This window comes from Psychroserpens luteolus (assembly GCF_021032705.1).
Taxonomy (GTDB): Bacteria; Bacteroidota; Bacteroidia; order Flavobacteriales; family Flavobacteriaceae; genus Psychroserpens; species Psychroserpens luteolus.
In genome coordinates this window covers 461,372-576,714 of the sequence record NZ_JAHVXI010000002.1, presented here as the reverse complement: position 1 = coordinate 576,714, position 115,343 = coordinate 461,372, and the positions used below count along the sequence as shown (strand labels likewise).

General features: G+C 33.7%; 108 protein-coding genes (2 of these 108 running past the window's edge). 53 read left to right on the top strand and 55 right to left on the bottom strand.

Going from position 1 to position 115,343, the window contains the following annotated elements:
* Positions 1–816, bottom strand: partial view of a sensor histidine kinase gene (locus KWG70_RS08285; RefSeq protein WP_230935535.1) — the 5' portion only. Its footprint begins 204 nt before the window's first position; only the first 816 of its 1,020 coding nucleotides appear in the window; its start codon is at positions 814–816; its stop codon lies beyond the left edge, outside the window.
* A gap of 191 nt (positions 817–1,007) precedes the next feature.
* On the opposite strand from KWG70_RS08285, the gene KWG70_RS08280 reads away from it, so the two are divergent.
* The 7 genes from KWG70_RS08280 to KWG70_RS08250 all read left to right on the top strand — a co-directional run bounded on the left by KWG70_RS08280 (position 1,008) and on the right by KWG70_RS08250 (position 10,984).
* Complete coding sequence (locus KWG70_RS08280) at positions 1,008–2,012, top strand: SMP-30/gluconolactonase/LRE family protein (protein WP_230935534.1); 1,005 nt, start codon at positions 1,008–1,010, stop codon at positions 2,010–2,012.
* Positions 2,005–2,856 (top strand): hypothetical protein, encoded by an 852-nt coding sequence (locus KWG70_RS08275; protein WP_230935533.1) that lies wholly within the window; start codon positions 2,005–2,007, stop codon positions 2,854–2,856. The genes KWG70_RS08280 and KWG70_RS08275 overlap by 8 nt, the downstream gene beginning before the upstream one ends.
* Before the next feature lie 40 nt (positions 2,857–2,896).
* Positions 2,897–5,122 carry a DUF5916 domain-containing protein gene (locus KWG70_RS08270; protein ID WP_230935532.1) on the top strand — a complete coding sequence of 742 codons (2,226 nt, stop codon included), beginning with the start codon at positions 2,897–2,899 and terminating at the stop codon, positions 5,120–5,122.
* A gap of 8 nt (positions 5,123–5,130) precedes the next feature.
* The gene (locus tag KWG70_RS08265; protein WP_230935531.1) at positions 5,131–7,077 is read left to right on the top strand and encodes a tetratricopeptide repeat protein; all 1,947 of its coding nucleotides are present in this window, start codon (positions 5,131–5,133) and stop codon (positions 7,075–7,077) included.
* Positions 7,078–7,146: 69 nt separating this feature from the next.
* Positions 7,147–8,547, top strand: a complete 1,401-nt coding sequence (gene lpdA, locus KWG70_RS08260) for a dihydrolipoyl dehydrogenase (RefSeq protein WP_230935530.1) — start codon at positions 7,147–7,149, stop codon at positions 8,545–8,547.
* 159 nt (positions 8,548–8,706) lie between these two features.
* A complete protein-coding gene (locus tag KWG70_RS08255; protein WP_230935529.1) occupies positions 8,707–9,009 on the top strand; it encodes a GIY-YIG nuclease family protein in 303 nt (100 codons plus the stop codon).
* A 187-nt stretch (positions 9,010–9,196) separates the two neighbouring features.
* Positions 9,197–10,984, top strand: a complete 1,788-nt coding sequence (locus tag KWG70_RS08250; protein WP_230935528.1) for a serine hydrolase — start codon at positions 9,197–9,199, stop codon at positions 10,982–10,984.
* A gap of 59 nt (positions 10,985–11,043) precedes the next feature.
* Here the strand turns inward: KWG70_RS08250 and KWG70_RS08245 are convergent, their stop codons facing one another.
* Entirely contained in the window at positions 11,044–12,771 is a 1,728-nt protein-coding gene (locus KWG70_RS08245) for a tetratricopeptide repeat protein (protein WP_230935527.1), read from the bottom strand.
* Positions 12,772–12,948: 177 nt separating this feature from the next.
* Between KWG70_RS08245 and KWG70_RS08240 the strand changes: the two genes are divergently transcribed.
* Together KWG70_RS08240 and KWG70_RS08235 are read left to right on the top strand one after the other, a co-directional pair.
* A complete protein-coding gene (locus tag KWG70_RS08240; protein ID WP_230935526.1) occupies positions 12,949–13,272 on the top strand; it encodes a hypothetical protein in 324 nt (107 codons plus the stop codon).
* 14 nt (positions 13,273–13,286) lie between these two features.
* A complete protein-coding gene (locus tag KWG70_RS08235; RefSeq protein WP_230935525.1) occupies positions 13,287–13,694 on the top strand; it encodes a DUF2721 domain-containing protein in 408 nt (135 codons plus the stop codon).
* 6 nt (positions 13,695–13,700) lie between these two features.
* On the opposite strand, the gene KWG70_RS08230 is transcribed toward KWG70_RS08235, so the two are convergent.
* The 3 genes from KWG70_RS08230 to KWG70_RS08220 all read right to left on the bottom strand — a co-directional run bounded on the left by KWG70_RS08230 (position 13,701) and on the right by KWG70_RS08220 (position 15,982).
* The gene (locus KWG70_RS08230; RefSeq protein ID WP_230935524.1) at positions 13,701–14,291 is read right to left on the bottom strand and encodes a hypothetical protein; all 591 of its coding nucleotides are present in this window, start codon (positions 14,289–14,291) and stop codon (positions 13,701–13,703) included.
* A 67-nt stretch (positions 14,292–14,358) separates the two neighbouring features.
* On the bottom strand, positions 14,359–15,075 hold the full coding sequence (locus KWG70_RS08225; RefSeq protein ID WP_230935523.1) for a LytR/AlgR family response regulator transcription factor: 717 nt from the start codon (positions 15,073–15,075) through the stop codon (positions 14,359–14,361).
* The gene (locus KWG70_RS08220) at positions 15,068–15,982 is read right to left on the bottom strand and encodes a sensor histidine kinase (protein ID WP_230935522.1); all 915 of its coding nucleotides are present in this window, start codon (positions 15,980–15,982) and stop codon (positions 15,068–15,070) included. The genes KWG70_RS08225 and KWG70_RS08220 overlap by 8 nt, the downstream gene beginning before the upstream one ends.
* Before the next feature lie 333 nt (positions 15,983–16,315).
* On the opposite strand from KWG70_RS08220, the gene KWG70_RS08215 reads away from it, so the two are divergent.
* From KWG70_RS08215 to KWG70_RS08185, 7 genes are all read left to right on the top strand, one after another.
* Positions 16,316–17,647: a serine hydrolase domain-containing protein gene (locus KWG70_RS08215; protein WP_230935521.1), complete on the top strand. Its 1,332-nt coding sequence runs from the start codon at positions 16,316–16,318 to the stop codon at positions 17,645–17,647.
* Positions 17,648–17,662: 15 nt separating this feature from the next.
* A complete protein-coding gene (locus tag KWG70_RS08210; RefSeq protein WP_230935520.1) occupies positions 17,663–18,085 on the top strand; it encodes a MotA/TolQ/ExbB proton channel family protein in 423 nt (140 codons plus the stop codon).
* 15 nt (positions 18,086–18,100) lie between these two features.
* Positions 18,101–18,706 (top strand): energy transducer TonB, encoded by a 606-nt coding sequence (locus KWG70_RS08205; RefSeq protein ID WP_230935519.1) that lies wholly within the window; start codon positions 18,101–18,103, stop codon positions 18,704–18,706.
* A gap of 29 nt (positions 18,707–18,735) precedes the next feature.
* Positions 18,736–19,986, top strand: a complete 1,251-nt coding sequence (locus KWG70_RS08200) for an alpha/beta hydrolase-fold protein (protein ID WP_230935518.1) — start codon at positions 18,736–18,738, stop codon at positions 19,984–19,986.
* Positions 19,987–20,159: 173 nt separating this feature from the next.
* The gene (locus tag KWG70_RS08195) at positions 20,160–20,732 is read left to right on the top strand and encodes an RNA polymerase sigma factor (protein ID WP_230935517.1); all 573 of its coding nucleotides are present in this window, start codon (positions 20,160–20,162) and stop codon (positions 20,730–20,732) included.
* Positions 20,732–20,908: a hypothetical protein gene (locus tag KWG70_RS08190; RefSeq protein WP_230935516.1), complete on the top strand. Its 177-nt coding sequence runs from the start codon at positions 20,732–20,734 to the stop codon at positions 20,906–20,908. Before KWG70_RS08195 ends, KWG70_RS08190 begins: the two co-directional genes overlap by 1 nt.
* A gap of 27 nt (positions 20,909–20,935) precedes the next feature.
* Positions 20,936–21,763 carry a mechanosensitive ion channel family protein gene (locus tag KWG70_RS08185; RefSeq protein WP_230935515.1) on the top strand — a complete coding sequence of 276 codons (828 nt, stop codon included), beginning with the start codon at positions 20,936–20,938 and terminating at the stop codon, positions 21,761–21,763.
* 131 nt (positions 21,764–21,894) lie between these two features.
* Here KWG70_RS08185 and KWG70_RS08180 read toward each other — a convergent pair whose 3' ends face one another.
* Positions 21,895–22,704, bottom strand: coding sequence for a S1/P1 nuclease (locus KWG70_RS08180; RefSeq protein ID WP_230935514.1), 810 nt, complete (start codon positions 22,702–22,704; stop codon positions 21,895–21,897).
* A 1-nt stretch (position 22,705) separates the two neighbouring features.
* Positions 22,706–24,073 carry a DEAD/DEAH box helicase gene (locus KWG70_RS08175; RefSeq protein ID WP_230935513.1) on the bottom strand — a complete coding sequence of 456 codons (1,368 nt, stop codon included), beginning with the start codon at positions 24,071–24,073 and terminating at the stop codon, positions 22,706–22,708.
* Between the two features lie 86 nt (positions 24,074–24,159).
* Between KWG70_RS08175 and pabB the strand changes: the two genes are divergently transcribed.
* The 5 genes from pabB to KWG70_RS08150 are packed head-to-tail and all read left to right on the top strand — an operon-like array spanning position 24,160 to position 31,099.
* Positions 24,160–25,461: an aminodeoxychorismate synthase component I gene (gene pabB, locus KWG70_RS08170; RefSeq protein WP_230935512.1), complete on the top strand. Its 1,302-nt coding sequence runs from the start codon at positions 24,160–24,162 to the stop codon at positions 25,459–25,461.
* A gap of 38 nt (positions 25,462–25,499) precedes the next feature.
* A complete protein-coding gene (gene tilS / locus KWG70_RS08165) occupies positions 25,500–26,816 on the top strand; it encodes a tRNA lysidine(34) synthetase TilS (protein WP_230935511.1) in 1,317 nt (438 codons plus the stop codon).
* Between the two features lie 9 nt (positions 26,817–26,825).
* On the top strand, positions 26,826–28,448 hold the full coding sequence (gene ade, locus KWG70_RS08160; RefSeq protein WP_230935510.1) for an adenine deaminase: 1,623 nt from the start codon (positions 26,826–26,828) through the stop codon (positions 28,446–28,448).
* 57 nt (positions 28,449–28,505) lie between these two features.
* Positions 28,506–29,132, top strand: coding sequence for a tellurite resistance TerB family protein (locus tag KWG70_RS08155; RefSeq protein ID WP_230935509.1), 627 nt, complete (start codon positions 28,506–28,508; stop codon positions 29,130–29,132).
* 29 nt (positions 29,133–29,161) lie between these two features.
* A complete protein-coding gene (locus KWG70_RS08150) occupies positions 29,162–31,099 on the top strand; it encodes a CASTOR/POLLUX-related putative ion channel (RefSeq protein WP_230935508.1) in 1,938 nt (645 codons plus the stop codon).
* 7 nt (positions 31,100–31,106) lie between these two features.
* On the opposite strand, the gene KWG70_RS08145 is transcribed toward KWG70_RS08150, so the two are convergent.
* Positions 31,107–32,246, bottom strand: coding sequence for a sodium:calcium antiporter (locus KWG70_RS08145; protein ID WP_230935507.1), 1,140 nt, complete (start codon positions 32,244–32,246; stop codon positions 31,107–31,109).
* A 130-nt stretch (positions 32,247–32,376) separates the two neighbouring features.
* Between KWG70_RS08145 and KWG70_RS08140 the strand changes: the two genes are divergently transcribed.
* From KWG70_RS08140 to preA, 12 genes are all read left to right on the top strand, one after another.
* Positions 32,377–34,266: a CocE/NonD family hydrolase gene (locus KWG70_RS08140; RefSeq protein ID WP_230935506.1), complete on the top strand. Its 1,890-nt coding sequence runs from the start codon at positions 32,377–32,379 to the stop codon at positions 34,264–34,266.
* A 13-nt stretch (positions 34,267–34,279) separates the two neighbouring features.
* Positions 34,280–35,242 carry a YheT family hydrolase gene (locus KWG70_RS08135; RefSeq protein WP_230935505.1) on the top strand — a complete coding sequence of 321 codons (963 nt, stop codon included), beginning with the start codon at positions 34,280–34,282 and terminating at the stop codon, positions 35,240–35,242.
* A 100-nt stretch (positions 35,243–35,342) separates the two neighbouring features.
* Positions 35,343–36,164 (top strand): lysozyme family protein, encoded by an 822-nt coding sequence (locus KWG70_RS08130; protein WP_230935504.1) that lies wholly within the window; start codon positions 35,343–35,345, stop codon positions 36,162–36,164.
* A gap of 224 nt (positions 36,165–36,388) precedes the next feature.
* Positions 36,389–37,858, top strand: a complete 1,470-nt coding sequence (locus KWG70_RS08125; protein ID WP_230935503.1) for a CoA-acylating methylmalonate-semialdehyde dehydrogenase — start codon at positions 36,389–36,391, stop codon at positions 37,856–37,858.
* Positions 37,859–37,911: 53 nt separating this feature from the next.
* Positions 37,912–39,246 (top strand): aminotransferase class III-fold pyridoxal phosphate-dependent enzyme, encoded by a 1,335-nt coding sequence (locus KWG70_RS08120; RefSeq protein ID WP_230935502.1) that lies wholly within the window; start codon positions 37,912–37,914, stop codon positions 39,244–39,246.
* A gap of 60 nt (positions 39,247–39,306) precedes the next feature.
* On the top strand, positions 39,307–41,265 hold the full coding sequence (locus KWG70_RS08115) for a serine hydrolase domain-containing protein (protein WP_230935501.1): 1,959 nt from the start codon (positions 39,307–39,309) through the stop codon (positions 41,263–41,265).
* 19 nt (positions 41,266–41,284) lie between these two features.
* Positions 41,285–42,943, top strand: a complete 1,659-nt coding sequence (locus KWG70_RS08110; protein ID WP_230935500.1) for an NCS1 family nucleobase:cation symporter-1 — start codon at positions 41,285–41,287, stop codon at positions 42,941–42,943.
* Between the two features lies 1 nt (position 42,944).
* Positions 42,945–44,459: a sodium/proline symporter gene (locus tag KWG70_RS08105; protein ID WP_230935499.1), complete on the top strand. Its 1,515-nt coding sequence runs from the start codon at positions 42,945–42,947 to the stop codon at positions 44,457–44,459.
* Between the two features lie 49 nt (positions 44,460–44,508).
* Positions 44,509–45,894: a dihydropyrimidinase gene (hydA, locus tag KWG70_RS08100; RefSeq protein ID WP_230935498.1), complete on the top strand. Its 1,386-nt coding sequence runs from the start codon at positions 44,509–44,511 to the stop codon at positions 45,892–45,894.
* A 12-nt stretch (positions 45,895–45,906) separates the two neighbouring features.
* Positions 45,907–46,773: a nitrilase-related carbon-nitrogen hydrolase gene (locus KWG70_RS08095; RefSeq protein ID WP_230935497.1), complete on the top strand. Its 867-nt coding sequence runs from the start codon at positions 45,907–45,909 to the stop codon at positions 46,771–46,773.
* A 2-nt stretch (positions 46,774–46,775) separates the two neighbouring features.
* The gene (locus KWG70_RS08090) at positions 46,776–48,098 is read left to right on the top strand and encodes an FAD-dependent oxidoreductase (protein ID WP_230935496.1); all 1,323 of its coding nucleotides are present in this window, start codon (positions 46,776–46,778) and stop codon (positions 48,096–48,098) included.
* A 9-nt stretch (positions 48,099–48,107) separates the two neighbouring features.
* On the top strand, positions 48,108–49,442 hold the full coding sequence (gene preA / locus KWG70_RS08085; protein ID WP_230935495.1) for an NAD-dependent dihydropyrimidine dehydrogenase subunit PreA: 1,335 nt from the start codon (positions 48,108–48,110) through the stop codon (positions 49,440–49,442).
* Positions 49,443–49,500: 58 nt separating this feature from the next.
* On the opposite strand, the gene KWG70_RS08080 is transcribed toward preA, so the two are convergent.
* Both KWG70_RS08080 and KWG70_RS08075 read right to left on the bottom strand, forming a co-directional pair.
* A complete protein-coding gene (locus KWG70_RS08080) occupies positions 49,501–50,733 on the bottom strand; it encodes a glycosyltransferase family 4 protein (protein ID WP_230935494.1) in 1,233 nt (410 codons plus the stop codon).
* 71 nt (positions 50,734–50,804) lie between these two features.
* Positions 50,805–51,008 (bottom strand): hypothetical protein, encoded by a 204-nt coding sequence (locus KWG70_RS08075; RefSeq protein WP_230935493.1) that lies wholly within the window; start codon positions 51,006–51,008, stop codon positions 50,805–50,807.
* Positions 51,009–51,168: 160 nt separating this feature from the next.
* On the opposite strand from KWG70_RS08075, the gene KWG70_RS08070 reads away from it, so the two are divergent.
* From KWG70_RS08070 to KWG70_RS08060, 3 genes are all read left to right on the top strand, one after another.
* On the top strand, positions 51,169–52,707 hold the full coding sequence (locus KWG70_RS08070) for a YifB family Mg chelatase-like AAA ATPase (RefSeq protein ID WP_230935492.1): 1,539 nt from the start codon (positions 51,169–51,171) through the stop codon (positions 52,705–52,707).
* 121 nt (positions 52,708–52,828) lie between these two features.
* Entirely contained in the window at positions 52,829–54,337 is a 1,509-nt protein-coding gene (locus tag KWG70_RS08065; RefSeq protein WP_230935491.1) for a hypothetical protein, read from the top strand.
* A gap of 4 nt (positions 54,338–54,341) precedes the next feature.
* Positions 54,342–54,968, top strand: a complete 627-nt coding sequence (locus tag KWG70_RS08060; RefSeq protein WP_230935490.1) for a DUF6705 family protein — start codon at positions 54,342–54,344, stop codon at positions 54,966–54,968.
* A gap of 184 nt (positions 54,969–55,152) precedes the next feature.
* Here KWG70_RS08060 and KWG70_RS08055 read toward each other — a convergent pair whose 3' ends face one another.
* From KWG70_RS08055 to KWG70_RS07885, 35 genes are all read right to left on the bottom strand, one after another.
* Positions 55,153–55,389, bottom strand: a complete 237-nt coding sequence (locus tag KWG70_RS08055; RefSeq protein ID WP_230935489.1) for a hypothetical protein — start codon at positions 55,387–55,389, stop codon at positions 55,153–55,155.
* 95 nt (positions 55,390–55,484) lie between these two features.
* A complete protein-coding gene (locus tag KWG70_RS08050; protein ID WP_230935488.1) occupies positions 55,485–56,174 on the bottom strand; it encodes a DUF2971 domain-containing protein in 690 nt (229 codons plus the stop codon).
* Between the two features lie 221 nt (positions 56,175–56,395).
* Positions 56,396–57,370 carry a Kelch repeat-containing protein gene (locus KWG70_RS08045; protein WP_230935487.1) on the bottom strand — a complete coding sequence of 325 codons (975 nt, stop codon included), beginning with the start codon at positions 57,368–57,370 and terminating at the stop codon, positions 56,396–56,398.
* Between the two features lie 256 nt (positions 57,371–57,626).
* Positions 57,627–59,225, bottom strand: coding sequence for an alpha/beta hydrolase family protein (locus KWG70_RS08040; RefSeq protein WP_230935486.1), 1,599 nt, complete (start codon positions 59,223–59,225; stop codon positions 57,627–57,629).
* A 125-nt stretch (positions 59,226–59,350) separates the two neighbouring features.
* The gene (locus KWG70_RS08035; protein ID WP_230935485.1) at positions 59,351–60,313 is read right to left on the bottom strand and encodes a helix-turn-helix domain-containing protein; all 963 of its coding nucleotides are present in this window, start codon (positions 60,311–60,313) and stop codon (positions 59,351–59,353) included.
* A gap of 150 nt (positions 60,314–60,463) precedes the next feature.
* A complete protein-coding gene (locus tag KWG70_RS08030) occupies positions 60,464–60,967 on the bottom strand; it encodes a hypothetical protein (protein ID WP_230935484.1) in 504 nt (167 codons plus the stop codon).
* Between the two features lie 165 nt (positions 60,968–61,132).
* On the bottom strand, positions 61,133–61,588 hold the full coding sequence (locus KWG70_RS08025) for a hypothetical protein (protein WP_230935483.1): 456 nt from the start codon (positions 61,586–61,588) through the stop codon (positions 61,133–61,135).
* A gap of 55 nt (positions 61,589–61,643) precedes the next feature.
* Complete coding sequence (locus KWG70_RS08020; RefSeq protein ID WP_230935482.1) at positions 61,644–62,138, bottom strand: hypothetical protein; 495 nt, start codon at positions 62,136–62,138, stop codon at positions 61,644–61,646.
* A gap of 108 nt (positions 62,139–62,246) precedes the next feature.
* Positions 62,247–62,507, bottom strand: coding sequence for a hypothetical protein (locus KWG70_RS08015; protein ID WP_230935481.1), 261 nt, complete (start codon positions 62,505–62,507; stop codon positions 62,247–62,249).
* A 299-nt stretch (positions 62,508–62,806) separates the two neighbouring features.
* The gene (locus tag KWG70_RS08010; RefSeq protein ID WP_230935480.1) at positions 62,807–63,154 is read right to left on the bottom strand and encodes a hypothetical protein; all 348 of its coding nucleotides are present in this window, start codon (positions 63,152–63,154) and stop codon (positions 62,807–62,809) included.
* Positions 63,155–63,342: 188 nt separating this feature from the next.
* Positions 63,343–64,821, bottom strand: a complete 1,479-nt coding sequence (locus tag KWG70_RS08005) for a serine hydrolase domain-containing protein (protein WP_230935479.1) — start codon at positions 64,819–64,821, stop codon at positions 63,343–63,345.
* 215 nt (positions 64,822–65,036) lie between these two features.
* Positions 65,037–65,807 (bottom strand): LytR/AlgR family response regulator transcription factor, encoded by a 771-nt coding sequence (locus KWG70_RS08000; protein WP_230935478.1) that lies wholly within the window; start codon positions 65,805–65,807, stop codon positions 65,037–65,039.
* Position 65,808: 1 nt separating this feature from the next.
* A complete protein-coding gene (locus KWG70_RS07995) occupies positions 65,809–68,301 on the bottom strand; it encodes an ATP-binding protein (protein WP_230935477.1) in 2,493 nt (830 codons plus the stop codon).
* A 14-nt stretch (positions 68,302–68,315) separates the two neighbouring features.
* The gene (locus tag KWG70_RS07990) at positions 68,316–68,672 is read right to left on the bottom strand and encodes a hypothetical protein (RefSeq protein ID WP_230935476.1); all 357 of its coding nucleotides are present in this window, start codon (positions 68,670–68,672) and stop codon (positions 68,316–68,318) included.
* Positions 68,673–68,855: 183 nt separating this feature from the next.
* Positions 68,856–69,515 (bottom strand): hypothetical protein, encoded by a 660-nt coding sequence (locus KWG70_RS07985; protein WP_230935475.1) that lies wholly within the window; start codon positions 69,513–69,515, stop codon positions 68,856–68,858.
* Between the two features lie 353 nt (positions 69,516–69,868).
* Positions 69,869–70,966 (bottom strand): ligand-binding sensor domain-containing protein, encoded by a 1,098-nt coding sequence (locus tag KWG70_RS07980; RefSeq protein ID WP_230935474.1) that lies wholly within the window; start codon positions 70,964–70,966, stop codon positions 69,869–69,871.
* A gap of 106 nt (positions 70,967–71,072) precedes the next feature.
* Positions 71,073–71,429, bottom strand: a complete 357-nt coding sequence (locus KWG70_RS07975; RefSeq protein ID WP_230935473.1) for a hypothetical protein — start codon at positions 71,427–71,429, stop codon at positions 71,073–71,075.
* Positions 71,430–71,572: 143 nt separating this feature from the next.
* Complete coding sequence (locus KWG70_RS07970; protein ID WP_230935472.1) at positions 71,573–72,148, bottom strand: hypothetical protein; 576 nt, start codon at positions 72,146–72,148, stop codon at positions 71,573–71,575.
* A gap of 140 nt (positions 72,149–72,288) precedes the next feature.
* Positions 72,289–72,861 carry a DUF7638 domain-containing protein gene (locus KWG70_RS07965; protein ID WP_230935471.1) on the bottom strand — a complete coding sequence of 191 codons (573 nt, stop codon included), beginning with the start codon at positions 72,859–72,861 and terminating at the stop codon, positions 72,289–72,291.
* Between the two features lie 260 nt (positions 72,862–73,121).
* The gene (locus KWG70_RS07960) at positions 73,122–73,784 is read right to left on the bottom strand and encodes a hypothetical protein (protein WP_230935470.1); all 663 of its coding nucleotides are present in this window, start codon (positions 73,782–73,784) and stop codon (positions 73,122–73,124) included.
* 143 nt (positions 73,785–73,927) lie between these two features.
* Positions 73,928–74,620: a hypothetical protein gene (locus KWG70_RS07955; RefSeq protein WP_230935469.1), complete on the bottom strand. Its 693-nt coding sequence runs from the start codon at positions 74,618–74,620 to the stop codon at positions 73,928–73,930.
* Between the two features lie 180 nt (positions 74,621–74,800).
* Positions 74,801–76,444: a T9SS type A sorting domain-containing protein gene (locus tag KWG70_RS07950; RefSeq protein WP_230935468.1), complete on the bottom strand. Its 1,644-nt coding sequence runs from the start codon at positions 76,442–76,444 to the stop codon at positions 74,801–74,803.
* A 490-nt stretch (positions 76,445–76,934) separates the two neighbouring features.
* Positions 76,935–78,377: a serine hydrolase domain-containing protein gene (locus tag KWG70_RS07945; RefSeq protein WP_230935467.1), complete on the bottom strand. Its 1,443-nt coding sequence runs from the start codon at positions 78,375–78,377 to the stop codon at positions 76,935–76,937.
* A 143-nt stretch (positions 78,378–78,520) separates the two neighbouring features.
* Entirely contained in the window at positions 78,521–79,534 is a 1,014-nt protein-coding gene (locus KWG70_RS07940; RefSeq protein WP_230935466.1) for a DUF4097 family beta strand repeat-containing protein, read from the bottom strand.
* 12 nt (positions 79,535–79,546) lie between these two features.
* Positions 79,547–80,173 carry a hypothetical protein gene (locus KWG70_RS07935; protein ID WP_230935465.1) on the bottom strand — a complete coding sequence of 209 codons (627 nt, stop codon included), beginning with the start codon at positions 80,171–80,173 and terminating at the stop codon, positions 79,547–79,549.
* Positions 80,170–80,706, bottom strand: a complete 537-nt coding sequence (locus tag KWG70_RS07930; RefSeq protein ID WP_230935464.1) for an RNA polymerase sigma factor — start codon at positions 80,704–80,706, stop codon at positions 80,170–80,172. The genes KWG70_RS07935 and KWG70_RS07930 overlap by 4 nt, the downstream gene beginning before the upstream one ends.
* A gap of 217 nt (positions 80,707–80,923) precedes the next feature.
* Positions 80,924–81,745 carry a DUF695 domain-containing protein gene (locus tag KWG70_RS07925; RefSeq protein ID WP_230935463.1) on the bottom strand — a complete coding sequence of 274 codons (822 nt, stop codon included), beginning with the start codon at positions 81,743–81,745 and terminating at the stop codon, positions 80,924–80,926.
* Between the two features lie 156 nt (positions 81,746–81,901).
* Positions 81,902–82,738 (bottom strand): SDR family oxidoreductase, encoded by an 837-nt coding sequence (locus KWG70_RS07920; protein WP_230935462.1) that lies wholly within the window; start codon positions 82,736–82,738, stop codon positions 81,902–81,904.
* Positions 82,739–82,829: 91 nt separating this feature from the next.
* On the bottom strand, positions 82,830–83,681 hold the full coding sequence (locus KWG70_RS07915; RefSeq protein ID WP_230935461.1) for a helix-turn-helix domain-containing protein: 852 nt from the start codon (positions 83,679–83,681) through the stop codon (positions 82,830–82,832).
* 203 nt (positions 83,682–83,884) lie between these two features.
* Complete coding sequence (locus tag KWG70_RS07910; RefSeq protein ID WP_230935460.1) at positions 83,885–84,679, bottom strand: cation transporter; 795 nt, start codon at positions 84,677–84,679, stop codon at positions 83,885–83,887.
* Between the two features lie 162 nt (positions 84,680–84,841).
* Complete coding sequence (locus tag KWG70_RS07905) at positions 84,842–85,198, bottom strand: hypothetical protein (RefSeq protein ID WP_230935459.1); 357 nt, start codon at positions 85,196–85,198, stop codon at positions 84,842–84,844.
* A 6-nt stretch (positions 85,199–85,204) separates the two neighbouring features.
* The gene (locus tag KWG70_RS07900; RefSeq protein ID WP_230935458.1) at positions 85,205–85,753 is read right to left on the bottom strand and encodes a hypothetical protein; all 549 of its coding nucleotides are present in this window, start codon (positions 85,751–85,753) and stop codon (positions 85,205–85,207) included.
* 35 nt (positions 85,754–85,788) lie between these two features.
* Positions 85,789–86,307: a hypothetical protein gene (locus KWG70_RS07895; RefSeq protein ID WP_230935457.1), complete on the bottom strand. Its 519-nt coding sequence runs from the start codon at positions 86,305–86,307 to the stop codon at positions 85,789–85,791.
* Between the two features lie 242 nt (positions 86,308–86,549).
* The gene (locus KWG70_RS07890) at positions 86,550–87,179 is read right to left on the bottom strand and encodes a hypothetical protein (protein ID WP_230935456.1); all 630 of its coding nucleotides are present in this window, start codon (positions 87,177–87,179) and stop codon (positions 86,550–86,552) included.
* Positions 87,180–87,347: 168 nt separating this feature from the next.
* Positions 87,348–89,510 (bottom strand): tetratricopeptide repeat protein, encoded by a 2,163-nt coding sequence (locus KWG70_RS07885; RefSeq protein WP_230935455.1) that lies wholly within the window; start codon positions 89,508–89,510, stop codon positions 87,348–87,350.
* Positions 89,511–89,661: 151 nt separating this feature from the next.
* Between KWG70_RS07885 and KWG70_RS07880 the strand changes: the two genes are divergently transcribed.
* The 8 genes from KWG70_RS07880 to KWG70_RS07845 all read left to right on the top strand — a co-directional run bounded on the left by KWG70_RS07880 (position 89,662) and on the right by KWG70_RS07845 (position 96,411).
* Positions 89,662–90,783, top strand: coding sequence for a DUF2891 domain-containing protein (locus tag KWG70_RS07880; RefSeq protein WP_230935454.1), 1,122 nt, complete (start codon positions 89,662–89,664; stop codon positions 90,781–90,783).
* On the top strand, positions 90,776–91,990 hold the full coding sequence (locus tag KWG70_RS07875; protein ID WP_230935453.1) for an Nramp family divalent metal transporter: 1,215 nt from the start codon (positions 90,776–90,778) through the stop codon (positions 91,988–91,990). The genes KWG70_RS07880 and KWG70_RS07875 overlap by 8 nt, the downstream gene beginning before the upstream one ends.
* Positions 91,990–92,724 carry a 5-oxoprolinase subunit PxpA gene (gene pxpA / locus KWG70_RS07870; protein WP_230935452.1) on the top strand — a complete coding sequence of 245 codons (735 nt, stop codon included), beginning with the start codon at positions 91,990–91,992 and terminating at the stop codon, positions 92,722–92,724. Before KWG70_RS07875 ends, pxpA begins: the two co-directional genes overlap by 1 nt.
* Positions 92,725–92,732: 8 nt before the next feature.
* Positions 92,733–93,464 (top strand): 5-oxoprolinase subunit PxpB, encoded by a 732-nt coding sequence (gene pxpB / locus KWG70_RS07865; protein WP_230935451.1) that lies wholly within the window; start codon positions 92,733–92,735, stop codon positions 93,462–93,464.
* The gene (locus KWG70_RS07860) at positions 93,457–94,305 is read left to right on the top strand and encodes a 5-oxoprolinase subunit C family protein (RefSeq protein ID WP_230935450.1); all 849 of its coding nucleotides are present in this window, start codon (positions 93,457–93,459) and stop codon (positions 94,303–94,305) included. Before pxpB ends, KWG70_RS07860 begins: the two co-directional genes overlap by 8 nt.
* 91 nt (positions 94,306–94,396) lie before the next feature.
* Positions 94,397–94,912, top strand: coding sequence for a hypothetical protein (locus KWG70_RS07855; RefSeq protein WP_230935449.1), 516 nt, complete (start codon positions 94,397–94,399; stop codon positions 94,910–94,912).
* 15 nt (positions 94,913–94,927) lie between these two features.
* Positions 94,928–95,638 carry a hypothetical protein gene (locus tag KWG70_RS07850; protein WP_230935448.1) on the top strand — a complete coding sequence of 237 codons (711 nt, stop codon included), beginning with the start codon at positions 94,928–94,930 and terminating at the stop codon, positions 95,636–95,638.
* The gene (locus tag KWG70_RS07845) at positions 95,590–96,411 is read left to right on the top strand and encodes a sensor histidine kinase (protein WP_230935447.1); all 822 of its coding nucleotides are present in this window, start codon (positions 95,590–95,592) and stop codon (positions 96,409–96,411) included. Before KWG70_RS07850 ends, KWG70_RS07845 begins: the two co-directional genes overlap by 49 nt.
* Here the strand turns inward: KWG70_RS07845 and KWG70_RS07840 are convergent.
* Positions 96,408–97,112, bottom strand: a complete 705-nt coding sequence (locus tag KWG70_RS07840) for an RluA family pseudouridine synthase (protein ID WP_230935446.1) — start codon at positions 97,110–97,112, stop codon at positions 96,408–96,410. The genes KWG70_RS07845 and KWG70_RS07840 overlap by 4 nt on opposite strands.
* A 15-nt stretch (positions 97,113–97,127) precedes the next feature.
* Positions 97,128–97,946 (bottom strand): 3-methyl-2-oxobutanoate hydroxymethyltransferase, encoded by an 819-nt coding sequence (gene panB, locus KWG70_RS07835; protein WP_230935445.1) that lies wholly within the window; start codon positions 97,944–97,946, stop codon positions 97,128–97,130.
* Between the two features lie 105 nt (positions 97,947–98,051).
* Between panB and KWG70_RS07830 the strand changes: the two genes are divergently transcribed.
* Positions 98,052–98,510 (top strand): nuclear transport factor 2 family protein, encoded by a 459-nt coding sequence (locus KWG70_RS07830; RefSeq protein ID WP_230935444.1) that lies wholly within the window; start codon positions 98,052–98,054, stop codon positions 98,508–98,510.
* A 10-nt stretch (positions 98,511–98,520) separates the two neighbouring features.
* On the opposite strand, the gene KWG70_RS07825 is transcribed toward KWG70_RS07830, so the two are convergent.
* Positions 98,521–99,942, bottom strand: a complete 1,422-nt coding sequence (locus KWG70_RS07825) for an L-serine ammonia-lyase (RefSeq protein WP_230935443.1) — start codon at positions 99,940–99,942, stop codon at positions 98,521–98,523.
* A gap of 65 nt (positions 99,943–100,007) precedes the next feature.
* Positions 100,008–100,589: a Crp/Fnr family transcriptional regulator gene (locus KWG70_RS07820; RefSeq protein WP_230935442.1), complete on the bottom strand. Its 582-nt coding sequence runs from the start codon at positions 100,587–100,589 to the stop codon at positions 100,008–100,010.
* Positions 100,590–100,775: 186 nt separating this feature from the next.
* Here KWG70_RS07820 and dnaK point away from each other — a divergent pair, with 186 nt between their 5' ends.
* Positions 100,776–102,683, top strand: a complete 1,908-nt coding sequence (gene dnaK, locus KWG70_RS07815) for a molecular chaperone DnaK (protein ID WP_230935441.1) — start codon at positions 100,776–100,778, stop codon at positions 102,681–102,683.
* Positions 102,684–102,796: 113 nt separating this feature from the next.
* Here the strand turns inward: dnaK and KWG70_RS07810 are convergent, their stop codons facing one another.
* Positions 102,797–104,449 (bottom strand): HYR domain-containing protein, encoded by a 1,653-nt coding sequence (locus KWG70_RS07810; protein WP_230935440.1) that lies wholly within the window; start codon positions 104,447–104,449, stop codon positions 102,797–102,799.
* A 112-nt stretch (positions 104,450–104,561) separates the two neighbouring features.
* On the opposite strand from KWG70_RS07810, the gene KWG70_RS07805 reads away from it, so the two are divergent.
* The 3 genes from KWG70_RS07805 to KWG70_RS07795 all read left to right on the top strand — a co-directional run bounded on the left by KWG70_RS07805 (position 104,562) and on the right by KWG70_RS07795 (position 107,246).
* Entirely contained in the window at positions 104,562–105,791 is a 1,230-nt protein-coding gene (locus tag KWG70_RS07805) for a class I SAM-dependent rRNA methyltransferase (RefSeq protein WP_230935439.1), read from the top strand.
* A gap of 57 nt (positions 105,792–105,848) precedes the next feature.
* Positions 105,849–106,796, top strand: a complete 948-nt coding sequence (locus KWG70_RS07800; RefSeq protein ID WP_230935438.1) for an NAD(P)H-dependent flavin oxidoreductase — start codon at positions 105,849–105,851, stop codon at positions 106,794–106,796.
* A gap of 129 nt (positions 106,797–106,925) precedes the next feature.
* Positions 106,926–107,246 (top strand): YtxH domain-containing protein, encoded by a 321-nt coding sequence (locus KWG70_RS07795; RefSeq protein WP_230935437.1) that lies wholly within the window; start codon positions 106,926–106,928, stop codon positions 107,244–107,246.
* A gap of 63 nt (positions 107,247–107,309) precedes the next feature.
* Here the strand turns inward: KWG70_RS07795 and KWG70_RS07790 are convergent, their stop codons facing one another.
* The gene (locus KWG70_RS07790; RefSeq protein ID WP_230935436.1) at positions 107,310–108,170 is read right to left on the bottom strand and encodes an AraC family transcriptional regulator; all 861 of its coding nucleotides are present in this window, start codon (positions 108,168–108,170) and stop codon (positions 107,310–107,312) included.
* A 154-nt stretch (positions 108,171–108,324) separates the two neighbouring features.
* Between KWG70_RS07790 and KWG70_RS07785 the strand changes: the two genes are divergently transcribed.
* Together KWG70_RS07785 and KWG70_RS07780 are read left to right on the top strand one after the other, a co-directional pair.
* Positions 108,325–108,672 (top strand): YciI family protein, encoded by a 348-nt coding sequence (locus KWG70_RS07785; RefSeq protein ID WP_230935435.1) that lies wholly within the window; start codon positions 108,325–108,327, stop codon positions 108,670–108,672.
* On the top strand, positions 108,672–109,919 hold the full coding sequence (locus KWG70_RS07780; RefSeq protein ID WP_230935434.1) for an RNA polymerase sigma factor: 1,248 nt from the start codon (positions 108,672–108,674) through the stop codon (positions 109,917–109,919). The genes KWG70_RS07785 and KWG70_RS07780 overlap by 1 nt, the downstream gene beginning before the upstream one ends.
* Position 109,920: 1 nt before the next feature.
* Here KWG70_RS07780 and KWG70_RS07775 read toward each other — a convergent pair whose 3' ends face one another.
* Positions 109,921–110,493, bottom strand: a complete 573-nt coding sequence (locus tag KWG70_RS07775) for a GNAT family N-acetyltransferase (RefSeq protein WP_230935433.1) — start codon at positions 110,491–110,493, stop codon at positions 109,921–109,923.
* A 685-nt stretch (positions 110,494–111,178) separates the two neighbouring features.
* Positions 111,179–111,814, bottom strand: a complete 636-nt coding sequence (locus tag KWG70_RS07770) for an alpha/beta hydrolase (RefSeq protein ID WP_230935432.1) — start codon at positions 111,812–111,814, stop codon at positions 111,179–111,181.
* 50 nt (positions 111,815–111,864) lie between these two features.
* On the opposite strand from KWG70_RS07770, the gene KWG70_RS07765 reads away from it, so the two are divergent.
* Together KWG70_RS07765 and KWG70_RS07760 are read left to right on the top strand one after the other, a co-directional pair.
* On the top strand, positions 111,865–112,290 hold the full coding sequence (locus KWG70_RS07765; RefSeq protein ID WP_230935431.1) for a PaaI family thioesterase: 426 nt from the start codon (positions 111,865–111,867) through the stop codon (positions 112,288–112,290).
* Between the two features lie 3 nt (positions 112,291–112,293).
* Positions 112,294–113,409 (top strand): chorismate-binding protein, encoded by a 1,116-nt coding sequence (locus KWG70_RS07760; protein ID WP_230935430.1) that lies wholly within the window; start codon positions 112,294–112,296, stop codon positions 113,407–113,409.
* Here the strand turns inward: KWG70_RS07760 and KWG70_RS07755 are convergent.
* Together KWG70_RS07755 and KWG70_RS07750 are read right to left on the bottom strand one after the other, a co-directional pair.
* Positions 113,406–113,756 (bottom strand): ribose-5-phosphate isomerase, encoded by a 351-nt coding sequence (locus KWG70_RS07755; protein WP_230935429.1) that lies wholly within the window; start codon positions 113,754–113,756, stop codon positions 113,406–113,408. The genes KWG70_RS07760 and KWG70_RS07755 overlap by 4 nt on opposite strands.
* 28 nt (positions 113,757–113,784) lie before the next feature.
* A protein-coding gene (locus KWG70_RS07750; protein ID WP_230935428.1) for a S41 family peptidase crosses the window boundary here: on the bottom strand, positions 113,785–115,343 show its 3' end. Its footprint extends 1,675 nt past the window's final position; 1,559 of the gene's 3,234 nt are visible here — the last part of the coding sequence; its start codon lies beyond the right edge, outside the window — the gene reads right to left on this strand; the stop codon is at positions 113,785–113,787.

The window sequence follows — 115,343 nt, the reverse complement described above, 5'->3', positions numbered from 1 at the left end:
AATTGAGATATCTGCGATTTTTGTTTCATCTTTTAAACTATGCTTAAATGCATTTTCAACAAAAGGTACTAAGATTAGTGGAGGTATAGAAATATTCTCGGTAGATTTTGGCTTATTAAAACCAATTGCAACACGATCTTCGAACCGACTTTTCTCTAGTGTTATGAAATCAGTCATCAAAGCTATCTCCTTGTCTAATGGAATCATCTTCTGATTGCTTTCATACAAAGAGAAGCTCAAAAAATCTGAAAGCTTTAAAATAAGCTCAGGTGTTTTTCTTGAGTTCTCTAGCGATAATCCATAGATATTATTTAAAGTGTTGAACAAAAAATGAGGGTTGATCTGAGACTTTAAATATTTTAATTCAGACTGAAGTTTTTCATTTTCTAATTCATTGGTGCGTTTCTGCAACTGAGATACTTTCCATACTACTGAAATCCCTATTACAAAAATGAGTGGAGAGGCTATAATAACAGTTGATTGTAAAAATTTGTATGGCAGCCACAGGCCATAATCTCGCATTTCAGGATTTAGAATATTTAGTAGTTCATAATTAATTATACGTTGAAAAAAGCCAGCAATACATAAAGTTATTATGGTGTAAACAAAATAGTTTGCCACCTTACCTTTTAGTAAAAACTTGGGTAATAAATAGAAATAATTAAAGTAAACAACAGCTAATCGTAAAGGAAGGTTCATTAACTCGTAAATAAAAGCACCTTCGTAATCACCTTTATAGCTCGCTTGAATTAACGTGTAGATAAGAGTATAGGCTATCCAAAATCCTATATGAAACCAAATGTTCAAACTTTTCATAGCACAAATCTATTGGATTTATAATAGTTTGTTTATTGGTTACCTTAAAATTTATGTGAAGTTCTTAATTCTTTATGTAAATAAGATGATTTGAGGAAAAGGATTGTTTTACATAAGTAAAAATGTGTTTGAGATAAATTTTATAAAGAGATTTTAAGTTAACTCTAAATTTGAAGGTATACTATTAACATATGAGAGAACATCTTTATTTTTTCTGGCTTCTAGCATTCCCATTAGTACTCATAGGACAAGAGAAACCAAAAGCGATTAACAATAGTGAGATAGCATTTAATCTTGAAGAAAAAGACTTGCTTCCAGAAAATATAGCATACGACCCGAAAACGGACACCTATTATGTTGGAAGTACCAGAAAAGGAAAAGTCGTTAAAATAGATAAAAATGGAAACGAAACTGAGTTTATTAGCCCAAAGCAAGGTGGTTTGTGGATGGTTATAGGTATGAAAATAGATACAAATAATCGTTGGCTTTGGGTTTGTAGCTCTGGAGGAGATAATCTAGTAGGTTATAATTTAAAGGACGACGCAGACGGAAGGCCAGCTGGTGTATTCAAATTCAATTTGGATACAGGTAAATTGATCAAGAGGTATGTATTAGATAAAAGAGGTGAGGTGCATTTTTTTAATGACCTCGTTATAGATTCTGAAGGAAATGTATACATAACGCATATGTTCAATGAGCATTCAATTTATACTATTCAGAAAAAAGATGATGCGTTAACGCTGTTTTTAAATCCAAACGGACTTAAATACCCAAACGGGATTACGATCACAAATGACGATAGATTTTTATTTGTAGCGCATTCTGAAGGTATTATGCGTATTGAAGTTGACTCTAAAAAACTCCAAGAGATTAAGAACCCAAACGCATTAAAAATAGCTAAGAAAGAAAGTATAGATGGTGTATATTTTTATAAGAATACACTAATTAGTGTACATCCAGATATTAAAACAGTACAAAAACTGATACTTAATGAAAATTTGGACACCATAATTGGCAATAAATTACTTGAGGTTAATCATCCAATGATGAATAACCCAACAACTGGAGTGCTTTATGATAGTAGTCTTTATTACATTGCTAACGCTCAATTTGGAAGTTTTGATGAACAAGGCAACTTATTTCCAATGAATAAACTGTATCAACCCATAGTATTAAAAATCAACTTAGATGAATAATTTAAAAAGTTCTAGACGTCAATTTGTTGGAAGTTCAATTTTTGGGCTTCTAGCTGTATCTATCCCAAATGTCACTTACGCATCACCAATAGTTTCTGAAACTAAATTAAACCCGCAACCAAACAATCGTTATCCTTCAATTGATGATGAAGTTGTTAATGAGGTTGTTGGTAAATCTCATTTTGATATTGACACCGTTAAGAAGCTAGTTGATAAAAGACCAGAATTAGCAAGAGCAAGCTGGGATTGGAGTTTTGGAGATTGGGAATCTGCCATAGGCGCAGCATCACATGTTGGAAGAAGAGACATTGTACAGTACTTAATGAGTAAAGGAGCTAGACCAACGATGTATACTTATGCCATGCTAGGTGCATTTGATATTGTAAAAGCCATGATAACCATGACACCTGGAGTTGAGTCACAACCTGGACCTCATGGAATTAGTTTACTTCAACATGCACGAGCTGGTTTGCGAATGAAGGACACCATGTCTAAAGATAATATCAAAAACTCTGAAAAACTGATTGATTTTTTAACGTCTTTTAAAACTCCAGATACTAAAACATATACCGCATTAAGTGATTCTGAAAAACAGAAATATCTTGGCGATTATAGATATGGAGATGGTGAGAATGACGGGTTTTCGATCTCACTTAATATGAGAAAAATGATCTCTCTTGGAAAATTAGGAAAGTCAGGGGGAGGTTTAATTAGAATAGAAGAGCACAAGTTTTTGTACAATGGTATTTCGTCAGTATACATCACATTTCAGCTTGAAAACAATAAGGTGAAATCATTGACTATTCATGAACCCGATTTGGTACTTGTAGCAAAGAAAGTATAACCTCATAGACATAATTAAATCAATCAAATATTTCTGTAAAATGCTTTATAGACAAACGTTTATTTTCTTTTTTTTAATCAGTTTTCTTGCATTTTCACAAGAGGATCTACCAAAATCTAATACACCCATTCAGCTTGACGGTGTATTAAATGAGACAAGTTGGGATAGTGCATTTGAGTTTAATGGTTTTAAACAGATAGAACCAAACCTTGGTGCAATTACTACTGAAAAAGTAATTGTGAAATTCATGTATGACGATCAATATTTATATGTTGGTGCTTACTGTTATTTCAAAGATCCAAATCAAATCTTTGCAGCAACATTAGAACGTGACAAAACACTTGATAATGATGATTATGTTGAGGTTCATATTGATAGTTATAATGATAAGCTCAATACTTTGGTGTTTAGAACAAACCCATTGAGTGCAAGACAAGACTTTGAAGTTAATAGAAATGGTGATGTATTTAACTTGTCTTGGAACACATTTTGGGATGCTAAATCAAAAATAAATGATGACGGTTGGAGTGCTGAAATGCGTATTCCTTTTTCGTCGTTGCGTTATAATGTGTCTTCAGAAAATATAATGCGAATTAAAGCAATAGTTAATTATAAGCAAAAAAATGAACGTGTTATAGCACCTCAAAACAACACCGAATTAGCTTCAGCTCAATACCACTTTAGTAACTCTGAGGAAGTACGTTTTAAAAACTTACCGAGATCCAAACCATTATATATCACACCGTATGTAAAAGCAAATGTAATTAGTCAAAATCAATTAAATGTAGATGAAACGGCCTATGACAATGAGACTACTTTTTTAGAAGAAAAAAACTATGCTTCAAATGAAATCCTTGATAAAGTATTGAGTAATTTAGGTTTAGATATTAAATATAAACCCGATGCTAATCAAACCATAGATTTTAGTGTCAATACAGATTTTGCCGAAGTTGAAGCAGACGATAGAATAATTAATATTTCTAGGTTCCCTATTTTTTTACCCGAAAAGCGTCTGTTCTTTCTAGAAAATGCAGACTTATTCAATTCTAATCTATTTGGACATCGCTTATTTAATTCTCGACGTATTGGTATTGAAGATGGTCAAGCAATTCCAATTATAGCAGGTTTGAGGTATGCTGGTAATTCATCAAAATGGCAATATGGTTTGCTAAGTATGCAAACACACAAAGTTGAGGGTGTCGCTTTATCAAACAATATGAGTGTAACCAGATTGCGACATACCATTGGGAATTTTGGATCCAACATTGGTATCATAAACACCAATAAAATGAATAGAGATAAGAGTAATCATTTGGTAGCTATTGATGCAAATATTAGATTTTCAGATAATATTAGAACACGTTTTACTGTGGGCACCACCTTTGATGATGTAACTGGAGATTGGAAATCTATGTATGGCACCGAAATTAATACTTTTAGAGCCAATGGCTTTGGGATTAATTATAGGTTTAGAGAATACACAAAAGATTTTAATCCCGAATTGGGTTTTGTGCCAAGACCAGATACAAAGCGACTTACATTAAACAATGGTTGGAGAAGAACATACACAAATTCAACGTTTTTAAGATATTTAACCTTAGGGCATTATTTCAATAAATTTTGGGTGTCCTCAACTGGTCAACATGAATTTTTTCAAACCAATATATACCTCACCGCAATTCATAAAAAAGGTGCACGTTTTACAATGTTTTTTCCAATATACCAAGAAGATAACTTATATCAAGATTGGAATATTTCCGAAGGTATTACCATTCCTGCTAATCAGTACGTGATGTGGAAAATTAATCCCATTTTTGATACAGGAAGAGCTAGAGCGTATCGTGCAAACTTAGACATAGAAGTTGGAGAGTTTTATGGTGGTAACCAATTCACAACAAATCTTAATGTGTCTTACGATTTTAGTCAACTATTCAAGGCCGAAATTGGAGGGACTTATAATCAACTTCGCTTCCCTGAAAGTTACGCCATTGATACTTCAAGAAAAATTAATCTAAGTCGCTATTTTACTAGACTAAAGTTTAACTTCTCATCAAAATCTTCATTGAATTCATTTTTTCAGTATGACACAAGAACTGAAAAATTAGGTTTAAATCTTCGGTTTAGATATAATCCAATAGAAGGAACCGATTTATATATTGTCTATAATCACAATGCAAATATTAATCGAGATAGTTTGAACCCTAGATTACCTTTTACCGACAATCAGGTTTTTATTTTAAAGTATTCTAAAACATTTCTTAATTAATGATAATTATGAAAAAGACATTTTTAATTGGCGTACTTGTTTGCTTTATTGCTTCAACATTGTGTGCTCAAAATTCTAAAAACAAACTAGAAGAGCTGTCTTATTATATGGGCATTTGGCAACCTTCTCCAGATCATCCAATGTTAGAAAAGAAACCGAAAATGAAAGACCTAAAGGTTATAGATTTTGAATGGGGAACAGACAGGAAGGTCATCCATTCTAAGACAGGATTCTATTCGGCTACTAAAAAGAAAATAATGTCAGAAGGTCTCATTACTTATAATCCAACTACAGATAAGATTGTTTGGATAGAATATCAAATTGATGGGGCTTTGCTTTTTGAAGGTGAATACCAATTGCTTGGTGATAATACGGTAAGACGTGAGTACAAAGTGTATTATCCTAAAGGAGATAGTACCATTCCGTTTCCAGATGAAGACGGCTGGGTAAGAACCTTTCGTGAAACATTTACGCCTAAGTCTAATAATGCCATAACCTGGGACACTGAATTATTAATTGATGGCAAATGGATTAAGCGAGGTTGGGATGATTTTACAGCAATTAGACAATCGCCAAAAATCCCGATAACATCGAATTCTACTGAGGCTATTAGATACTATAATCAAGCAAGAGCATTTGAAAATGACTTGAATCTAGATAAAGCAGAAACACGATATCAAAATGCTTTGCAATTAGATTCTACGTTTGCAATGGCACATTTCCGTTTGGCGATGCTAAGAGATAATTATGATTATCGAAGGGAAAAACTAAATGACGCTTTAAAATATATTGATTTAATTTCTAAGGGAGAGCAACTCTTAATTAAAGGTCGCGTAGATTTTTATTCTTTAGGATATGATGGGTCAAAAGAGTATAGTTACTTTAAAGAATTGGTCGCATTGCATCCTGAAGATGAGGAAGCCAATTATTTATTTGGATTTGTTAATGTGCATCATGGAGGTCATAACCCTAAGTTGGCAATTAAACACTTTAAAAAAGCAATAGATATTAATCCTCAATACACCGCTGCATATAACGAATTAACCTATGCATATATAGATGTTAAAGACTATGAAAAAGCAAAAGGTACTGCGAAGGCATATATTGGATTACTGCCTAATTCGGTGAACCCGCTAGATACGTATGCCGAAATTTTTATGCGAAATGGTGAATATCAAAAATCTATAGAACACTATCAAGGAGTTCTGAAGATAGGCCCAAAATTTCCATGGGCTATTATGGGAATTGCGGCTAATCTCAATTTCTTAGACAAGCATAAAGAGGCAAGACAGATTCTTAAGGATTTAGATATATCAGCCTTGAGTGATTATGAATATAGACACCGTTGGCGATCAGAGATAGTGTCTTATTTGGATGAAGGCGATTATAAGAACGCACTTAAAACCTTAGAAACCCAAAAACAAGAAAGTTTGTCTGGTAAGAATAAACGAGAGCCTATATTTCATATCTATTATAGTTTCCTAAGAAAAACACGCTTGTATTTTGAGAATGGTCAGAGTGATGAAGGGTGGAATGAGTATCAACAATGGAATACTTACGTTCAGAATACAATTAAAAATGAAAAAACAAAGAAGCGTATTCAAGATCTAGCCTTATATTATGAGAGTTATAGTGCTTTTATTGATGGTGATTTTAATCGAGCTATGAGTAAACTAGAAGCCTTCAATTTGGCACATGGAGAAGATACAGAAGCTGCCAAACTATTAAGAGCAAAATTGTTATTTGCTAAAGCGTCTTATGATATGGCTGTTCAACAATTGCTTGAATGCGATACTAACGATCCGTTAACGCAATATTGGTTAGCTCGAGTGTTAATAGAACAAAATAAAAAGGCTGAAGCAAAGCCGTATCTTAATAAAATATTGACCTTAAATGATCGAAATAATATCAATTTGGCAATTGTAAGAAAAAAGGCAAAAGCATTACTCCAATAATCTATTGCTATCAGTTAAAAATAGTCGTATTTTTGTACTCATTTTATTAAAACTGATAAATATTTTCTTATGAAATCATACGATGTAGCGATAATAGGTTCTGGTCCTGGTGGATATGTAGCAGCAATTCGTTGTGCACAACTAGGCATGAAAACTGCAATAATCGAGAAATATTCTACACTAGGAGGTACATGTTTAAATGTTGGTTGTATTCCGAGTAAAGCGCTTTTAGCGTCTTCTCATCATTATGAAGAAGCAACAAAACATTTTGAAGATCATGGAATCGAAATTCCTGGAGATATAAAAGTCAACCTAGAAAAAATGATCGGACGCAAGCAAGCAGTTGTTGATCAAACTACAGGTGGAATTGATTTCTTAATGAAAAAAAATAAGATTGACGTCTATGAAGGTCTAGGTAGCTTTAAAGATGCAACGCATATTAAGATTGACGGAAAGGACGCTGGCGAGATTGAAGCAAAGAATATCATCATTGCTACAGGTTCTAAACCATCAAATTTACCGTTTATCACTTTAGATAAAGAACGCATTATCACATCTACTGAAGCGCTGAAGCTTAAAGAAATCCCAAAGCATATGATCGTAATTGGTGGTGGTGTTATTGGATTGGAACTCGGACAAGTTTACAGACGTTTAGGAGCTGAGGTGACCGTTATAGAATATATGGATCGCATTCTTCCAACAATGGATGCAGGACTTTCAAAAGAATTGAATAAGGTCTTTAAAAAGGCAAAATTCAAAATGATGATGTCTCACAAAGTGCAATCGGTTGAACGAAGCGGTGATGAGGTTATCGTAAAAGCTGAAAACAAAAAAGGTGAAGTTGTTGAGTTTAAAGGTGATTACTGTTTAGTGTCTGTAGGTCGTCGTCCATATACTGATGGATTAAACGCTGAAGCTGCAGGTGTGAAGCTCAATGATAGAGGTCAAGTAGAAGTTAACGATCATTTACAAACCAATGTGTCTAATATCTACGCGATTGGTGATGTAGTTAAAGGTGCTATGTTAGCACATAAAGCTGAAGAAGAAGGTGTGTTTGTTGCTGAAACTTTAGCCGGACAAAAACCACATATCAATTACAATTTAATTCCTGGAGTTGTATATACATGGCCAGAAGTTGCAGCAGTTGGTAAAACGGAAGAAGAATTGAAAGAAGCAGGAGTAGCGTATAAAGCTGGACAATTTCCGTTTAGAGCATTAGGTCGTGCTAGAGCAGGAGGAGACCTCGATGGGTTTGTAAAGATATTAGCCGATAAAACTACAGATGAAGTTTTAGGAATTCATATGATTGGTGCTCGCTGTGCCGATTTGATTGCCGAAGCTGTTGTAGCTATGGAATACAGAGCCTCTGCCGAAGATATCTCGCGTATGTCTCATGCACATCCAACATTTGCAGAAGCGGTTAAAGAAGCGGCTTTAGCTGCTACAGATGATAGACCATTGCATATTTAGAACATCATGACTGTCATTCCGAGCGTAGTCGAGGAATCTCACATGTCAACATCATAACAATTTAAAGCGAACCAATAGGTTCGCTTTTTTTATAGGACATTGTCATTCCTGCGTAGGCAGGAATCCACATGCGTCGCTAAATTTTATATTTTAGTAATAATGTACAAAACAATACATCAATATTATCTTTACATTTTATCTAATGGCTATAATGGTACCCTTTATATTGGTGTTACAAACAATTTGGAACGAAGAATGTTTGAACATAAAAATAAATTGTTTGAAGGGTTTAGTAAACGATATAATTTAAATAGATTAATTTATTTTGAAACTTTTCAATATGTTAATGATGCTATTAAAAGAGAAAAGAATATGAAAAAATGGAAGCGTCAATGGAAAATTAATTTAATCGAAAAAGAAAATCCTAAATGGAATGATTTATCAAAAGACTGGATTAAGTAAACCATTGTTTATTGAAATGGATTCCTGCCTTCGCAGGAATGACAAATTGGTTCGCTTTTTTTATAGGATATTTCTATGGTCTGTAACATTATATTATCTTTAATGACAGATAGTTATTGTAACTAAAATGTTATACTGTCGTCGTAAGGGCATACAGTTCATAACTAATCATTTAAATCCAATTGACATGTTAAAAAAAATCACATTGCTCTTTTTTTTAATGTCTTTAGCGCTTTACGGACAAAAAAACGCTCAAGAGATTAATAGTTTTACGAAAGATCTAGATCAAAGTATCCCAAAATTACTACAAGAATTCACAGTACCAGGAACAGCAATTGCTATTATAGAAAATGGCGAATTGGTATTACAAAAAGCATATGGGTATGCCAATGTAGATACAAAAACAAAAGTAACAACGCAAACGGGCTTTAATATTGGTTCAATTTCTAAAACCGTTGCTGCTTGGGGAATTATGAAGTTAGTAGAAGAAGGTAAAATTGACTTAGACGCGCCTGCCGAAAACTATTTAACACGTTGGCAATTACCAGAATCGGAGTTTGACTCTAAACAAGTAACCGTAAGACGATTATTAAGTCATACAGCTGGTTTATCACTACATGGCTATCCTGGATGGACACCTGATGATCGTTTATCGACTATAGAAGAATCTTTAAACGGTCGCAATAATGGACCAGGCAGAGTAGAGATGATAATGGAACCAGGAACAAAATGGAAGTATTCTGGAGGCGGATATACCATCTTGCAACTCATTGTGGAAGAAGTCACAGGGCAAAAGTTTGAAGATTATATGCAAGCACAAATTTTAAAACCATTAGGCATGACCAATAGTAGCTATAAAATTGATGAAACCATACTTAAAAACTCATCTTTTGAATACGATAATTTTGGAGAACGAATAGATTTTGAATTGTTTACAGCACAAGCTGCAGCGGGATTGCACACAACGATCGAAGATTTTACACGATTTGCTTATGCAAGTCTTTTTGCCTACAAAAACAACAAAACATACAATAGTGTTTTGACGCCGAGCACTCTTAAAGACATGATGCAACCGGCTCCAGCTTCAAATGATAGCTATGGTTTAGGATATCAGGTACAAAGTATTCCTGGTGTATCATATACGTTAAAAGGACATGGAGGCGCTAATACAGGTTGGCATGCATTTTTTAGAGTCAACCCAGATACCAATGATGGTTTTATAATGATTACCAATGGTGGTTCTGGTCATAATATTTACAGACAAGTATTTTGTGATTGGATTCAATGGAAAACGGGAGCGTCTATGGGGAATCGATGTATGATCAAACCATCGATTGCCGCAAAATTGAAAACAATTATGGATACTGAAGGCATAGATAATTTGGCCTCTACGTATAATGACTTAAAGCTAAATCATGCCGATGCCTATAATTTTTCAGAAAACATATTGAACCGTTTTGGTTACTATTATATGGGTAAAAAAGAGACCACAAAGGCCTTGGCAATTTTTAAATTAAACGTCGATCAATTTCCAGAATCTTCAAATGTTTATGATAGTTATGGTGAAGCGCTGCTTGCCAATGGTAATAAAGAAGAAGCAATTATAAATTACAAAAAATCTGTAGAACTCAATCCTGGGAATACTAATGGTATTGCTATTTTAAAAAAGTTGAATGTAGATATCAGTGACTTACCAAAAGTATTTGAAATTGATACGACTAAATTAGATGATTACATTGGTAAGTATCAGTTAGCAGCAGAGTTTATAGTTACTATAGCAAGAGAAGATAATAAATTAACAGCCAAGCCTACAGGACAAAGTATGGTTATGCTTGTTCCAATGTCTGAAGATAAATTTTTTGTAGAAGAAGTAAAAGCAGAAGTCACTTTTAATAGAAATGCAAATGGAGATATTGAAAGTATGACCTTGAACCAAAATGGGCGAGAAACATTTGGTCTTAAATTGAAGGAATAGAATAAAATACAAAGAGCGAATCCAATGGTTCGCTCTTTGTATTTAAGATATTATCTTTTTTATTTCACCTTAGATCCAACTAATTCAATATCTGCAGTTGCCCAACTACTTTTTAAAGCAGTTTCCATTTTAGATGCATTTTCGGTGTCACCTAATTTTTCATAGGCGAGTTTAAGTCCGTGATGTGCCCAACCATTTTTAGGTAAACGCTCTAAATCATTGTTGTAAACAGCAATAGCTTCTTGGTATTTTCCGTCTTTTATTAAAATATCACCAAGATGATGACGAATAGAGAAAAACCAGTCTGGTGGTTCGTTGTAGTTTAAGGCATCCTCTATAACTACCGCATCTTTGAGTAGGGCAATACTCGCTTCATAATCGTCCTGAGCAGCCAGTAATTCAGCCTCTAAGACCATATCTGCCAAACCAATTAAGGTACCAACCGTATTGATGTCCCATATGGTAATTTCATTCATGCCTTCGTCATTGGCATACACTTTTAATGCCTCTAACTCGATCTTTGCTTTTTCCAATTCATTCTTAGCAACGTAAGCCATACCATTGGCATAATGTTGCATAGCTAGTGGATATTTTAATGAACTCAATTCTTTTTTAGCTAGAATCTCATCCCACATCCCAAATTTTACCATAGAATAGTAGGGAATTACATAATAGTGTTGTAGTGTTCCCCAACCTGGTTCGGCCATTATATCTGGGTGTACATGCTTTGATACTTTATTTGCGCCAACCATTGCCCAATGTTTATTGCCTTCTAAAGCTGCAGTAGCTGCCATAAAATGGTAGTTATGCGGATAATACGCGAGTGGATAAGCGCCTTGCGCATGACACAGCGTTACATAAGTACTATCGGCTTTTACAGCATTAATATTTGAAACCGTTCCTTTATGATAATCACCTGTACGTATGTAGACATGTGAAGGCATATGTACAAGATGTCCAGCGCCAGGAATGGTACCATCATCAAAGACCTTTGCAGAAGCATAAGCACGTTCTGGCGTACTGGAGGCTTCAACAGAATGTATATAAAAATGATTAGCTCCAGGATGCGTAGGATAAGCCTTTATAATGTTTTCTAAAAGGGCTACAATTTCTGGTGTCCACGGTTTTTCGGTACCGTCTTTTTCATTTAAATCCCATGGATGCAGGTTCATAACAGATTCGGCATACATCGTTGCTATTTCTAAATCATCTGGATACGCCTCATGAGCTGTTTTCAGAGCATTTGAGTAATTAAGGTCTAATTGTGAGCGATCTTCTGGAGGTGTTGCCGAATAACGCTCAGCCATAGCATCGATTATAGCCTTTTCTTTTTCAGTAGTGTTAAGCGATAGTTGTTTTGCTTTTTGAATGGCATTATAAGCGCGCTCATAATGGTTGTCTTCCATACCAGCATTGTAATTTGGTCCTAATACGTAAGCATAACCCCAAAAAGCCATAGCGCAGTTTGGATCTAATTTGGTCGCATAAAAAAATGAGCGAGCAGCTTCAGCATGATTAAAAGCATAAGCCAATGTTAATCCTTGGTTGAAATATTTTTGAGCCAAATCGTTAGTTGTGGTGATTGGATAATTAAGAGTTCCAAGACCTTCAAACAAAGGGGCTTTATTGTCTATTTTATACCAATCTGCATCTGTAATTCTTGGTGCACAGGTATATTTTGATAGCGGAGGTGTTTTAATGGTAACCTCTTCGTTAGATGCTTTATCGGTTTTGCAGGATGTAAAATATAAGGCGAGGCAAAGCAGAAAAAGAAATATGGTTTTCATCTTTGTTGTTTTAGTTAAAATTAGTTCTACCCTTAATATAAGAACTTTAAAAATAACTATGGTTTCGCTCATTTACAAGCGCTTATGTATGGTTGGAATGAAATGAATGATAGTTGGAACTAAAAGACCAACTTATATATTTGGTTTTATTATATTTAAGATTCAAAACAAGCAATCATGTGGGAAGAACAACTGAAATTTTATGATAGCATTGTCGAGCAATGTCCAGATTTTGAACGAAAAGGTAAGAAGATGATTTACACCTCTGCTAATGGCTACATGTTTACTTTGTTAAATAAAGATGCTGAAATAGGTATTCGTTTATCCAAAGCATCTCAGGAAGCCTTTAAAGAGAAATATAATGCTACAGAATACAGATCGTATGGTGCTGTGATGCGTGATTATGTAAAAGTTCCTGAGGCTTTATACACTGAAATACAGCTGCTAGTAGACTATTTCAATGAAAGTTACAATTACGTCATGACTTTGCCTCCTAAATAATCTATACAACCCATATGGAAGAATTAACACTCACCACACCAGCATTACTGTTTTCGGCAATTTCATTGATTATGCTGGCTTATACTAACCGATTTTTGGCTTATGCTGCAGTGATTAGAAACTTACACGACAAATATTTGGAGAAAATGGATGAGTCGCTAATTGAACAAATTAAGAACTTAAAATTAAGACTAAGCCTAACCAGATGGATGCAAATATTAGGAATTACAAGTTTACTACTTTGTGTATTGACAATGTTCTTGATTTATATAGATTATCACATGCTTGCCATTTACGTGTTTGGTATTGCTTTGATTCTATTGATTTTATCTTTGGCGCTGCTGGTTAAAGAAATTCAAATATCTACACGAGCACTGAGCTTACATTTAAGTGATATTGAAAGTCATTTGAAGAAAAAATAAAGAATCTTAAAGCTCTTTTATGAGATCGTAAATTCGTAAGCGCTTACTATAATCATTTTCGTTAATATCTCTCACAAAGCAATACATACTTATTTCTTCCTTTTTTGCCTTTTCTTCAAGCTCTTCAACCGTAAAGGGACCAAACTCTTCAGATTTTTCAATATAATAAAACTCATGACCGTAAATTAAATTGGCCACTTTTTGCTTATATTTTTCTTTTAAAAAAGCTTGTACGTCTTCAATTGAATTTACATCCTCATCATAATTAGCGGTATTAATAAACAAAGCAAATTCTTTCTTGTTTTGGTGATTAAGGACTAAGACATCATCGTCTTTAAAATAGGCTTTAACTGTAATTAATCCATCTTCGGTTTCAATAGAAAACACGTTCTGAATATCAATAGTCCACGAGGTTTCTATAATAGACTGTTTTCTTGAGATCTCAAGAATATTGTCTTTTCTAAACGTATATATTGATTTCTTTTTGGAAATACCGTTAACTAGAACCCACTGCTGATTGATAAACAAATCATCGTGATGACGTGCATAATCAAATGGCTTCAAATTAGGAATAGTCTTGTGTAGGTATTCTTTCATTTAGCGGACTTTTAACAAAAAGTGATTTATAAGGCAACGTCTAATATACGTTTTTATTGAATAACTTCTAAAATTTTTCTAAATGCGCTAAGACATCTTTCTTATAACTTCTGCTAATGGGGAGAGATTGATTGCTAATTGTAATGTGTTCGTTTGTAAACGATTGTATCGAATTTATAGAAATAATGTACGATCTGTGTATTCTTAAAAATTGTAGTTTTGGTAGCTTAGCTTCAATAGAACTTATAGTTTCTCTAGTGACTATGATTTTATCATCTAAATGAATTTTTAGGTAGTCACTATAACTTTCAATAAACACAATGTCCTCATAATTTATTTTTATCATTTTGCGTTCAGAACGTACAAACATAAAGTTAGATTCTTCAACTGTTGGAGCGGTTTTTTCTTCCGTCTTTCCATAGATTTCAAAATAATTATGAATTGCTTTTTGTAGGCGCCCAAATGAAATAGGTTTTAATAAGTAATCAACAGCTTTAAGCTCAAACCCTTCTACGGCATAATCTCTATAGGCTGTCGTGAAAATGACTTTTATATCAGTATTAATTGATTTTGCGAATGATATACCAGAAATTTCAGGCATATTAATGTCTAAAAAAACAAGATCAATAGTGTGATTGCTTATATAATTAAAAGCCTCAATGGCACTACTACAACTGGCTAGTACATGTATGTTTTCAATGTTAGAAAGATGTGTCTCAATAATCTCTCTAGCAATGGCTTCATCATCTACAATTAAACAATTAATGGGATATGTTTTAGACATTGCTTGGGGTTTTTAATTGTAATTCGACATCAAAAGTATGTGGTTCATTCTGTATAGAAAGCTTATGTTTTTTAGGGTATAGCAACTCTAACCGCTTTTTTATGTTTTCTAATCCAATGCCTGGTTTTGACGTGCTATTTTCAGAATTTGAATTTTTTATGCTGAAATGGATATGCTCCAAACTTGCCGTTAATTGAATATCAATATTTAAAACACCATTTACAATGCTTCCGTGTTTGAAACTGTTTTCAATAAAAGGTATTAATAGCATTGGAGCGATTGTTATAGCTTCGGAAGTTGACGATACTTTTATATCTACATTTAACGTATTATTAAATCGCATTTTTTCCAATTCTATATAGTCTTTTATGTGTGCGATTTCTTCAGTAAGTAAAACAAAAGGTTTCTCGGCTTGGTACAAAAGATAATCTAATAGGTTAGATAACTTTAATATCATATCTGGTGTTTGATCTGCTTTTTTTAATGCAAATCCGTACATGGTGTTTAACGTGTTAAATAGAAAATGCGGATGAATTTGCATCTTCAAATAGTTAAGTTCTTGCTCTTTTAATTTAAGTTGGGTGTCCAATATTTTAGTTTCTAGCTGCTTTGTTCTAGACGCTTGATCTAAATTAAGTTTTAATAGCTTAAATGCACTAACAACAATAACAACCAAATATACTGCTGTACAAATGAAGATGATGTTTTTAGTTGCAGGATTCATGTTGTCATATTCAAAATTAGATAGGTAGATCAAACTAAAAAAAATGGACACCATTAATAAATAAACAGAAATGATAATTGTATATATACTGTATAGTGTAAAACGCCAATATTGTTTTGTAATGAGATATTCTGGAATTAATTTATAGGTAGCAACATAAGTTGTTGCTATTGTTATTGGCATTAGAAAAAGAGAAAACTGTAATGTGTCATCAAACGTGGAATTGTTAACTCCAAAAAAATAAGTGTAGAAAAATAGAACACCAATCCAAAAGAGAAGATGTAAAAGAACTTGTCTGATTTTTTTTAGAATGAACCGTTTTGTAAACATATGTAATATTCTCAATACAATAATACTACAATTTTATAGGCATAAGCAATAATTAGAGATGAACGACCAATTTAGCAAGGGTTTTGACATTAACGTCATATCGGGTTTTAAAATGGTTGTTGGTCGCAAAATATAACCACGATAGAATCTTGTGCTTAGTTTTGGTAAGTAATCAAAAAACAATAGATGATGTTAATAATTAAAAAGCTAGCACTAATCATTTTACTACTCTCTAGTGGTTGCTTTGCGCAAGAATCAAATTTTAGTCAATTAGATGAGTTTTTTAATATTCTTGAGGAGAATAATAAACTTATGGCAACAATGACTATCTCAAAAAACAATCAAGAAATTTATAATAAGGCTGTTGGTTTTTCTGAAGTAGCAACCAAAATAAAAAATAGTGCAAACACAAAATTTAGAATAGGCTCAATTACTAAGGCTTTTACGGCTGTGATGGTTTTTCAACTCATAGATGAGGGAAAAATCACTTTAGAAACACCACTCTCAATGTTTTATCCAAAAGTACTTGGTTCAGAAAAGATCAAAATCTCAAATCTGTTAAATCATAGTAGTGGATTGTATAATATTACTAATGATCCTGATTTTGGTGAATGGATGTTGAACCCCTCTACTAAAGGACAAATGTTATCGAGAATTAAAAAATACACTTTAGATTTTGAGCCAGGAGAAAAGACAGAATATAGTAATACCAATTATCTGTTACTAGGTTATATCATTGAAGATTTAGATAAAGATATGTATTCGCAATGTCTGGATAGAAGAATTGTCAAGAAGATAGGTTTGGAACATACCTATTATGGAGGTGAAATAAATATTAAAGCCAATGAAAGTAATTCATACGAAATTGAGAATAAAGAGTGGACGATTCAGCCAGAGACCAATATGTCTAACCCTGGAGGTGCAGGAGCTATAGTGTCTATATCTGGTGATTTGACAAAATTTATGGATGCGCTTTTTAATGGTGATCTCATATCTAAATCAAGTTTGGAAGCCATGAAAAAAAGTAACAATAAGGAGGTGTGTCATGGACTTTTTTATGCTAATATGAATGGAGTCGATCTCTATGCAAGTGAAGGTGGTATTGACGGATTTCAATCTATGTTAGTGCATGTGCCTCTAACAAAAACTACTATTGCACTGGTGAGTAATGGTCTGGATTTTAGTAAAATGCGAATCATGCTCGCAGCTTTTGCGTCTAGTCATGGACAACCAATTACACTTCCAAACTTTACGCATATTGACCTTACTGAAGAACAGGTGAAATTATATGTAGGTGAATATGCATGTGATGATGTACCATACAAACTTATTTTTAAAGCCAAAGGCAATATATTACTTGGAGCACCAGAACAAAGCAATCTAAAAGAATTAACACCTACCAAACAACATCAATTCACCTTTGATTCTTTAGGAGTTGTACTTGACTTTTATCCAGATACTGGACTCGTAAGGTTTACAAGAGGCGATAACAAACCATTATTGTTTAAAAAACTATAACTAAATTTATACATTATGAATACACTAACACTCACAATTAAAAACTTTTGTTTTATGCCAATAGGTGCAAATATTTATGTAGATGGTGGACCATTGTTTATGACACTCATTCTAATATGTTTACTAGCCTCATTAGCTTTTGTAATAAGAGGGTTTTTAAAAGCGAACACATCATTATCTGCAGCTCATAAATCATTAAAACTAGCTATTGACTTTGGGTTGTTAGGCTTAGTAATGGGCTTTTTTGCATCAATTATTGGGTTGATCTCTGCGTTTGATACTTTAGAGGCAATGGGAAATGCTGAACCATCTATGTTTGCTGCCGGACTTAAAATATCATTATTAACTGCGACATTTGGACTGCTCACGTTTATCATTACTAGAATCGGGATTATAGCTTTAAGATTAAAATTGAAATCGGAAGATATTTCAGAATAGTTATTAAAAAGCAGTATGACGTATTTACCAAAGTTTAAGGTAGTAGATATTAGATATTTACTATTTTTAATAGCACTCATCTTATTGTCTTGTAAGGATAACACCAAATCTTCTGACAGTGAACTGATACATAGAATTAATGCCGTTCATGAACAAATTATGATTCAAGGCAATGTAACTGAAGAAGAAAAACAAGCAATATTGAGTCTTGCTAGTCTTTTCGCCGATGATAGTTTTGTTAATTACAAAAGCGATATAACAGATGTCATTCAATTTGATGATGTAGAAAATGGCCCTATTTATCCTGGTTGTGAAGGTCTTTCTAAACAAGAATTAAAAGCGTGTTTTATTGAAAGTATTAGCATATTTGTTGGTACTCAATTTAATTCTGATATTTCAAAAAATCTAGGAATTACAGAACCACAAGACGTTGAGGTGTTTTTTAAAATTGGTAGAGACGGAAAAACGTCAAAACTTAAAGTGAGAAAAGCTAATGTGGTCATTCAAGCTGAAGTTATTAGAGTGATAAAACAACTACCTCTTATGAAACCTGCTACCCAAAATGGTGAAACCGTAGAAGTTATGTGTTCTACTGTTGTATCTTATGGAGGTAACTTATAACACAATTTTCTAATATTACATTTTATATCATGAAGCGAACATTTCAATACATTATTTTAGTCATATTTATGTTTTCTAATCTATCTCTATTTGCTCAAACGAGTCAAGTTGAACCAGAATTCATAAATCGAGAGATTACCGATAGTATTTATTCTGAAACCTTAGATGCTTATCGTCATTTTTGGGTAAAATTACCAGACAATTTTAATCCGAAGAGCAAGACGAAGTACCCTGTGGTTTACTTGTTAGATGGATTTTCTTTAAAATCTAGTTTAGAAACCGTTTACGATAATTATTGGGGACATTATATGCCACATATGATATTAGTTGGTATCTCAAATAGATCGAATAGAACACGTGATTTAACGACTTCAAAAGTTGAAATGCGTCGTGGTGGTGTTATGAATACTGAGACAGGAGGCGCTGAAATGTTTACGTCATTTATAGAGAATGAATTGATAACTCATATCGATAAAAACTATCCAACAAGGACTTATCGTACTTTAATTGGACATTCATATGCAGGTTTATTTACAATTAATGTGCTACTAAACCATTCACACCTGTTTACCAATTATATAGCTATTGATCCAAGTTTGGATTGGGATAATCAAAAACTTTTGAAACAAGCTAAAGAGACATTGAAAACTAAAAAATTAGAAGGCAAAGGTCTGTTTGTTGCTTTGGCAGCAGAACAATTGCATATGCAAGATGCTTCAGTGACCATTGAAAATTTAATGGAGGATACATCTGAATTTAGTCTGTTTTCACGATCAATAGTTGAATTTTCACAGTTGGCATCCTCAGAAACACAAAATGAATTGAACTTTCATTGGAAAGTCTATCCTGAAGATCTACATGGAACAATTCCATTGCCTGCTATGAGAGACGGACTTGTAACATTGTTTAAATGGTATCAATTTAAATCTCCTCAAACTTATAATAACCCAAAAACTACTATAGATGAACTTAAAGCTTTGCTTCATAATCAAGAAATTATTTATAGCCAAAACTTTGGGTATAATGTGCCTCCAATGATTGAAGAGTTATTTAACGGTTATGGCTACATGAATTTACAAATGGGGCAACCGGAAAAAGCATTTTTGTTTTTTAGTATGGCTATTAAGTACTATCCTGAAAGTGCTAATGCTTATGATGCTATGGCAGATTATTATATAAGTAAAAGCGATACTATAAACGCAATAGACTATTTAGAAAAAGCCTATAAGATAAGCGGTAATTCTTATCACAAAGAAAAACTAGATGATTTAAAAAAATAAAGAGGCACATAGACATCTTAAGCGAACTCATTTGAGTTCGCTTTTTTTATATTAAATTTTTAATGTTTGCAACTGTTAAATTTCATAAATTTAACATACAAGTTCAAAAAGATGTGACTTAATACTAAGGCAGGTGTCTTAATAAAAACCACTTAAACCAATCTAATACATTTTTGCAACCCTCTAATGACATTTTAAAATTATCAGACGAAGAGCTGGTTAGTGCTATAGTAAAGAATAATGATACATTGCTTTTCGAAGTCCTGTATGATCGTTTTGCTACTCTGGTATACAATAAATGTTACGGTTTTGCAAGAGATGAAGATGAAGCTAAAGACTTAACACAAGATGTGTTTTTAAAACTCTTTGTGAAGTTAGCTAGTTTTAAGGGGAAGTCTAAATTTTCAACATGGTTATATGCGTTTACATATAATCATTGTGTGAATTATGTGACGAGAAATACCGCTAAAAAGTTTGAAAAGCAATCTGTTGACTATGCCGATATAGAAAATATATCTGAAGACCCAGATGAAGCTGATTTTAGCGATATGAGAGTTGATAAACTCAAGAAAGCATTGGAACTTGTATCACCTGATGAGAAGATGATACTTTTACTAAAATATCAAGATAACCTTTCTATAAAGGAAATTGAGATGGTTTTAGGTGTTGGGGAGAGCGCTGTAAAGATGAGAATCAAGCGTGCTAAAGATAAATTATTAACCGTTTACGCTAATAACTTTAAGTGATGGAAAATCCTTTTAAAGACATAGATAAGCCATTGAAATCGGTTCCTGAGGAATTGAAAGCAAAGGTTATGAATGATATTGCCATTGCCAAATTGATTATGGAGTTAGCAGAGCTTTTCTCTTATAATTTTGGGGATGTTATAGAAACGGTTATGAGTAGAAGAGATAAAAAATAAAAGCTATTAATAAATATTTAATAAATCATGGACAAAATAACAGAATATAAAGATATTGCGATGGAATCACTAACAACAATGTGGTTAGAGATTACCAAGATTTTCCCGAGTATTATTGGTGCTTTAGTTGTACTAATATTTGGATGGTTGTTTTCTAAATTGGTTGTTAAAATCATTAGAAAAGCTTTAAAATTGGCTAAGGCTAATAAACTTGATGATATGCTTAATGAGATTGAAATCGTTGAAGGTAAGCAGCTTAAATTTGATACGATTAAGGTCGTTTCTTCTTTTGTGAAATGGATCATTTATATCATGTTATTAATCATGGTGTCCGACATATTGAACCTTAAAATTTTATCAGAAAAGATAAGTGACTTTTTAAGCTATTTGCCTCAATTATTTGTTGGTCTTGTGATTTTTATCCTTGGCTTACTTTTTGCAAATTTTGTCAAAAAAGGATTGAAATCATTATTCGAGTCTATGGACTTGTCTGGTGGTAAGATGCTAAGTCAGTTGGTGTTTTTTCTATTGCTCATCTTTATCTCCATTACAGCATTAAATCAAGCAGGTGTTAATACAGATATTATTACAAGTAACTTAACATTAATACTTGGGGCGTTTTTGGCTGCTTTTGCATTGGCTTTTGGTTTTGGAGCCAAAGAAGTAGTTGGGAGCTTATTAAAAACATTTTACACTAGAAAAACATTTGAAGTTGGAAAAAAGATAGAGTTTCAAAATAAAGTATATGAAATTGATGCTATTGAAAACATTTCAGTAGTGTTGAAGAACTCAGAAGGAAAGCTTGTAGTCCCTGTTAAAGATATCGTGGAGAGCCACATTAAGGTTGTAGACTAGATATCTAGGGTTATAGATTAATTATGTCAATTACATGATCTAGTCTACCAGGCTTTCTATGGTCCCTTTTCATTAATTTGAAAAGGGATTTTTTTGCCACATTACCTTAATGTTTTCTATTATAAGTGTGTCTAAAGAATGGTATTCAATAGTTCAGCTAAACGTATACCAGCCTTTTGCATTTGTTGTCTTGCAACATTTAAATATTTGTAAGAATAGGAATTACGAAGCTTTTCTCCTTTTTTAGCCGAAGCATATACTTCTTTAGTTAATTGATGTGTTTCTGCAATCCAATCTAAGACAGTTCCTTTTCTAATACGCTTTATTTCAGATTTAGAAAGATGGTCTGCATTATCGGCAAGTTCAGAAAAACTCATGCCATAGGATTCAATCATTTGGGTATCCCAAACGCGATGTAAATTAGAATCTTTGTATTGCCATTGCACGTTGAAATCATTCCCACCACGATCTTCTAGTAGTCCTAAATGCATAGGTTGATGTAAGTCTCCAACAAGATGAATGAGCATTTTTAAATAAAATGCTTTATCATCATCTGTAGAGGTTTTATCAGTAATTATTTTTTTACAATACGCTATTCCTGTTACGAGATCACCTTCTGGATTTTTTTCAGATGTTTCATAGGTGCCATCCAAAGGCATATTCAAAAAATGCCATGTGTAGAATTTTTTATAACGTTCATCAACTTTTATCTCATCTGCAAAGGTCGATATAAGCGCTAATGATTTATGATTGAGTAATTTTTTTAATTTTCGTTTGGTTCGCCCTTTCAAATAATCATCAGCAATAGCACCAACTACGCGGTGACCTGTCTTTCCCCAAGCAGGAGGTGTTGTTGCTTGTAACGCAAATGTCGATATTAAAAAAAGGAAGGTAAGAAACTGTATTTTTAGTGTACTGAATTGAGTGTTACTGAAAACCATACTATTTACGCTTATTTCGTTTGTTGTAATTTTTGTCGCCTCTAGTTTTAGGTTTCTTATATTTTGCTGCAATTTTAAACTTATACGAACCACCTAGATTTTCTTTTTTGTTTTTATCTTTTTTCTCGTGAAAAGCTGGTCCTGGAGCATCTTCATCTTTTCTGCGTTTTGTTGGATTATTACGTTCTCTAATTTGTGGACGCTCTTCTTCAATAAGCTGTTTAGAAACCTCTACAGTTTCAGGGAAATCAAGAAGCGTAATTGTTTTGTCCATGTAACTTTCAATAGTCTCTATGGCTTCTTGTTCTTTTTCAGTAGAAAAAGTTAGCGCATGACCTTGCTGCTCTGCACGACCAGTTCTACCAATACGATGCATGTAGTTTTCAGGATACTTTGGCGTATCAAAATTAATGACGTGACTAATGTTTTCAATATCTAAACCACGAGCCATGACATCAGTTGCAATTAAAACACGATGCTCTCCCGATCGAAATTGTTCTATACTTCTCAACCTGTAATTTTGTGTTTTATTAGAATGAATCACACAGGATTGATTTGGAAAACGCTCTTCCAGTTGATCAAAAAGCATATCAGCTAATTTCTTGTAGGCAACAAAAATTAATACTTTATCATAGGTGTCATAATCATGTAATAAATAATCTAGTAAGTTAACCTTAGTATAAAAGTTAGTCACATTATAACGTTGCTGTTCTATATTATGAAGTGGTGTTCCCGAAACTGCTACTGTAACACGTTGTGGTTTTATGAAAAAATCACTAATTAACTCATCGACATCTTCAGTCATTGTTGCAGAAAACATAATGTTTTGGCGACGTTCTGGTAATACATCAAAAATATTTAGAAGCTGATGTCTAAAACCTAAGTCTAACATTACATCTACTTCATCAATCACTAATTTTTGTATGGATTTTAATTGTAAAACACGACTTACCGCTAAATCAAATAAGCGTCCTGGTGTCGCGACTATGATATCTTGACCTTGAGCAACAGCCTGCTTTTGTGTATTGATATTGGTGCCTCCAAACACACCTAACACTCGTACATTGATATAAGCTGCTAACTTTTCGATTTCATCAACGACTTGAACGACCAATTCTCGAGTAGGAACCAAAATTAAAACACGAGGATGATCTTGAGTAGAGTATTTGAGGTGACGTAGAATAGGTAACATATAAGCAAATGTCTTACCAGTTCCAGTCTGTGCAATACCAACCACATCTTTACCAGAAGCAACGACATTAAATGCTTGTGCCTGTATTGGCGTAGGGGTTTCAAAACCTAAGTCATCCAAAGCATTGTACAATGGTGTGTTCAAGTTTAAATCGGTAAAAGAAATTTGCTGTTCCATCTGGCAAAGGTAAATTTTTTACTTTGAAAAAACAGACTTGTTAATCACAGCTTTAATTCGGTTATTTGTTACACTAAATTTTTCAGTTGAGAACGCACACTAAACAACATATTTCAAATCCAGAATTATTCAAAGCAAAACTCCTAAATTGGAGTCAGCAATTTGATGAAGTCGTTTGGTTGGACAGTAATGATTATCATCAAACATACACCAGTTATGATGCGGTTTTAGCAGTAGAAGCATTAACCGTTTTTCAAACTGATTATTATGATGCATTCAATCAGTTTAAAGAGTATCAGTCTTCTGTTAACGATTGGATTTTTGGATATTTCTCCTATGATTTAAAGAATGATGTAGAGCAACTAACGTCGCAAAATTTTGATGGTTTGCAGTTCCCAGAGTTGTTTTTTTTTCAACCCAAAAAACTGTTTTTTCTAAAAGGAAATACCCTAGAAACACGCTATCTTAATGTTGTTGCAGACGAACGAGATCAAGATTTCAAGAACATCGAAGCTGAGACTCATGTTAATGATAGCACTGAGGTCTTAGAAGACCATCATGTTAAGATAAAACTCAGGATACACAAAGACGACTACTTTAAAAAAATCAATGCTATGTTAGCTCATATTCACAGAGGTGATATTTACGAAGCTAATTTTTGTCAAGAGTTTTATGCTGAAAATACGATAATTAATCCTATAGAAACCTATCATAAACTCAACACGATTTCAAAACCCCCTTTTGCCACGTTTTTAAAAGTGTATGATAAATATTTATTGTCGGCTTCGCCTGAACGCTACATCAAGAAAGAGGGTTCAAAAATAACATCGCAACCTATCAAAGGTACTGCTAAACGCTCAATAGATAAAAGTGAAGACAAACGTCTGAAGCAGCAACTTTCCGAAGATACAAAGGAACGTAGCGAAAATGTGATGATTGTAGATTTGGTACGGAACGATCTATCAAAAACAGCCACAAAAGGGAGTGTTGTTGTTGAGGAGCTGTGCAAAGTATATACGTTTGATCAGGTGCATCAAATGATCTCTACAATAACCTCAAATGTAAATGGGAGTACACATCCTGTAGATGTTATCAAGACCACATTCCCAATGGGAAGTATGACTGGTGCTCCGAAAATTTCGGCTATGAAAATTATAGAAGATTTAGAAGAAACCAAACGCGGACTATACTCTGGAGCTCTGGGTTATTTTTCTCCTAATGATGATTTCGATTTTAATGTCGTGATACGTAGTATTTTATATAATGCAACCAATAACTATGTATCTTATTCGGTAGGAGGTGCAATAACTGCTAAGAGTGATCCTTTAAAAGAATATGAGGAGTGTTTGGTTAAGGCAAAAGCGATGCGTGAAGTTTTGGAGAACTAAAGTTTTGTGTTAGTTGTTAAAAATATACCTTTGGGTGGATGTTACACAGTTTTAATAGTCATATTAATAAAAGCCTTCCGTTTCTTAATGAAGCTAAACTCCTAATTGCGATTTCTGGAGGATTAGATAGCGTCGTGTTAACTCATCTATGTCATCAGCTTAAGTTAAATGTTGCATTAGCGCACTGTAATTTTAATTTACGCGGGATCGAAAGTGATGCAGATGAAACTTTTGTAGTTAACTTGGCCGAGCAATTAGGCCTAGAGATATTTACACAACATTTTAATACAGAAGCCTATGCTAAGCAGCAAAAATTGTCTACTCAAATGGCAGCTCGAGAATTGCGTTATGATTGGTTCTATAATCTAGCTGAAGATCTCAAATTCGATTATATTCTCACAGCACACCATGCTGATGATAATCTCGAGACATTTTTAATCAACCTCACCAGAGTCACGGGCTTAAGTGGGTTAACAGGAATTCCTGAAATAAATGATATCATTGTAAGACCATTGCTTCCGTTTTCTAGAGAAGATATAGAAGGCTATGCTAACCTCAATAATTATGAATGGCGGGAAGATAGTAGCAATGCGTCAGATAAATACCTTAGAAATAAGCTGCGTCATCATGTAATTCCAGTTTTAAAAGAAGTGAATCCAGAATTACTAGCCAATTTCAAACAAACCTTAGAGAACTTAAACGATACAGCCGATATTGTTGATGAAAGCCTTAATGCAGTTGCAAAAAGAGCTATTGACACTATTAATGAACAGCAGATAGCCTTTAAAATTTCAGAATTTAAAAAGGTAAATAATCCTAAAGCCTATATGTATGAGATGTTCAAAGATTACGGATTTACAGAATGGAGTGACATCGTTCACTTATTAGATGCCCAATCAGGGAAGCAAGTGCGCTCTAAAACGCACCGACTCATAAAAGATAGAGTGCATCTTATTTTAACAGAATTACCTTCTGAAAATGAGCAGTCCTTGTCAATCCATGAAGATGATTTGAGTTTTCAAACTCCGATGGGAATGCTATCATTTGATGATGTAGATGCAGTAAGCAAACCAACAGATATGTCTATTTTTGTTGATAAGGATGTGTTGAAATTCCCTTTAGTATTACGTCACTGGGAAGAAGGGGATACGTTCTATCCTTTAGGAATGACAGGCAAGAAGAAACTTAGTAAGTACTTCAAAGATGAAAAACTGTCTTTGGTAGATAAAGAAAATACTTGGTTGCTATGCTCTGACAATGCTATTGTTTGGATTGTAGGAATGCGTGCCGACAGTCGTTTCAAAGTGACAGACCAAACAAGACGTATTTTAAAAATTACTATGGATTTAGATTAAAAGATTCAAATGAAAAATCTACAAGGGCAGATAGTCGATATAAAGAACAACCGAATTTTTAAAGGAGAAGTGTCTATTTCTGAAGGGAAAATTACATCCATAGTGGAAAAAGAACACCAAAATGAACAGTACATTCTTCCGGGCTTTGTTGATGCACATATTCATATTGAAAGCTCGATGTTGGTCCCTAGTGAGTTTGCGCGTTTGGCAGTAAATCATGGAACAGTTGCTACAGTTTCTGACCCACATGAAATTGCTAATGTTCTCGGTATTGAAGGTGTGAATTTTATGATTGACAACGGCAAGAAGACACCATTCAAGTTTAATTTTGGAGCGCCTTCTTGTGTTCCTGCTACCTCTTTTGAATCGGCTGGTGCTGTTATAGATTCTGATGGAATCAAGCAACTTATGGCTAATCCGGATATTAAGTATCTAGCCGAAATGATGAATTATCCTGGTGTTATTTACGATGATCAAGAAGTACTTAAAAAATTAGCTTGGGCTAAACATTATAAAAAACCAATAGATGGTCATGCGCCTGGTGTGGTAGGCGATGATATTACCAAATATATCAATGCTGGTATCTCTACCGATCATGAATGTTTTACTTACGAAGAAGGTCTAGAGAAACTCCAAAAAGGAATGAAGGTCTTAATTAGAGAGGGTAGTGCAGCTAAAAACTTTAATGCTTTGATAGATCTGTTGCCAGATCATTATGAACGAATGATGTTTTGCAGCGATGATAAACATCCAGATGATCTCATCGTCGACCATATTAATAAACTTTGCGCAAGAGCTGTTGCCTATGGTATAGATGTGTTTAAGGTATTGCAAGTGGCTTGTGTCAATCCTGTTGAGCATTATGGTCTTGATGTTGGTTTATTAGAAGCTGGTGATCAAGCCGACTGTATTATTGTTGAAGACCTAAAAGAGTTTAAAGTCCTGAAAACCTATATTGATGGGCAACTGGTAAGTGAAAATGGGATGTCAAATTTAGAGTCGGTGCCTTTTGAAGTCCTTAATAACTTCAATACTCTATCAAAGAAATCTTCAGATTTTAGAGTGTCTTCCGAAGCAAAACAAATACGAGTTATCGAAGCGCAAGAAGGACAATTAGTTACCAATGAATTGATAACATCTACTACAATCGAAGATGGCAATCTAGTGTCTAATATAGACCAAGATATTTTGAAAATGACCGTTGTTAATCGTTATAACAATGATAAACCCGCTTTAGCATTTATTAAAAATTTCGGATTAAAAGAAGGCGCTATAGCATCTTCTGTAGGTCATGATTCACATAACATCATTGCCGTTGGTGTCTCAGACGATATGATATGTAAGGCCGTGAATCTTATCATAGCACATAAAGGAGGAATTTGTGCGGTTTCCAATTCTGAAGAACATATCGTACCACTTCCTGTAGCAGGAATAATGAGTGATCAAGACGGTCAAACAATTGGGAAAGATTATGCGATTTTGGATCGCATGGCGAAAGTTTTAGGGAGCTCTCTAAATGCGCCATACATGACATTGTCTTTTATGGCCTTATTGGTTATTCCCTCATTAAAACTAAGTGATAAAGGATTATTTAATGGTAAGGATTTTAAGTTTGTAAGTTTAGAAGTTTAGATATTTTAATTAAGATTATTATATTTAACATCTAACTTTTACCTAAAAACCTAACTTATGATCATATTTGGAACACGCGGAGTTCGTTCTACTAAAGCTACTGGAAGTTTTAATTGTCCACAATGTGAAGCTGATAGAGGCTACAGACACAGAAAAGTCACCCAATTTTTTACATTGTATTTTATCCCGTTAATTCCTTTAGGTAATAAAGGAGAATATGTAGAATGCAATCATTGTAAAGGAACGTTCATTACTCGTGTTCTAGACACTTCTAAATCTACAGATAAAGCTGCATTTATGGCTATGTATGAGCAGGCTATTAGACATGTTATGGTAAAAATCATGCTGGCAGATGGCGTAATCGATAACAATGAAAAAGTAGCTGTTTTAGCTATTATCAATAAATATGGTCATAATGATATGTCGTCATTTCAATTAGATGATTATATCAAAGAAGTTCAGGCAGATAGTAGTGACATATCTACCTATTTAAAACATGTTGGTCCTGCTTTAAATGAGCATGGAAAAGAACTTTTAATTAAGTGTGCGCTTGATGTGGCTTATTCTGATGGTCATTTTGATGAGTCAGAACGAAAAATGATTCTAGACATGGGAACTATCATGGAAATGTCATCAGCTCACATTAAAGGCATTATGGCAGAATTTGTCGAGCAACTCAACTAATCTTCTATTAAACTAACTAACCACTATTTATGAAAAATTCGTTTAGAGAACGTTTGAACTATAGGGCAGAACGTTTTTTAAGTAAAGGCGGTTCGTCTATATTTAAAAGCTTGCTCATAATTTTCATTATCGTGTTTATTGTGCTTGTTGGGCTACGTCTATTACTTATCAATATATTTCCAAGTTTAAATTATACAGGTAATATTTTTAGAGATATATGGGTAACCTTCCTTGAGATGACCGATCCAGGTAATATGAATCAAGATAATGAGGCGCCAACGTACCTAAAGGTATTAACAGTACTTTCAGGATTAACAGGTGTTATTTTGCTCTCCATGCTAATTGGTTTTATTACCACTGCTTTAGATACAATGCTGTATGATTTCAGAAAGGGTAGAGGAAAGGTTATAGAAAACAACCACACGATAATTTTAGGTTGGAATGAGCGTGTGGTAGATGTAATTAGAGAACTTATTTTGGCTAATGAGAGTGAATCTAAAGCGTCAGTGGTTATTTTGTCTCGCGAAGATAAAGAGACCATGGATAATCTAATCACTAAACGTCTTCCCGACATGATGACAACAGAAGTGATTACAACGCAAGGTGATTACGCTAATATTAATGAGTTGAAACGTATCAATTTAGAGCAAGCGAGGTCTATTATTATTTTAGCGAATTGTTCTGAAAGTGCTACTAACGATAAAAAAGTAGCTAGTGATGTGCAATCAGTGAAATCGATATTGGCTATAACTGCCTGTCAAAATGGAAGCAATGAATTACCAATTATCGCCGAAATATTTACTAAAGAAAAAAGAGACATCATAAGCTTTTTTGAGGATGATAATATCATTGCGATTGATAGTTGGAATATTATGGGTAAACTGCTTATTCAAACCTCTTTAACTAGTGGTTTGGATACTGTCTATAAAGAAATTTTATCCTTTGATGGTTGTGAAGTGTATTTTTATGAAGATAACTGGAATAATGTTTTATTTAGCGAATTAAGCTATTATCTAAAAGATGGGATTCCTCTCGGAATTTATTCTGAAGACGATGGTTTAGTCTTGAGACCAGCAAAAGATACTATTGTAAAAGATGGTGATAGTGTTGTTATTTTGGCAGAAGACGATTCTACAATAGCTTATGAAAACAAGCAATATTACTTTCCTGATAAAGAGAAAAGAATTATAGATAAGCGTTTGGATCAAGTCAAGAAACGTATTCTCATTTTAGGTTGGCACAAGGTTGCTGAAGTGTTCATTGAAGAAGCTACCGATTATTTGTTAGAGGGTTCAGATTTTGACATCATGTTCAATGCACCTACAGAAGAATTAAAAGAAGCTATAGATGACATCGCTTCAGAATTTTCAGATTTTAATATTTCGCTTCATGATTCTAATCCTTTAGATCTTGAAAATCTGGAGACTATAAATCCAGGAAGCTATGATACCATTGTTATTTTATCACAAAGTGTTGAAGAACAGTCTGCTGATAAAATTGATTCTGATACACTAATTATTTTGCTATTATTAAGAAAAGTAGTGAGCGAAGAGGATGGCTTACATATTATAACCCAAGTATTAAATTCAGAAAATCAAGAAATCATAACCCAAACGAATGTAGATGATTTCATCATTAGTAATAAGTTGATTACTATGATTTTAGCACAACTTAGTGAAGAGTCTTTGATGAAGACATTTTACGATGATATCTTTTCAGAAGATGGCAGCGAGATTTATGTAAAACCTGCGAGTTTATATTTTGATACCTTTCCGCAGAATATCAAATTTGTAGATGCTATATTTTGTGCCCAGCAACGAGATGAAGTGTGTTTAGGTATAAGGAAAGGGCATCAGTGTAAATCTCTTGACGATAACTTTGGAATTACTTTAAATCCAGATAAAAATATGGAGATAGAGCTCAATGAAAATGACTTTCTCATTGTATTAAGTGAAGACGAATTGTAGCTAGTATCTAGAAAAATGAAGTCAGCCAATGTGATATAGCAGATAGGAATGCTGAAATTTCTCTAATAACTGGCAAATCATAGTTGATCCCTTTTCCTATAGAATATGCTACAAATACAAAATATAGTGTGATCAATAGTTTGGCGTGAGAGCGTTTTACCCCTTTTTTTGCGAAGACGAAAATTAAGAATACGACTACCGTTAAAATTAGTAATAGGATACGTAACTGTCCTACATTTTCTATGGTTTCAGGACTCATTTCTATCGGACCGTAAATAAGTGTGAATAGAAAAAGAGGAAAGCCTAAAGCAAAGCAAACATCAAAAATATTACTGCCTAAGGCATTGGCAACTGCATCGTCATAATTCCCTTTCATGGCATCTTTATAAGAAATTATAGTGTCTGGTACGCTAGTTGCCGCAGAGGCTAATACTACTGATACAAAATAGATAGGCATTCCAATTGCAGTCCCAAATTGCTCACAAGCCTCAACCAACCAGAAGCAAGCTATTCCTATAAAAAAAACGGAGACGATTAATAATGAAACAGCTTTAGTTGTATTAATTTTAGAATCACCAAGTATAGCTGTGGCAAGATCACCTTTAAACAGTGCTACCGTTCTATTGCCACCATCGGCTTCATCTTCATACTCATTCTCAACATCTCCTGCACCTTGGCTTAAGAGCATATAACTCACATAAGCTATATACAGAAGCATTAAAACTAGTCCGTGAGTCCAATTAAGAGTTGTGCCTGTTATGACAAAAATTAACGCTAATTCAGCAAGGATCAAAGCTATACCATCTCGTAAAATTACTTTTCGGGAGATTTCAATGTTTGAAGAAATCCCTTTGCCAATAACAACTATAATTACAACTGCAGGTATAATCATGGCATTAAAAACGGCACTTCCTGCAGTGGTTCCAATACCTCCAGAAAATCCATCTTTGTCTTTCAATACAAATAGAAAAAATATAGTGGTGAACAATTCTGGCAGACTACTTCCAATGGCATTGATTGTCGCGCCTTTAATACCATCTTTCATATGCCTTCCTAAATAGTTAGAAGCCATTTCAAAACCGTCACATGCACGCCATATAACAAGACAAGTGATGAGTATTAAACCAAGAGAAGAGAGAATTGCCATAGATTGAAATTATTTGGCAAATTTAAACTATTAATCGACATATGCTTTTTTTTGAATCATCTAATCATAAATTAGTGTTCTAATAAATTTAGAATAGATTATCTTTAAGCTTTAAAAATTTCCAACTATAATGAAAAGACTAATTATCCTTGCCTTAATAGCTATTGCATTCACTAATTGTAAGCGTACCGAAACACCTGTTGTAGAGGGATCGGAAACCACAGAAGTAGAAGATACGTATTCGAAAGATAACTACACTAAAAAAGAGGTCATGATAGAAATGCGTGATGGAATCAAACTCCATACGACTATCTATTCTCCTAAGGACACATCCAAAGCGTATCCAATTCTTTTGAAACGCACACCATATAGTTGCCGACCTTACGGAGAAGATAAATTCAGTAAAAAAGTAGGACCAAATAAATATCTTATGGAAGAGGGCAATATAATGGTCTACCAAGATGTACGTGGTCGCTGGAATAGTGAAGGAGTTTATGATAACATGAGAGCATTTATTCCAAATAAAACTGGAAACCAGACAGATGAAGCTAGTGATACTTATGATACCATAGAATGGTTAATTAATAATGTAGATAACAACAACGGAAATGTTGGTACTTACGGTATTTCATATCCTGGGTTTTATGCGACATATTCTGTTCTGTCTGGACACCCAGCGTTAAAAGCATCATCTCCTCAAGCCTGTATTGGTGATTTTTATTTTGATGATTTTATTCATAATGGTGCTTTTTTATTGAGTTATTGGAGAGCAACCTCTGTTTTTGGTTATATGAAAGATACTCCAACAAAGGAAGCTTGGTATGAGTTCCCAGATATTGGAACTGAAGATCAATATCAGTTCTTTTTAGATGCTGGACCTTTAAGTAATCTTGATACATATTATGATGAAGACAATGTATTTTATGAACAAATAAAAACGCATCCTAACTATGATGAATTTTGGCAGAGTAGAGGGATTATTCAACATTTAAAAGATATTAAACCAGCCACACTTATTGTAGGAGGTTTGTTTGATGCTGAAGATCTATATGGCCCATTTAATACCTATTCGAGTATTGAGGAAAATAGTGACAATTTCAATTCTGTTGTATTTGGACCATGGAGTCATGGTGATTGGGCTAGAACAAAAGAACGACAAGTGATTGGTAATATTCATTTTGGAGATAACCTTTCAGATTATTTCCAGAAGGACATAGAAACGCCTTTCTTTAATCATTTTCTTAAAGGAGATGCAAGTGAAAATGTAGACTTGCCAGAGGCACATATGTTTGATACAGGTAAAAAAGAATGGGCGAGTTTTGATACTTGGCCGCCAGAGAATACAACAAAGGAAAGTTATTTTATGCAGCCTTATGAACGATTAACACAACAAGCAAATCGTAGGATAGCAACATCAGATTTTGTGAGTGACCCCAAAAAACCAGTCCCTTACACCGAAGATATAAAAGTCGTCTTTACACCACGTAAGTTTATGACAGATGATCAGCGTTTTGCAGCTAGGCGCCCAGATGTATTGGTATTTGAAACTGAAATTTTAGAAAATGATATCACCTTAGCTGGAGATATTTTGGCTAAGCTTAATGTGTCTACAACTGGTACTGCTGCAGATTGGATTGTAAAAGTAATCGATGTGTATCCATCAGATATGGAAACACCTGATGATAATGAGGATGTTCAAGACCATCTGAAGCTGAGTAATTATCACTTGATGGTGAGAAGTGAAACCATGCGTGGTCGTTTTAGAAACAGTATGAGTACCCCAGAACCTTTCGTTCCTAATCAAAAAACAGCTGTGAATATTGAGCTGCAGGACGTGTTTCATACCTTTAAAAAAGGACATAAAATACAAGTGCAAGTTCAAAGTACATTTTTTCCTTATATAGATGCTAATCCGCAAACCTATGTCGACAATATTTTTCAGGCAAAGGAAGAAGATTTTAAAACGCAAACGCATAAAGTATATAACGATTCGTCAATTGAATTCACCGTTTTAAAATAATAGATCAAACTGCATGCCTATAGTAGAATCGACCTATAAGGTGCCGTTTTGGTTTAGAAACGGATTCATAGCTACAGTATATTCAGGTTTATTTCGAAAAGTAAATGGGCTAAAACAAAAACGCGAACGCATAGAAACCCGCGACCAAGATTTTTTGGATATTGATTGGAGTTATGCCGAAAAATCATCAAAAGAAGTAGTAGTCTTACTTCATGGCTTAGAAGGTCATGCACAACGACCTTATATTACTGGAACGGCTAAACTATTCAACGAGCATGGGATTGATGCGGCTTCGGTTAATTTTAGAGGGTGTAGCGGAGAAGATAACCGGTTTTATAATAGTTATCATTCTGGAGCAACAAATGACCTGGATGATGTGGTTCAGTATTGTATTAAGAAAAAAGGATATTCCAAGATATATATTAAAGGTATTAGTTTAGGTGGAAATATCACGCTCAAATATTTAGGAGAGGATCGACTAATTCCCAAGGAGGTTAAAAGTGCAATAGCGATATCTGTTCCTGTGCATCTTACAGGTTCGGCTAGAGCGTTACATACGCTAAAAAATAAAGCTTTTGCTATCAGATTTAGAAAGCATTTGGTAGACAAACTTAAAAAGAAGATTAAGACATTTCCTAATCATATTTCTGAAGAAGAGATACGTTCTATTAAAACCCTGAGAGATTTTGATGAAGTATATACGTCGAAAGCTCACGGATTTAAAAACGCGCTTGATTATTATGAAAAATGTAGTAGTCTTCAGTTTTTAAAAACTATTAAAACACCAACATTACTTATCAATGCGCTTAACGATTCCTTTCTATCCCATGAATGTTTCCCTGTCAAAGAGGCCAAAGCCAATGAACATCTCTATTTAGAAATGCCAAAGTATGGAGGACATGTTGGGTTTATTCTAGGCGGAAATGTCTATTACAACGAAAAACGGGCTTTAGAGTTTGTAACTCAATCCATCTAAAAAAATGGTTGCATAACCTGAACCTAAAAACTTTTTCGTAAATTTAAGTTCTCCCTTACAATACTAATTAGTAGATAATTAATCTTTTAAATCATTTGTTATGAAAACTATTAATGCTATTAATGGTATTGCCTTGCATTATGCGAGATTACCACAACACCCTTACGGAACTATTGGAAGACCACAAGACTTTAAAGTAGAAGAGGGTTTCTTTGAAATTTTAAATACTGCTTTTGATGAGGTCTTCACAAATTGCCCATTAGGAAAGCCAAATGTAATTACTTGTGCTGGAATTTTAGTAAACAAGCCAGGTCATCATGGTTTAGGAAAAGCATTTGATTTGGATGCTGTTTTTTGGGACAATCATACATTGATTACCAATAATTTTATTCACCATAAAGAGCTGTATTTAGGTATAGAGTCTTATTTGCGGAAACACTTCGGAATAGTACTCAATTACTTGTATCCGAATCATGCTGATCATTGGCATTTTGATACGAGCGTAAATGTAGACTATAACGAATCGTCAAAATCTGAAACCTTGTATTTACAAATGGTTTTAAAATATATCTACGGAAAATCAATTATTGTTGATGGTATTTCGGGACCACAAACAAGAGCAGCTACAAGAGAAGTATTTGATAGGTTAGGAGTGAGTTCGCCAATAACGACTAAGGTTAACTATCTGAAATTTCTAGACCTTACTGGTAAGATAGCTTTTAAGCTAAGTGAAGAAAAGGTGTCGCCATTACAACTCTTAGAAAACTTAGAAACGGTGGTTGAAAACTTACCAACTGATAATAAGCATGGTGTAAGTCAGGCTCTTAATTCTTTTGTCATGCATCAAGAAACCACTACATGGTTAAATGGTCTCGACGATGATCACGATTTAGAATCGATCATTGATAGTGTAATCTCATAATATAAAACCAAAAACGTTTTATTGTAATCTTAAAAATCAAGCTTTAATTAATAATTATTCAATATAAATTTTAAATTATTATTGATAGTTCATTAAAAGGTATATTTCAATATATATTTCATATATTTGATTAGAGTGTGATTAGAAATCCTTAATAGCGTGTGGGGTTTTTATAGCATTCTTATTTTTTGTTCAAATATTAATGAAATTAATCTGATAAGCTGATGATGAATGTTAGTGATACACTTTCCGAAGTAAAAAATTATATAAATGGAAAATTTGAAAGAAATGAGCAACATACAATGGATGTTTTAAGTCCGTTAGATGGTCGTAAAATTTCTTCAATTCCATTATCTACAACCCAAGATGTTGATGCTGCTGTTCAAGCGGCAAAAAAAGCATTTCCAGGTTGGTCAGAAATGACCTTTAAAGAGCGGGTTCAAATATTCTTTAGATATCGAAATCTATTAGAACAAAACATGGAGGAGCTTACCAACTTAGTGCAACTTGAAAACGGGAAAACATATGGCGAGGCCAAAGCTGAAGTCGAAAAAAGCATGGAGCTTTGTGAGTTTGCCGTATCTATGCCGCAAATTGTTGTTAATGAAGTTCAGGAAGTCAGTAAAGGTGTAGAGTGTCGAATTGAACGTAAACCTCTAGGCGTTGTTGCCTCTATTACGCCTTTTAATTTTCCAAATATGGTACCGCATTGGACACTTCCTAACGCTTTAGTTTTGGGAAACACGATGGTTATGAAGCCATCAGAAATGGTGCCATTAAGCACTGTTCGTATGGCCGAGCTTCTTAAGGAGGCAGGTCTTCCCGATGGTGTGTTTAATATTGTCAATGGAGGTAAAGAAGTTGTTGAAGCCATTTGTGATCACCCTTTAATAGAGGCCGTTTCTTTTGTTGGATCCACCAAAGTAGCCAAAATTGTTTACAAACGCGCTACGTCTAATTTAAAACGATGCGTGGCTTTGGGTGGAGCTAAAAATCACTTGTTGGTGCTACCAGATGCCAATCCAGAAATGACAGCGTCTAACGTTGTGGCTTCAATGTCTGGTTGTGCTGGTCAGCGCTGTATGGCAGCATCAGTAATGGTAGGTGTGGATAAAGTACAGCATATTATTGATCGTATGGTTGAAGATGCAAAAGCTATTGTTCCTGGTGATAATCTCGGATCAGTTATTACTGCTGAGGCTAAAGAACGTATTGAAGGCTATATTGATGAAGCTGAAAGAAATGGAGCTAAGATATTATTAGATGGGCGTCACGCAACAGTTCCTGGTAAAGAAGGTGGCTTTTATGTAGGACCTACTATTATAGATCATGTTACGACAGATATGTCTGTAGCTCGAGAAGAAATTTTCGGACCAGTAATTTCTATTATTCGTGCTAAAGATTTGGATGAAGCTATTGAAATTGAAAATGGTTCCAATTATGGGAATGCCGCTGCTGTTTTTACACAAAGTGGCGGATTAGCAAAGCAAGTCATGGAACGTGCAAGTGCAGGAATGATTGGTGTTAATATTGGAGTTCCGGTGCCTAGAGAGCCTTTTTCTTTTGGTGGATGGAATGAATCCAAATTTGGAGTTGGCGATATTACTGGACGTAGCTCAATTGAATTCTGGACACAAAATAAAAAGACAACCACTAAGTGGAATCCAGAAGCACAAACAAACTGGATGAGTTAATTTGTTGTTTAAATAAAATTATATAAAACCCTATTAATCAATTATTTGAATTAATGAATAATAAACAAATCGTAAAGGATAATTTAGACTACACTTTATTCTCTTGGGGAAAACAAGGAGGATTGAACCCAATAAATGCTTCTCATGCTAAAGGCTCATATGTATACGATAGAGACGGAAAGAAATATTTAGATTTCACCTCGCAGTTAATGAATGTAAATATTGGTCATGGTGATCAACGAATTACAGAAGCAGTAACAAAACAAATGCAACAAGTTAGTTATGTATACCCTGGAATGGCAACTGACGTTCGTGGTCGTTTGGGTAAAAAACTAGCTGAAATAACACCTGGAAATTTAACTAAGACATTTTTTACCCTTGGAGGCGCAGAGGCTATAGAAAATGGTATCAAATTAGCTCGGATGGTTACAGGTCGTCACAAGATTATTACGCATTACAGAGCATACCATGGCGCTACATATGGTGCAATAACTGCTGGAGGAGATCCTAGAAGATTTCCGGTAGATGGACAAGCAATGCCAAGTGTGGTGCATGTAGAAAATCCTTATGCATATCGTTGTCCATGGAATTCTTCTTCAATAAAAGAATGTGGTGAGCGTGCATTAGCTCACCTAGAACGTGTCATCCAATTTGAAAATCCAGATAGTGTTGCAGCTATTCTATTTGAAGGCGAGTCTGGTTCTTCCGGCTGCTTAAAATATCCGCCTATGTATTTGAAACATGTTCGTGAACTTTGTGATAAGTATGGCATTATGATGATTGATGATGAGGTCATGAGTGGGTTTGGTCGTACAGGAAAAATGTTCGGAATTGATCATCATGGTGTTACACCAGATATCATGTGTTTAGCTAAAGGTTTAACTTCTGGTTACTTACCTCTTGGTGGTGTTGTAGTGACCGATAAAATTGCAGAGCATTTTAATGATAATCCAATGATTATAGGACTAACTTACTCTGCACATCCAACACTATGTGCTGCTGCTCTAGAAAATATTCGAATTATACAGGAAGAAGATTTAGTTAATCGTGCTGCTGAAATGGGATTATATATTGAAGCTGAAGTAGAAAAATTAAAAGCAAAGCATCCTTCTATTGGTGATTTTAGAAACACTGGGCTTTTAGGATGTATAGAACTGGTTAAAAATCGTAATACCAGGGAACCTACTACGCCTTGGAATGCTAAACCTCATGAAATGGAAGCTACACAAAGAATGGCTTCTAAAATTAGAGAGTTGGGTATGTTCACATTTGTGAGATGGAATTGGATTTTTATTGCGCCTCCTTTAAATGTAACCAAAGAAGAAGTGGACGAAGGCTTAAAAATTATTTCCCAAGCAATTTCTATCGCTGATGAATATTGTAATTAAATACATTTCTACTTAGGTAGAAAACGGATTAAATCTAATTAATTTAAAATCTGATAGGTCATGAAAACACTTTTAAAAATCTTAGTTGTATTATGTATTACTACAACGCTAAATGCTCAAGACATTACTGGAAAATGGTATGGCCTTTTAGAAATACCAGGAAATTCACTGCGAATTCATCTTACAATTAATAAATCGGCCGATAACTATTCAGCGATAATGATGAGCCCAGATCAAAGCAATCAAGAAATTCCTGTATCATCTCTGTCTTTTGAGAATCCTAAACTAACTGTTGAAGTTACCGATCTTCAAGTGATTTATAATGGAGAGTTGAAGGGTAAAGAAATTAATGGAACGTTCACTCAGAATGGAAATAGTTTACCACTAACCTTTAAACGAACAGAAAAGGTCAAAGAAAAACCCACTACACTTGAAGGTCAAATAGATGAAATATTTGCGTCATGGGATAATCCAAAGTCGGCAGGTGGAGCTGTTGGAGTTATGAAAAATGGAGAAGTAATTTATTCCAAGGCATTTGGTGCAGCTAGCTTAGAATACAACATTCCAAATTCTCCAGAAACCTTATTTAATATTGGTTCTGTCTCCAAACAATTTACTGCCATGGGTATCGTATTACTTCATGAACAGGGCAAATTGTCGGTTGATGACGATATTCGCAAATACTTAACTGACTTGCCAGATTTTGGTCATAAAATCACCATCAGACATTTATTGCATCATACAAGTGGTTTAAGAAGTTTACATGCGCTTTTTGGAATTGCAGGTTGGCGTGATGATGACTCTAAAACTAATGCAGATTTAAGGCGAGTTATGAAGTATCAAACAGATTTAAATTTTAAACCTGGCGATGAATATTTGTATTGTAACACAGGTTATATGTTTATGGCAGATATTATTGAAGAAGTTACTGGTGAGAAATTTTCAGATTGGATGAAAAAGTCAGTATTTGATCCTTTAGGAATGACTAACTCTTATGCTGAAGATAAGTATAATAGAATAGTGCCTAATAATGCTACGTCTTATAATTATAACGGAGAGGCTTTTGTACGCGCAGTTGAATATTGGGGTTATGTAGGTTCTGGTAATGTACATTCTAATACCAATGAGTTGTTAAGTTGGTTATCTAATTTTTATGCGCCTAAAGAAGGATGGGAAAGCGCATTTAAAATGTTGGAAACCCTTGATACATTTAATAATGGGAAACCAAATAACTATGCCTTCGGAGTTGTTATCGACGACTTTAATGGTAAAAAACGTATTCAGCATAATGGAGCTGTTGGTGGGTTTAGAGCTTCGGCTAGTTCATTTCCTGAGGAAAAATTGAATATTGTGATTTTGTCTAATTTTTCTTCCTCTAATATTGGTGGAAAGAATAATGCATTATCTCAATTATTTATAGAGGCAAATAATCAAACAAATGAATTCAAATCTAAACTTCCTGAGGCTATAGAGTACAATTCTAAAGAACTGAAAAAGTATGAAGGACAATTTTGGAATAATAAAGAAAGTTATGCGCGAAAGATTTATATTAAAAATGATACGCTAATGTATCAACGTGCGCCTGGAAATGAAAATAAACTTGTACCTATTGGTAAGTCTAAGTTTAAAATGTTAGATGTTCAGGTAGATCTTGTCACAGAGTTTGTTTTTAATAACAATACACTAAAAGAAATGCTAGTGTTAATTGATGATGACGCACCAATAATTATGGAAGCATTTAGTCCTGTTTCACCATCTAGTATTGACAAAAAAGCTTATGTTGGTACTTACTATAGCCCAGAATTAGAAACGCAATATCGTTTTTACTTAGAAAATGATGACTTAAAGTGGAGGCATATTAGGCATGGAGAATTCCCCGTAGAATTTATAGGTAAAAATATATTGCAAATGGTTCCAGGAGTGGTTATAAAGGTAAAGCGAAATTCCAAAGACAAGATAGAAGGATTTTATGTTACGAATGGTCGTGTAAGACATCTTTGGTTTGAAAAAGAAAACTAAAATAGATACCTGTTTCTAAATGAATAAAGACATTGTAGAATTACACGAAGACGTTTCCGATTCACCTTTATATAGTGATGATTTAGCTCCTGTACCTGCAAATCAACGCACCTGGAGTAAATGGCATTTAGCTGCGATTTGGGTTGGGATGGCTGTATGTATTCCTACGTACCTGTTAGCATCTTATATGATAAAAACGGGATTAAATTGGTATGAAGCTTTGATTATTATTGGTCTAGCCAATTTAATTATTACCATACCAATGGTGCTTAATGGGCACGCAGGAGTAAAGTATGGTGTGCCGTTCCCAGTGATAGGTCGTGCCGCTTTTGGAACAAAAGGTGTTCATTTGGCTTCGGTAACTCGTGGTGTTATTGCGTGTGGCTGGTTTGGTGTTCAAACTTGGATAGGAGGCTTGGCTATCTATGCTATTTTCAATGCTATAACTGGTTCTACTGGTGAGCTCGGATTGTCTATAGGTAAGTTTGTAGGCTTTGCTATATTTTGGTTTGTTAACATGTACTTCATTTGGAAAGGGACAGAAAGTATTAAATGGCTCGAAACCTATTCTGCACCAATACTCATCATAATGGGATTGATTCTAATTTATTGGAGTTATGCAAAGGCAGAAGGTTTTTCAGTAGTTTTGGATCAAAGTGTACAATTAGAAAAAACAGCAGCTACCATCACCGAAAAAGACGATAAGTTTTATCTTAATTTAAATGTTTTAAAAAGTAAAGAAGGTGCGCTAAAAGCTTCAGAGTATAATATCGTATCAGATAAAAGCTCAACTTGGGAAACATTCACTTCAAATCCTATTCTAATTCCATCTGCTGAAAATGTCCAAGTGCAATTTAGGAACACTGATGTTTTATCGAGTGTTGTAACTGCAAATGTAATTTCAGAAAACTCTGGAAGTAAATTGTGGAGTTATTTACTGTGGCTAACTGCTATGGTAGGATTTTGGGCAACAATGTCAATTAGTATTGCAGATATTACACGCTTTGCAGCAACGCAAAAAGACCAAATTGCAGGACAGTTTATTGGATTACCAGCAACAATGATGTTGTACTCTTTTGTTGGCATCTTCGTGACTTGCGCTGCAATCATTAATTTTAAAGAGATCCTAATTGCTGATGACGCACCTTGGGATCCAGTGTCATTAATCGCAAAGTTTAAAAATCCAGTAGTTGTAATTGTTGCGCAAGTTTTTATGATTATTGCAACCTTGAGTACAAATATTGCAGCAAATGTTATCGCACCATCAAATGCATTTTCAAATCTATGGCCAAAAAAAATAAGCTTCAAAAAAGGAGGGACGATTACTGGAATTATTGGCATACTTATCATGCCTTGGTGGTTGCTAAGTGAAATTTCTGGTTTCTTAATTTTTGTTAGTGGACTTTTAGGGCCTGTTTTAGGGATTTTGATTGCAGACTATTACGTAGTAAGAAAAAAACGGTTGAAACTCTCCGAACTGTATAAGGAAGATGGGATTTATTCATATAAAAAGACTGGATTTAATAAAGCAGCAATGATTGCATTGTTTATTGGTGTATTTGCAGCTTTGATTGGATACTGGGTTCCAGCATTGAACTTTTTGTATTCATTATCTTGGTTCACTGGGTTTATCATTTCTTTTGTTTTGTACTGTATTCTAATGAAAAAAACGATCTAAAGTGATTACAAAGTATATTATATTATTTATCTATTTTTCAATCCTCTTTTTTATTGGATACATCGCCTCTAAACGAATTAAGACGACTAAAGATTATTATGTAGGCGGAAAGAAATTGAATTTTTGGGTTGTTGCATTTTCTGCTAGAGCTACAGGAGAATCGGCTTGGCTGTTATTAGGACTTACAGGTTTAGGTGCTATGGTTGGTGTTTCGGCATTTTGGGTCGTATTGGGAGAAGTTATTGGAGTAACAGTCTCCTGGTTTTTTATGGCTGAGAAATTCAAAAAACTTTCTGATGGCTATAACTCAATAACAATCCCAGATTATTTAGTAAGCCGATTTAAATCTAAAACAAACACCTTGCGCATTGTTGCAGCAACCGCGTTGTCATTATTTGTGGTCATATATGTGAGTGCGCAAATTGATGCTACGGGATCAGCATTCGAATCGTTTCTAGGCTGGAATTATTTTACTGGAGCAATTGTAGGCTTTTTTATAGTCTTAGCTTATATTTTTTCAGGAGGTTTTGTGGCTGTTGCTTGGTCTGATTTATTCCAAGGCTTAATTATGCTTTTGGGCTTAGTAGGATTGCCTATAGTTGCCTATTTTTCTATATCATCCAATGTATCTATATCTGAAGGCTTGATAGCTTTGGATCCCTCATTTTTAAATATTTGGGGAGAAGGCGGTTTTAACTTAATAAACCTTTTTACAGTTTTAGGGTTTCTATGTATTGGTTTAGGCTTTATGGGATCTCCTCAATTATTTGTGCGATTTATGTCTATAAAAAGTACAGCAGAAATAAAAAAAGGACGTTGGGTTGCTTTTGTGTTTACCATCTTAACAGATTCATGTGCTGTACTTATTGGAATTTTTGGTAGATACCTTTTGACATCTGTCGATGCAGATCCTGAGGTGGTTTTAGGTAATGGAGCGCAAAATGTGCTACCGCTTTTAGTTGAAAGAATTATGCCGCTTACATTAATTGGGATTTATATTGCAGCTGTTTTATCTGCAATTATGTCTACAATCGATTCTCTATTAGTTGTAGCGTCTAGTGCCATATCTAGGGATTTTTATCAGCAAATATTTAAGCCTAATAAAACTGAAAAAGAACTGGCGAAAATATCTAAAGGCATTACATTTTTATTAGCAATATTCGCACTATTAATTGCAATGATTGTTGCAGTTACAACTCCCGAACGTACCATATTTTGGTTTGTCATTTTTGGCTGGTCTGGCATTGCTGCTACGTTTTGCCCGACAATTATTTTATCGCTCTTTTGGGATAGATTCAATGAGAAAGGTGCCATTGCTTCTATGATTACAGGATTTTTGTCTGTTCCACTCTTTAAATTTGGCTTTGCCTCTTTAGATACTATAGGTGTTTATTTTGAAAAACTTGGAGAACTAGGACCTTCATTTATGTTAGCCATAATAGTTGGAGTAATCGTGAGCAAAATTTCAGAAGAGAATACATCAATAAGTCAATTAAATAGTGATGATACTCATTAAAAACTTGTAAATTTAAGACATTGATTAACTTATAAATTTAATATCTGACATGTCAATTTTAATAAAAAACGGCCAAATCGTAACAGCTTCTGAAAGTTATATAGCAGATGTTTATATCGAAGCTGAAAAGATTATCGCTATTGGTAAAGATTTAGATTATCAAGCTGATAAGATAATTGATGCTACTGATAAACTTGTGTTTCCTGGAGGTATTGACCCTCATGTGCATTTAGATATGCCATTTATGGGAACTTATTCAAGTGATGATTATGAGACAGGAACACGAGCTGCGCTACATGGAGGTACGACTATGGTTATAGATTTTATTTTGCAAACTCAAGGTGATACACTTCACAATGCATTAAAGACTTGGCAACAGAAATCTCATGGAAAAGCAATAGGAGATTATTCATATCATATGGCTGTGACCGATTTTAATGATGATGTTGCAAAAGAAGTTGTAGCGATGATTGAAGAGGAAGGTATTTCCTCCTTTAAAACATTTATGGCTTATAAAGGTGCTTTGATGATTGATGATGGTCAAATGGTACAACTCATGAAGGTTGTTAAAAAACATGGTGGTTTAGTTACAGTACATGCTACTAATGGTGATATGATTGATTCATTAATTGCTAAAAATAGAGCTCTTGGAAATTTATCTCCATTATATCATTATTTGTCTCAACCCGAAGTCACAGAGGCTGAGGCATCTGCCCGTTTTGCAGATATGCTAAACTACACTGGTTGCCCTGGTTATATTGTCCATATGACTTGTGAAGGTGCTCTAAATGCTGTTAGAAAGGCGACACAGCGTAATCAAAAAGTCTTTGTTGAAACATGTACACAATATTTAATGCTAGATGCGTCTTTATATGAAAATGACTTTGAAGGCGCTAAATGGGTGATGAGTCCACCATTAAGAGAAAAGAAAGATCAAGCCGCATTATGGTCTGGTATAAATCAAGGCTTGGTTCAAGTTGTCGGTACAGATCATTGCCCATTTATGTGGGAACAGAAGAAAATGGGGAAGGATGATTTTTCAAAAATACCTAATGGGCATCCAGCAATAGAACACCGTATGGAATTGTTGTTTTCAGAAGGTGTTCATAAAGGAAAGATCTCCTTGACAAAATATGTTGAAGTGAGCTCAACTAATGCTGCTAAAATTTTTGGAATGTATCCTAGGAAAGGAACCATTGCTATCGGCAGTGATGCAGATATTGTGATATTTGATCCTAAAAAAGAACATACTATTTCTGTAGAAACCCATCATATGAATTGTGATTACTCAGCTTATGAGGGGCAAAAAGTAACAGGAAAAACTGAAACTGTCATTTTAAGAGGTCAAGTTGCTATCGAAAATGAAGAATGCCTTTTAAATGCAGGTCACGGACAATTTATTCCGAGAGGAAAAACATCAAAAACAGTAATTTAGAATTAAACTATTATGCCAAGAAAAGTAAAATCAGGATTGATACAAATGAGTCTTCCTATGACTGAAGGAGAAGGAACAATTCAAGAAATAATGGATGCTATGTATGATAAACATATTCCTTACATAGAAGAAGCAGGACGACAAGGGGTACAAATTTTATGTTTACAAGAAATTTTTAACACACCATATTTTTGCCCTGGCCAAGACCGAAAATGGTACGAATCTGCCGAGTCTGTCCCAGGTCCAACTACTGAGAAAATGCAAGTTTTAGCTAAAAAACATAATATGGTCATTATTGTTCCGATATATGAAAAGGAACAGCCAGGTGTTTTGTATAATACTGCAGCAGTAATTGATGCAGATGGAACCTATTTAGGAAAATACAGAAAAAATCATATTCCGCATACAACAGGATTTTGGGAGAAATTTTTCTTTAAACCTGGAAATTTAGGATACCCAGTATTTCAAACCAAGTACGCTAAAGTTGGTGTTTATATCTGTTACGACAGACATTTTCCAGATGGCGCAAGAGCATTAGGGCTAAATGGCGCCGAGATCGTTTATAATCCTTCGGCAACAGTTGCTGGTTTAAGTGAGTATTTATGGAAGCTAGAACAGCCAGCACATGCCGCAGCTAATGGTTATTTTATGGGCTGTATTAATCGTGTTGGTGAAGAAAAACCTTGGAACCTTGGAAAGTTTTACGGACAATCATATTTCGTTGATCCTCGTGGACAAATTTTTGCAGAAGCATCTCGTGATGATGATGAGTTGCTTGTTGCCGAGTTTGATTTGGATCTCATTGAAGAAGTACGCTCTACATGGCAATTTTTTAGAGACAGGCGTCCAGAAACTTATGGTAGATTAACAGATTTATAGATATGGCAGAATATAAAAGACCAACAACAAAAGCCGAATTCGATAAGAATTTTAAGCAGAAAAAACCGCTAATGAATGATACTGAAGCTTATTATGAAGCTTCACGATGTCTATTTTGTTACGATGCTCCCTGTGTTCAGGCTTGTCCGACACATATTGATATTCCGTTATTTATAAAGCAAATTCATACTGATAATGTGACAGGCGCATCCAAAACAATTTTTGATTCTAATTGGTTAGGAAATGCTTGTGGTGTCGTTTGTCCTACTGGTGTTTTATGTGAAGGTGCCTGTGTATATAACCATCAGGATGTGCCACCAATTCAAATAGGTAGGTTGCAAAATTATGCCACCAATAAAACAATAGATGCTAATAAAACACTATTTAAAGTTGGTGCATCTAATGGAAAGAAAATAGCCGTTATTGGTGCTGGACCTGCAGGACTAGCTTGTGCTTGTGAGGCAAGAACTTTAGGGTATGAGGTTGATTTATTTGAAGCTAAAGACAAGCCTTCTGGATTGACGGTTCATGGTATAGCACCTTATAAAATCACTAATGAAGAAGTATTAAAAGAAGTTGAGTACTTACAAAACCAGTTAGGTTTCAACATTAAATATAATACTGCAATTGACTCAAAAGACGAATTGACAATGCTCGAAACTAATTATGATGCCATATTTATTGGTGTCGGTTTAGGAGCTACTAGACATTTAGGTTTGGAAGGAGAGGATAAGAAAGGTGTTGTTGGCGCAGTTGAATTTATTGAAGAGTTACGCATGAAACATCATAACACTAAGGTTCCAGCTAAAGTTGTGGTTATTGGTGGTGGAAATACAGCTATGGATGCTGCGTCTGAAGCGGCTAGAATGGGAGCACGTAAAACAGTTTTGGCGTATAGAAATTCGAAAGAAAATATGGGCGCTTATGGTTTTGAATATGATTTAGCTATTAGTGCTGGTGTAGATAGCCTGTTCAATGTGACACCAATTGGAATTGTTGGAAATGGACATGTAGAAGGCGTAAAGTTTGCCAAGACAGAATTGGTTGAAGGCAAATTGCAAACAAATATGAATAACACTTTCATTGTTAGATGTGATATGGTTATTAAAGCAACAGGTCAAGCCAAACAAGGTCATCTATATGATTTAATTGATGACTTAGATATAGATAAGAAAACAAGAATTAAAATCAATAGTGAATTTCAAACATCCAATGCTAAGTATTTTGCAGGAGGAGATGCCGTAAATGGAGGAGCCGAAGTTGTAAATGCAGCCTATGATGGTAAAATGGCAGCGCAAGGAATTCATAATTGGTTAAATAAATAAGATATAGACATGGTAGATTTATCAATAAATTTTGCAGGTATAAAAGCACCTAATCCTTTTTGGTTGGCTTCAGCGCCACCAACAAATTCTGGATACCAGATTATGAAGGCTTTTGAAGCAGGTTGGGGAGGAGCAGTATGGAAAACATTAGGTGTGCCAGTTGTCAATGTGTCTAGTCGTTACGGTTCTGTAAATTATAGAAATACCAGAATGATGGGTTTCAATAATATTGAGTTAATTACAGATAGACCTTTAGCCGATAATCTCAGGGAAATCGAAGAAGTAAAAAAATATTTTCCTGACCACGCTGTTATTGCATCTTTAATGGTGGAGAGTAGAGCAGAGTGGGAACAAATTATCAAGGATGTTGAAAATGCAGGAGCCGATGGAATAGAACTTAATTTTGGTTGTCCTCATGGTATGTGTGAAAGAGGAATGGGATCTGCTGTTGGTCAAGAACCAGAAGTGTTAAAAACAATTGTTGGTTGGGTTAAAGAGGCTGCTAAAATTCCTGTGATTACAAAACTATCACCAAATATATCTCATATCACCGATCCTGGATTAGCAGCAGTTCAAGGTGGAACAGATTCTATTTCGTTAATCAACACGATTAAGAGTATTGTTGGTATTGACTTAGATTCGTATGCTCCTTATCCCATTGTAGATGGAAAGGGAACTAATGGTGGTTATTGTGGTCCAGCAGTTAAACCGATTGCTATGCACATGCTAAAAGATTTAGCACAGCATCCTGAAATTGGAAAAGTACCATTATCTGGTATTGGAGGTATTGAAACATGGCGTGATGTTGTAGAGTTTATCTTGTTAGGAGCTACTTCTGTACAGGTATGTACTGCTGTAATGCATTATGGCTTTGGTATTGTGCGTGAAATGGAAGCTGGTTTGCGTCAGTTTATGGAAGACAAAGGATACAACACCATTTATGACTTTGCAGGTAAGGCATTACCAAATGTAACAGAGTGGAAACATCTTAATTTAAAGCATAAGGTCGTAGCCGAAATTAATGCTGATAAATGTATTGGCTGTGATTTATGCTATATAGCTTGTGATGATGGTGCACATCAGGCTATTGCTTTATCTGATGATCCAGTAAATAGAATTCCGAGTATTATTGAAGAAAACTGCGTAGGATGTAATTTGTGTTCTTTGGTTTGCCCAGTTGAAGACTGTATTACAATGGTCAAAAAGGATGATGGGACTCAACATATAACTTGGAATGAACGCACACTTAATGATGATATTCCTGTAACGTTTGATGACGATAGAGCTGGTGGAAAAGGACATTTTGTTCCTAAGCCTACTGATGCTCTTAAAAATGAAAGGTGATTCTACTATGAGGAGAGCTTAGGATTGAATATTATGTACCAGTTTAATTTCATAATTATTATATAGATTCTTTTATTAAGGTTCTGAACAATTGATCCCAAGATTTTGAAATAACACTCCAATGGTATTCCTTTTTAGTAGCATTTTTATACCCATTTATAGTTATTCGTTTTCTTAATGAGGTGTCATTGTATATGTGTTCTAGAGCATTTGCAACTTCATCTGCAGTGATAATATAGCTATCACAATGATCACTAGTATTTATCATAGTGTATTTGGAACTTAACATTAAAGCAGAATTTTCCCATAAATTTGATAAGCAGGTATGATTTGGTATGAGTTGTGGACTCATAGTAGCTGCGTGCTCAAAACTCACCAATCCCCAACCTTCGTTTGTAGAAGTATTGATACCTACATCGCAGGCGTTATATATTAAATTTAAATATTCACTAGTGACTTCAGGATGTTTGTTTTGATCTGTTGTTAGAATAATCCGATCTTCAATATTAAATCGTTTTGCAAGTAAAGCTATATTCCAACCTGTATATTGCATTGCTGTGTGAAGATACAGTTTAACATTTTTAGGTTTATTATGCGCAAACTTAGCAAATCCTTGAATTGTTATATCTAAACGTTTTTTGAACATATTTCTATTGGCATTTAAAACAATAAAAGAATTATTTTGAGCCTCATCGGTTAATCCGATTCTTTGTCTTGCTAAGTTCTTCCCTGATACAGTTTTACCTTCGATCTTCTTATCGGCCAATGGATAAAACGTATTTGTATCTATGCCATGCGGTATAACTTGAACCTTGGGAAATTTAAAAGAACCATTTTCTAGACGATACTCTTTTAAGGTTTTGTTAATTTCATTCTTAGCAAATTCTGTGAAAACAGTATAATGATCAAAGCGATTAATTGTTTTTAATAGTTCGATTGGTATGGGTCCAGATTCTACTGGTGAATAGCATACAATTTTAGACTTTAAATTATGAGATTTAAGAATTTCTAAATACTTGCCCTGAAAGTTGATATCATATAAAATAAATATAATTTCAGAATTCATGGACTTTGCAATTGGACCTAATTGATCAAATCCGTAGGGGTCGCCCAATTTATTCGCTTGGATTAATTGCCATGGATAGTCATGCGGCTCTCCATTGTATCGAATAGCTAATTGCCATAATTCATATTTTTGAGCTAATGGTTCAAAAATACTTCTTATCACTCTAGCGTATCCAGTAGGAATATAGGCATCTCCAATAATTAATATTTTTGGACGATAACTCATTTAATTTTTGAATTTAAATTATCAAGGCGCACATTAAATATATCAAGATGCGCCTTGGTAAATCAAAGAAATTAAGAAATTTCTGCCGTTAGAATAATGGTTTCATTTGTAACATCTGAATATTCAATTGATCCAACAGTAGAAACAAATAATGTTCCAGGTTCTGGAAAGGATTTTTGTACGCTTTTTCCAACTGGTACAACTCCACACCCAACTCCAGTTGCGTATTTAAAGGTGTAACTTAATTTGGCGCTAGTTCTGTTTACGATTTTCATAACTTTAGAGTTTTGATTAGTCTTTAAGTTATGCATTATGAGATTCTAATTTTGAAGTATAAATACTGGTAAGTAAAACCCAGTGTTTATACTTGAAATTTTGTGTGAATCATATTACTTTATGTAGAATATTTTCTATATTTAGAAAAATATTCTGTTTATGCTTAAAAAAGTTTTTGGTAGTGCTGTCTTTGGTGTTGAAGCTACCACGATAACTGTAGAAGTTAATGTCGATTCTGGTATTGGCTATCATCTGGTAGGTTTGCCAGATAATGCTATCAAAGAAAGTAATTTTCGCATTGCTGCCGCACTTCAAAATAACGGTTATAAAATTCCAGGGAAGAAGATCATTATTAATATGTCTCCAGCCGACTTGCGTAAAGAGGGTTCTGCTTACGATCTTACGTTGGCCATTGGTGTCCTTGTGGCATCCAAACAAATTAAGGCCAAGTACCTTGATGACTATCTTATTATGGGTGAATTATCTCTCGACGGAAACCTACAACCTATAAAAGGCGCTTTGCCTATTGCTGTTAAAGCTAGGGAAGAGGGGTTTAAAGGATTTATCCTTCCGAAGCAGAATGCCAAAGAAGCAGCAATTGTTGATGGTTTAGATGTTTATGGTGTAGATAATATCAAGCAAGTCATTGACTATTTTGATAAAGAAGAACCGTTAGAACAAACTATTATCAATACACGAGAAGAATTTTACAAGAATTTAGACTTTCCAGAATTTGATTTTAGCGATGTAAAAGGGCAAGAAAGTATTAAGCGTTGTATGGAAATAGCTGCAGCGGGTGGACATAACATCATTTTGATTGGACCGCCAGGAGCTGGGAAGACCATGCTCGCCAAACGATTACCAAGTATTTTGCCGCCAATGACTTTACACGAAGCTTTAGAGACAACTAAAATACATTCTGTTGTTGGGCGTGTAAAAGCACATACAGGACTCATGTCACAGCGTCCGTTTCGCAGTCCGCATCATACCATTTCCAATGTCGCTCTAGTTGGAGGTGGCAGTTATCCGCAGCCAGGAGAAATATCGTTATCTCATAATGGTGTGTTATTTTTAGATGAGCTACCAGAATTTAAGCGTGAAGTTTTAGAGGTGATGCGACAGCCTTTAGAAGATAGAGAAGTTACTATCTCCAGAGCAAAATTCACGGTGACTTATCCGTCATCATTTATGTTGGTGGCCAGCATGAACCCGAGTCCGGGAGGTTATTTTAATGATCCCAATGCGCCAGTGACATCATCGCCTGCGGAAATGCAGCGGTATTTGAGTAAGGTGTCTGGACCATTATTAGATCGTATCGATATTCATATAGAGGTGACACCTGTACCTTTTGACAAATTATCCGATGATAGAAAAGGTGAATCTTCAGTAGCGATAAGAAAGCGTGTGACAGAAGCAAGAGTGGTACAAACCCTACGTTTTGCAAATTCGGAAACCGTGCATTACAATGCGCAAATGACAACCAAGCACATCCGAAAGCATTGCAAGCTTGATAAAGCCTCATTAAATCTTTTGAAGCATGCTATGGAGCAATTAAACTTATCTGCGAGAGCTTATGATCGTATTCTGAAGGTATCGCGAACTATTGCCGACTTGGAAGCATCGGAGTCGATTACAGGAACTCACATTTCCGAAGCCATTCAATATCGCAGTATGGATCGCGAAGGCTGGTTGAATTGAGTATTGTAAATTAATATACGTAGTTCTAAGTATATTTTGTATTGAATAAATCATTTTATTTGTAGTTACACTATTCCAATTCAATTTGACGTTAATTAATCAATCTAACAAACCTAATTTTATGTCTAATAAGTTTAAAATCTATATCAAAATTGGATTTCTTTTTTTAGGAATTTTATTTGTATTTCATTCTTGTCAAAGAGATGATGAAATTGTTGAAAAAGAGATTTCTACTGGTGTTAGAGAAATTATTAGTAGAAGTTTATCTTATGATGAAATACCGAATCTCACTCAAGTTAATAAAAAACTAAAGCAAATAAAAAGAGGTTTAAATTCGTCAGTTTTATACAGAACGTTGGATTCAGATAGTGTTACTGTTTTAACTGATAATGTATTGTATATGACCTATGCTGAAACACATACGTATACGTTCACATTAATGAGTGTTAACCCACAATATTATATCGAAAATCTTATATTGCATTACAATGTTGATACTGAGTCTTACGATGAATATTTAGTACAGTATGACGTTACTGCGGAAGAATATTTAGCCATTAGTCAAGGAGAAGATTTAAGTGAGTCTGCCGAAATTCTAATAAGCGAATTAGATAATGGTACGTTATCGGGAGTGCTTAATCGTAGTAATTGTTTTAGAGTGTGTGAAACACTTTGTGTACCTTGTTCCAGTGATTCAGCACATGAGTGTGGAGACACATCATGTGAATATGACCCAAGTGATGATAGAGCAGCTTATACATATCAATCTTGTGGACCTATTTGTATAGATACTGGTGGAGAAAATGAAACCATTGATGATGGAGACTCAGGCGGAGGTGGTGGTAACGGTGACGTAAATACAAATCCAAATCCCAGTGAACCTTGTATTTTAGTTAATGGACAAGTTGGAATAATAAATACCAATGGTGATTGCGTAAAAGCCAAAGACCTTGACAGTCTTAATCAAGACTGTACAAATCCATCAGGATTAACAGAAATAGCAAATACTCCTGAAATAAAGGCAGAAATAAATAGGTTAAAGAATCTTGGAGCTCAGAATGCAGTAGAGGATGGTAAACGTTATATTTATATAGGTAATGCACCTGCTGACCCTACTACATATAATGATGATAATTTCTCAGAAGTATTACCAACAAGTAAATTTGGTAATAGATTAGATTTTCCGCCATTAGCAAATAACACTATGGTAGGCTGTCATTTTCATCCATCTCAGGACTTAAGTTTAAGACCTGTACGTAAAATCCCAAGTGGCTTAGATATTGCAGAGCATATAAATATGATAAAAAAGATGGCTTTAACTAGCAATGATGCCGCAAGTCAAGTAACGAATTTTGTAGTGTCAAGAGGAATAAATAGTAGAACATATGTTCTTAGGGTTACTAATGTTCAGAATATTCTTAACAATACTAAGGATTACACAAAAGATAGAAACCGTAGAAATCTAGATAAAAAGTTAACAAACATTATAAAAACTTTAGGAACCACAGATTGGGATGCTCATGAAACAGCTTTTAAAACTTTTTTATCAGAAAATTTCCCAGATTTGGAAATTCTAAAGGCATTATATGATGCTAACGGAAATATTGCAAAATTTTGTAAATTAGATTAATATTATGAGACATATACTTATTACAGCACTAGCATTTTTAATAACAATATCAGTTAATGCTCAACAAACAGAAGTTCCTGTTGAGACAGAATGGACTGTACCTCCCTCTCAATTAAATAATAGATACTTTAAGGACGTGAATAATGTTCTAGATAAATTTGTAGGAACGTGGAAGTATGAGAATACCCTAAATAATGCAGTATTTGAAATAACCTTTAGTAAACTATTACATCAAGAAACTCATGAAAATAGTTTTGTTGATGAACTTGATGCACAATTTAAACTTACGGTTAATGGTGTGGAAATCTATAATACTTATACAACTCCATGCGAAAATTGTATAATTTCGGATGGTTTTTTATCAGAAAAAGTTTATCAAACTCTAGGAGATTATGAAAACTTTCTCATCTTACCTCCTAATGTAAATACATATTTTATGGCCATTGCTGAGCCTGATATCGAAAAACACGTACTGTCGTCTGACTTAAAGTTGGAATTTAATTTAGGAAGTAATGGTAATGCAGACCAACTTACTTGGACAAATAAAGTGGATTTGGGAAAAGACTCTAACACCAATCAAATTGTCAATAATTACGAGATGCCATTGAACATGGTTTTAGTTAAGCAATAGATTACATATTATTTAGAAATAAAAAATTAGCTATAATGAATAAAGTCATGTCATAAATTATATATTCGTTATTGGTATACATCTTTATATTAAAATCCCCAACAATGGTTTACCTACGGTGATTATTTTCCGAGTATACAGAGAACTAGCAATTGATTATACACGTTGTTGTAGGTAGTTTTTATTACCAATCATTAATATTAACTTCAATTTTCCCATCAAGACTATGTGATGTAGCATAAGCAAAGTCTTGGTTTTGGTCAGTTTTTAAATAATAAAACATATATATGTTCTCAGCTTTTCTAAAAATTTCGTCGCTTATTTTTTCTGCTAACCACCTAATTTCGTTTTCCGAAACTTTCTTTTCAAGTTCTATTCGTATTTCAGCTTTTTTTAAATGTCTAAAATAGTTTTTTTCCAATATTTTGAAATTGCAGTTATTCTCTGGATTAGAGATTTCAATTTGTCTAAAATAATTAGGCTCTTGATAACACAAATCTTCAATAGGATTTCTTTCTAATTTATATGACTTTGGTATTTTCGTATTTCGAAATAATTAATTCCACGTCCTTTGAGACGTTTCATTACTTTTATTCTATCTGCTTTCTTCATTCTTAAGCCAAAATATATTGATTTCACTGCATCAAACTCATAAGGATGTTCTCCAAAGTCTTCTGTTACAATTCGAATTTCTTCTTCATATTTCCACCTTAATGATTTTCGTCCAGCCATTTTTTGGATTAAGCTATTTGAACTTCCTGAATTTATTATATCCATAAAATCTACACTAGCTGGCTGTTTTTTGTATGTAATTGGAAAACTATATACTTTGTCTGAATCGTATGATTTTAATAGCAAATCTAAATCATATTCAATACAATAGCCGTTATGCGAATTTGCATAATGTGCCCAAAGAAGTTCGTCAATATATGATTTAGACAATGAATAAATTCCTATTTTTTCTGTGTATGAAAGTACGTTGTCAAGTGCATCCATTACAGGTTGAAATTTTTCATTAGAACCTTTCCCGAAAATTGGCAAAACAAATTTGGATTCTTTTAGAAGTTTTTCTTTCGTAAGTATTGTTTCAAATGGGTCATTCAGTGTTTTAAAGTTAGCTGACCAATAATAGTTTTTTTCAATTGAGGTTAAATCTCTTTCAAATATTTCACTATCATAGATTCCCCTGTATTTATATACTAACATTTGATTGATGAATGTTTTTTTTACCTACAACTGGTTATATGGAGATAAATATACGCGTTTTTGGGGTCTATGTTCCCGTAAACGTGACATTTTGTTCCCGATTACAAATTTATTAGCAGCTGTTGATCATGTCAGATTTCCGAAGCCATTCAATACCGCAGTATGGATCGCGAAGGCTGGTTGGGATAGCTTTTAATTTTTTTGATATAAGTAAGTGACTTTTATTTTTTATTATAGACTTCCCAATAGTTTGAATAAGAATTAAATTTCCAAAAATCCATTAGCGGTTTATTAGTTTTATCCCACCCTCCAAATAAAATTAATGATTCATCTTTATAACTATACATCAACGCTGGTTTTCCTGCTCGTTTGGATGGACCTTCATTTGTAATCAAAACCCATTTATCACCATTCCAACTCAGGGTGTCACCTAAATATTGTTTGTTATATCCTCCAAATAGGATTACCCTTTTAGATTTAACATCGTATGCCATAGCATGGTGGTCTCTAGCTAATAGATCATTGTTATTAATTAGTTTCCAGCCTTCTAATAATTGCCATTCCCAGGTGTCTCCGTAAATAGTTTTATCAGTTCCATTTTTACTGAAACCTCCAAAAAGGACTACTTTTTGTTGTTGTTGATCATAAGCCATTGTATGTTGTAAGCGAGGAGGAGGTAAATCCTTTGACTTCAATTTTAACCATTTTTCATTCCTGAAAACCCAAGTATCATTTAGTGACTGACCCAAAGCATTTGAACCGCCAAAAAGAAAAATATCACCATTGTCGGTGTTAAATACCATTCTATGTGACTGTCTAGGAATTGGGCCAGATTCATTCAGTTTTTTCCATTTATCACCATTCCATGACCATAAATCGTTGAGAATATTTCCATTTTCATTTTTGCCACCAAATACTATAAGGCGATTGTTAGATGAATCATAAATCATTGAATGTCCGCTTCTAGGTTCAGGAGCTATATCTGTTTGTATAGCCTTCCAAGTTTTTCCGTCAAATTCCCAAAAGTCGTTTAATCTTTTTTTTTCACTACTGCAATACCCTCCGAAAAGGAAAATTTTATTTTCCTTAGAATGATATGCTGTAACGGGTTGATTTCTTGGGCACGGCTTGTTTTCTATCTGTGAATACACCTGATTTGTTGAAAATGCTAGTGCTATAAAAATTAGTTTCAGCATAAGTCTTAATTTAAAAAGATTAATTACAACGTGTTCGTGTATGGTTAGTAGTGTTGAGAACTAAGTTAGTAAAAAAGGGTAGAAGAGTGGTTGGATTTTGGCAGAAATCCGCGAACCATCTTTAAACACTATTGACTATACACGTTGTTAGCTTACGCTTTTTAGATATTCAGCACTGGTAACTTTTTAAAATTCTCAGTTTCCATTTACCTTCTTATACATAAAGACATAATCTCCACCTGCCCCAGATACAACTTTATTTGAGCAAACTATTCAAATCCTCAGACGCATAAGTTCTTAGTGTGGATTTTTCACTAGCACTCAGATCTTCATCTGATTCACATAGTGATAACGCTTGACGATAGAAACGCTTCGCCTTTTCATTCATTTCTCTTTTCATTGAAAAATAACCTGCATAATAATTAATTCTGGCAGATTTCGGATAACTATCATATGCAAGGTCATAAAGTCTTGACCGATATACATAATCTTCGTCTTTTTTCCAGGCTAGCCAATCTCTGTACTCTGTATAGAAATTCATAGAAAAGGGCTGTGGATTTCCTTCAGATTTTAACTGCTGGTAGATCGTTTCAATCGCATCAAACCCTTCCTTCCAAAACGTGTCTTTAAGTACTGCCATGTTTGGTGGTTTAGGTAGACTTGGTAAAACAAAAGTAGTATCAATTTGATTTCTGGATGACATAAAAGAATCATCAAATAATTCTCCTGACTCTCCCTTTATGGTTTGATTTAAAAATCGCAATATCAGTTCATTAGCGGTTTCGAATCCTTTTTTAGTGTTACCAGAATGCGCTCCAATGATGTCTGGAATGAATTCATCAAACATTCCATAGTTTAGCATAGCAAACTCAGATATCTTAGGAAAATGTGCGTAATATCGATCAGCATATTTTAAATGAGATGTGTATTTCGGATCTATGGATGGATGAGGTGAATAAATGAATAAAATCGGTGTTTGAATGTTCTCGGGCTTATAAAAAGAAGATCCGTTTAAAAGTCGTTGTTCAAAGGCGCTTATGAATCCTCCTTCCAAGCTGATAAATGCCTTAAATTTCTCATTCCTAGATACTGCAGCGGCTCCTACAGAGGAAGAAATGGCATTGGCGAGTATAGAAACCTGATTCATATCTGCATTTGATTTTTCACTAACCTTACCAAGCACAAACTCCAGGTCATCCACAGCGACTTCTAAGCCAGTGGTAGATATCTCCATTCCAGAAGAAAATCTCCCTTTCGGAGCGAAGGCAACCGTTACATAACCGTGACTTGCTAAAAACTCACAAGTGATGCTTTGATAAGCTGGACTACTTCCATTTGGGTAAATGACAACAGGATACTGCCCTTCTGCAGGTTGAGCATCCAAACGCGCAAAGATGTCTAGGTCAAGGAGCTGATTCAATTGTTCTGTATTTAACTCTTCCTTGTTTTCTGTGTCTCGAATATTTTTTAAATTTCGTGTTTGAGTAATAAATGTTTGTCTTGCGAAGGTTTTTTGTTCTTCGGATTCACCAAAATTGGTTTGTCTACCCATTAGATTAATATAATCTGCATATTTCAGCCGAGTACCAGAATCTGGTTGTGCTGGATACCATATATTGATTTGGTACTGTCGGCCATTTTCGGATGTAGGACTCTGGTATAAGTTTCCGTCCCAGTCCGAATAAGGAATGGCATTTTTTGTGAGGTCGTAAGTGAATAATGTCTGAAACCCAACCTGATATTCTCCCATTGGAAGATTTCCCATGATGGGAAAGTTATCAACTGTATCTTGCTTTTGACATCCAAGGATGACTAGAAGTAAAAGGATTGCTGTGTATTTCTTAGTAGTAGCCATTCTTTATTTTTTTATTGTCAGATAAGACATGGTTCATATTCTAACTAGAGTTTGAGCTAAAATAGAAAAAGACTAAACCTAAGAGGTCTCAATACCTGTTTTGACGTCTCAAAACCTGTAGATTACTAACTGTTTTCAGATTTATAGTCTTTCGGCGTTTGTCCAGTATAGGATTTGAATACTCGATTGAAGCTTGCTTTAGAATTAAACCCAGCGTCAAAAGCTAGACTGAGTATTTTCAGGTGATCATTGTTTGGATCTTTCAATCGTTCTTTCATTTCCTCAACGCGGTATTCGTTTATGAACCGGAAAAAGTTCTTTCCAAGCTCCTTATTAATTGCATTCGAGATGACTCGTTCTGAAATATCTGCGGAGGCACTGAGATCAGAAAGCGATAACTCCGGATTCCGATACAGCTTATGAGATTCAATTATCAAGCTTAACTTTTGAATCACCTCAGAGAGCTTATCATTGTCTTGTTCGGTTGGTTCTTCCTTTATATTGAAAACCTGACGTGTTTGAGTTTGTTTGAAGCCGCTAATACTTAACCAATAGAGTACCCCTGAATAAATAAGTAGAATGAAGGCTCTTGGTTCGGTCCATTCTAAGGGAGCAAATTTTCCTCCTACGAGCATGCCTAAAATCACAAAGACTAATATTAGGATAAAGGAACCTATAGTTATTAGTATGAACTGATTTACCCAACGAAGATCGATACGTTCGGTATATGAGATATTATTTAACAGTGAGCGCTGGTATGATTTAACAAGTCGGAAAGAAAATATAAGGTAAATTATAACAGAGAGTATTGCTACAGATTCAAACACTTCAGCTATATCGTGTATTAATGGCCAAGGGTTACTATAATGAAAAGCATGATAGATGCTATGAAGATAATTAAGAATTAATGGTGAAAAATGCCAAAGATCCTTTTTTCGAAATGCATTAGAACCTTCTGTAAGTGTCTTTATATAGAAATAAAATGCAGGACCAATCCAATATGATAAGGAGAAGGGGAGCCAGGAGAGCCACTGATAGGTATTCCATATGGAAATATCCAAAATGAACGGAGTAAAGGTTAGACACATTGAAAAAATGGTCAGGGAGAGAAAGCGATTCGCTCGCCGATTTTCAGTCTTCTCAAAGAGCAGAAAAGCAAATATAAACCCGTTGATTACCGAGCATACTGTTATCAACTGTATAGGTGAAATCTCAAAATACATTTACGTACTTATCTTTTAATTTTCTCTTGTAAATTCCATGATCCAATTTGTTTCCCACGCTTTTGCGTTTTCATCAAAATAGGCTTGTTCCCAAAGCGCCGTATTTTCAGATTTCTTTTTCCAGGTAAATCTTAATTTGTATTCTTTTCCTAGATATAGTTCTTTACCATAAAACTCTCCAATTCCATTTTTAAATTCTCCAATCACTTGCTCTTTTAAATAGTTTTCGGGACTTGATGTATCAGCCCAATAGATTGTCCAAATATTTGTTTTAGGGTTAACCATTCTAATACTAAATCCGATAAAATTGTCTCCAAAGTGAGATGATTTCATTTCGTCCATTAGTCCTAATCCATTAAGAAATGGTTTTGTCTCCATTTTGGCGGGAAATTCAATCCATTCATTACAGTCTTTGAGTCGTTCTTTAAGTTTTTTGTTTAGTACATTCCATTGTCCTATTAAAAAGTCAAAGTTTTGAATTTCGATAAGAGCATTATTTGCATTTGTATTTATATCCATATTTAATGTATTCAGGATGCTTTTGAGTATTACACACAAACGTCTCGATAATGAGCAGTTGCATTAGTACTAAGATAGCAAAAAGAACTACCTATTGTTCTGCCGCTTGGATTTTCCGAGAGGAAAATCAGAAGTAATGAACTATAGTCGTTGTTATGTAAAGTTTTAATCTAAATAAACTGATAAAATCATCTTTTTCCCAAATATCGGTCTAATATCCATATAATGAATATGGTCGACTATTAGCCTAAATTCCTTTTCAGAAATAAAGTAAAGATTTAATTCTCCATTTTTGTCTGTGGTTACTTCAAAGAATGGTGCAGAAATGATATAATCTATATATTCGTAATTGCCATTATTTATAAATCTATTTCCTTTAGGCCTATTATGATTTATTCTAATAGTTCTTTCATATTTTTTTCCATTTGTGGATAATACTGAAATCATTAAATGGAATGCTTTTGGATCGTCAAATTCGATAAGTTCTGTTTTGAAAGAATCGATATTAACGCTCCCATTCCCTAATTTTATAACTTTAGGTTTATCCAAGTCAATATTAGCGCTTTTACAACTATTTAAAAGAACTAATAAAAAAACAAATAATAGTAAACTCTTTCGCATTTTAAAATTTTGCACAACGTGTTCGTATATGGTTTATCTTCGGTGATTATTTTTCCTAGGTCGTTTTATATATTTTATTTCGTTCAGCTTTTATTCTGTCAATACTATTTGTTATGAAAAGTAGTAATATGATACCAATAATATTAAAATTAATTTCCACCAAATCTGGATTAGCATTTCGAGATAGATTCCAGTTAGCAAATCCAAAATCAAGACCAATAATACTATTGCTAGTCAATTCCAATGTAATTCTTAAGTAAAGACCAATTGCAAAATCAAATATGTATCCAAATAAAGCAAAACTAATTATTTGAAGTGCTTGAGTAAATACAGAAAACCTTAACCCTTTCAAGTGTTTTTTTCGGATGAGTAAAATTCCGCTGTAAATTGAGATTCCGCATAAAGTAAGAAAGAGAAATAGAGAAAAAATAAAAAAGCTATTCGAATTCAACTTGTCATAAACACTTAATAAAATGAGAAGTATTCCTAATATTCCTCCAATTATTTCGTAATAGCCTAAATATTCAATTCTACTGTAAATTTTTTTCATTCACGATTTTCTTACGTTACACACAGACCAAGCAATTAATTATATACGTTGTTAGTGGTTGGCTTTTTTCAATCTAAATTGCGATATTTAAATATAGCTACTAAAAGACTATTTCTTTTTTTGTATAAACTTAGGGTTCCATGCTAATAGTCCTAACAAAACTGCCATAAAAGTTGAACCACCAATATCGTAAGTACGCTCTTTGAGGTGATAAATTGTAAAGAATAACAAAACAATTACGAAAAATCCTGCCACGTAACGTCTTAGCTTAGAAAACCAAATAAGAACACCAGCTGCTATTTGTAAGCCTCCAAGTACTTTCCAAAGAGTTGTAGATATATTATCTATCAAAGAGCAGGGTGGTTCCATAAATGGAAAAAATTTATCAAATCCAACTATAAAAAAAAGCAGACTGCAAACTGCAGTTATTATTTTTAGAATATTCACAGCATAGTATTTATAAAGTTCATAGTCATTTTCATTTCAATTATGGTTTTTGTTGCTTCAGTAATGGTATTGTATATGTTTAGTTGCTTACAAGTACGCGATTATTCTTTGCAATACAGTATAGTGAATTGTAGGAAAAGATCGTCTGCTTAAACACTTGTACGGCAAGTGATTATGAGCGTTGTTGTACAACGTTTTATTTTTTAGATAGGATACCTTACTCACTTAAGAACAATCGTCTTCACAGAAAATTTATTTTTTGATAAAGTCGTATCGATTTCAAAGCTTATTTTGTCAATAGAAAAATCGGGGTTATTATTTTCACGAATTAATTTTACAATCCTTTTTCTCTCTTTGTGAAAAGTTGATTCTTTTATTGATTGCCCCTTTTTAAATTTCGTATCATTCATGTGGGTAATTAGTAAATCTTTAATGTTACTATCCTTAACGTCAAATTCTATCGCTTCAAATTTGAAATCTCCAGTGTAAGCAGTCATTTGTTTTGAGGAAGTACAATTGACAATAAAAATTAGTGCTAATAAGGCGAAAATTAATTTAAGAGTTTTCATATGCTTATAATTTAAGTGTATTTGTTTTTTATATTCTAAATGATCATATATGTTGCTCAACGTGTTCGTGTATAGTTTCGTTGTGTTGGCTAGGACTAAGTTAGCAAAAGAAAACGAACCAGAGGAACATACGTAGGATTTTCCAAGCATACAAAACAAGCAATTTACTATAGCGTTGTTACAAACAGTTAATTGTTCTGATTTAACCAATCTTCAGCTTCACTAGTGTACCAGTTTCTAGAGAAGTTCTTAGCATTAATAATGCTCTCAAAATAGAATTTGGCTTTTTCCTTATTTCCTTTTCTGGCATAATATGTTGCCATATATAAATTAACATATGGGTTTTTAGGTTCTTTTTTTAATAATTTTTCTCCAATATTTACTATATGAATGTCAAAATTATTGAATTCACCAAGTTCCATATAAAATGCTACATCTTTTAAGAATGAAAGATTATGCAGTAGATTTAAATCAGCATATTCCAAATAGTTAGGATACTCGGAAAAAACGAAGTTCAATAGTTCGGTACTTGATTGTAATTTTTCAGATTCAAACCGAGCCATATATGACTCAGAAAGTGCTTGTGCTAAAATCTTCTTTCTGTAAAATTCTTTATTCGAAACGTAATTATTGGATATAGAATCTTGTGTTTCAAATAATGGCATTTCATCAAGTTTATATATATAGTTCTTTAAGAAACTCATAGCAAATAATGAAGAAGTAATATCTCCATAAATTAGTCGAGCTGGATCACTCAAAAGATTATTATTTGCAAGTAATGTTAAAGAAATATTCTCAGAAGGTATTCTCAATAATAGGCTAGAGTAGCAATCATATTGACCATAAGCCCAAACGATATTTAGGTTTTCAAATTGTTGATTGAAAATACCATATCCATAAGGTAAATCAGGATTATATGATGAAAACATCAAGTTCTTATATTTTTCAGATATCAGAGTATTGTTGTCCAAAGCTTTATTGAAAGTAGCCAAGTCTTCTAGATTTGAGACAATTCCAGCTGAAGTAGAATATCCAAAATCTATAAATCCATTTTCAATACCATTATCCAGAATATATGGTTTTGCTATAATTCGCTTTTCTCCATTTACTTGAGCGGAATCTTTGAGTAAAAAGGTGTTCTTAAGTTCCAATGGGATTAGAATCTCTTGGTTCAAAACATATGAAAAAGATTTACCCGAAGCCTGTTCGATTACATTTGTTAAAAGCCCAAACCTTGAACTATAATAAAAGTCTTTTCCAACATTTCCTTGCGAAGTATGAGACAGGACGTGTTTTATTAGAATTGAATCTCCAAGTATAGGTTTTGGTAAGTATTTGTTAATTGGTTCTTCAAGTGAAAGTTTTTCTTGTTCAACAAGTTTCATAATCAGAACACCAGAAAATACTTTTGTTATTGAAGCTATTGGAAAAAGAGTAGTAGAATCTAACGTAGCTGACTTCTCTAAATCAGGTTTCCCCAAATATTTTCGATAAATATTCTTACCATCTTTTTCAATTGAAATTGCCATTCCTGGAATTTGAAAATACTCCTTTAGTTCTAAAAGTTCCGAAGTGAATTTTTCTGATTGTTTATTCTGACTCTCTTTTTTTTCTGAACAACCTGAAACTAATAAAAAAAGGATGATAAATTTGAATGCTAATTTCATTTGTTACTTGGTTTCGTATAATTGTTTGTAACGTGTTCGTGTATGGTTTGTGTTGTTATAGAACTAAATTAGCAAAAAAGAAGTGAAGGCATAGGATTTCATAATAAATCCTTAAATAACCATTAAACAACATGAACTATACATGTTGTTGAGTTTAGTACATTTAATTTTCCACTTAGTAAGGTGTTATCAAAAAAATGAAGTATTAATTTTGGCTATTGACTTGCATTTTGGTAAGCTGTATACCAATCAAAAAAATGTTTCTTTTTTCTTCGGGATACTGGAATATTTAGAGATTCTGAAAGTTTAATCAGATTACCATTAAGATAAGATGTTATATGTTTAGCATTTACGATATGAGATTTATGACAACGATAAAATCCTTTAGAATCTAATAATTCTTCAAGTTGCATTAAGGTCTTAGTAACTAGCTTTTTTGTTCCATTCTTTAGATAGATGTAGCTGTAATTCCTATCTCCTTCAATGTGTACAATATCATTTAGAACTAATCTTAAATTACCATCTTGAGTTTTTAAGTTAAGTAAATGATCTCCAACGTTTTTATTTGCAATGTTTTTTAAAGCTAGTGATAAATTGACGTGTTGAGTGCCTTTGTTAGTGTAAGTTTTAAAACGCTTTACTGCTCCTTTTAATTCGCCCAAATCGATAGGTTTTAATAAATAATCTAAAGCATTAAAACGAATAGCTTTTATAGCATAATGACTATATGAGGTTATAAATATGGTTTGAAAATTAATTTTTGATAATTGAGATAACATTTCAAAACCAGTCATGTCTGCCATTTCCACATCAAGAAAAATAAGTTCAGGCTTGTGTTTAGTAATTTCCTCAATACCTTTCTTTCCACTGCTAACAGAAGATAATACGTTTATGTCTGGAAAATACTGATCTAACTTATCTTGTAACAACTCTCGTATAAAAGGGTCATCATCTATAATTAGGCATCTGATTTTATGAAAGCTCATATTATGACTTCAATGCGTTAAAGATAGGAACAATTAGTTCTTCAAGCTTATAAGGTTTGGGAATATAATTATTCATTCCTGCGTTATAGCAATTGTCTATTTCTGTTTTTAATAAACTTGCGGTCATTGCTATGATTGGAATTTTAGTGCCTTTATTTTCAGATTGTTCTATGTTTCTGATTTTTTTAGTGGCTTCAAACCCATTAGTTTCTGGCATTTGCACATCCATTAAAATGAGATCATAAGCGTTGGTTTTAAATTTTTCAATAGCTAAAGCTCCATTTTCAACAGTGTCTATAGTAACATTTTTAAAATAATAAGAAAGATCATCTCGTGCAATCATTTGGTTAAATGGATTGTCTTCTGCAATAAGAATACGAATATCTTTTAGCGATTCGGCCATTGTCTTTAGTTGGTCTTCAGATATAAAATCCTGACTTACCGCATTATCTTCAGGAATCGTAATAGGTAATTCAAAAAAGAATGAACTTCCTTTGTTCTCTTCACTTTCTATCCAAATCTTTCCATGTTGTAAATTAACTAATTGTTTAGAAATATTAAGACCTAGTCCAGTGCCTCCATAATATCTTGAAGTAGAATCTTTGGCTTGCTCAAAAGCTCCAAATATACTTTCGTGTTTAGCTTTTGGAATGCCAATGCCAGTATCTTTAATTTCGAAATTGAGTTTGTTGTTTGCTGTAGATACTAGGATGTCTACATGTCCTTTTTCGGTGAATTTTATAGCATTCCCTACGAGATTGATTAAAATTTGATTTAATCGAGTTGGGTCTCCCATTACCAAAATGGGTACATCATCAGCAATCTTATAGGATAATATTAAACCTTTCTCTTCTGCTTTATATTTGAGAATTTGAATAACATTCTCTACAACTGCTTCAAGATTTAATGATATGCTCTCAATATCTAATTTCCCAGCTTCAATTTTTGAAAGATCCAAAACATCATTTAAGATAACAACAAGATTATCAGAACTTGTGCGCATGGCTTTTAGAAAAACCTCTTGTGATTTTGGGTGATTGTTACGTTCTAATATATTTATCATTCCAGAAATCGCATGCATTGGTGTTCTGATTTCATGACTCATATTCGCCAGAAATTGTTCTTTAAATTTTTCAGATTGTTCTACTTTCTTTTTTTGCTCCTCTATAATGACCTTCTGTTTACGCGTTTCTTTTAATCTATTAAAAATTAGATAGGCCAGTATGGAAATTAATAACAATCCTATACCGATAGCCCAGGAAATGCGTTTCTGAGATGTTGTTTTTGCTTCTTGTAAAGCAATCTCTTTTTCGTTTTTGAGATCGTCAATTGCTTTTTGTTTATCGTAGTCAGATTCAACTTTTAGTTGAATAATCGCTTTTGCATTTTCTAAATTTACTATTGAATCTTCTATTTTAATTGCCTTTTGAAACATATCTAAAGCTTGACGATGGTGACCTAATTTATGATGTATTTCATATAAGTAAGCATATATTTGTCCTTGCATTTCTAATATCTCTTGTCTGTTGGCAAGTACGAGTGCTTTTTGAAAATAAGGTAGTGCCTTAGAGTATTGTTTATTGTTAAAAAAGGCCTGTCCAGCAGCTATTAAATAAGCCGCAGTGACTGTCTTGTTTTCTAGTTCTTCACTTTGTTTAATACTTTCATTGAAATTGTCTTCAGCTTTGGTAAGATCGCCTTTTACAAGGGCTTGTTCACCAGCTTTTGATAGCGCAATAGGAGCATCTGGTGGTACATTTAGTTTTTCGAGATCATCTGCACTAATGAGACTGTCTGTAGTAGTATCTTCAATTAGATTATATTTTTTACTGAGACTATTCAGTTGATTTTTCATCATGGTAACCATCATACGATCTCTTTGATTGTCATCCTTTTTTAGTAACCCTTCAAAAATGATAACAGCACTATTTAAATACTCTACACTTCGTTCATCTTGTTGAGAAGCGTATAGATTTGCTATCATACTTAAGGCAGCTCCCTGAAGTCTTGTCTCTCCAATTTTTTCAAATATACTAGCTGCACGTTCAAATTGTGGTATAGATTTACCAGGATTACTTTGTTTAAAATAGATAATCCCAATATTGAATGACGATGCGGCGATATTATACTGATCATCTACTTCCTCTGAAATAGCCATAGATTTTTTAAAGAGCTCATGAGCCTTACTATTTCTTTGTGTATTCATAAAATAGCTACCTTGACTTCCTAAAGCTCTTCCCATATATTTTTTATTGTTATGAGTTTCGGCTAGTTTGTATTGTTGTTGCGCATGATAGTAAGCAGTATCTAAGTTAGCTGGTCTATACATACCTTGTGCATCTTTAGACATGTTACCGATAGCTTCCAGTCGATCTATAACAGGTTTACTTTCGTCGCTCCAAGTCGCCCAAAGCGAATCTTTATTTGTTTGTGCATTTACTGATAAAACGAAAATAAGACTTGAAATAAGAAAAGCGAATTGTTTTGGTTTCATGGCTTAATTGGTGGTTAGAAATTTTCGTTGATAGCTAAATGTACGTCTTTAAGTGCGAGGTTCAGCTTTATTATTACTGTTTCTACTAAAGTGCATAATTCTTCTATAGGCATTGTTTCGTATTCAAGCTCTAATCGTCTAATAGGATTTACAAGATCATTAATTCCAAAAAATTGTATTTGTGGGCTCATTTGATGCAATAGTTGGCGAACCTGTTTTCTGTCTTCAGCTTTTAAGTGTGCTTTTAAACTATGAATACGTTGCGGAATTAGTTCCTGAAATTGTATGAGGTATTTATAGATGATTTTATGGTCGCCTCTTGCGATGTTGATTAAATCTTGAGGGTTAATAATTTTAGTATTCCAATGCATATAAAATGTGCTAAAAAATGATGTGTCGTTTATATATTCCGAAGATACGCTTAAATAAATATCTCAGTACAATACAGGAGTATGTAGGGGTCATTATGCGATTGTCTTCAATTTGTTTTAATAAAAAAGGTGTAGTACCAAGGTTAAATTCGATACTACACTCAATGATTAATTAATAGCAAATTAAATGTTTACCTTTATTTTATCTTTAGGTGATTCTACATTACTAAATCCGAAGAATGACCATGGGTTATTAGCACCTCCATTAGTATCTTCATTACAACTGTTTGATAAGAAAGGGCTATATTGATCCAAAGGTGCATTATTTCCTTGGCCATTATCTTTGACAGCAAAATACACATAAGTCCCAAGATCATATGGATCGCATTGTGGTGCTGGAAATCCAGGAGGTGGCGGAGGGAACATGACAGTATTTTCTATAACCTCACTGATTTGACCTCCATAGACCACTTCATTATTTCCTATTGAAACAACGCTTACTGTTTCTAATACAACATTTGCTGTACCAAAAGGACCAAAAGTAATATCAAGAGTAGCACTTCCATGTGCGCCGCCATTGTTTTGAGTTCCCGAAAAAGAGATTAGTCCTCCACCGAAACCACTAAAGTCTCCATGAGCGTGCAGGCTATTTTTTTGGCTTCTAGAACTGAAAGCAGTATTTGATTTATTACTTACAGAAGCTTCCCAATCGTTCGTGCTAGATAGTTTAAATAGATATACCGCTTCTGTTTTTTGTTCTACAGTTGGTTCATTGAGTTCTTCTTTACTACATGATGTAAGACAGATGAATCCAAGTGTGATTAATAGCATTAAATTTTTCATAATAAATGATTTGTAATTGATTAAAGCAATATTGCTTGATGTAAATATATATTGACTATCAGTTGTTTAGATTATGCTTTTATCAAATGGTAGCTTGAATTACCTATTGGGTGTGTTCTTGTACGAACGGTCAATCTAACGGTAAGTATTTTTCTGAATCTATAAAATAGAAATTGGACTAATCGACGTATTAATTCGTCACATGTATTAAGTCCGACGTGTTCGTGTATGTTGTCGTTGCGTGGTTGAGAACTAAGCTAATGCATAAAACTAGAAGATAGGAATTTCCGATAATTGTTCCGAAAGGTTAGGGAAGGAGCAATGGATTATACATGTTGTTGTAAGCTGGCTTTTTACAGTTCAAATTTTTCAAATGACACTCCATTATATGTATAAACTCCAGCATTATGTGTTCCAAGCCAAAGAGTACCTTGCTTGTCTTTGTAAATTGAGAAGAGTAAAACTTCAGTGTCACCATCTTTAATAGGATAATGAATAAGCTCATTCCCGTTACTTCTCCAAACACCATTGTCGTATGTTACCATCCACAAGTCTCCGTTATTGTCTGTAGTCATGGACATAAAATACAAACTTTCTAATTCTTTACTTTTTACTCCAAACTCTCGTTGATAATTTATTGGTTTGAGCTCAATAGACTTTGTATTATCTGGCAATATTTTGTATTTATATTTCGGATTACAAATCCAAATATATCCATCTTTATCTTCAATAATTGAACGAATTCCGAAAGAACCACCTTCTGGTGTTTCTGTTAAATGTTTTTCATACATCCAACTAATATGATCTCCATCATATTTATATACTCCTAAATTGGAAGTGCCAAACCACATATTACCGTTAGAGTCTTTATAGATATAATAAACTCCATAAGGGTTGTAACTAGCATTTGGATTAATAGAATTGAATTCGCTTTCCACTTCATTTTTTGGAAATTGTAAATGATATAAATGTTTCCCATCAAATCGATAAGGTCCACTATTATTCCATCCCATTCTAAACCATAAATCGTTCGGTTCGGATTTCCATTCATTTTCGATAGAACTATGTTCTACTATCTCTAAAGTTGTAAATTTTTGCCCATCAAATTTGCTCACCCCTTCTGCTGTGTCGAAGTAAATATTTCCAAATCTGTCTTCTTGTATTCCCCAAATATTACTTTCAATAAGTCCATCTTTATCAGTATAAAGAATTAGATTTTTACCATCATATTTATAAACTCCTTTATCATTACCGCCAAACCAATGGTTATTATTAGAGTCTTGGAAGACAAGTAATATTTTTTGATCAAGCTTAGAAACAGTCTCACCAAGAGCAATACCTTTTTCAGATGTATCTAAGTTTTTAGATTTATTTTGTCCGTTGCATGTAAAGAATGTTGTTAAAATTCCGAAGATGAGAACAACTTTAATAGTTATCATTTTTAAACTCATTCTATTTTTTGTTTGTTGTCAAATACGTTTAATTCTGCAATATCGGCAAACTCAAAATCTGTTGTTCCGATTTTCACTCCGTTTAATTCTATGTCGTAAACCTTTTTCATTCGATACAAACTTGAATTTCATTAGTTGGTAGAAAACTTTGGAAAAAACCTAATGTAATCAGGTTTGATTTTTTAACTTTTAAGTCTGATGGATTTAAAAATTCAATTTCGTATGTTCCTCTTTTCGGAATGTCAACTGAAGCTATCTTTTTTGCTCTTTTTCCAAAAGCAAATGATTGAACTTTCCAAAACGTTTCTTTTGGTTTAATTATAGTTTCTCCGTTGATTTCTCGAAGAATTACGGAAAAGTTATTTGTAATTACTTTCCAACCACCTAACACTTGCAGGCTGTAAATTCCAACGGGTAATTCCAAATGCTGTTTTTTGTCCAAAATGTTAATTGGCTTTCTCATTTCTCAAATGCAGTACAACGTGTTTGTGTATGGTTATTTATGTTGGCTAGGTCTAAGATAGTAAAAGGGAACTAACCATTAGGGAAATCTGTAGGATTTTCTAAGTGCAAGCTGTACTAGTCGTTAATTATACACGGTGTTACCTACAGTTTTTTATTCCGACTAATTGCGAAAACTAAAGTCGAATTTGGTAATATTTTAATTGATTTCCTGACTTTGCTTTTATAACTATTCATCAGTTCAATTTCTTTTGTAATTCGGATAATTAGATATTCTGCATTTTTTTCAGATTCGTAAGAGTATTCAAGTCCATTAATTACTAAATCACAAGCCCTATCGATTAGAGATAAGCTATAATATTCTCCGTTTATTTCAATTCCGATTAAGTTTGCAGAAGCATAGGTTTCGTATTTTATTTTCGTTTTTCCGCTTGTTGTTTTTCCAGAATACTTTTTATAACTCAAATCATAAACTTCGTCTTCATCTTTTTCGATGTCCAATTTTGCAGAACTTCCTTGAAAATCTAATAACGATTCCTTGTTTTTAGAATCTTTCACAATTAAAATTCCGTTTATAGTTCCACTAAAATTTCCCGATTCCAAATTTTGAAAAACAGAGTCAAATCCATTTCCGTCAATCGAACGAGAATCATTTTGCCCAAATGTATAAGCCGACATTAAAGTCAGAAAAATAATAATTGAAGTTCGGATGTTTTTCATAATTGTAGGTAATGTTTTTGCGTATGGTTGTGTGGGTTAGCGGTTAATCTAGCAAGTACACACCAAGTTGGAAATTCCTGCGGAATTTCCAAAGTAGGCGAGAACAAGCAATTATTTATAGCCATTGTTTGCTGTAGTTATTATACAAATTCTTTTTCGTTCCATTCGTCCTCAAAATAATCATTCAGCATAAATTTCCTTTGTTCAGACGAAAATTTTTCATTCTTTTCTATTAATCCAACTAAAGGGTCTTTATAGTCTACATATTCAAATAAAACTCTTTTATGGCTTGGTAAATCTTCAAATTGTTTTTTTAAGTCCAAATAGTTTTGTTCGGTATCTTTGAGTAAATAGTTTTTGAATAAATCAATACATTTACGACGCCTACCTTTTCCACCATTCAGTTCAATTATTGAGTCTTCAATTTCTTTTATAAAATCGTCATCTGTTTTTTCAGGAAGAAACTCTTTTGTGTTTACGATACCAAAATTATGAATTCGTAATTCTGAATCTTTAGGTAAATTTATTTTTATCCAACCAGATTTTAATTTCTCTTTAAAACTATTAAAGTCCATCAATTCCCAACAGCGAATCATTCCATCTGCAAAAACAGTTATTTCGGTAAAGAAGTACATTCCATTTTTCACGATTCCATAAAAAACTTCACCGTATATTTTTTCTCCTTTAGATTCTCTATAAACTTTGTTTATCACGGTTTTCTTTAATTACATACAACGTGTTCGTGTGTGGTTTACCTTCGGGGATTATTTTCTCTAGGTTGTTTTTGTTAGCGTCATTTTTTTAAAATGCCGAACAAAAATCTACTAGCTTTAATAGTTGTTGTGTTGCAGGAACTAAGTTAGCAAAAGAAAACGAACCAGAGGAAAATCCGTAGGATTTTGCTAACGCCAGTTCGCTAAGTTCGTGTCCGAGTACACATAGACCAAGCAATTAGTTATACATGTTGTTGGGCTTAGTAATTTTTGACTAGATAGTAATCACTATCTTCATTATCAACTGTTTCTTTATAATAAACTAATCCTTTATTTTTTAAATATAGTCTTTTAGTATTAGAGTAGATTTCATTGAATTTTTCCCCGTCTCTATACATAATCGCTTTTGATTTAAATTCAATCATGAATGACTTTGTATTTAAGGTATCTTTAAAACTAACAAAAGTTTGTGAAATACTTTTAATACCTAAACCTGATTCCTTATCAAAGAATTCATTCGTTATAGTTTTAGGTGCTTCCAAATATGGTTTCCATATTTCACCAGTTATTTTATGAGCTTTTATTTTTCTATTATCTAGATATATATATTGTTCTAAAATTTTAACTGTGTCAAAACTAATATTTTCGATTCCTCCATAATATGGAATTGAATCTGGAGTCATAAAATAATATTCCATATTTATTCCATCACTATCTGTGTTTTTTTTTATAATCTGTTTAAATAAGACTTTAGGTAAAATTGTATTTTTACTTTCAAATAACCTATAGTTAGTTTTGTCTAAATCTGGATTAACAAAGTATTTTATTATGTCTTTGTCTTCACAATCATTGCTCTTAAAAGAAAAATGAATAGATGAAATGCTAATTATTACAATTGTTAAGATCAAAAAGTTTCTTTTCATAATTAAGCTCAACGTGTTTGTGTATGGCTAGTTATGTTGGCTAGGCTAAAGTTAGTAAAAGGAAACGAACCATTAGGGAAATCCGTAGGATTTTCCGAGTACAAGCTGGACGAATAATTAGCTATACACGTTGTTGTGTGTAGTTACTTTTTCAATTTAAATTCTGTAAGAAGTGCATTGTATACTTCATTAGGAATTAAACCCTGTCTATTAAGAGATTCGTAATACCTCTTCATAATTTTTTTCTGTTCAAACGCTACTTCTTCTTTGTATTCATCAGTTTTAAAATGTTTAAGCATACTCACGAAGTCATGAGAAGATGATGACTTTTTATGTAATTGCAGTATTATGTCTTCAAAGAAATCATCGAATGTCTCTGACATTGCATAAAATAATGCACGCTTCACTGCTATATTTTCAGATTCTGAAACTTCAATATTGTTTTTGGAATTCTTTTCTTGCATTCTGTCTACAATTCTAATCCTGTCAATAGTATCAAAAAGATTGTGAGTTTGTATAATTATTTCTGGTACTATATCTGATTCTCTATCTATTGTTTTTTTAAACTCATCAATATCAGTACTAAATGTGTCAATATGTTCTATCATAGGAATAAACATTTCGTCAGGTATATTCATTGGTGGCTTTTCAGCATAGAGTTCTGTATGTTTTATGTAGCTGAAATGTAATTTTAGAACAGAAGAAAAAAGTCGATTATAAGAGACCTGTTTTGCTTTTTTTTCAATCCAAATGGTTCTTCCCTTATCAAACAAATAGGCAATTACAGTTCCAATGGTTATTATATAAGTCCAATATTTTTCAATAAACGCTATCATTTAGTTGATTATTTGGGGTGTTTTTTAATTACACACAACTGGTTATATGGAGATAAATATACGCGTTTTTGGGGTCTATATTCCCGTAAACGGGAAGTTTTGTTCCCGTTTACAAATTTATAATAGCGTGGAATCATATCATTATTTCATAAAAATATGTTACCAATGGATTCAACGAGTTTATTGTTTTATAAATCGGAATATGGCTTGACGATCTAAAGCATTAACTTTTACAAAATAAATCCCACTAGCCATAGCTCTTACATCAATAGCTGTATCTGTTGATGTTAAAACTAATTGACCACTGACTGAGTAAAATGCAATACTCTTAATTGTATTGGGCTCAATATTTTTCAAAAAAACCAATGAAGTACTCGGATTTGGATACAACAGAATCCGCTCTTGAGAAAAGTCGGTGACTGATAAAGCCGATAGGTTTTCAAATGCGCCTATATCCAACGTATTTACAACTTGTTTAGCGACACTATTGGTATGCATAACATATTCGTTCAACACATCATGATCTGGAAGATGAACGGACGGAATTGCACTGCCTGCATCAATTAATAAAGACGTGTCTTGTAAGTTGAAATCTTGAGTATTAAAATCTACAAACAATGGCTCTGAGCCCGTTAGATTATTACCTAGATCGTTTACTGTACCCAATCCCGAGCCACTGTGTGAATCTACCCAATTAGTTTTGATCCAATTGTGATGACTATTTAAAGTCCCATCACCATTAATCATCGCCATACTACTCCCATTATTAGATGTATATATAATATTATTGAAACTGTGCATGGTTTCATCCTGAGTGGAAAGACGCGCTAGAGTTGTATTAGAGTTTCTTGTAGATATGACTGTATTATTATAAAAATAAAAATCGCCTTTTCTATATTGTGAGGTGGTGCCATTATCTCCTCCATAATGGATGATTTGAGAATTTCCTGCACCATTTGGTTCTATGAGAATGTTACCATAAACGTAAGTTGTAGAATAAGAAGGGTCGTTATACAATGCAGATGTACCAGATTCAACAAGATCCAATTGACGATTTCCGCTTTCGATCCAATTGTATCTAACCACCAGTCCGGCAGATCTATCTTTAAGGTTGTTACCATTAGCACCTGCTCTTAAGGGACCAAATCTATTGTATTCGTAAGTAATTCCTAGAGCTTCAGTATAGGTGTTATGCTCAAAAATACTTCCGACGATTCCATTATCGTAGATGTAATTATTGGCAATGAGAATATCTTTTGTCTGTCCATTATTAGCACCAATAAAGATACCATTTCCAGAATCGTGAATAATGCAATCTCTAATAATGATATGCTCGCCTTTTTCTATATAAATGGAAGCAGCATTACTAGCATAGGTATCTGTTTGACCGTTATCTGTTGTAAAGGTGTAGGCAGGCCTTACAGATCGTAGTTCTAAATTTTCAATGGTAATATAGCTCGGCAAACCATCTGAAGGCACACTAGAACCGCCTATTTTAATAAGACCTCTTACTTCATTCCAATAATTTAAATAGGTAGGAGTGACGGCTCCATTCCCATCAATTATTGGTTTTTGTCCACTAGGACCGCTCACACCAATAATTTCAATTCTATTTTGTGCGGTACCTTGGGCATTTATCACCCATTTTTCGTAATAAGGTGTGCTTTTCCAGTGGATGTATATTTTATCTCCAGCTTGTAATGCATCCCAAGGAACTTCGGAAATATTAGCTAATGGTTGTCCTGGACCAACATGATAGTCGGTTGCAGAAATAGTATTAAACGACAATAGGGAAAACAAGACAATAGTGTAATAGGTTTTCATAAGACACAGATTTGGGTTCGATAAGGCTAAATGATTGTAGGTCAATCACTTTATTAATCTAATATAAAGAATTCAAGGGGATTAACAAAATTGTATTGAAGTCAAAACTTTTGTAGCATATTTTGATTAGAGCTTACTAAACTCTAACAATTTACGTTTAGTGCTTGTGCTATCGGATAATTTTGTCCATGTCATAACCTTGAGCAACAGTAGCCTGTTTCAAAGGTGCTTTCTTTGCAAGTCTGCTTTGAATTTTCACTGTTACAACTAATTGCAGAAAAAGAAGCAAGCCTAAGTAAAGTATGTTTTTCATAGTATCGTTTCGATTCTAAAGTGATTGTGTGTGGTTTAGTTACGTAGGTGAGAAACTAAGTTGGCAAAAAAGAATGAACCACAGGAAAACCATAGGGTTTTGCTTGCGCCTTTTGATTACGCTAGTGTCCCTTTTGGCGTTATAAAACTCATAAAGCTTTGTCTGGTTTCTAATATCTTAATGGCTTAATTTTTTACCTTCAAACCTAGAAAACTTAACACCTTTTACAGCACCGTTTTTTAAAGTAAATTTATAACGTGTTCCAGTTTTTTTATTAAAAAATGTAGTATCAGACTCTGGCCATAAGAAAATTGGCTTTGAAAATAATTCTCCTGTAAACTCTAAACCGTCACCTTTAACAGTCATATTTGCTATTCCTTTTTCTAGAAAATCATATGTCCCTATAAACCTTGCAAGTTGCTCTTGTGATTGTTCTTTGAAAACTCTTTTTGTAGGTGTGTAACCAGGTAAGTTATATTCGTGAACGATACTCAGCAAGAGTTCTCTTATAATGGTATTTCCATTTTGAGAATTAGTCATAATAACAACCGCATTGGGAGTCTTTTTCCAGACCACAAGATCAGCTCGAAATCCTTCGTCGGCTCCACCATGTCCAAAAGTGAGATCAAGTACATATGGACCAAGTCCTTGATCATCTTCATTAGGGGTAAGCATTTCACTTACAGTGTTTACTTGTAATAATCCGTCTTTTTGTGTTTGTAATATTTGTTGAATTTCTTTTGCCCATACTAGTAATTCAGATGGCGTTGTCCATAATCCAGCCGCTGCCATCTCTGGATAAATCCACCATTTTCCTTCTACCTGAGTTCCATCAAAATTGTATCCTGCTGCAGCTATATTATGATAGGCTTGTGGTAACGGATTTTTAAAAGTACTGGATGTCATTCCTAAGGGCTTCAAAACATTTTCCATCATAATTTCTGGAAATTGCTTTTGTTCGATATCGGTAATCATATGCTGCATAATCGTATATCCTCCACCAGAATAGCTCCAACTTTTGCCTGGTTCTTTATAAACACGAACTGGGTTTGTGTTTCCTTTTCCATCTAAAATTTTTGGGATGCTAGGTATGGTTTCACCTTTTTTATATCCTTTAAAACCACTAATTGTAAGTCCAGCAGTATGATTCAGTATCCTCCTGGTGGTTACTTTTTGGTTTTCTGTAAACTCATTTTCTGGCAATTTCCAACTAGATAAATACGTATTTACATTTAAATCTAAATCAATCAAACTCTGCTCCGCCAGTTGGAGAGCCCTAGTTGCTGCAACTACTTTGCTAATAGATCCAGCTTGGAATAATGTTTTAGTGGTCACTTTTCTGTTTTCTAGACTATCAGCTATTCCGTAACCTTTATCCCATTCAATAACGCCATTATTTAGTACAGCAATACTCAATCCAGGAACTTTCAATTCTTGCATTCGCTCTTCTATATTGTAAATACTTTTAATCGTACTATCATTGTATTGTATTTGAAGTCTGGATTGCAAACCATTTTCTATTCGAGAAATTCGATCTTCTAAAACTTTATTTTCATTCTTTTTTTGACCTTCACAGCTAGTAATGAGGCATAGGGTCATGACAAAACATAATAAACGCATAATTAAATTTTTTTAATTGGTTTTTAGTTAAATTCCATAAGCTACTTTTTGACTTATAAAATCATCACCATTAAGGCCTGCAAGAATTATATTGTAAATATCTGGGAAGAAAACGTCTAACTCATAAGCTAGACGTTTTAAGATTAGTTTCGCTTTCTTAAATAGACACTTCCTGAACCTGCATCTATCTTCAGTTTTGTTTTACCGGAGTTTAACTGAAGTTTCATTTTTTTAATACCGTCTTGTAAGGTTTCACTTAAAACAGTAAAATCTATATCACTAAGTATACGCTTGCCATTAACATCGACTTTTAAGTCAGCATTATTAGGTAAGCTTATATCTATATAACCATCGTTGCTTACTAAAGAATATAACTTGGTTGGCATAATTTTATCAAACGCTACAGTGATATTTCCACCAATAGTATTAGCAATTACAGGACCGCTAACATTGGTTAAGCTTATGGAGTTATAAGATGTTGAAATCTCAACGTCTCCTTTAAAATCAGTTAATTTCCAAGGAGTTGAAGTTGTCCGCATAAAAAACGTATTAGAATTCTTTTTAGAGCAATCTTCTACATTCCATGATAATTTAATGGAATTAGGAATTAAAATTTCATATTTATTATTCATTGAAGCTAAACCGCTTAATGAAGTGCTAAAGTTTTCATCAGATTTCTTATTAGTATTATTATCCGAAGACTTCGTTGTATAACCCAATAATTTGTTATTTCCTGATTGGTTATACTTATAATCTTTAATGATTAATTCTCCTGGCTTTTCTGTAATATCCAGAAACAAATTATCCTCTGGACTGGTAGACTTATTACCTAAAGGTTTTAGGCCTTTCTCTAATTCCTTATCTTCATAGTGTGAAGACAATAGATAGTAACTCTTCGCCAATGCATTGTCTGATGACTCTTCTAAGGAATCTATAAGCTTATCGTCTTTGTCTCCAAAGTCATAATAATAGGAAAAGCGTGATTCATTAAGACTCTTTATGATAACTTCATTACCATCATAACCTTTAATGGTCATATGTGAGTTTGAACATATTTTTAGTGTTCCCTTATTAAACTTAATACGTTTTTCTTTCTCTTGAGCGTTACCTACACCAACTATTAAAAGTAGTGCTATTACTGTGATTATATGTTTCATTTCTATTCGTTTTTATTGATTTAACATGGCTAATAAAGCTGAAGCATTACCTTTTACTAAAGGTAAAGATTCTTCATCTTCAATGATTTTTTTAAGTGGTGCCTTTGCACGCTGTTCTCTAAGTGTAGCTACAGATTTTATGAGTTTTAACTGGACTAACGGTTCTGTTTCATTACCTAAGGCATCAATGAGTTGACTCCTCACTATTGCATTATCCGGAAACTTTAACAGTGCATCTATCACAGCGACTTTAGAATTGGCATCAGAATCAGCTTTTAAAATTTTAAAGAAGGCGTTTAATATTTTTTCATCCTCCTTTTCATTTGCAAACTGATCTTCAATCTCATAAATAGCTTCTAAGCGGGAACTATTGGTATCACTCTCATCTAACGCTAATACCAGATTATCTCTTTTCTCAATATGCTCTTGTCTATTCTGATACCAATACCCAAAAGTGACTAGTAGTGCTATACTTGCTGCAACAGAGAAATATCTTATTATCTGCAAACGTCTGACTTTACTAGTGTCTTGATGCAATTCTTTTTTAAGTTTCGACTCAAAATCTAAGCTAGCCGCTTTTGGCATTGATTTATCATCAAAAGCGTTTTGATTTTCCTTTACAAATGTCTCTAAACTCATAATGCTACGCTATTTTGTAATTGTTGTTTTAAAAGACGTTTCCCTCTTACGTATTGGTTGCGTACTGTACTTTCTTTAAGTCCTAGCTGCTCTGCGATTTCTTTATGCGAATAATCTTCAATGAGGTACAGGACCATAATAATTCGGTATTTGTCTTTTAGATTGTTTATAGCTTTTTTTACTTCTTCTACTTTAAGTGTAACATCTTCATAGGTGTCATTTTCTTTAGTAGATTCTGTAAATTCATACGATTCTTGTAGCCAGCCCAATTTCTTTTTTTGTCTTAAAAAATCTAGTGAGCTATTTACTACAATACGTTTTAACCAAGGCCCAAGGTTAAGATCGTTTTCTAACTTAGAAATATTCTGAAACGCTTTTATAAAGGCATCATGAACAGTATCCTGAGCATCGTGTTCATTTTTAACAATCCTGTAACTCACATTATATAGCATATCCTTGTACATCTGATATACTTGCATTTGTGCTTTTAGATTATTCTGTTTGCATGCTTTTATTAATTCTGGGCGTTCCAAAAATTACATTTTCTTTGATTGGTTTATATAATAACGGAGTATTTAAAAAAATGTCACAAAAAGTTGTTACAATTTTAAAAGTTATTGTGTTTATGGAAAAAAACGATCAGATCTATTAATCGTATTTTTTTTGAGAAACTCTGGGTCTGATTGAGTTTATAATTAAAAATGAAGCAGGAGGTAAGCATTGATTATAAAAGTTGTTGAGCATAGTGCGTTATTCTTTTTCTACTGAAGTTTCCCAACCATCGTAATCACCATCATATGAAATTGCCAATTCCCTCAAAGAGGACGTTATAGAATAAATGGTGTCTAGGTCAACCTTGTCAACTCTATAAAAATGCACCATGAACGGAGTAGAGTCATCATCAGTTTTTGTTGAATTTTGAATTTTAAAATTCAATTTTTTGATTTCTTTTTTGAAGGATTCCATTTTTGATTCATCGTTAAAGTAAGCCCAATGATCAACACGTCGAGCTTTGATTAAATTGTCTCCAGCTTCAATTAATGTTTCGACTACCCGTTGATCTCCAAGATATTCCATGATCTCCTGACTAGGATAAAGAAACTCTCTATAATAACTCCAGTTAGTATCCTTCTTAAGATTTATGTAATGTTCATGATTAGGATAATTTGAATTATAAAATTCTTTTAGTTTATTTTCAATTCCATTATCTGTTTTAATATAAAAGTATTCAAGACGTTCATACTCAAACATGAACGAACCAACAAAAATATTCTCAGAGTTTTTATTCATAAGTTCAACGAGTTCATCTCCAAGTTTGTGCAACAATTTAAAAGTTTCATCTTCAGGAAATCCATCTTCTCTTTTACTTTCGTATTTGATTCCAGTAACTAGAACATATTGATATTCTGGGATAGGAGTTTGATTGAAGATATCCATTCTTACAGTAGTAGATCCTGGTTTATTTTCTTCGTAAGAAGCTATATATGATTCCCAACTTTCAACCTCATTTTGTCCGAAAACACATAGGTTACTCAAAAAGACTGAAATAAGAAGTATTGATAGTTTTTTCATTTTATGCATTATGTACAGCGTGTTTATATGGTTTGTTGCGGAAAATCATAGTTGATTTTCCGCCGTAACCGAAAGATAGCAAATTGCAATGACACGAGCGCAGCGAACTGACGAAGTAATTCAGCCACAATGAGCTATACACGTTGTTGACAATAGTTAATGGACTTCAACTTGATTCCAAATCCCAGTTTCAACCGTTTCTTGTGCATATTCTAGAAATGTTTTCGCTTTTCTGCCTAGAACACGTTCAATATCATTAACTACCAGTTGATTCTTTGGATTGGTTAAAACATGACTAAATAAATACTCGATTAACCAAACAACATCATTAGGAATTTGTATTTGCTTCATACCATTAATATACTGTTCTAATGTGATGTCATAGAAGTTTAATTTTCTATTACTAGTCCTTGAAATGATATTCACAACATCTTTAAACGTGATTAATTCTGGACCAGTTACCTCAATAATTTCACTATTATAAGTGTCATCCAATAATACAGTTGCTGCTACTTCTGCAATATCATTTGCATCTACAAATGGAATTAAAACATCAGACATTGGTAATGCCACTTCTCCTGAAAGAATAGGGTCTAAAAAGAAACTTTCGCTCCAATTTTGGTTAAACCACGAGGCTCGAACGATCGTGTAATTTATGCCAGAATCCATAACAATTTTTTCACAAGCTTCAGCTTCAGTTTCACCTTTTCCTGAAAGTAAAACCATTTTTTTTACTCCTAATTCTATGGCTAAATGAGTTAAACTCTCTATGGCTTCTTTAGCTCCTGGAACTGCTAGGTCAGGATAATAAGTAACATACATTTTTTCAATGCCGTTTAAGGCATCTACCCAAGTATTTTTATTGTCCCAATCAAAGCTTGGTGATGCATTTCTTGAACCAATTCTTGGCTCAATTCCTTTGTTTTGTAATTGCTCGACTACTCGGCGACCAGTTTTTCCGGTTCCTCCGATAACTAAAATGTTTGATTTCATAATTTTTGTTTTTTGAATTATGGTACAAATCTATTGTAGCTGTGAACCAGTGACTTATTCAAAAAGAATTATGATTTATTCGAAAAGAATTTTATACTTGGCTAGGTCTGTAGCCAAACTTTCTTTCAAAAGCGTTAGAGAAAGAACCTAAACTATCGTAACCTACAGCCCAAGCGGCTTCTTGAATAGTTTTTTGTTCGTTTTTAATTAAACTATAGGCTTTTTTTAAGCGTTCATTTTGTAAGTATTTGAAAACAGGAACGCCAAACTGTGCTTTAAACTCTATTTTAAGCTTATTAGTGTTGGTTCCAATCCTGTTGGCCAATTCTGTTAAGGAAGGTGGGTTTTCTAAATTGGATAATAAAATTTCTTGAGCAAGATTGATTTTTTCTATTTGCGAAGTATTAAGTGTTGTGTTTTGTTGTTTTGCCAATTGTCCAAAATAATGAGAAAGTAAAGCTGTGATATGACTTTTATAAAACATCATTTTAATCTCACCCTCGTAAGTATTGATGAAGAACTGTTCAACTAATTGAAACATTTCTGGGCTCATATTGAATACTGGGCCTTCAACATAATGATCTTTTGGGTGAATTAATTGATATAAAAATTGTTCCAAGAATTGACCTTCACCATTAGGTAATTTGTCTATGTTTTTTATTGTTGTAGCGATTACTAAACATTGTAGCGATTTTAGTTTGGAAACATGATGTTCAAACTCTACCATATTATCTGCATAAAATGATAGTACCATACCTTTGGTGTGATGGAATTCTTTGGCTTTCCCATCAAATTTTACCTTAAGTCCAACATCACCTGCGCCATAAAAGGCGATAGCTATTACAGGCTCGTCAAAAAAACATGAATCTATTAAATTAGTATCGGTAGAAGCCTCTTCCAACAAGATTGTGTAATCATTTATATCTATTATTTCACGATTCATTCTTATGAATTATCTCAATCGATATTAATTATTGCCAACGTGTTCGTGTATGCTTTAGTTACGATGGGTAGGTCTAAGATAGTAAAAGGGAACGGATCATTAAGGAAATCTGCAGGATTTTGCTTGCGCCAGTTCGCTACGCTTGTGTCCGAGTATACACAGAATGAGCAATTGATTATACATGTTGTTATAACCTGTGCTTTTTACTTTCCAAGTTTTAAAATTCGAATTGCACCTTGAATAACTAAAACAAAAACTATTGTTCCAATAATTAAATCAGGTTTACTTGAACTTAACCAATTAACAAGGACACCTGCGATTATTACTCCTAAATTAATAATAACATCATTTGAAGTAAAAATCATACTTGCTTTCATATGCGCCTCTTCTTTACTGTTTGATTTTTGTAATATATAAAGACAAATTCCATTAGCGATAAGAGCAAAAATTGAAACGATAATCATTGTCGAAAAATCTGGAAGTCTTTCTTCTCCGAAAAATCGTCTTAAAACTTCTATAAATCCAATAACAGCTAAAATGATTTGAAAATAGCCAGCAAGTTTGGCAATCCGTTTTTTCCTAATCAGCGTTCCTCCAACTGCAAACAGGCTAATTCCGTAAACAAAGCTGTCGGCAAGCATATCTAAACTATCCGCAACTAATCCCATTGATTTTGAGATTATTCCAGTTGTCATTTCGATTAGAAAAAAAGTAAAGTTGATTGCAAGTACTGACCAAAGTAGTTTTTTTTGGTTTGCATTTTCTTTGAAATTTATTCGGTCTGTTTGCTCAGTCAAGATTTTTTTTCCGCCCAAGTTCAGTTCAAGAATTGACTTTTCGATTAATTCATTCTCTTCACTGTGAAAAACGGTTAATTTTCGGTTGGGAATATCAAAATCTAAATTAGCAATACCTGAAATTCCATCCAATTTCATTCGGATTAGGTTTTCTTCTGAAGGACAATCCATTTTGGTAATTTCAAATACCGATTTTTGCATTCAGTAATGATTTTTTTGCATTGGTTACAACGTGTTTGCGTATGGTTTGTGCGATTGAGAATCCGCAGGATTTTCAATGGTAGCAAATCAGTTGTTTAAAGATATAAATTTTAAATGGAGTAGAAGTTGAGTATTAATTATACACGTTGTTGTGCTTAGTTTTTATTCGTTCATGAATTCTTCAAGTAGTTCATAAAACTTTTTGATTGATTTTTCATGTTGTTCCTTAGTAACTTTAGAATCATAATTTTCCCATTTTATGCTTTTTGGATTTAAACCTATAGTTACTGCTAAAATCATATTGGGCCAACCTGAAGTTGACTCATAGAATCCTAATTTGTTAGCAATCCAATCATGAAAGTTTATTTCTAATTCTTCTGATGATTGTAAAATATTATGCTCACGAAGCGCTATAGAATATCCATTTAGAAAAATTCTAATACTTTTTAAACTTGTTTCTCCAGTCCACATTGCAGGCCGAAATTCCATTTTCTTTAGAATATTATAGAATTTTTTCATAGGTGTTTAAAAATAACTTTCGAATTCTTCACGTCTTATTTCGAATTCAACTATCTCCTGTTCTGACATATTTAACAATAAAGAAGAGTAAAGTTTATAATTTACTTTATCTCTTTTTTTAAAGAAAACTATAATATCATTTTGAGTATATGGATGCTCAAGATCACTTATTTTAAATTCAGAGTAACGTTTTCGTGATTTTGGATAATCATGCCATTTGATTCCGTATGAGTTATATTGGTCTCTTGTAATTAAAGAGAATAAATCATTAAGTAAGTCTTTTGGGATCTTCCCCAAAGCTTTATCTAAATAGTAATTTTCTATTTTGGAATAAAAATCCTCTTTTGGTTTAAGTTTATTCTTCGCTTTCCAAAACATGTTTTTCAAATTAAGCACAACGGTTTTGTGTATGGTTTGCTTCGCCAGTTCGCTTCGCTCGTGTGTTGCGTTGGTTAGGTTAAAGTTAGCAAAAGAAAACGAACCAGAGGAAGATCCATAGGATCTTGCTAACGCCAGTTCGCTGCGTTCGTGTCCGAGTACACACAGAACTAGCAATTGGCTATGCACGTTGTTGTGCAACGTTATTTTTATTATTCAGTTCTATTAAACTCAATTGTTGTGTCAAATTCGAAAGTCTCGTTATTAGCAACCATTTCGTGTTCGAAATCAACCATTATTTTTCCGATTGCTCTGTAATTTCTTTCGTCAATTTTATTCAAAGTCAGCATAAAAATATCAAAAGAATTATGAGCATTTCCAATATATACGGAAGCTTCTATTTCAGAATCTTTATCGGTTTTAATTGATATACCATCCAATTCATCTGGATTAGGTAAATTCAAATTCATCCACTCAATACTCATTATGGTTTCAACTGGTTGCGATTCGTATTCAATTCCAGAGTCAAATGGTTTTAATGGAATTGAAATCCTATGAAACAAAGTTTTTTTTAGTCCAATATTTTCGTTCTCAAACCAATACTTTTCAACAGTTCCTTTTTCAGCCTGCGTTTTATTCTGTAAATCAACCGTTATTTTCTTGTAAACAGGAACATCCTCGGTATTCAATTCAAAGTTTCGTTTTTTCTTCCAAAAATCAAATATTCCCATAGTTCTTGGTAATGTTGTACAACGTGTTCGTGTATGTTTTACCTTCGGTGATTATTTTCCCTAGGTCGTTTTTGTTGGCGTCATTTTTTTAAAATGCCGAACAAAAATCTACTAGCTTTAATAGTTGTTGCGTTGGCTAGGTCTAAATTAGTAAAAGAAAACAAACCAGAGGAAAATCCGTAGGATTTTCCGAGTAGGCAATAATCAAGCAATTGATTATACACGTTGTTATGTGCAGATTTTTAAAATCCACCATATTCAGACAATTTACATTCGAAGAGTATTTTCATTATTGTTTGGTCTTTTTCTAACCCATCAGATGATTTAGTATAATAATTTTCCGATGTCAGTATGATTTTTCCTTTTAAGATAGAGTCAATCTTAAATTCAGGCTTTTCATAAAATCGAATATCTTGATGTTCACTAGCGAGGTAAAGTTCTTTAATAAATTCTCCATCTTTGGTTTTTTTATAAGTTTTTGAATCAGATGCGAGTACAATTTGTCCGTTAAATTCATTTTTAGTCATTTTCATTTGGTATCCTATTCCACCACCATAAAAAATTCCACCTGAAATTTTTATTGTATCATTTTTAAGCTGACAGTGACAAACGTTTCGGAGTAATGTGTTTGTAGTATCAATCATTTTTTTAAAGTCAAAGTCAGATTGTTCATTTTCATCAGTCATTTTCTCCATTTTGCTATTTGAAAAAATAAAATATGATAGGTTTCCAGTTCCAAATTTGCTCATTTCATCTGCCTCTTTATTAACTTTCAAATCATTTTCAATAGACTTATCTATTTCGTAGAAGTTTTCTTGACTATTACAAGAACAAATAAAAAGAGATAAAATTATTAGGTAAATTACTTTCATTGCAGGTTGTTCAATTTGCACATAACTGGTTATATAGAGATAAATATACGCGTTTTTGGGGTCTATGCTCCCGTAATCAGGACATTTTGTTCCTGTTTACAAATTTGACAACTCCTATTTTTGCAGTCATACATGCCGCAATAACGATAGAGAAGGTGGGTAGATAAATTAATCTTTATCTTTCAAATAATAATTGTTGGTTTCCTCGGTCAGTCGATCCCATGTCATGGTCTCCGTGTTAAATGAATAAGGTACAGAGGCTAGTGTGCCATCATCGGTCGTTTCGAAGGTCATCAACGTTCCTAATTTCGTATTGTTCATATAGGTGTTCTCCGAAATTGGCAGGAGCTCTACTTTTGGTAAGTTCACATTTTCTTCCTTACGCTTATAGTAAAACTTTCCGTCTTCAACCCAAAACTTACGTGGACCGTAAGTGCCTTCAAAATGTTTGTTCTGAAGCTGTAACGAATCGGGAGTCATTGCTTTTCTGTATTGTAAATACTTAACTATGTTTTTGAGATATGCATGTTCGGGATTTTCTTTTACAGCGATTTCATATAACTTTTCGGCTTCATCTAAATTACCTTGATCAAAGGCATCGTGTGCATGGAGTATACTTTGGTCTTCTTTCCAATACCAAGTCGAAACAGAGTTTTTGTAGTCATGCTGCGCATTTTTAATAGCAATCACTTTTCCCGAACGGTTGTAAACCAAATCATAACGCCATGTGCGATTATTTATAAATCCGCCAACAATAGATTTTGGTCCTGCAAGAATTAAAGGCGCCATATTCTGGTTATTGACGTATCTTATGATTCTGTTATTTTTAATCCATAAGTCTAGGGTTTGTTCGTTGTAATCGTAACGATACCGTCCAACAAAATCGTCATAGAGTCCTATATCGAGCTTGTTTTTTTCTAAGTAAGCGATTGCCGTGTCGTAAACCTGCCATCTGTTTTTATAACCAGGATGAAGGGTTTTAATGTCTTTTAATAGGGTTTTGGCTTTTGAGAATTCGCCTTTAAATAATAAAGGCTGCAATTTGAATATACTCAACGACGGATTGATAATTTCATATTTTTCAATCTCTGCTATCAGTCGGTCATCATCGCCTTCTACCATAGATGCTACGGCAAGGTTAATGCCATTATCTGGGTTAGGTTCATTTCTAAATAAACGCTCTGTGGTTTCCAGATATTTTTTAGTTTGACGTGTTTCGCCATAAATGGAAAATAGGACCTGATTGTAAAAGTCGTTATTTGGATCGACTTCAAGTTGAAGCTTTACCTGTTCTTCGGCTAAATCGTAATTTTCATATGCGATATTGCGCTGTATATTAACTTCTAACTGGCGTTGCAATGGTAATTTATTTCTATAGGTAAAGGCTTTATCTGCAATGTCTTGAGCTTCTAATTTCCCTCTGTTAAAACGCAATGCGCGTTTGGCATCTTCTAAATAAGCCATAGCAAATCGCTCATCTATAGACGTCGCTTTGTTATAATTTCCGTGAATAAATTCTTTGAGCGCTTCCATAGAATTGCTCATAAACTCGTTAATTGGAAAATCTAAATACTTGAGTGTATTGGATTCTACAAAACCAGACTGGTTGGTTATAAATACACTAATGTCGTCTAGTAGTACAAGTAAATTTGGCCCTTTAAATGTTTGCTCTTTCAAGGTTTTTCCATTGGTAGATTTTTTGATGAACGTCTTTACTTCATAATCATCACCTATTTTATTAAACGTGCCATCTACATAAAAGTCATAGAACAAACTGGCTTCTTTAATCTTGGATGTTGTATTGGAGATGTCTGCAAAATCCGGACTCAAACTTTTGTTTTGCGTCAAATCTTGATACAGCAGTCTGCCAATACCATAACGTAACCATTCTTGAGCGTCATCATTGGTTAAATTTTCAAAAGCGAAAATCGGGATGCCAATTCTAAATTCTTCTTTTGTGATTGTTTTGCTCTCCGTTTGTCCGCTTTCATTCGTATATTTTATTTCCTTGGTGGTTGCGCCTAAGTCACTATTTCCGAAGCCAAAATAGACGACAATACATAGGATAACAATATTTAAAGGGAAGAGTATTTTTTCACGAAGCTTTAATATACGTTTATTAATGCGCTCTTGATGATACAGGTAAATAGCAAGCGAAGGAATGATGCCAATAAATAGCCACAGCAAAACATCAACCCAATGTGGCGAAATGTTATAACGGTTTAAAACCCAATCTACAAATTGTAAAAAAGTCCAAGCAGCAACAAGATAAGCAGCTAGAATTTTTAAGGTCTTAACCCATTTCTTTTGTCTTTTTGGCTCTGTAGACATTGTTCAGATGTTTAATAGCTAATTAAAAATATGATTTCAATTTACAAGTAAATATAAGCACTATTCATAAAATTCATAGGTATAGTTTTTAAAAGTTGAAAAAACGAACATTTTAATTGTACTTTTACTTGAGTAACCCATACCTTTTTAAATGAAATCTTATAGTTTGCTATTCGTTCTGCTGTTATGCTTTTTTAGCTGTAATACTTCGGAAAAAAATACTACTGAAACTACCGAAGTTAAACCAGAAATTGAACACGTACAGGTCCCAACAATCGATTTAGAGCAAGCCAATCGCTTGGCGCAATTGCCAATTCATTGCATTCAAACTGAATATCCAAATAAACTCAATCAAACTATTGGTAGCGATGCTGATTTACAATCGCCTCAAGATTTACATCCAGCGTTTTATGGCTGCTTTGATTGGCATTCGGCTGTTCATGGCCATTGGAGTTTGGTGAGTTTGTTAAAGCAATTTCCTGAGTTAGAGTCTGCTGAAAAAGCAAAGAAAATGTTACTTGGCAATATGTCTGAAGCCAATATCAAAGCTGAAGTGGCCTATTTCTTCGGAAAATATAATGGAACATATGAACGCACCTATGGTTGGGCTTGGCTTTTAAAATTAGCAGAAGAACTGCATACTTGGGATGATCCTTTAGCGAGAGAATTAGAAGCTAATCTGCAACCGCTAACCGATTTAATTGTGAACAAATACTTAGAGTTCTTACCAAAACTGAATTACCCAATTCGTGTGGGTGAACATCCAAATACGGCGTTCGGACTCTTATTTGCTTACGATTATGCCAAAACCGTTGGACATGAACCTTTAAAGTCTATGATCGAGCAACGCGCTAAGGATTTCTATAGTAATGATGCTGATTGTCCGCTATCTTGGGAACCAAGTGGGTTTGATTTTCTATCACCTTGTCTTGAAGAAGCAGCTTTAATGAAACGCGTATTGCCAATCGAAGATTTTAAGACTTGGATTAACACATTTCTTCCACAGTTAAAAGACAATACTTTTACTATGACTACTGGAAAAGTAAGTGACAGAACAGATGGAAAGCTTGTACACTTAGATGGCGTGAATTTTTCAAGGGCATGGAGTTTAAATGAAATTGCTCGTGATTTACCAGAATACAGTCATCTTAAAAACATAGCCAATCAACACATTAACTATTCGTTGCCAAGTATTGTTGGTGATAGTTATGAAGGCGGACACTGGTTAGGAAGTTTTGCAATTTATGCTTTAAATTCTGTAGAACGTGATTAAGAGCTGGTTTAAAAATATTGGTCCAGGACCTTTGGTTGCTGCTGCTTTTATCGGACCAGGAACAGTAACCGTTTGCACACTTGCTGGTGTCAACTTTGGGTTTTCGTTACTTTGGGCAATGCTATTGTCAATTTTCGCAACAATTGTTTTGCAGGAAATGTCGGCACGTTTAGGTATTGTATCCCAAAGAGGGTTGTCGGAAGTGATTAGAACTGAAATTAAAAATCCGTTGTTTAGGACTTTGGCTATCATTTTAATTTTGTCGGCAATAGTTGTTGGAAATGCCGCGTATGAAGCTGGAAATATAAGCGGTAGTGTGTTAGGTCTGGAGGCATTATTTGGGAATTCATCATTTAATTCGAGCGCTGTATACAGCGTGATAATTGGTGTTATTGCTTTTGTGTTACTGTTTATAGGAAATTATAAAGTTTTAGAAAAAGCATTAATCACTTTAGTGATTTTAATGAGTTTAGCGTTTTTAATTACTGCTATAGTTACAAAACCTGATTTGACTGATATATTTAAGGGATTATTTATTCCAAAGTTTTCTGGAGAAAGTGTGTTGACAGTCATTGCATTGGTAGGAACAACTGTAGTTCCTTATAATTTATTTCTTCATGCGGCTTTGGTAAAGGAAAAATGGAAAAAAGAATCCGATCTAAAATTTGCTCGGAAAGATACTATTATTGCTGTTGTTTTAGGAGGAATAGTTTCGATGAGTATTATTATTTCAGCTGCAGCAATAAAAACCTATGAAGTCAATGGAGCAGCAGATCTTGCCAAAGGTTTAGAGCCTTTGTTTGGCGATTTTGCATCCTATTTTTTATCTATTGGTTTATTTGCCGCTGGTATTACTAGTGCCATTACGGCACCATTGGCAGCAGCATATGTCGCTTCTGGATGTCTAGGATGGAAGTCAGATATGAAATCTGTTCGTTTTAAAGCGGTTTGGATGTTTATTCTAGGTTTAGGTGTGTTATTTTCATCTGTAGGATTTAAATCCATAGAAATTATAAAGTTTGCTCAAGTGGCTAATGGCTTATTACTGCCTATTATTGCTGGGTTTTTAATTTGGATCATGAATAAATCATCGATTCTTGGTAAGCATAAGAATTCGGTTCTGCAAAATGGTCTCGGAATCATTATCTTCGGAATAGCGTTGTTCTTAGGGATAAAGAGTATTTTAAAAGTGTTTAATCTGTTGTAATGATTCTTGTAGATATCAATTGTGATTTGGGAGAAGGTATTGGTAATGAAGATTTACTTATGCCTTTAATTTCTTCATGCAATATTGCTTGTGGTGGTCATGCAGGAGATGAGGCTACAATGAGTTTTGTTGCTGATTTGGCTCAAAAGTTTGAAGTTAAAATTGGAGCACATCCTTCATTTCCAGATAGAGAGAACTTTGGCCGAAAGGAAATGAACATGTCTGATGAATTACTCTATAACGCTATATATAATCAAATAAGAAGCTTAAAAAGCATCCTAGACCAAAAGCATATTAGTTTACATCATGTTAAACCACATGGCGCATTGTATAATAAGGCTTCAGTAAACAAGGAAATAGCTCAGGTCGTAGTTAGTGTGATTAAAGATATTGATAAGAACTTGATTTTATATGCGCCTTATAAATCGGTTATTGCAGACATAGCTTCTCAAGTAGGGTTGCAAGTCAGGTTTGAAGCTTTTGCTGATAGAAATTACAACCAAGACTTGACTTTAGTATCAAGGCGCAAAGAAAATGCATTAATCCATGATGCGGAAATCATGTTTGAGCAAGTTAGCCAGATTGTTTTAAATGAAAAAGTGACTGCGATAAATGGAGTAGAAGTGGTATTAAAAGCAGATACGTTTTGCGTGCATGGAGACGGCAAAAATGTAGTACAAAACTTAGAGCATTTAATTCATAGATTGAAACAAAATAATATCGAAATTTCTTGATAGCAGTTATGGATTTTGAACTTAAATATAAACCATTTTCTGAGCATTCTATTTTGATAGAATGGCCTGCCGAAATAGCTCTAAATATCCTTGAAGACGTCTTAATATTTAAAGCTCACATAGAGAATTCAAATATTAAATCTATACTTCAAATAAATAATGCATACAACTCGATATTAGTTATTTATAAATATACTATTGATAAAATCTATGATGAAATACCCACCTTAAAAGGACTTTATTTCAGTAGAACGAGTAAGGCTAAACGTATCACAAGACGTTGGAAGGTTCCTGTGTGCTATGACGAAGAATTTGGATTGGATTTAGATGAGATTTCCAAAGAAAAAAAGCACTCAATTTCTGACATTATTTCTTTGCATTCTAAAGCAGATTACACGGTTTTTTTTATTGGCTTTTTGCCAGGCTTTTTATACTTGGGAGGATTGGATGAACGCTTATATGTTCCGAGGAAAAAGAGTCCGAGATTAGAGGTTAGAAAAGGAGCAGTTGCCATAGGAGGGCAACAAACCGGAATCTATCCAAATGCGAGTCCTGGAGGATGGCATATCATAGGGAATTCACCTTTAGAGTTTTTTGATTTAAACAAAGACAGACCGTGTTTTGCAAATTCAGGCGATAAAATTCAGTTTTTTCCAATAGACAGGAGCGAATATCAAACTATTTTGACGCAAATAGAGACAGGTGCCTATCAATTAGAAAGTGAGGTGGTTGATGATTGAATTACTTAAAGCTGGATTGTTAGATACTATTCAAGATAGTGGTAGAATGGGTTTCCAAGAATTTGGAATTCCGTTTTCGGGAGCAATGGATAACTATTCATATACATTAGCAAATTCTATCTTAGGCAATCCTAGTGATGCTGCAGTTATCGAATCTACGATCGTTGGACCCAAACTGAAATTTCATGCAGACACTTCAATTTGTATTACAGGAGCTCAAATGCAACCTGCTATAAACGGAAATCCTGTTAGAAACAATATTGAAATTTCGGTCAAGGTAAATGATGTATTGAGTTTTGGAAAAAGGGAGTATGGCTGCAGAACCTATATAGCCGTTGCTGGAGGATTTCAAACTAAAATGGTTATGAATAGCAGAAGTATGTATAAGGGAATTACTGATGATGTAAGATTAAAAAAGGGTGATGTATTACCAATTGTAGGAAGAAATTATGTGGATTCGAAGATGTTTTCTTCAATAAAAATTGATACAACACATTTTTATAAGCACAGTATAGAGGTAACTATTGGTCCTGAATATGAAAAACTTGATACACATTTGAAAGAGTTGTTAGTTAATCAAGAGTTTACAATCTCTATGAATAGCAACCGAATGGCATATCAATTTAACGAAACCTTGCATAATTCTTTAGACGGTATCATCACATCTTTGGTGTTGCCAGGGACAGTACAATTAACACCTTCGGGGCAGCTTATGGTCTTAATGAGGGACTGTCAAGTAACAGGTGGATATCCAAGAATTTTGCAGCTTACAGAAGCCTCAATTCATGTGTTATCTCAGAAGTTTTTGGGTGATATGATTCGGTTTAAATGTATAAATTAGTAAGAAAAAACCTAAATTTTAACATAAATAATGGTTTTGTATTTAGATTTTCAATACATTACGATACAATTAATTCAAAACTAACCAAATTATGAAAAAATTAGGACCAATTATTTTAGGGATTGTTATTGGCGCTATTGCCATGTATTTTTACTTTCATAATATTAAAAATGTTGACGGTATGAGTGACACACCAACACCAAAAGGTATGATTTCACCTGAAGAAATCAAAATATTAACCGAAGCTTACAACCCAAGGTATTACAGTATTAATGATAGTGTTTTTAGAGGCATTGAAGGTGGTGATAACAGATCATCATGGTATTCTTTAGAAGACTTGCGCAACTTCCTAACACTTGCTGAAAAAGAGGCAGGAGAATTAGGATACACTATGGATGGCATACGAATATACCCTGGAGCACGTCCAGCTTTAGCTGATCGCCCAGGTTATTCAACATTCTTATTTGTGCCAACTGGCTATTTAAACAAATCTGAAGGTAATATGATCAACCTCAAACAAGAAGGTGGGAATGGTGATATACCAGGAGGTAGTGGCCTAGATCATGGTGGAAATGGGATTCCTCCTTCGGCGAATTATCCGCAATAAAAAAGAAAGAAACATTTGAAAGAGTTTTTGTTAAATAATTATTCAGCAATTACAAAATCTGTCGAGCTAATTGCTGCCTTGTCTGGTACAATTTATCTAAGAAAAACTAAAAACTACCCACTCAAAATTTTTGTTCAATACTTGTGGTTGACAGTAATTGTTGAGTGGGTAGGATCTTATTCAATGTTGTTGCTCAATAATTATGATTACCAATGGTATATTAACTTAAAAAATAGCGTATTTTGTGAGAATAGATGGTTATATAATATTTATTCCTTACTAACTATTGGTTTGTTAGGAATTTTCTATTCAGACTTATTGAAAACAAAGTCTCTTAAGCTTATAATTAGAGTGGTTGTTGTTTTTTATACATTGTTTTCAACATGTTTCTATATTTTTACAGATGCATTTTTTATAAAAGGATTACCTTATGATAACATATTAGCGTCAATAATTGTTTGTCTTTTTGTTGTATTCTACTTTGTGGAATTGATGAAAAGTGAATTCATACTCATTTATTATAAATTACCATCATTTTATATTAGTGTAGCTTTATTACTATGGTATTTATGTGTAACACCACTATTTATTTTTGATGCTTATTTTTACGATATGAATAGGGATTTTATAGAGTTTAGAGCAGTATTATTACTATTAATTAATATTTTTACCTACCTATGTTTTGCTTTTGGTTTTTGGTATTCGCTCAAGAAGAGCAAGCAATAAATGAAGAACAATTAGCTTTAATTGGCTATGTTATTTTTGCTTTATTATTGCTTTCAGTAATGGTTGTGCTTTTTTTTGTGACGTTTCAAAAGCGAAAAAACAAACTGCTTTTAGATCAAATTGAACAGCAAAAAGTGTTTGATGAAGAACTTTCTCGTACACAAACCGAAATACAAGAACAAACCTTAAAACATGTTGGATGGGAGTTACACGACAATGTTGGTCAATTACTCGCTTATGCCAGCATGCAGCTCAACATGTTAGGGACAAAAGTCCCAGAAGACATTAAGTCTAAAGTACAGGAAACATCAGATATTGTTAAGGATAGTCTGAAAGAAGTGCGCGCATTATCTAAATCTTTGAATAATGACGTGCTCCTAAATATGGGGTTTGAAGAATCTATCAGCAATGAACTCAACCGTTTAAAGCGTATGAAGTTTACTTCGGCAGAACTGGAAGTTAAAGGCTCAAAACGGGATTTCAGTGAGAAAAAGCATGAAATCATTATTTTTAGAATTCTTCAAGAGTTCTTTTCTAATTCGGTTAAATATTCTGAAGCCGATAGTTTAAAAGTTATTTTAAATTATACACCCAATCAATTGACTATAATTGCTTCTGATGATGGTAATGGATTTGATGTAGTTTCCGCAGAAAAAGGATCAGGACTTATTAATATGAAAAGTAGAGCCGAATTAATCAATGCGACTTTTCATATGACGTCACAGCCTAATGAAGGTGTTCAGCTTACAATCAAATATCCATTTAACGATTAATGCTCACAAGCCTGCCAAATAGCATCTTTTGGAAATGGCGCAGTAACATCAATTTCAACTTTTGAGACAGGATGAATAAACCGTAATTGCCTTGCATGTAAACTAATACTCGCATCTTTATTACTACGATCAAAACCATACTTTAAATCTCCTTTTATTGGAGATCCAATAGTTGACAACTGACTCCTAATTTGATGATGTCTACCAGTTTCTAATTCAATTTCTAATACATGATAATTATCTAAGGATTTAATCAGTTTATAATGCAGAATGGCTTTTTTACTGTCTTTAATTTCTTTATGATAGGCTGTAGATTTATTGTTTTTCGGATTTTTTTTGAGCCAATGTATTAAAGTGTCTTGCGATACTTTAGGACGATTCTTTACGATGGCCCAATAGGTTTTATTTGCTTTTTTTTCAGCGAACAGTTTATTGAGTCGTGGTAAAGCCTTACTCGTTTTAGAAAACAATACAACACCAGTAGTTGGTCTGTCGAGACGGTGTACAACACCTAAATAGACATTACCTGGCTTATTGTATTTGTCTTTGATATAATCTTTGACAACATCGCTTAGTGGCTTGTCACCAGTTTTGTCACCTTGTACAATATCACCTGCACGCTTATTTACGATGATGATATGATTGTCTTCGTAGAGTACTTGTAAATTAGATGTATTTGAAAGGATCTTACCTTTAGACAATTCTTGAGATGTTAATTAATATTGTTCTTTATCGTTTGGAAAGCTAACAGCTTTTACGTCATCAACATATTGACCAATCGCTGTTGTCATATCTTCGTAAAGGTTCATGTAGCGACGTAAGAAACGAGGATTAAACTCATGAGTCATACCAATCATATCATGTAAAACCAAAACTTGACCATCAACTCCAGCACCAGCACCAATACCAATAACAGGTATCGATACACTTTCAGCAACTTCTTGAGCTAGTTTTGCAGGAATTTTCTCAAGTACAATTCCAAAACAGCCTGCTTTTTCTAGCATTAAGGCGTCTTCTTTTAGTTGCTTTGCTTCTTGTTCTTCCTTAGCTCTAACCGTATAAGTACCAAATTTATATATGGATTGAGGAGTTAATCCTAAATGTCCCATTACAGGAATACCAGCATTTAGAATACGTTTAATAGATTCTTTGACCTCTTTGCCACCTTCCATTTTCACTGCATGACCACCAGATTCTTTCATAATTCTAATAGCAGAGCGTAAGGCTTCTTTGGGATCACTTTGATAACTTCCAAATGGTAAGTCAACAACAACCAAGGCTCTGTCAATAGCTCTTACTACCGAAGACGCGTGATAAATCATTTGATCTAAAGTAATAGGTAAAGTGGTTTCATGTCCAGCCATCACATTACTTGCCGAATCTCCGACTAAAATAACATCAACGCCAGCCTCATCAACGATTTTGGCCATAGTATAATCATAAGCAGTAAGCATGGATATTTTCTCGTTGTTTTTTTTCATATCAACAAGAGACTTTACTGTGATTCTTTTGTAATCTTTTTTTGCTACAGACATAGTGTGGAAATTAATTATGTGTAAAAATACAGAGTTTTGTTAAACTTTATTTATTCTAGCGTCTAAAAACTATTAATTTTATAATTTAACTGAAATTTTAAACACATGAAAAATTATATCTTTTTTATTGCCATCATGATCACGTCATTTTCATTTTCTCAATCTTCAGAAAGTGATAATGTAAAAGCGACTATCGAGCGTTTTTTTGAAGGCTTTCATAAACAGGACAGTACGATCATTTTAGAAACAGTTGGCAAGGATATAAAAATGCAATCTATTGGGAAAAACAGAGAAGGTAAAGCTGTTTTAAACACGTCTGAGTTTAAAAAGTTTTTAAATTCAATTGTATCTATTCCCAAAGAAAAAACATTTAAGGAAGAACTTCTAGGATTTAATATTCAAGTGGATGGCGATATGGCACATGCTTGGACACCTTATAACTTTTGGTTTGATAAAAACTTTAGTCATTGTGGCGTCAATTCATTCCAATTATTCAAGCAAGAGGGAGCATGGAAAATTATTTACTTGATAGATACACGAAGACGCGACTGTAAGCAAGATTAATTATTTAGGTTTAGCAATCTGCCATATTTACACCAATAGCTAAACCACCTTCTGAAGTTTCCTTGTACTTTGTGTTCATATCCTTAGCAGTTTCCCACATGGTATTGACTACTTTATCCAGAGGCACTTTAACATTGTTTGGATCTGTATCTAAAGCCAATTCGCAAGCGTTGATAGCTTTTATAGCTCCCATTGCATTGCGCTCAATACAAGGGATTTGAACCAATCCGCCAATAGGATCGCAAGTGAGTCCCAAATGATGTTCCATAGCAATTTCGGCAGCGACTAAAACTTGTTCAGGCGTTCCTCCTGAAAGTTCACAAAGTGCACCTGCTGCCATTGCAGAAGATACACCAATTTCTGCTTGACATCCACCCATTGCAGCACTTATGGTTGCTCCTTTTTTAAAGATGCTTCCTATTTCACCAGCAACTAATAGAAATCGTTTGATGTCATCAAAGTTGCCATCGTGATTCTCAATCACTAAATAATACATTAATACTGCAGGAATAACTCCAGCACTTCCATTGGTTGGTGCAGTAACCACACGACCTAAAGATGCATTTACTTCATTTACTGCAAGCGCAAAACAGCTCACCCATTTCAAAATTTGTCTAAATTTTACTTCTGTGTTACGTATGGCATAAATCCATTCTAAAGGATTTGAATACGCAGTTTCACCTTTTAAACTTTGATGCATATCATAGGCACGACGTCTTACATTGAGTCCGCCAGGAAGATTACCTTCAGTATGACAACCTGTATACATACACTCTAACATGGTGTCCCAAATTCTCTTAAGTTCAGCGTTGATATGAGTTTCAGAATGAATAGACTTTTCATTTTCTAAAACGACTTGAGAGATTGATTTATTTAAATCCTTGCAAAACTTTAAAAGTTCAGTACCTTTTTCTATAGGATACGGAAATGAACATTTGATTTCAAAATTTTTCTTGTGATTTGTACGCTCTTCTTTAACAACAAATCCACCACCTATAGAGTAGAAGGTAGATTTATAATTTCTACCATTAATAGTAGCTGTAAAAGTCAAAGCATTAGCATGAAATGGTAAAAATTTTCTGTTAAAAATAATATCGGTTTTGATATCAAAATCAATTGGTTTTTCATTATTAAAAACTAATGTTTTGGTGTTTTTAATAGTAGCAATAGTAGCATCAATCGTTTCAACAGGAATACGTTCAGGGTCGGCACCACTTAAGCCTAGGAGCACGGCATAATCTGTTGCGTGTCCTTTTCCTGTTAGTGAAAGAGAACCATAAAGATCAACAGTTACTTTGTCTACCTTATCAAACTTCTTTGCGGTTTTAAGTTCATTGATCCAACGCTCGGCAGCACGCCATGGTCCCAATGTATGAGAGCTGGAAGGGCCAACTCCAATTTTAAGCATATCAAAAACAGAAATACACTCCATGTTTTATATCAATTTAGTCTGGCAAATATAATTCTTATTAAGATATAGACTCATATTTTGTAATATCAATAAAGTTTTGATCGTATACGACTTAATTGAACAGGTGTAATGTTAAGGTATGAGGCGATTTGATATTGCGGAATTAAATCATCAATATTCGGAATACGCTTTTTAAGTGTAATGTATCGTTCCTTTGCTTTCATAGAAGAAATTTCAATGAAGACCTTTTCATTTTCCACAAACAAAAACTCTAAATATCTAGTATAAAATTTTAAAACTTTAATGTCGGTATTGCACAAATCTCTAAACTCTTCATAATTCATCTCATAAATATGACAATCCGTTAGTGTTTCAAGAATAAATTCAGAAGGCTTATTCGTGAGTATAGATGCAAAAGATGTAAAAAACTCAATTGGAGTAAATAAGGTCTTGGTTAATTCCTTTCCATTTTCCATAATAAGATAAGAACGTAAAACACCTTTGTTGATGAGATAGAGTTTTTTGCCTATGTCTCCAATATCTACAAGTTTGGTACCTGCTTTGAATTCTTTTAATTTGGCAATAGCGTAGAGTTTATCATAGGTTTTCTTGGATAAAGGTAGCAGAGAACACATGAAATTGAAATTAACATCGTAATAATCAATCATAGGCAGAGGGTTGGTATATAATTATGTCAATTTAAAGATATACTTTTTTTACTGAATTTGTATTTACAGAGTTGTGACATCATGTCATATTTTTTGTCATGGCATAATCATTGTCATATAGATAACGAATTTAAAATGACATAACATTTCCGAAGCAAAGGAAATAAAAACACAAAATATAAAATTATGAGTAAGATTATTGGAATCGATTTAGGAACTACAAACTCTTGCGTTTCGGTGATGGAAGGTAATGAGCCAGTGGTTATCCCAAACGCTGAAGGTAAAAGAACAACACCTTCTGTTATTGCCTTTGTTGAAGGTGGTGAAATTAAAGTTGGTGATCCAGCGAAAAGACAAGCGGTAACTAACCCAACAAAAACAGTTTATTCTATTAAACGTTTTATGGGTAATAAATATTCTGAATCTAAAAAAGAAGCAGAACGTGTACCTTATAAAGTGGTAAAAGGAGACAATGATACGCCAAGAGTTGATATTGATGGTCGTTTATATACACCTCAAGAATTATCGGCTATGGTGCTTCAAAAAATGAAGAAAACAGCTGAAGATTACTTAGGAACATCGGTAAGTGAAGCTGTAATTACAGTACCAGCTTATTTTAATGATTCTCAACGTCAAGCAACTAAAGAAGCAGGAGAGATCGCAGGTTTAAAAGTTCGTAGAATTATTAATGAGCCTACTGCAGCAGCTTTAGCTTATGGTTTAGACAAAAAAGGAATAGATCAAAAAATCGTCGTATTCGATTTTGGTGGAGGAACACATGATGTATCTATCTTAGAATTAGGAGATGGTGTATTTGAAGTATTATCTACTGATGGAGATACGCATTTAGGTGGTGATGACGTTGATGAGAAAATCATTAACTGGTTGGCTGAAGAGTTTAATACTGAAGAAGGTATTGACTTACGTAAAGATCCAATGGCATTACAACGTTTAAAAGAAGCTTCTGAAAAAGCGAAGATCGAATTATCATCTTCAGCTCAAACAGAAATTAATTTACCATATGTTACTGCTACAGCTAGTGGACCAAAACACTTAGTTCGTACATTAACACGTTCAAAGTTTGAACAATTAATTGATGATTTAGTAAAACGTACAATTGAGCCATGTGAATCGGCATTAAAAGCTGCAGGTTTATCTAAGAGTGATATTGACGAAGTTATATTAGTAGGTGGTTCAACACGTATTCCAGCAGTTCAAGCAGCTGTTGAAAAATTCTTTGGAAAAACACCAAGTAAAGGTGTAAATCCAGATGAAGTTGTGTCTCTAGGAGCAGGAATTCAAGGTGGTGTATTAACAGGAGATGTAAAAGACGTTCTTCTATTAGATGTAACTCCATTATCTCTTGGTATTGAAACTATGGGTAATGTAATGACCAAGTTAATTGAAGCCAATACAACAATTCCAACTAAGAAATCACAAGTATTCTCAACAGCAGCAGATAATCAGCCATCGGTAGAAATTCACGTATTACAAGGTGAACGCCCAATGGCAGCAGACAATAAAACAATTGGTCGTTTCCATTTGGATGGAATTCCGCCAGCACAAAGAGGTGTGCCTCAGATTGAAGTGATTTTTGATATTGATGCTAATGGTATCATTAAAGTATCTGCTGAAGATAAAGCAACTGGTAAAAAACAAGATATCAGAATTGAAGCATCTTCAGGGTTAACAGAAGAAGAAATCACTAAAATGAAGCAAGAGGCTGAAGCAAATGCAGATGCAGACGCTAAAGCAAAAGAAACGGCTGATAAATTAAATCAAGCAGATGCTATGATTTTCCAAACAGAAAATCAACTTAAAGAATTTGGTGATAAATTATCTGATGATAAGAAAAAGCCAATCGAGGAAGCACTTGAAGAATTAAAGAAAGCTTATGAAACTAAAGATGTCGCTATTATAGAACCAGCTTTAGAAAAAATCAATGAAGCTTGGAAAGTAGCTTCTGAAGAAATGTACAAAGCACAAGCCGAAGCACAGCAAGGTGGAGCAGAAGCACCAGGACCAGATGCAAGTCAGAATGGACAAACAGAAGGAAATGATGTGGAAGATGTAGACTTCGAAGAAGTGAAATAACAATACCGTCATGCTGAACTTGTTTCAGCATCTCACAAGAGAATAATTACTTAACATTAAAAACGCAATCAAATTCATGATTGCGTTTTTTTATTACATATATAATTCTCCTATTATTGTTTTATAAATTGTTTTAATACAGATCGACCATCTTCACTTCTCACAGACATGAAATAAAGACCTGCAGATAATTGAGAGACATCAAATTGTTTTTCTGATTCTACGAATTCAATATTGGTAAATACTTGTAGAATTCTTCCATTTAAATCTATTATCCTTACATCATCTATAGATGCTGATGTATTTGCTTGTAAAGTGATAACAGTGTTTGTTGGATTAGGATATATAAGTATATTTCTATTAAATATATTATCATCAACACTTAGGTTTTCGTCAACAGTGATATCAAAAGAACATGAAACTGAGTTACCTGAAATATCTATAACATCAAATGTATTTGTAGTTGTACCTATTGGAAAATCACTTCCGCTTGGTAAACCGGCTGTTTGTAAAGGCATATAATCAATTTCTAAAAGATACCTAAAAGTAGTACCATTAGTAACATCATTCCAACCACCATTAGATTGCACAACAACATAATCTTCGTTCCCTGCATTATTTGGTTCACCGGCATTCCAATTGTTAAATGTCGCCGAATCTCCACTTTGCCATACAAAATCACCTTCTGTTGCTAAATCATTGAAGCCAATTAATGTATTTCCTGCAGCTCCAATTGTACTAATAGCATTGACCAGTAAATCATTGTCTGAACTATTTCTTATCGTACCCACAAAGCCACCTTGTAGCAAAGCATCGGCAAAGGCATCTTGAGGTGTGAACGTAGCGTCTGATAAATAATAGGCTTTGTTATTGATGTTTGCCAATGGCGTAAATCCGGTTAGCGGATTAATAAGATCACAATTATCGGTTGGACTTAGACTGTAGTTTACAACTGCACTGGTGTCACCAAAATTTACAGCGGTTTGAGTAATATCACTTGGGCAATTTGCAACTGGTAATTCTGTATCGGTTACTGTTACTATAAAAGTACAGCTTACAGTATTATTATCGCTATCTGTAACACTAGCAAAAACTTGGGTGATTCCAACTGGAAAGGTCTCTCCAGATGCTAACCCAGAAGTAATTGTAGGAGTTAAAACGCCATCTTCTGTATCATTAGCTGTTATAGAATAATTTACAAGTGCACCGCATACACCAACGTCATTGTTTACATTAATATCACTAGGACAGTTAATAACTGGTGCGGCACCTATAGTTTCATAAAGTTGCACATCGGCTATTTGATTTATGCTACTAGCAGCACAAGTTCCAGTAAAATTTACCCTATAATATGTATATGCTGCGGTATTAGTAAATGAGAATGTTCTTGAAAAAAAACGATCTGAGATACAAGGTATATTACCAGTGGCAATACTTGTATAACTTGTTCCATCGTTGGAACCAAATACTTCATAATCTGTAGGGTCTCTTTCAGGAGCATCATTTGCTGTAACGAATTCTATAGCTACTGCTATTTTGGAGTCTCCTAACAAATCTACATCAAATCCAATACCATCAAAAGCATTAAAATCTAAGAATTTCGTATTGGAGTTTTGATCAATAACATTTTGTACAGCTTCTCCGCCTGGAGAATTTACACTACCAAAGTTGACAGCAGTATGGATGCTACTATCAAAAATACCTTGGGCCAATAAAATAGGTGTGCTAAATAAAAACAGTAAGGCGAATAGTAATTTTTTTTTCATGATTGGTTGATTAAGTTAGACTAATAATATTTTAAAGTTATAGTATTATTGTGAAGATCTCAAGATATTAATTGTGTTTTTGTATTTTCCAACTTCATTTCAATAGTAATACATGTTAGATTTAAACCATTCAATATCAAATAGAAAACCCAATCGTTTAGCGGTTAAACTCACCACAAAAGGCGAAAATTATGTGCAACAAGGACATCCTTGGGTGTTTTCTGATAGTATTACTAAAATCAATGCCGATGCGAAAACAGGTGATTTAGCCATTATCTTCGGAAAGCGAAAGAACGCCATGATTGGTATAGGGTTGTATGATGCTAAGTCGCCTATTAGAATCAAAATGATTTATAACGATAGTAAATCGGTGACAATTAATGATGAATTTTTTCTTCGGAAGATTCAGTATGCCTATAAAAAACGATTAACACTATTAAAAACTAATACAACAAGTTATCGGTTAATTTTTGGTGAGAATGATGGTTTTCCATCGCTCATTGCTGATGTATATGATGCTGTTTTAGTGGTTAAACTTTATTCAGAAATTTGGCTCCCTTACCTTAAAACAATCTTAGAAAGTTTAATTGCTACATCAAACTGTGATGCAGTTGTATTACGATTGAGCCGTGGCTTGCAAAACTCTGAGGCTCATCAATTAAAAGACGGTGATGTCATTTACGGAACACTAGATAATGAAGTCATTGAATTTATAGAGCACGGTGTCAGTTTTTCTGCTAATGTGATTAAAGGTCATAAAACAGGTTACTTTTTGGACCATAGGGAAAACAGAAGGCAAGTAGGTTTGTTGAGTAAAGGGAAAACTGTCTTGGATGTGTTTTCTTATGCTGGTGGATTTTCAGTACATGCTTTGGCAAATGGCGCGAATGAAGTCACAAGCTTAGATATTAGTTCACAAGCTCTTGAGATTGCAAAACAAAATGGTAAACTAAATACGTATTCTGGAAAGCATTATACACTAGCTGGAGATGCTTTTAAAATTTTGGAGCAACTTATTTCTGAAGGTAAAACTTATGATGTTGTTGTTATTGACCCTCCAAGTTTTGCTAAGCAACAATCAGAAATTCAATTGGCAAAGAAAAAATACGCTCAACTCGCACGATTAGGTGAACAATTGACAGCTAGAGAAGGTTTGTTGGTTTTGGCATCTTGTTCGTCTAGAGTCACAGCTACTGCTTTTTATGATGGTAATGAACAGACGTTAAAGTCTACAAGACGTCCATTTTCTATCGTACAAAAAACACAGCATGATAGTGATCATCCTATTGGATTTTCTGAAGGCGCCTATTTAAAATGTGGTTATTATAGGTTCTTAGATTGACAAAGTGTTATGCGTGCATAATATTTTATTATATTTGTCTTTCACAATACTCAATATATGGAAACTAGACTCACTCAACTTCTAAAAATTAAATATCCAATCATACAGGCACCAATGTTTTTAGTGTCTAATGTAGCTATGGTTACTGAAGCTATGAAAAGTGGTATTGCTGGATGTATTCCTGCGTTAAACTATAGAACTTTAGATGAGTTAAGAGCTGCAATTAGGGAATTAAAAGCGAATAAAGTAGAAGGAGGCTCATTCGGGTTTAATTTAATTGTCAACAAATCGAATATCAAATATAAAGGACAATTAGAAGTGCTATGTGAAGAAGGTTGTGACTTTATTATAACATCTCTTGGGAGTCCTGAAGAAACCATAAATCAAGCACACGCTGTTGGAATAAAAGTATTTTGTGATGTTACCGATTTGCGATTTGCTAAAAAGGTTGAAGGCTTAGGGGCAGATGCTGCTATAGCTGTTAATAATGAAGCAGGTGGTCATCGCGGAAATTTATCTCCTGAAGAATTAATCAAGCAATTAAATGAGAACTTATCTATTCCTGTTATTTCTGCTGGTGGTGTTGGATGTAAAGCAGATATTGATAAAATGCTGAGCTATGGTGCTGAAGGTGTTTCTGTTGGTAGCCCATTTATTGCCTCAGAAGAGGCAGGTGTTACAGATGAGTATAAACAAGCTTGCGTCGATTATGGAGCCGAAGATATTATTATGACCGAACGCATTTCTGGAACTCCATGTACCGTAATCAATACGCCTTATGTTCAAAAAATTGGTACCAAAGCAACATGGATCGAGAACCTTCTTAACAAAAACAGAAAACTCAAAAAGTGGGTTAAAATGGTGCGATTTTCAATAGGAATGAAAGCAACCGAAAATGCAGCAAAAAAAGCAACATACAAAACTGTTTGGGTGGCTGGACCTAGTATTGAACATACCAAAGAAATTCTACCTGTAAAAGCTATTGTTACAAATTTAACCACGTAGGTTCTGTCTATTTATTTATTTATTTATTGAATTTAACTTAAATACTTGATTTTTAATTTGTTTGTAACAAAAACTGAAATTCTAAGACATATAAATAAAACAACGTTTAATCATTAAAATATAAACAGGATGATTCATAAAGGAGCCATAGTATTGGGTGTATTAATAGGAACAGCTGCAGGAGTGTTATTAGCACCAGAAAAAGGAAGTGTTACAAGAGCTAAACTTAAAAAAGAGGGAAAGGATATAAAAGATCAAATAGTTAAAGATTTTTCAGAAGTTAAAGAGGATGTATCTAAAGCAGCATCTTCAGGTAAGGAAAAATTTAAACAAAAATTTGGAGATTTTGCCTCTAAAACGAGTTACAAAACAGAACAAGCAATCACATTTGTAGAAAAGCAATTAGCTATTTTAAAAGAAAAAAACAAAACATTACAAAAAACCAGTTAATCTATTTGAGATGTATGGTAAATGCCCCAAGCATGTTTAATGCTTGGGGCATTTAAGTATTATCTATTTTATAGGAATGTAAAATTCAGTTTTTAATTTGTTTTCAGCAACACGATCAGGATGACTTATATAGCGCTCTCTAACAGGTTCGTCACGAAGTTCGTAATCTGTATTAATGAGCCATTCTTCAAACATATAATTATATACATCAGCAAAATATTTATAACTCCCTTGGTATAAAAAGACAGCAAACTTTCCGCCTTTAAGTGTTTTTACACCAATATCACCAACCGCCTCAGCATTTCTATGAATAATTAAGCAAGCATCATATCGTAGCTTATCGGCTGGAGTAACATTTGGGTCATCATATGGTAATCCAAACATTTGTATACCTTTTGTAAATAGTTTTTGTGCCTTTATTTGCGCCCAAAGTTTTTCCCAAGCACTAGCATAATCTAATGTTTGATAAGCGCCTTGCATTCTGTAATACAGGCAATTATTGTCTTCTAAGTTTAAAATTTTTGGTTTTTTAATGTTCAATTCTCGTGTCATAAGTGTCGATTTTTTGATTGTATGATTTTTTGTTGTTCTATATGTAGAGGGAGATACACCAAAGTGGGATTTAAATTTTTTTGATAAAGATGAAGGCGACTCAAAACCTACTGTATAAGCAATTTCTTCAATAGAAGATTTCGAAAAGCAAAGGAGCTTTGCCGCAGTTTCCACGCGCATTCTTGAAATAAATGCTCCAATAGGTTCTCCCAATAAAGCTCTGCTAATGCGATGAAAATGAAATGGGGAAAAATGTGAAATCTCTGCTAGAGTTTTAATATCAATTTTTCGATCTAAATTGGCTTGTATATATTCTATGATGATATTTAACCGCTCTTCATAAAATGCTAGGTTTGTTTTTTTCGAACTCATTTATCTAATCTTAATATTTCAAAAGTAACATGAAAATAAAAGAATCACTTTTCCAAACTTGCTCAATACTCTATATTGATTATTTTTATAAAAGTTGTCCCTTTTTATTAATTGAATACGTCTTACATATATAAACAATTTAATTTTTAAGATTATGAAAAATTTTATGATGATTTTTATTGGCGCTGATTATGCCGATTTAGGACTATCTCCTGAAGAACTTCAAAACCGAATGGGAAAATGGTTTGCTTGGGGAAACAAAATGGAACAAGCTGGAATACTGCGAGGAGGTGAGGCACTAACATCCCAAATAAGACGTATTACAGGAGAAAATAGAACAGTTACAGATGTAACATCTGCAGAAGTTAAAGAAATCGTTGGTGGTTACTATACAGTTGAAGCCAAAGATTTTGATGCGGTACAACAAATAGCTCAAGACTTTCCAGACTATGATTTAGGTGGAACAGTTGAGATTCGTGAAGTAATGGTATTTGATCGCTAATGGAGTCAAAAAACATAGACCATCTGTTTCGCCATCATAGTGGAAAGATGGTCTCTGTTTTAACACGTATTTTTGGACTCAAACATCTTGATCTTATTGAAGACGCTGTTCAAGATACATTCTTAAAAGCAAGCCTTAGTTGGCGATTAAAACAACCTGAAAACCCTGAAGCTTGGTTAACACAGTCTGCCAAGCATAGAGTTATAGATATTTTTAGAAAACTCAAGACCGAAAGGAACCTTCTTCCAAACCTTACTCAGGGTACACATGCAATTGCCATTAATGACCTGTTTTTAGATAACGAGATTGAAGATGCACAACTTCGAATGATCTTTACGGCATGTCACCCAAAGTTAGATGCTCGTGATCGTATTTCTTTTGCTTTAAAAACAGTATCAGGTTTTAGTATCAAAGAAATTGCCTCAGCATTATTAACTAAAGAAGATACAATAAAAAAACGCCTTTCTAGAGCGCGTAAATCAATACAAAAAGCAGATTTAAAATTTAATATTCCGCAAGGGAAAATGCTTTACGATCGCTTAGAGAGTGTTATGGAAGTCCTATATCTTATATTTAATGAGGGCTTTCATTCTAATACAAAAGAACAATTAATACGTACGGATCTCTGTGGTGAAGCAATGCGCTTATGTCAATTATTATTGAAACAAAAAACAATGCGTTTTCCAAAGGTTTATGCACTATTTGCATTAATGTGTTTTCATTCATCTCGATTGGATGCTAAGATTAATTCTGAAAATGAGTTGTTGGATTTGAAAAATCAGGATAGAACCCTATGGCACTTTCCTTTAATCGAATTAGGAAATACTATGATGAATAAGGCAGTTGAGACCGAGGAATTTTCAAGCTACCACTACGAAGCAGCCATTGCAGCAGAACATTTCCGAGCTAGAACTTTTGAAGCTACCAATTGGGACAAAATTTCGCAATGGTATGAAGCGCTTTATCAACTACAACCTATGCCATCACATCTACTCACCTTAGCAGTTATTTGTATCCAAAACGGAAACTATAAAAAAGCTAATGCGTATTTTGAACAACTCAATCCTAAAGATTTAGAGCAACGCGCATATTTATATTATGCGGCCAAAGCAGATTATTATGCAGAAATAAATGATTTAAAAAATGCCCTAAAGCATATCGACAAGGCCTTAGAAATTGTTACGAATGTTCTTGAGAGAAGTTTTTTAGATAAGAAAAAATCAAACTGGTTAAAAGAAGAGCAATAGTCTATAGTGCGCTAAAAACTTCAGATCTAATAGTTTTCCATTCTTCTTTTAAAATTCCATAGCAGCAAGTACTCCGTCTAAACCCATCATTCATGATAGTATCTTTTCGCAAGATGCCTTCAAGTGTGGCACCAATTTTTTCAACAGCTTTTCTCGATTTTTGATTGCGCTCATCAATTCTGAATTCTACCTTTTCAAATGCCAAAGTTTCAAACGCATACTGAAGCATTAAAAATTTCATATGCAGGTTTAATCCAGTACCTTGAAACTCATGACCAATCCATGTCCAACCAATATGTAAAACTTTGTTTTCCCAATTAATCAAACCAAAACGTGTACTTCCAGCATATTGCTGTTTGTCTTTGTCAAAAATGATAAATGGTATGGTTGCTTTATTTTGATAACCATCTAAGGCAATATTGACATAGTTCTCTAATTTTTCTGGAGAAGAAATATCACTAGGAGAATAGTTGATAAGGTCTTTTTCTTGAGCAATATCAATTAAATTATGATAGTTGCTCAAAGTAAGAGGCGCTAATTTAACACGCTCATTTTCAAGAGAATAAATTTGCATAAATCTTAAACTTAAATTGAAAAGTAAAAGTATTCAAAAATTCATTATTGCCGAAAATAAAATTATGACTAGCATACAGGATGTGGTGTGTAACTAAATACATTTCCTCATCAAAAGATTGTATTTCAACGATTTAATTACAGACATGAGTGTAATACATTTATCTTTAAACTTCCATATAGCTGGTTTGGTAGAGAAAACCAGTATAATAATAATATTTTAATTACGGTTGATTAATAGCTCACATCAACCCAACGTCTACACGAGTAGTATCTATAGTGTAATGGTTTATTAATTAAGCCAATTTCATTATGAATTTGTATGCTATTAATTCAAGCAATTGTTTAAGATTAAAAAGAAATAGCGCTTACGATAGTGTTTTTATTAAGGTTTCAGTTGTCTTTTTTACAAATAGATATTCTCTGTGAAGTTGTACAGATTTGGATTAAAAGATCTAAATGACTCAATCGATGATGCTCAAAATGGACAGGAATTTGTTAGGAGGAGCAATTTCAGGTTAACTTATAATCAATGTATTAACTACAATAGTTACATACCGCCTAATACTAGGTAGAGTGATAAAGAAAATTATGTGTTCAAACAAGAAATAAGGTATAATTGATTTAATAGCAAATAATTAATTATTAATTGAGAAAAGCGGCCATTTTATGGCTGCTTTTTGATTTCATACAAAAGTGGAAATAAGTTTTGTGTTTACTTCATGAATACCTTCAAAGGATATGATATCTAGGTTATTGCCAAATAATTTTTCGGCTTTAGATCGCTCTTGTTGAATGCGCTCTTCATTAAGGAATTCATCATTAGTGCCATATATGAGTTTCGTTTTTCCTGTGAAATAATCAAAATCTGTAGGAACTAATTCTACCGGAATTCCACCAGAATGTAATATCAGTTGCGAACATTGTAATTGTCGTTTTGCTAAATATCGCATAGCTACGCTAACACCTTGAGAATAGCCCAAAATAATCAAGTTTTTTTCCTCAGGAATTTGTTCAACCTCAAAAACAGAATCAAAATATGTCATGACATTTTTTGTTTCCGCTATAGTGTTTTCTCGAGTCAACCAACTAGCACCAACATGTTTAAATTTTGGAGGCATATAATATTTGCTTTGTGCTTGTGGTGCTATGATATAGTTTTCATTAGCATTAAGTACTTTGAAATATTTCAGGAAATAACGACTTAAATACCCCATTCCGTGGCATACAAACCATACATTTTTTGTTGATGATGTTAATTCATTTAAGGTGGAATAACTATTGGTAATGGTATAAGAAATTTCCTTTTCTGTAGAATTCATTTCGTATTTTTGTTGTTGAATATATTCGACTTTAAAAATACAGTATTTCTATGCAATTATCTAAAGAAGACGTGTTAGCTCATGCAAATTCGGTTTGTAAAAACACCTTAATGGAAACCTTAAATATTGAAATGGTAGATTACGGTGAAAATTTCCTAGTTGCCAGAATGCCTGTAAATTCTAGGGTTTATCAACCAGATGGAGTGTTGCATGGTGGTGCAACTGCCGCTTTAGCTGAAAGTGTAGGTAGTTTTGCATCACATATGTTTATGGATATTGAGAATATGTTTGTACGCGGATTAGAAATAACAGCCAATCATTTAAAGAGTGTTTCTGAAGGGCATGTGTATGCCAAGGCTACTTTTTTACACAAAGGTAGAACAACACAGTTATTAGATATTAGAATCACAGATGACCATGATAACTTGGTTTCTATCTGTAGGTTGTCTACTATTTCCCTTCCTAAAAATAAATAGGAAATGGAGCCAAGCAAGTTCTTTTCGCATATTGACTCACATTTCAAATCTCAATTGCCTTTTGTTGTGTATCGAAAGCCCAATAATGTGAGCTTAAATGCAATATTTCAAGAGGACTCTACTTTACACGTTGTTGATGATTTTAATGAGAGCGGATTTGTATTTTCACCTTTTGATTCTCAGGATGCTACAGTTATTTTTCCTTCGGAATTATCAAAAGTAATGACTTTAGACACTGTTACAAATTCAGAAGTTGAACACCGCAATGCAAAAGATCATTTAGATGAAATTCATGATGTTCAGCATATAGAATTAGTACAAAAAGGGATTGATACAATTCTAAATGATGCGTTACAAAAGATCGTGTTATCTCGGGTTAAAGTCATTCCTGTTTCAGAAGAAAATCCTATAGAACTATTTCAGAAGTTACTCAAAAGGTATCACGAAGCATTTGTATATTTATGGTACCATCCAAAAGTAGGTCTGTGGTTAGGAGCTACACCAGAAACACTTTTAAGTACTGAAGGACGACGTTTTAATACCATGTCTTTAGCTGGAACACAATCTTATAAAGATTCTGTTGATGTAGCATGGAACAAAAAAAACAAATATGAACAGCAACTAGTTACAGACTATATAGTGAAGGAACTAGAGCCTCATGTTGAACAATTATATGTGTCTAATCCCAAGACCATAAAAGCAGGTAAGTTATTACATTTAAAATCTCAAATTTCCGGTGTACTAAAACCATCTAACTTGAAAGAGGTTATATTTTCATTACATCCAACACCTGCCGTTTGTGGTTTGCCTAAAACCAAAGCAAAAGATTTTATTTTAAGTAATGAACATTATAATCGCGAATTCTACACTGGATTTTTAGGAGAATTAAATATAAAAAAGTCTAAAACTAGGAATACAAATAAGCGTAACGTAGAGAACAATGCATATACAACTATTAAAACCACAAGTGAGTTATTTGTAAATTTACGCTGTATGCAAATTAAAGACCAACAAGCACTTGTTTACGTTGGTGGCGGAGTAACTAGAGACTCTAATGCTCAAGAAGAGTGGGAGGAAACCGTTAAAAAAACGCAGACAATGGTATCTGTTCTGAGCTAGTTATACCAAACAGCATATTTCTGTCTCCTTAACTCTAATGCTAAGGTTTCTTCCATTTTTAAAGCTTCTGCACGTGTAGCCATAGGTTCAATATGATTGTATAGACTGGGTCTTAAATAGTTACCATATTTTTCTACAATATTAGAAGAAAGCTTATAACCCTTCTTATTCCTATAACCAGTTTTGTGCTGCATAAATCGTTCTTTAGGTGTTTTGCTAGTCATCCCAACATACAAACATTGTAGTACACCATTAAATTGCGGATTAGCTGCTCGAAACTTAGCATTTTCAGTAAAGACACGTTTAGATAGTTCTACAACATAAACGCGATATTGAGTTTTGGGCATTCTTACTAAATTAGTTTAATAGTCATAATTAATCAATCGATTTCAATAACTCAGTAACAGCAGCTTCTATTTGTTCATCTTTTCCGTTAGTAATATTATCAAAACCGTTTTTAACTTGAATATCTGGCATAAGTTCTTTATTCTCTAGAACATCACCTTCAATATCCAACACCTGCATATTGGGTATTCCAAATACAATTCCATTTTGAATGCGTTCCCACCAAACAAAACTGCAAGTTCCAGGCACAGGCATACCTACTAATTTTCCAATTTTTAAATCTTTATAACCAGCTGGTGTACAATGTGCATCCGAATAGTTCGACTCTCCCATAAGCATGATACTTGGTTTTGTCCAACGTCGCTGAGATTCTATACCAACAACCTTTCCTCCATTTTGAAACTCCATATATTTCTTACCACTTAAAAACGTTGTAACATCATCTACCAAATCACCGCCACCATTAAAACGTGTATCTACAACTAGTGCTTTTTTATTCACTTCATCTCCCATAACTTCTTCTAAAAACTCTCTAAAACTTCCATCACTCATACTACGAATATGCATATAACCTATTTGATTGTTAGATAGTTTATGAACCATTTCACGATTTTTCTTGATCCAACGTTGATAGCGCAATTCATTTTCTGCACCAATGGTTATAGGTTTCACGCGCTCTTTCCATCGATCTTTTGTTGATGGGTTATAATAAGAAATAGTAATAGCATCACCAGCCTTTCGATTTAATAAACTGTAATGATTAATGTTTTTGGTAATAGGCTCTCCATTAATAGCTTCAATAATAACTCCAGTCTTAACTTTCTTATCACTATTCACCAAAGGACTTCCTTCTATAACCTCAGAAATTCTAAGTCCGTCACCTTTATAACTTTTATCGATAAAAATCCCTAAAGATGCCGTTTGATCACCTTTTATATTTGGAGATCTAAAACGAGCTCCTGTATGCGAAGCATTAAGCTCTCCTAATAATTCTCCCAAAATATCTTTAAAATCGTAATCATTATTAAGATGTGGTACAAACTTTTTATAGTTTTTAGATAAGGCATCCCAAGGTGCTCCATGTAAATTAGGATCTAAGAACTTTTTCTTTACTTGGCGAGATACATGATCCATTAAATACAAGCGCTCTGCCGATAAATTAAAAGACATCTCATCTTTTATACCAACCGATTTACGCTTACCAGAACCTACATTTACTTTGGCAATTCGTCCACGACTTAAAATAAATACTTCTTTAGCATCTTTTCCAAATACCATAGAACCACCACGTCCAAACTTCCCTAAAGATTTAATTTCTCTTGTTCGCAGATCAAGCTTCCATAGATCGGCTTGATTGTCAACGCGCCCCAAGTATAGTAGCGATTTTGAGTCTTTTGTGATTAGCATATCAGACAAGCGTGTAGAAAATAAGGATAACTTTGCTTTACGTTTATGAAGGTTGTCAAACTCTATGACTATTGGTTTTAATTTTGGTTTTTTATCCTTAGCATCTTCTTTTTTGTCTTTTTTAGAGTCTTTATCGTCTTCTTTTTTATCCTCCTCCTTTTTATCATCTACTAAAAACGAAA

Excerpts from the sequence above, each read along its gene's own strand:
- KWG70_RS08280 (WP_230935534.1), top strand. The coding sequence starts at position 1,008 with ATGAGAGAACATCTTTATTTTTTCTGGCTTCTAGCATTCCCATTAGTA.
- KWG70_RS08275 (WP_230935533.1), top strand. The coding sequence starts at position 2,005 with ATGAATAATTTAAAAAGTTCTAGACGTCAATTTGTTGGAAGTTCAATT.
- KWG70_RS08270 (WP_230935532.1), top strand. The coding sequence starts at position 2,897 with ATGCTTTATAGACAAACGTTTATTTTCTTTTTTTTAATCAGTTTTCTT.
- KWG70_RS08265 (WP_230935531.1), top strand. The coding sequence starts at position 5,131 with ATGAAAAAGACATTTTTAATTGGCGTACTTGTTTGCTTTATTGCTTCA.
- lpdA (WP_230935530.1), top strand. The coding sequence starts at position 7,147 with ATGAAATCATACGATGTAGCGATAATAGGTTCTGGTCCTGGTGGATAT.
- KWG70_RS08255 (WP_230935529.1), top strand. The coding sequence starts at position 8,707 with ATGTACAAAACAATACATCAATATTATCTTTACATTTTATCTAATGGC.
- KWG70_RS08250 (WP_230935528.1), top strand. The coding sequence starts at position 9,197 with ATGTTAAAAAAAATCACATTGCTCTTTTTTTTAATGTCTTTAGCGCTT.
- KWG70_RS08245 (WP_230935527.1), bottom strand. The coding sequence starts at position 12,771 with ATGAAAACCATATTTCTTTTTCTGCTTTGCCTCGCCTTATATTTTACA.
- KWG70_RS08240 (WP_230935526.1), top strand. The coding sequence starts at position 12,949 with ATGTGGGAAGAACAACTGAAATTTTATGATAGCATTGTCGAGCAATGT.
- KWG70_RS08235 (WP_230935525.1), top strand. The coding sequence starts at position 13,287 with ATGGAAGAATTAACACTCACCACACCAGCATTACTGTTTTCGGCAATT.
- KWG70_RS08230 (WP_230935524.1), bottom strand. The coding sequence starts at position 14,291 with ATGAAAGAATACCTACACAAGACTATTCCTAATTTGAAGCCATTTGAT.
- KWG70_RS08225 (WP_230935523.1), bottom strand. The coding sequence starts at position 15,075 with ATGTCTAAAACATATCCCATTAATTGTTTAATTGTAGATGATGAAGCC.
- KWG70_RS08220 (WP_230935522.1), bottom strand. The coding sequence starts at position 15,982 with ATGCCAATAACAATAGCAACAACTTATGTTGCTACCTATAAATTAATT.
- KWG70_RS08215 (WP_230935521.1), top strand. The coding sequence starts at position 16,316 with ATGATGTTAATAATTAAAAAGCTAGCACTAATCATTTTACTACTCTCT.
- KWG70_RS08210 (WP_230935520.1), top strand. The coding sequence starts at position 17,663 with ATGAATACACTAACACTCACAATTAAAAACTTTTGTTTTATGCCAATA.
- KWG70_RS08205 (WP_230935519.1), top strand. The coding sequence starts at position 18,101 with ATGACGTATTTACCAAAGTTTAAGGTAGTAGATATTAGATATTTACTA.
- KWG70_RS08200 (WP_230935518.1), top strand. The coding sequence starts at position 18,736 with ATGAAGCGAACATTTCAATACATTATTTTAGTCATATTTATGTTTTCT.
- KWG70_RS08190 (WP_230935516.1), top strand. The coding sequence starts at position 20,732 with ATGGAAAATCCTTTTAAAGACATAGATAAGCCATTGAAATCGGTTCCT.
- KWG70_RS08185 (WP_230935515.1), top strand. The coding sequence starts at position 20,936 with ATGGACAAAATAACAGAATATAAAGATATTGCGATGGAATCACTAACA.
- KWG70_RS08180 (WP_230935514.1), bottom strand. The coding sequence starts at position 22,704 with ATGGTTTTCAGTAACACTCAATTCAGTACACTAAAAATACAGTTTCTT.
- KWG70_RS08175 (WP_230935513.1), bottom strand. The coding sequence starts at position 24,073 with ATGGAACAGCAAATTTCTTTTACCGATTTAAACTTGAACACACCATTG.
- tilS (WP_230935511.1), top strand. The coding sequence starts at position 25,500 with ATGTTACACAGTTTTAATAGTCATATTAATAAAAGCCTTCCGTTTCTT.
- ade (WP_230935510.1), top strand. The coding sequence starts at position 26,826 with ATGAAAAATCTACAAGGGCAGATAGTCGATATAAAGAACAACCGAATT.
- KWG70_RS08155 (WP_230935509.1), top strand. The coding sequence starts at position 28,506 with ATGATCATATTTGGAACACGCGGAGTTCGTTCTACTAAAGCTACTGGA.
- KWG70_RS08150 (WP_230935508.1), top strand. The coding sequence starts at position 29,162 with ATGAAAAATTCGTTTAGAGAACGTTTGAACTATAGGGCAGAACGTTTT.
- KWG70_RS08145 (WP_230935507.1), bottom strand. The coding sequence starts at position 32,246 with ATGGCAATTCTCTCTTCTCTTGGTTTAATACTCATCACTTGTCTTGTT.
- KWG70_RS08140 (WP_230935506.1), top strand. The coding sequence starts at position 32,377 with ATGAAAAGACTAATTATCCTTGCCTTAATAGCTATTGCATTCACTAAT.
- KWG70_RS08135 (WP_230935505.1), top strand. The coding sequence starts at position 34,280 with ATGCCTATAGTAGAATCGACCTATAAGGTGCCGTTTTGGTTTAGAAAC.
- KWG70_RS08130 (WP_230935504.1), top strand. The coding sequence starts at position 35,343 with ATGAAAACTATTAATGCTATTAATGGTATTGCCTTGCATTATGCGAGA.
- KWG70_RS08125 (WP_230935503.1), top strand. The coding sequence starts at position 36,389 with ATGATGAATGTTAGTGATACACTTTCCGAAGTAAAAAATTATATAAAT.
- KWG70_RS08120 (WP_230935502.1), top strand. The coding sequence starts at position 37,912 with ATGAATAATAAACAAATCGTAAAGGATAATTTAGACTACACTTTATTC.
- KWG70_RS08115 (WP_230935501.1), top strand. The coding sequence starts at position 39,307 with ATGAAAACACTTTTAAAAATCTTAGTTGTATTATGTATTACTACAACG.
- KWG70_RS08110 (WP_230935500.1), top strand. The coding sequence starts at position 41,285 with ATGAATAAAGACATTGTAGAATTACACGAAGACGTTTCCGATTCACCT.
- hydA (WP_230935498.1), top strand. The coding sequence starts at position 44,509 with ATGTCAATTTTAATAAAAAACGGCCAAATCGTAACAGCTTCTGAAAGT.
- KWG70_RS08095 (WP_230935497.1), top strand. The coding sequence starts at position 45,907 with ATGCCAAGAAAAGTAAAATCAGGATTGATACAAATGAGTCTTCCTATG.
- KWG70_RS08090 (WP_230935496.1), top strand. The coding sequence starts at position 46,776 with ATGGCAGAATATAAAAGACCAACAACAAAAGCCGAATTCGATAAGAAT.
- preA (WP_230935495.1), top strand. The coding sequence starts at position 48,108 with ATGGTAGATTTATCAATAAATTTTGCAGGTATAAAAGCACCTAATCCT.
- KWG70_RS08080 (WP_230935494.1), bottom strand. The coding sequence starts at position 50,733 with ATGAGTTATCGTCCAAAAATATTAATTATTGGAGATGCCTATATTCCT.
- KWG70_RS08075 (WP_230935493.1), bottom strand. The coding sequence starts at position 51,008 with ATGAAAATCGTAAACAGAACTAGCGCCAAATTAAGTTACACCTTTAAA.
- KWG70_RS08070 (WP_230935492.1), top strand. The coding sequence starts at position 51,169 with ATGCTTAAAAAAGTTTTTGGTAGTGCTGTCTTTGGTGTTGAAGCTACC.
- KWG70_RS08065 (WP_230935491.1), top strand. The coding sequence starts at position 52,829 with ATGTCTAATAAGTTTAAAATCTATATCAAAATTGGATTTCTTTTTTTA.
- KWG70_RS08060 (WP_230935490.1), top strand. The coding sequence starts at position 54,342 with ATGAGACATATACTTATTACAGCACTAGCATTTTTAATAACAATATCA.
- KWG70_RS08050 (WP_230935488.1), bottom strand. The coding sequence starts at position 56,174 with ATGTTAGTATATAAATACAGGGGAATCTATGATAGTGAAATATTTGAA.
- KWG70_RS08045 (WP_230935487.1), bottom strand. The coding sequence starts at position 57,370 with ATGCTGAAACTAATTTTTATAGCACTAGCATTTTCAACAAATCAGGTG.
- KWG70_RS08040 (WP_230935486.1), bottom strand. The coding sequence starts at position 59,225 with ATGGCTACTACTAAGAAATACACAGCAATCCTTTTACTTCTAGTCATC.
- KWG70_RS08035 (WP_230935485.1), bottom strand. The coding sequence starts at position 60,313 with ATGTGTCTAACCTTTACTCCGTTCATTTTGGATATTTCCATATGGAAT.
- KWG70_RS08030 (WP_230935484.1), bottom strand. The coding sequence starts at position 60,967 with ATGGATATAAATACAAATGCAAATAATGCTCTTATCGAAATTCAAAAC.
- KWG70_RS08025 (WP_230935483.1), bottom strand. The coding sequence starts at position 61,588 with ATGCGAAAGAGTTTACTATTATTTGTTTTTTTATTAGTTCTTTTAAAT.
- KWG70_RS08020 (WP_230935482.1), bottom strand. The coding sequence starts at position 62,138 with ATGAAAAAAATTTACAGTAGAATTGAATATTTAGGCTATTACGAAATA.
- KWG70_RS08015 (WP_230935481.1), bottom strand. The coding sequence starts at position 62,507 with ATGGAACCACCCTGCTCTTTGATAGATAATATATCTACAACTCTTTGG.
- KWG70_RS08010 (WP_230935480.1), bottom strand. The coding sequence starts at position 63,154 with ATGAAAACTCTTAAATTAATTTTCGCCTTATTAGCACTAATTTTTATT.
- KWG70_RS08005 (WP_230935479.1), bottom strand. The coding sequence starts at position 64,821 with ATGAAATTAGCATTCAAATTTATCATCCTTTTTTTATTAGTTTCAGGT.
- KWG70_RS08000 (WP_230935478.1), bottom strand. The coding sequence starts at position 65,807 with ATGAGCTTTCATAAAATCAGATGCCTAATTATAGATGATGACCCTTTT.
- KWG70_RS07995 (WP_230935477.1), bottom strand. The coding sequence starts at position 68,301 with ATGAAACCAAAACAATTCGCTTTTCTTATTTCAAGTCTTATTTTCGTT.
- KWG70_RS07990 (WP_230935476.1), bottom strand. The coding sequence starts at position 68,672 with ATGCATTGGAATACTAAAATTATTAACCCTCAAGATTTAATCAACATC.
- KWG70_RS07985 (WP_230935475.1), bottom strand. The coding sequence starts at position 69,515 with ATGAAAAATTTAATGCTATTAATCACACTTGGATTCATCTGTCTTACA.
- KWG70_RS07980 (WP_230935474.1), bottom strand. The coding sequence starts at position 70,966 with ATGAGTTTAAAAATGATAACTATTAAAGTTGTTCTCATCTTCGGAATT.
- KWG70_RS07975 (WP_230935473.1), bottom strand. The coding sequence starts at position 71,429 with ATGAGAAAGCCAATTAACATTTTGGACAAAAAACAGCATTTGGAATTA.
- KWG70_RS07970 (WP_230935472.1), bottom strand. The coding sequence starts at position 72,148 with ATGAAAAACATCCGAACTTCAATTATTATTTTTCTGACTTTAATGTCG.
- KWG70_RS07960 (WP_230935470.1), bottom strand. The coding sequence starts at position 73,784 with ATGAAAAGAAACTTTTTGATCTTAACAATTGTAATAATTAGCATTTCA.
- KWG70_RS07955 (WP_230935469.1), bottom strand. The coding sequence starts at position 74,620 with ATGATAGCGTTTATTGAAAAATATTGGACTTATATAATAACCATTGGA.
- KWG70_RS07950 (WP_230935468.1), bottom strand. The coding sequence starts at position 76,444 with ATGAAAACCTATTACACTATTGTCTTGTTTTCCCTATTGTCGTTTAAT.
- KWG70_RS07945 (WP_230935467.1), bottom strand. The coding sequence starts at position 78,377 with ATGCGTTTATTATGTTTTGTCATGACCCTATGCCTCATTACTAGCTGT.
- KWG70_RS07940 (WP_230935466.1), bottom strand. The coding sequence starts at position 79,534 with ATGAAACATATAATCACAGTAATAGCACTACTTTTAATAGTTGGTGTA.
- KWG70_RS07935 (WP_230935465.1), bottom strand. The coding sequence starts at position 80,173 with ATGAGTTTAGAGACATTTGTAAAGGAAAATCAAAACGCTTTTGATGAT.
- KWG70_RS07925 (WP_230935463.1), bottom strand. The coding sequence starts at position 81,745 with ATGAAAAAACTATCAATACTTCTTATTTCAGTCTTTTTGAGTAACCTA.
- KWG70_RS07920 (WP_230935462.1), bottom strand. The coding sequence starts at position 82,738 with ATGAAATCAAACATTTTAGTTATCGGAGGAACCGGAAAAACTGGTCGC.
- KWG70_RS07915 (WP_230935461.1), bottom strand. The coding sequence starts at position 83,681 with ATGAATCGTGAAATAATAGATATAAATGATTACACAATCTTGTTGGAA.
- KWG70_RS07910 (WP_230935460.1), bottom strand. The coding sequence starts at position 84,679 with ATGCAAAAATCGGTATTTGAAATTACCAAAATGGATTGTCCTTCAGAA.
- KWG70_RS07905 (WP_230935459.1), bottom strand. The coding sequence starts at position 85,198 with ATGAAAAAATTCTATAATATTCTAAAGAAAATGGAATTTCGGCCTGCA.
- KWG70_RS07895 (WP_230935457.1), bottom strand. The coding sequence starts at position 86,307 with ATGGGAATATTTGATTTTTGGAAGAAAAAACGAAACTTTGAATTGAAT.
- KWG70_RS07890 (WP_230935456.1), bottom strand. The coding sequence starts at position 87,179 with ATGAAAGTAATTTACCTAATAATTTTATCTCTTTTTATTTGTTCTTGT.
- KWG70_RS07885 (WP_230935455.1), bottom strand. The coding sequence starts at position 89,510 with ATGTCTACAGAGCCAAAAAGACAAAAGAAATGGGTTAAGACCTTAAAA.
- KWG70_RS07880 (WP_230935454.1), top strand. The coding sequence starts at position 89,662 with ATGAAATCTTATAGTTTGCTATTCGTTCTGCTGTTATGCTTTTTTAGC.
- pxpA (WP_230935452.1), top strand. The coding sequence starts at position 91,990 with ATGATTCTTGTAGATATCAATTGTGATTTGGGAGAAGGTATTGGTAAT.
- pxpB (WP_230935451.1), top strand. The coding sequence starts at position 92,733 with ATGGATTTTGAACTTAAATATAAACCATTTTCTGAGCATTCTATTTTG.
- KWG70_RS07860 (WP_230935450.1), top strand. The coding sequence starts at position 93,457 with ATGATTGAATTACTTAAAGCTGGATTGTTAGATACTATTCAAGATAGT.
- KWG70_RS07855 (WP_230935449.1), top strand. The coding sequence starts at position 94,397 with ATGAAAAAATTAGGACCAATTATTTTAGGGATTGTTATTGGCGCTATT.
- KWG70_RS07845 (WP_230935447.1), top strand. The coding sequence starts at position 95,590 with ATGTTTTGCTTTTGGTTTTTGGTATTCGCTCAAGAAGAGCAAGCAATA.
- panB (WP_230935445.1), bottom strand. The coding sequence starts at position 97,946 with ATGTCTGTAGCAAAAAAAGATTACAAAAGAATCACAGTAAAGTCTCTT.
- KWG70_RS07830 (WP_230935444.1), top strand. The coding sequence starts at position 98,052 with ATGAAAAATTATATCTTTTTTATTGCCATCATGATCACGTCATTTTCA.
- KWG70_RS07825 (WP_230935443.1), bottom strand. The coding sequence starts at position 99,942 with ATGGAGTGTATTTCTGTTTTTGATATGCTTAAAATTGGAGTTGGCCCT.
- KWG70_RS07820 (WP_230935442.1), bottom strand. The coding sequence starts at position 100,589 with ATGATTGATTATTACGATGTTAATTTCAATTTCATGTGTTCTCTGCTA.
- dnaK (WP_230935441.1), top strand. The coding sequence starts at position 100,776 with ATGAGTAAGATTATTGGAATCGATTTAGGAACTACAAACTCTTGCGTT.
- KWG70_RS07810 (WP_230935440.1), bottom strand. The coding sequence starts at position 104,449 with ATGAAAAAAAAATTACTATTCGCCTTACTGTTTTTATTTAGCACACCT.
- KWG70_RS07805 (WP_230935439.1), top strand. The coding sequence starts at position 104,562 with ATGTTAGATTTAAACCATTCAATATCAAATAGAAAACCCAATCGTTTA.
- KWG70_RS07800 (WP_230935438.1), top strand. The coding sequence starts at position 105,849 with ATGGAAACTAGACTCACTCAACTTCTAAAAATTAAATATCCAATCATA.
- KWG70_RS07795 (WP_230935437.1), top strand. The coding sequence starts at position 106,926 with ATGATTCATAAAGGAGCCATAGTATTGGGTGTATTAATAGGAACAGCT.
- KWG70_RS07790 (WP_230935436.1), bottom strand. The coding sequence starts at position 108,170 with ATGAGTTCGAAAAAAACAAACCTAGCATTTTATGAAGAGCGGTTAAAT.
- KWG70_RS07785 (WP_230935435.1), top strand. The coding sequence starts at position 108,325 with ATGAAAAATTTTATGATGATTTTTATTGGCGCTGATTATGCCGATTTA.
- KWG70_RS07780 (WP_230935434.1), top strand. The coding sequence starts at position 108,672 with ATGGAGTCAAAAAACATAGACCATCTGTTTCGCCATCATAGTGGAAAG.
- KWG70_RS07775 (WP_230935433.1), bottom strand. The coding sequence starts at position 110,493 with ATGCAAATTTATTCTCTTGAAAATGAGCGTGTTAAATTAGCGCCTCTT.
- KWG70_RS07770 (WP_230935432.1), bottom strand. The coding sequence starts at position 111,814 with ATGAATTCTACAGAAAAGGAAATTTCTTATACCATTACCAATAGTTAT.
- KWG70_RS07765 (WP_230935431.1), top strand. The coding sequence starts at position 111,865 with ATGCAATTATCTAAAGAAGACGTGTTAGCTCATGCAAATTCGGTTTGT.
- KWG70_RS07760 (WP_230935430.1), top strand. The coding sequence starts at position 112,294 with ATGGAGCCAAGCAAGTTCTTTTCGCATATTGACTCACATTTCAAATCT.
- KWG70_RS07755 (WP_230935429.1), bottom strand. The coding sequence starts at position 113,756 with ATGCCCAAAACTCAATATCGCGTTTATGTTGTAGAACTATCTAAACGT.